Origin of the sequence: Streptomyces coelicoflavus, assembly GCF_003112555.1 — a bacterium.
In the GTDB taxonomy this organism is placed as follows: Bacteria; Actinomycetota; Actinomycetes; order Streptomycetales; family Streptomycetaceae; genus Streptomyces; species Streptomyces coelicoflavus.
The window spans coordinates 112,581-225,788 of sequence record NZ_BEWB01000014.1; the positions used below are offsets into that span (position 1 = coordinate 112,581).

General features: G+C 72.3%; 103 protein-coding genes and 1 tRNA gene (2 of these 104 running past the window's edge). 54 read left to right on the forward strand and 50 right to left on the reverse strand.

What is annotated here, in order from left to right; translation table 11 throughout:
- Positions 1-261, reverse strand: partial view of a cytochrome P450 gene (locus Sco07f_RS31120; protein ID WP_108989770.1) — the beginning only. Its footprint begins 936 nt before the window's first position; the window shows 261 of its 1,197 coding nt (coding positions 1-261); it begins with the start codon at positions 259-261; its stop codon lies beyond the left edge, outside the window.
- Between the two features lie 223 nt (positions 262-484).
- On the opposite strand from Sco07f_RS31120, the gene Sco07f_RS31125 reads away from it, so the two are divergent.
- Positions 485-964 carry an ATP-binding protein gene (locus Sco07f_RS31125; protein WP_007446330.1) on the forward strand — a complete coding sequence of 160 codons (480 nt, stop codon included), beginning with the start codon at positions 485-487 and terminating at the stop codon, positions 962-964.
- Between the two features lie 356 nt (positions 965-1,320).
- Here the strand turns inward: Sco07f_RS31125 and Sco07f_RS31130 are convergent, their stop codons facing one another.
- Positions 1,321-1,872, reverse strand: a complete 552-nt coding sequence (locus Sco07f_RS31130; RefSeq protein ID WP_108989771.1) for a GNAT family N-acetyltransferase — start codon at positions 1,870-1,872, stop codon at positions 1,321-1,323.
- Positions 1,873-2,015: 143 nt separating this feature from the next.
- On the opposite strand from Sco07f_RS31130, the gene Sco07f_RS31135 reads away from it, so the two are divergent.
- The 4 genes from Sco07f_RS31135 to Sco07f_RS31150 all read left to right on the forward strand — a co-directional run bounded on the left by Sco07f_RS31135 (position 2,016) and on the right by Sco07f_RS31150 (position 6,836).
- Complete coding sequence (locus Sco07f_RS31135; protein ID WP_108989772.1) at positions 2,016-3,920, forward strand: SpoIIE family protein phosphatase; 1,905 nt, start codon at positions 2,016-2,018, stop codon at positions 3,918-3,920.
- A gap of 221 nt (positions 3,921-4,141) precedes the next feature.
- Positions 4,142-4,696: a hypothetical protein gene (locus Sco07f_RS31140; RefSeq protein WP_007388041.1), complete on the forward strand. Its 555-nt coding sequence runs from the start codon at positions 4,142-4,144 to the stop codon at positions 4,694-4,696.
- A gap of 112 nt (positions 4,697-4,808) precedes the next feature.
- Positions 4,809-5,489, forward strand: a complete 681-nt coding sequence (locus Sco07f_RS31145; protein WP_439959702.1) for a class F sortase — start codon at positions 4,809-4,811, stop codon at positions 5,487-5,489.
- 180 nt (positions 5,490-5,669) lie between these two features.
- On the forward strand, positions 5,670-6,836 hold the full coding sequence (locus tag Sco07f_RS31150; protein WP_007388039.1) for a SchA/CurD-like domain-containing protein: 1,167 nt from the start codon (positions 5,670-5,672) through the stop codon (positions 6,834-6,836).
- Between the two features lie 79 nt (positions 6,837-6,915).
- On the opposite strand, the gene Sco07f_RS31155 is transcribed toward Sco07f_RS31150, so the two are convergent.
- Together Sco07f_RS31155 and Sco07f_RS31160 are read right to left on the reverse strand one after the other, a co-directional pair.
- Positions 6,916-7,944 (reverse strand): methyltransferase, encoded by a 1,029-nt coding sequence (locus tag Sco07f_RS31155; protein ID WP_007388052.1) that lies wholly within the window; start codon positions 7,942-7,944, stop codon positions 6,916-6,918.
- Positions 7,945-8,008: 64 nt separating this feature from the next.
- Entirely contained in the window at positions 8,009-9,079 is a 1,071-nt protein-coding gene (locus tag Sco07f_RS31160) for a right-handed parallel beta-helix repeat-containing protein (RefSeq protein WP_108989773.1), read from the reverse strand.
- A gap of 141 nt (positions 9,080-9,220) precedes the next feature.
- Between Sco07f_RS31160 and Sco07f_RS31165 the strand changes: the two genes are divergently transcribed.
- The gene (locus Sco07f_RS31165; RefSeq protein WP_108989774.1) at positions 9,221-10,012 is read left to right on the forward strand and encodes a restriction endonuclease; all 792 of its coding nucleotides are present in this window, start codon (positions 9,221-9,223) and stop codon (positions 10,010-10,012) included.
- Between the two features lie 74 nt (positions 10,013-10,086).
- Positions 10,087-10,623, forward strand: coding sequence for a cysteine hydrolase family protein (locus Sco07f_RS31170; protein WP_042821982.1), 537 nt, complete (start codon positions 10,087-10,089; stop codon positions 10,621-10,623).
- Between the two features lie 42 nt (positions 10,624-10,665).
- Here the strand turns inward: Sco07f_RS31170 and Sco07f_RS31175 are convergent, their stop codons facing one another.
- Positions 10,666-11,157: a DUF5949 family protein gene (locus Sco07f_RS31175; protein ID WP_108989775.1), complete on the reverse strand. Its 492-nt coding sequence runs from the start codon at positions 11,155-11,157 to the stop codon at positions 10,666-10,668.
- Positions 11,158-11,357: 200 nt separating this feature from the next.
- Between Sco07f_RS31175 and rpfE the strand changes: the two genes are divergently transcribed.
- Positions 11,358-11,723 carry a resuscitation-promoting factor protein RpfE gene (rpfE, locus tag Sco07f_RS31180; RefSeq protein ID WP_042821978.1) on the forward strand — a complete coding sequence of 122 codons (366 nt, stop codon included), beginning with the start codon at positions 11,358-11,360 and terminating at the stop codon, positions 11,721-11,723.
- Between the two features lie 337 nt (positions 11,724-12,060).
- On the opposite strand, the gene Sco07f_RS31185 is transcribed toward rpfE, so the two are convergent.
- Positions 12,061-12,900, reverse strand: a complete 840-nt coding sequence (locus Sco07f_RS31185; RefSeq protein ID WP_108989776.1) for an ABC transporter ATP-binding protein — start codon at positions 12,898-12,900, stop codon at positions 12,061-12,063.
- 208 nt (positions 12,901-13,108) lie between these two features.
- Between Sco07f_RS31185 and Sco07f_RS31190 the strand changes: the two genes are divergently transcribed.
- Complete coding sequence (locus tag Sco07f_RS31190; protein ID WP_108989777.1) at positions 13,109-14,179, forward strand: SCO7460 family lipoprotein; 1,071 nt, start codon at positions 13,109-13,111, stop codon at positions 14,177-14,179.
- A gap of 39 nt (positions 14,180-14,218) precedes the next feature.
- Here the strand turns inward: Sco07f_RS31190 and Sco07f_RS31195 are convergent, their stop codons facing one another.
- Positions 14,219-14,947 carry a S1 family peptidase gene (locus Sco07f_RS31195; RefSeq protein ID WP_007388048.1) on the reverse strand — a complete coding sequence of 243 codons (729 nt, stop codon included), beginning with the start codon at positions 14,945-14,947 and terminating at the stop codon, positions 14,219-14,221.
- Positions 14,948-15,230: 283 nt separating this feature from the next.
- Positions 15,231-15,983: a sulfite exporter TauE/SafE family protein gene (locus tag Sco07f_RS31200; RefSeq protein WP_174855442.1), complete on the reverse strand. Its 753-nt coding sequence runs from the start codon at positions 15,981-15,983 to the stop codon at positions 15,231-15,233.
- Positions 15,984-16,315: 332 nt separating this feature from the next.
- On the opposite strand from Sco07f_RS31200, the gene Sco07f_RS31205 reads away from it, so the two are divergent.
- The 6 genes from Sco07f_RS31205 (at position 16,316) to Sco07f_RS31230 (ending at position 21,558) form a co-directional block, all read left to right on the forward strand.
- Positions 16,316-17,521: an ATP-binding protein gene (locus Sco07f_RS31205; RefSeq protein WP_007388034.1), complete on the forward strand. Its 1,206-nt coding sequence runs from the start codon at positions 16,316-16,318 to the stop codon at positions 17,519-17,521.
- Entirely contained in the window at positions 17,518-17,919 is a 402-nt protein-coding gene (locus Sco07f_RS31210) for a roadblock/LC7 domain-containing protein (protein WP_007388033.1), read from the forward strand. Before Sco07f_RS31205 ends, Sco07f_RS31210 begins: the two co-directional genes overlap by 4 nt.
- The gene (locus Sco07f_RS31215) at positions 17,916-18,293 is read left to right on the forward strand and encodes a DUF742 domain-containing protein (protein WP_007388032.1); all 378 of its coding nucleotides are present in this window, start codon (positions 17,916-17,918) and stop codon (positions 18,291-18,293) included. Before Sco07f_RS31210 ends, Sco07f_RS31215 begins: the two co-directional genes overlap by 4 nt.
- Positions 18,268-18,861 carry a GTP-binding protein gene (locus tag Sco07f_RS31220; protein ID WP_108989779.1) on the forward strand — a complete coding sequence of 198 codons (594 nt, stop codon included), beginning with the start codon at positions 18,268-18,270 and terminating at the stop codon, positions 18,859-18,861. Before Sco07f_RS31215 ends, Sco07f_RS31220 begins: the two co-directional genes overlap by 26 nt.
- Before the next feature lie 15 nt (positions 18,862-18,876).
- Complete coding sequence (locus Sco07f_RS31225) at positions 18,877-20,223, forward strand: cytochrome P450 (RefSeq protein WP_007388030.1); 1,347 nt, start codon at positions 18,877-18,879, stop codon at positions 20,221-20,223.
- A gap of 207 nt (positions 20,224-20,430) precedes the next feature.
- Positions 20,431-21,558 (forward strand): tryptophan dimethylallyltransferase family protein, encoded by a 1,128-nt coding sequence (locus Sco07f_RS31230; RefSeq protein ID WP_108989780.1) that lies wholly within the window; start codon positions 20,431-20,433, stop codon positions 21,556-21,558.
- Positions 21,559-21,667: 109 nt separating this feature from the next.
- Here the strand turns inward: Sco07f_RS31230 and Sco07f_RS31235 are convergent, their stop codons facing one another.
- The 3 genes from Sco07f_RS31235 to paaI all read right to left on the reverse strand — a co-directional run bounded on the left by Sco07f_RS31235 (position 21,668) and on the right by paaI (position 24,834).
- Positions 21,668-22,966: a flavin-containing monooxygenase gene (locus Sco07f_RS31235; RefSeq protein WP_007388046.1), complete on the reverse strand. Its 1,299-nt coding sequence runs from the start codon at positions 22,964-22,966 to the stop codon at positions 21,668-21,670.
- 111 nt (positions 22,967-23,077) lie between these two features.
- Complete coding sequence (gene paaK / locus Sco07f_RS31240; RefSeq protein WP_108989781.1) at positions 23,078-24,424, reverse strand: phenylacetate--CoA ligase PaaK; 1,347 nt, start codon at positions 24,422-24,424, stop codon at positions 23,078-23,080.
- Positions 24,421-24,834 (reverse strand): hydroxyphenylacetyl-CoA thioesterase PaaI, encoded by a 414-nt coding sequence (paaI, locus tag Sco07f_RS31245; protein ID WP_164143147.1) that lies wholly within the window; start codon positions 24,832-24,834, stop codon positions 24,421-24,423. Before paaI ends, paaK begins: the two co-directional genes overlap by 4 nt.
- A 213-nt stretch (positions 24,835-25,047) precedes the next feature.
- Between paaI and paaA the strand changes: the two genes are divergently transcribed.
- From paaA to paaE, 5 genes are read left to right on the forward strand one after another with little or no spacing between them, the layout of a single operon-like run.
- Positions 25,048-26,034 carry a 1,2-phenylacetyl-CoA epoxidase subunit PaaA gene (paaA, locus tag Sco07f_RS31250; protein ID WP_108989877.1) on the forward strand — a complete coding sequence of 329 codons (987 nt, stop codon included), beginning with the start codon at positions 25,048-25,050 and terminating at the stop codon, positions 26,032-26,034.
- Positions 26,031-26,342, forward strand: a complete 312-nt coding sequence (gene paaB, locus Sco07f_RS31255; RefSeq protein WP_007388027.1) for a 1,2-phenylacetyl-CoA epoxidase subunit PaaB — start codon at positions 26,031-26,033, stop codon at positions 26,340-26,342. The genes paaA and paaB overlap by 4 nt, the downstream gene beginning before the upstream one ends.
- A gap of 9 nt (positions 26,343-26,351) precedes the next feature.
- Entirely contained in the window at positions 26,352-27,179 is an 828-nt protein-coding gene (paaC, locus tag Sco07f_RS31260) for a 1,2-phenylacetyl-CoA epoxidase subunit PaaC (protein ID WP_108989783.1), read from the forward strand.
- Positions 27,173-27,688, forward strand: coding sequence for a 1,2-phenylacetyl-CoA epoxidase subunit PaaD (paaD, locus tag Sco07f_RS31265; protein ID WP_167468276.1), 516 nt, complete (start codon positions 27,173-27,175; stop codon positions 27,686-27,688). The genes paaC and paaD overlap by 7 nt, the downstream gene beginning before the upstream one ends.
- Positions 27,688-28,794, forward strand: coding sequence for a 1,2-phenylacetyl-CoA epoxidase subunit PaaE (paaE, locus tag Sco07f_RS31270; RefSeq protein ID WP_108989784.1), 1,107 nt, complete (start codon positions 27,688-27,690; stop codon positions 28,792-28,794). Before paaD ends, paaE begins: the two co-directional genes overlap by 1 nt.
- Before the next feature lie 22 nt (positions 28,795-28,816).
- Here paaE and Sco07f_RS31275 read toward each other — a convergent pair whose 3' ends face one another.
- A complete protein-coding gene (locus tag Sco07f_RS31275) occupies positions 28,817-30,034 on the reverse strand; it encodes an alginate lyase family protein (protein ID WP_108989785.1) in 1,218 nt (405 codons plus the stop codon).
- Between the two features lie 262 nt (positions 30,035-30,296).
- On the opposite strand from Sco07f_RS31275, the gene Sco07f_RS31280 reads away from it, so the two are divergent.
- The gene (locus Sco07f_RS31280; RefSeq protein ID WP_087792463.1) at positions 30,297-31,775 is read left to right on the forward strand and encodes a DUF6351 family protein; all 1,479 of its coding nucleotides are present in this window, start codon (positions 30,297-30,299) and stop codon (positions 31,773-31,775) included.
- Here Sco07f_RS31280 and Sco07f_RS31285 read toward each other — a convergent pair.
- Positions 31,772-32,686 carry an aminoglycoside phosphotransferase family protein gene (locus Sco07f_RS31285; RefSeq protein ID WP_054101543.1) on the reverse strand — a complete coding sequence of 305 codons (915 nt, stop codon included), beginning with the start codon at positions 32,684-32,686 and terminating at the stop codon, positions 31,772-31,774. The two genes, Sco07f_RS31280 and Sco07f_RS31285, sit on opposite strands and share 4 nt — an antisense overlap.
- A gap of 33 nt (positions 32,687-32,719) precedes the next feature.
- Entirely contained in the window at positions 32,720-33,904 is a 1,185-nt protein-coding gene (locus tag Sco07f_RS31290) for an MFS transporter (protein ID WP_108989786.1), read from the reverse strand.
- Positions 33,905-33,942: 38 nt separating this feature from the next.
- Between Sco07f_RS31290 and Sco07f_RS31295 the strand changes: the two genes are divergently transcribed.
- Entirely contained in the window at positions 33,943-34,554 is a 612-nt protein-coding gene (locus Sco07f_RS31295) for a CGNR zinc finger domain-containing protein (protein ID WP_108989787.1), read from the forward strand.
- A 17-nt stretch (positions 34,555-34,571) separates the two neighbouring features.
- Here the strand turns inward: Sco07f_RS31295 and Sco07f_RS31300 are convergent, their stop codons facing one another.
- Together Sco07f_RS31300 and Sco07f_RS31305 are read right to left on the reverse strand one after the other, a co-directional pair.
- The gene (locus Sco07f_RS31300; RefSeq protein ID WP_042825622.1) at positions 34,572-35,156 is read right to left on the reverse strand and encodes a tellurite resistance TerB family protein; all 585 of its coding nucleotides are present in this window, start codon (positions 35,154-35,156) and stop codon (positions 34,572-34,574) included.
- Positions 35,157-35,336: 180 nt separating this feature from the next.
- On the reverse strand, positions 35,337-35,774 hold the full coding sequence (locus Sco07f_RS31305; RefSeq protein WP_108989788.1) for a hypothetical protein: 438 nt from the start codon (positions 35,772-35,774) through the stop codon (positions 35,337-35,339).
- A gap of 128 nt (positions 35,775-35,902) precedes the next feature.
- Here Sco07f_RS31305 and Sco07f_RS31310 point away from each other — a divergent pair, with 128 nt between their 5' ends.
- Positions 35,903-36,832 carry a GNAT family N-acetyltransferase gene (locus Sco07f_RS31310; protein ID WP_087792468.1) on the forward strand — a complete coding sequence of 310 codons (930 nt, stop codon included), beginning with the start codon at positions 35,903-35,905 and terminating at the stop codon, positions 36,830-36,832.
- A 71-nt stretch (positions 36,833-36,903) separates the two neighbouring features.
- Here the strand turns inward: Sco07f_RS31310 and Sco07f_RS31315 are convergent, their stop codons facing one another.
- The 4 genes from Sco07f_RS31315 to Sco07f_RS31330 all read right to left on the reverse strand — a co-directional run bounded on the left by Sco07f_RS31315 (position 36,904) and on the right by Sco07f_RS31330 (position 41,277).
- Positions 36,904-37,554, reverse strand: a complete 651-nt coding sequence (locus Sco07f_RS31315) for a GntR family transcriptional regulator (RefSeq protein ID WP_007446382.1) — start codon at positions 37,552-37,554, stop codon at positions 36,904-36,906.
- 125 nt (positions 37,555-37,679) lie between these two features.
- On the reverse strand, positions 37,680-38,405 hold the full coding sequence (locus Sco07f_RS31320) for an aspartate/glutamate racemase family protein (RefSeq protein WP_108989789.1): 726 nt from the start codon (positions 38,403-38,405) through the stop codon (positions 37,680-37,682).
- A 102-nt stretch (positions 38,406-38,507) separates the two neighbouring features.
- Complete coding sequence (locus tag Sco07f_RS31325) at positions 38,508-39,995, reverse strand: NCS1 family nucleobase:cation symporter-1 (RefSeq protein ID WP_007446380.1); 1,488 nt, start codon at positions 39,993-39,995, stop codon at positions 38,508-38,510.
- Positions 39,996-40,233: 238 nt separating this feature from the next.
- The gene (locus Sco07f_RS31330; protein ID WP_108989790.1) at positions 40,234-41,277 is read right to left on the reverse strand and encodes a LacI family DNA-binding transcriptional regulator; all 1,044 of its coding nucleotides are present in this window, start codon (positions 41,275-41,277) and stop codon (positions 40,234-40,236) included.
- A 154-nt stretch (positions 41,278-41,431) separates the two neighbouring features.
- Here Sco07f_RS31330 and Sco07f_RS31335 point away from each other — a divergent pair, with 154 nt between their 5' ends.
- From Sco07f_RS31335 to Sco07f_RS31350, 4 genes are all read left to right on the forward strand, one after another.
- A complete protein-coding gene (locus Sco07f_RS31335) occupies positions 41,432-42,805 on the forward strand; it encodes an extracellular solute-binding protein (protein ID WP_167468277.1) in 1,374 nt (457 codons plus the stop codon).
- A 21-nt stretch (positions 42,806-42,826) separates the two neighbouring features.
- A complete protein-coding gene (locus Sco07f_RS31340; RefSeq protein ID WP_167468278.1) occupies positions 42,827-43,768 on the forward strand; it encodes a carbohydrate ABC transporter permease in 942 nt (313 codons plus the stop codon).
- Positions 43,769-43,770: 2 nt separating this feature from the next.
- Entirely contained in the window at positions 43,771-44,670 is a 900-nt protein-coding gene (locus Sco07f_RS31345; RefSeq protein WP_087792471.1) for a carbohydrate ABC transporter permease, read from the forward strand.
- 66 nt (positions 44,671-44,736) lie between these two features.
- Complete coding sequence (locus Sco07f_RS31350; protein ID WP_108989792.1) at positions 44,737-46,557, forward strand: glycoside hydrolase family 2 protein; 1,821 nt, start codon at positions 44,737-44,739, stop codon at positions 46,555-46,557.
- 57 nt (positions 46,558-46,614) lie between these two features.
- Here the strand turns inward: Sco07f_RS31350 and Sco07f_RS31355 are convergent, their stop codons facing one another.
- The 7 genes from Sco07f_RS31355 to Sco07f_RS31385 form a co-directional block, all read right to left on the reverse strand.
- Complete coding sequence (locus Sco07f_RS31355; protein ID WP_108989793.1) at positions 46,615-47,553, reverse strand: TauD/TfdA dioxygenase family protein; 939 nt, start codon at positions 47,551-47,553, stop codon at positions 46,615-46,617.
- Positions 47,554-47,876: 323 nt separating this feature from the next.
- Positions 47,877-48,710 (reverse strand): class II glutamine amidotransferase, encoded by an 834-nt coding sequence (locus Sco07f_RS31360; RefSeq protein ID WP_007446377.1) that lies wholly within the window; start codon positions 48,708-48,710, stop codon positions 47,877-47,879.
- 40 nt (positions 48,711-48,750) lie between these two features.
- Positions 48,751-50,229, reverse strand: coding sequence for a glutamate-cysteine ligase family protein (locus Sco07f_RS31365; RefSeq protein ID WP_007446376.1), 1,479 nt, complete (start codon positions 50,227-50,229; stop codon positions 48,751-48,753).
- Positions 50,230-50,380: 151 nt separating this feature from the next.
- Positions 50,381-50,878, reverse strand: coding sequence for a peptidylprolyl isomerase (locus Sco07f_RS31370; RefSeq protein ID WP_108989794.1), 498 nt, complete (start codon positions 50,876-50,878; stop codon positions 50,381-50,383).
- A 49-nt stretch (positions 50,879-50,927) separates the two neighbouring features.
- Complete coding sequence (gap, locus tag Sco07f_RS31375; protein ID WP_007446373.1) at positions 50,928-51,926, reverse strand: type I glyceraldehyde-3-phosphate dehydrogenase; 999 nt, start codon at positions 51,924-51,926, stop codon at positions 50,928-50,930.
- Between the two features lie 135 nt (positions 51,927-52,061).
- Positions 52,062-53,018 (reverse strand): GlxA family transcriptional regulator, encoded by a 957-nt coding sequence (locus Sco07f_RS31380; protein ID WP_054101519.1) that lies wholly within the window; start codon positions 53,016-53,018, stop codon positions 52,062-52,064.
- A 30-nt stretch (positions 53,019-53,048) separates the two neighbouring features.
- Positions 53,049-53,924 (reverse strand): SGNH/GDSL hydrolase family protein, encoded by an 876-nt coding sequence (locus tag Sco07f_RS31385; RefSeq protein ID WP_108989795.1) that lies wholly within the window; start codon positions 53,922-53,924, stop codon positions 53,049-53,051.
- Between the two features lie 221 nt (positions 53,925-54,145).
- On the opposite strand from Sco07f_RS31385, the gene Sco07f_RS31390 reads away from it, so the two are divergent.
- From Sco07f_RS31390 to Sco07f_RS31400, 3 genes are all read left to right on the forward strand, one after another.
- Positions 54,146-54,685, forward strand: a complete 540-nt coding sequence (locus tag Sco07f_RS31390; protein ID WP_108989796.1) for a DUF4303 domain-containing protein — start codon at positions 54,146-54,148, stop codon at positions 54,683-54,685.
- 85 nt (positions 54,686-54,770) lie between these two features.
- Positions 54,771-56,687: a molecular chaperone HtpG gene (gene htpG / locus Sco07f_RS31395; RefSeq protein WP_108989797.1), complete on the forward strand. Its 1,917-nt coding sequence runs from the start codon at positions 54,771-54,773 to the stop codon at positions 56,685-56,687.
- 261 nt (positions 56,688-56,948) lie between these two features.
- Complete coding sequence (locus Sco07f_RS31400; RefSeq protein WP_054101522.1) at positions 56,949-58,247, forward strand: YeeE/YedE family protein; 1,299 nt, start codon at positions 56,949-56,951, stop codon at positions 58,245-58,247.
- Between the two features lie 73 nt (positions 58,248-58,320).
- Here the strand turns inward: Sco07f_RS31400 and Sco07f_RS31405 are convergent, their stop codons facing one another.
- The 4 genes from Sco07f_RS31405 to ligA all read right to left on the reverse strand — a co-directional run bounded on the left by Sco07f_RS31405 (position 58,321) and on the right by ligA (position 62,967).
- On the reverse strand, positions 58,321-58,896 hold the full coding sequence (locus Sco07f_RS31405; protein WP_087792479.1) for a TetR/AcrR family transcriptional regulator: 576 nt from the start codon (positions 58,894-58,896) through the stop codon (positions 58,321-58,323).
- A gap of 10 nt (positions 58,897-58,906) precedes the next feature.
- Positions 58,907-59,488: a sugar O-acetyltransferase gene (locus Sco07f_RS31410; RefSeq protein ID WP_108989798.1), complete on the reverse strand. Its 582-nt coding sequence runs from the start codon at positions 59,486-59,488 to the stop codon at positions 58,907-58,909.
- A gap of 105 nt (positions 59,489-59,593) precedes the next feature.
- Positions 59,594-60,817 carry an MFS transporter gene (locus Sco07f_RS31415; RefSeq protein ID WP_108989799.1) on the reverse strand — a complete coding sequence of 408 codons (1,224 nt, stop codon included), beginning with the start codon at positions 60,815-60,817 and terminating at the stop codon, positions 59,594-59,596.
- A 59-nt stretch (positions 60,818-60,876) separates the two neighbouring features.
- Entirely contained in the window at positions 60,877-62,967 is a 2,091-nt protein-coding gene (ligA, locus tag Sco07f_RS31420) for an NAD-dependent DNA ligase LigA (protein ID WP_167468279.1), read from the reverse strand.
- Between the two features lie 155 nt (positions 62,968-63,122).
- Here ligA and Sco07f_RS31425 point away from each other — a divergent pair, with 155 nt between their 5' ends.
- The 4 genes from Sco07f_RS31425 (at position 63,123) to Sco07f_RS31440 (ending at position 67,424) form a co-directional block, all read left to right on the forward strand.
- Positions 63,123-63,641 (forward strand): SRPBCC family protein, encoded by a 519-nt coding sequence (locus Sco07f_RS31425; RefSeq protein WP_007388005.1) that lies wholly within the window; start codon positions 63,123-63,125, stop codon positions 63,639-63,641.
- A 40-nt stretch (positions 63,642-63,681) separates the two neighbouring features.
- Positions 63,682-65,976, forward strand: coding sequence for an FdhF/YdeP family oxidoreductase (locus tag Sco07f_RS31430; RefSeq protein ID WP_108989800.1), 2,295 nt, complete (start codon positions 63,682-63,684; stop codon positions 65,974-65,976).
- Positions 65,977-66,075: 99 nt separating this feature from the next.
- Positions 66,076-67,284 (forward strand): Cmx/CmrA family chloramphenicol efflux MFS transporter, encoded by a 1,209-nt coding sequence (locus Sco07f_RS31435; RefSeq protein ID WP_108989881.1) that lies wholly within the window; start codon positions 66,076-66,078, stop codon positions 67,282-67,284.
- Between the two features lie 65 nt (positions 67,285-67,349).
- Positions 67,350-67,424: transfer RNA gene (locus Sco07f_RS31440), tRNA-Leu, on the forward strand.
- A 46-nt stretch (positions 67,425-67,470) separates the two neighbouring features.
- Here Sco07f_RS31440 and Sco07f_RS31445 read toward each other — a convergent pair.
- Entirely contained in the window at positions 67,471-68,481 is a 1,011-nt protein-coding gene (locus tag Sco07f_RS31445) for a helix-turn-helix transcriptional regulator (protein ID WP_167468280.1), read from the reverse strand.
- 149 nt (positions 68,482-68,630) lie between these two features.
- Between Sco07f_RS31445 and Sco07f_RS31450 the strand changes: the two genes are divergently transcribed.
- Positions 68,631-69,053 carry a VOC family protein gene (locus Sco07f_RS31450; RefSeq protein ID WP_007388002.1) on the forward strand — a complete coding sequence of 141 codons (423 nt, stop codon included), beginning with the start codon at positions 68,631-68,633 and terminating at the stop codon, positions 69,051-69,053.
- Positions 69,050-70,150, forward strand: a complete 1,101-nt coding sequence (locus Sco07f_RS31455) for a winged helix DNA-binding domain-containing protein (protein ID WP_108989802.1) — start codon at positions 69,050-69,052, stop codon at positions 70,148-70,150. The genes Sco07f_RS31450 and Sco07f_RS31455 overlap by 4 nt, the downstream gene beginning before the upstream one ends.
- Positions 70,151-70,186: 36 nt before the next feature.
- Here the strand turns inward: Sco07f_RS31455 and Sco07f_RS31460 are convergent, their stop codons facing one another.
- Positions 70,187-71,260: a MerR family transcriptional regulator gene (locus Sco07f_RS31460; RefSeq protein WP_174855443.1), complete on the reverse strand. Its 1,074-nt coding sequence runs from the start codon at positions 71,258-71,260 to the stop codon at positions 70,187-70,189.
- A 329-nt stretch (positions 71,261-71,589) separates the two neighbouring features.
- Here Sco07f_RS31460 and Sco07f_RS31465 point away from each other — a divergent pair, with 329 nt between their 5' ends.
- Positions 71,590-73,809: an MMPL family transporter gene (locus Sco07f_RS31465; RefSeq protein WP_087793119.1), complete on the forward strand. Its 2,220-nt coding sequence runs from the start codon at positions 71,590-71,592 to the stop codon at positions 73,807-73,809.
- 59 nt (positions 73,810-73,868) lie between these two features.
- On the opposite strand, the gene Sco07f_RS31470 is transcribed toward Sco07f_RS31465, so the two are convergent.
- Complete coding sequence (locus Sco07f_RS31470) at positions 73,869-75,182, reverse strand: aspartate aminotransferase family protein (protein ID WP_108989804.1); 1,314 nt, start codon at positions 75,180-75,182, stop codon at positions 73,869-73,871.
- Between the two features lie 106 nt (positions 75,183-75,288).
- On the opposite strand from Sco07f_RS31470, the gene Sco07f_RS31475 reads away from it, so the two are divergent.
- Positions 75,289-76,236, forward strand: a complete 948-nt coding sequence (locus Sco07f_RS31475; protein ID WP_087792487.1) for a LysR family transcriptional regulator — start codon at positions 75,289-75,291, stop codon at positions 76,234-76,236.
- Positions 76,237-76,333: 97 nt separating this feature from the next.
- Here Sco07f_RS31475 and Sco07f_RS31480 read toward each other — a convergent pair whose 3' ends face one another.
- The 3 genes from Sco07f_RS31480 to Sco07f_RS31490 form a co-directional block, all read right to left on the reverse strand.
- Positions 76,334-77,008, reverse strand: coding sequence for a CBS domain-containing protein (locus Sco07f_RS31480; protein WP_087792488.1), 675 nt, complete (start codon positions 77,006-77,008; stop codon positions 76,334-76,336).
- The gene (locus Sco07f_RS31485; RefSeq protein WP_108989805.1) at positions 77,005-79,161 is read right to left on the reverse strand and encodes a SpoIIE family protein phosphatase; all 2,157 of its coding nucleotides are present in this window, start codon (positions 79,159-79,161) and stop codon (positions 77,005-77,007) included. Before Sco07f_RS31485 ends, Sco07f_RS31480 begins: the two co-directional genes overlap by 4 nt.
- Positions 79,162-79,281: 120 nt before the next feature.
- The gene (locus Sco07f_RS31490; RefSeq protein ID WP_054101532.1) at positions 79,282-80,640 is read right to left on the reverse strand and encodes a family 43 glycosylhydrolase; all 1,359 of its coding nucleotides are present in this window, start codon (positions 80,638-80,640) and stop codon (positions 79,282-79,284) included.
- Between the two features lie 235 nt (positions 80,641-80,875).
- Here Sco07f_RS31490 and Sco07f_RS31495 point away from each other — a divergent pair, with 235 nt between their 5' ends.
- From Sco07f_RS31495 to Sco07f_RS31520, 6 genes are read left to right on the forward strand one after another with little or no spacing between them, the layout of a single operon-like run.
- Positions 80,876-82,141: an ROK family transcriptional regulator gene (locus tag Sco07f_RS31495; RefSeq protein ID WP_054101533.1), complete on the forward strand. Its 1,266-nt coding sequence runs from the start codon at positions 80,876-80,878 to the stop codon at positions 82,139-82,141.
- A complete protein-coding gene (locus Sco07f_RS31500; protein ID WP_174855444.1) occupies positions 82,128-83,009 on the forward strand; it encodes an ABC transporter permease in 882 nt (293 codons plus the stop codon). Before Sco07f_RS31495 ends, Sco07f_RS31500 begins: the two co-directional genes overlap by 14 nt.
- A complete protein-coding gene (locus tag Sco07f_RS31505) occupies positions 83,006-83,818 on the forward strand; it encodes an ABC transporter ATP-binding protein (protein ID WP_007387996.1) in 813 nt (270 codons plus the stop codon). The genes Sco07f_RS31500 and Sco07f_RS31505 overlap by 4 nt, the downstream gene beginning before the upstream one ends.
- Positions 83,819-83,838: 20 nt before the next feature.
- Complete coding sequence (locus Sco07f_RS31510; protein WP_042821956.1) at positions 83,839-84,840, forward strand: aliphatic sulfonate ABC transporter substrate-binding protein; 1,002 nt, start codon at positions 83,839-83,841, stop codon at positions 84,838-84,840.
- The gene (locus Sco07f_RS31515; protein ID WP_087792492.1) at positions 84,837-86,381 is read left to right on the forward strand and encodes a sulfatase family protein; all 1,545 of its coding nucleotides are present in this window, start codon (positions 84,837-84,839) and stop codon (positions 86,379-86,381) included. The genes Sco07f_RS31510 and Sco07f_RS31515 overlap by 4 nt, the downstream gene beginning before the upstream one ends.
- Before the next feature lie 32 nt (positions 86,382-86,413).
- Positions 86,414-87,391, forward strand: coding sequence for a formylglycine-generating enzyme family protein (locus Sco07f_RS31520; RefSeq protein WP_087792493.1), 978 nt, complete (start codon positions 86,414-86,416; stop codon positions 87,389-87,391).
- On the opposite strand, the gene Sco07f_RS31525 is transcribed toward Sco07f_RS31520, so the two are convergent.
- The 3 genes from Sco07f_RS31525 to Sco07f_RS31535 all read right to left on the reverse strand — a co-directional run bounded on the left by Sco07f_RS31525 (position 87,378) and on the right by Sco07f_RS31535 (position 89,593).
- On the reverse strand, positions 87,378-88,235 hold the full coding sequence (locus Sco07f_RS31525) for a glycerophosphodiester phosphodiesterase (RefSeq protein WP_087792494.1): 858 nt from the start codon (positions 88,233-88,235) through the stop codon (positions 87,378-87,380). The genes Sco07f_RS31520 and Sco07f_RS31525 overlap by 14 nt on opposite strands.
- A 167-nt stretch (positions 88,236-88,402) precedes the next feature.
- Complete coding sequence (locus tag Sco07f_RS31530) at positions 88,403-88,606, reverse strand: hypothetical protein (RefSeq protein ID WP_087792495.1); 204 nt, start codon at positions 88,604-88,606, stop codon at positions 88,403-88,405.
- A gap of 141 nt (positions 88,607-88,747) precedes the next feature.
- Positions 88,748-89,593, reverse strand: a complete 846-nt coding sequence (locus Sco07f_RS31535; protein ID WP_108989882.1) for a class I SAM-dependent methyltransferase — start codon at positions 89,591-89,593, stop codon at positions 88,748-88,750.
- Between the two features lie 122 nt (positions 89,594-89,715).
- Here Sco07f_RS31535 and Sco07f_RS31540 point away from each other — a divergent pair, with 122 nt between their 5' ends.
- On the forward strand, positions 89,716-90,204 hold the full coding sequence (locus Sco07f_RS31540; RefSeq protein WP_007387992.1) for a DUF6083 domain-containing protein: 489 nt from the start codon (positions 89,716-89,718) through the stop codon (positions 90,202-90,204).
- 36 nt (positions 90,205-90,240) lie between these two features.
- On the opposite strand, the gene Sco07f_RS31545 is transcribed toward Sco07f_RS31540, so the two are convergent.
- Positions 90,241-91,254 carry a LacI family DNA-binding transcriptional regulator gene (locus tag Sco07f_RS31545; protein WP_007388008.1) on the reverse strand — a complete coding sequence of 338 codons (1,014 nt, stop codon included), beginning with the start codon at positions 91,252-91,254 and terminating at the stop codon, positions 90,241-90,243.
- 327 nt (positions 91,255-91,581) lie between these two features.
- Here Sco07f_RS31545 and Sco07f_RS31550 point away from each other — a divergent pair, with 327 nt between their 5' ends.
- The 4 genes from Sco07f_RS31550 to Sco07f_RS31565 all read left to right on the forward strand — a co-directional run bounded on the left by Sco07f_RS31550 (position 91,582) and on the right by Sco07f_RS31565 (position 96,464).
- Entirely contained in the window at positions 91,582-92,892 is a 1,311-nt protein-coding gene (locus Sco07f_RS31550; RefSeq protein WP_007387991.1) for an ABC transporter substrate-binding protein, read from the forward strand.
- A 104-nt stretch (positions 92,893-92,996) separates the two neighbouring features.
- Positions 92,997-93,992, forward strand: coding sequence for a carbohydrate ABC transporter permease (locus tag Sco07f_RS31555; protein WP_007387990.1), 996 nt, complete (start codon positions 92,997-92,999; stop codon positions 93,990-93,992).
- Between the two features lie 12 nt (positions 93,993-94,004).
- Positions 94,005-94,928 (forward strand): carbohydrate ABC transporter permease, encoded by a 924-nt coding sequence (locus tag Sco07f_RS31560; RefSeq protein ID WP_007387989.1) that lies wholly within the window; start codon positions 94,005-94,007, stop codon positions 94,926-94,928.
- Between the two features lie 96 nt (positions 94,929-95,024).
- Positions 95,025-96,464: a GH1 family beta-glucosidase gene (locus tag Sco07f_RS31565; protein WP_108989806.1), complete on the forward strand. Its 1,440-nt coding sequence runs from the start codon at positions 95,025-95,027 to the stop codon at positions 96,462-96,464.
- 110 nt (positions 96,465-96,574) lie between these two features.
- Here the strand turns inward: Sco07f_RS31565 and Sco07f_RS31570 are convergent, their stop codons facing one another.
- The 4 genes from Sco07f_RS31570 to Sco07f_RS31590 all read right to left on the reverse strand — a co-directional run bounded on the left by Sco07f_RS31570 (position 96,575) and on the right by Sco07f_RS31590 (position 102,062).
- Positions 96,575-97,771, reverse strand: coding sequence for a glycoside hydrolase family 64 protein (locus Sco07f_RS31570; RefSeq protein WP_007388007.1), 1,197 nt, complete (start codon positions 97,769-97,771; stop codon positions 96,575-96,577).
- 387 nt (positions 97,772-98,158) lie between these two features.
- Positions 98,159-98,692, reverse strand: coding sequence for a nucleotide triphosphate diphosphatase NUDT15 (locus Sco07f_RS31580; RefSeq protein WP_108989808.1), 534 nt, complete (start codon positions 98,690-98,692; stop codon positions 98,159-98,161).
- 263 nt (positions 98,693-98,955) lie between these two features.
- Positions 98,956-99,807: a glycerophosphodiester phosphodiesterase gene (locus Sco07f_RS31585; protein ID WP_244942172.1), complete on the reverse strand. Its 852-nt coding sequence runs from the start codon at positions 99,805-99,807 to the stop codon at positions 98,956-98,958.
- Positions 99,808-99,812: 5 nt separating this feature from the next.
- The gene (locus Sco07f_RS31590; RefSeq protein ID WP_244942173.1) at positions 99,813-102,062 is read right to left on the reverse strand and encodes an alpha-N-acetylglucosaminidase; all 2,250 of its coding nucleotides are present in this window, start codon (positions 102,060-102,062) and stop codon (positions 99,813-99,815) included.
- Positions 102,063-102,421: 359 nt separating this feature from the next.
- Here Sco07f_RS31590 and Sco07f_RS31595 point away from each other — a divergent pair, with 359 nt between their 5' ends.
- Entirely contained in the window at positions 102,422-102,577 is a 156-nt protein-coding gene (locus Sco07f_RS31595) for a hypothetical protein (protein ID WP_007446321.1), read from the forward strand.
- 34 nt (positions 102,578-102,611) lie between these two features.
- Here the strand turns inward: Sco07f_RS31595 and Sco07f_RS31600 are convergent, their stop codons facing one another.
- Together Sco07f_RS31600 and Sco07f_RS31605 are read right to left on the reverse strand one after the other, a co-directional pair.
- Positions 102,612-103,469, reverse strand: coding sequence for a glycoside hydrolase family 16 protein (locus Sco07f_RS31600; protein ID WP_007446325.1), 858 nt, complete (start codon positions 103,467-103,469; stop codon positions 102,612-102,614).
- A 100-nt stretch (positions 103,470-103,569) separates the two neighbouring features.
- Positions 103,570-104,763 (reverse strand): glycoside hydrolase family 64 protein, encoded by a 1,194-nt coding sequence (locus Sco07f_RS31605; protein WP_007446324.1) that lies wholly within the window; start codon positions 104,761-104,763, stop codon positions 103,570-103,572.
- A gap of 262 nt (positions 104,764-105,025) precedes the next feature.
- Between Sco07f_RS31605 and Sco07f_RS31610 the strand changes: the two genes are divergently transcribed.
- Complete coding sequence (locus Sco07f_RS31610; protein ID WP_108989811.1) at positions 105,026-106,135, forward strand: glycoside hydrolase family 43 protein; 1,110 nt, start codon at positions 105,026-105,028, stop codon at positions 106,133-106,135.
- 24 nt (positions 106,136-106,159) lie between these two features.
- Here the strand turns inward: Sco07f_RS31610 and Sco07f_RS31615 are convergent, their stop codons facing one another.
- Entirely contained in the window at positions 106,160-106,621 is a 462-nt protein-coding gene (locus tag Sco07f_RS31615) for a hypothetical protein (protein WP_007446322.1), read from the reverse strand.
- A gap of 273 nt (positions 106,622-106,894) precedes the next feature.
- On the opposite strand from Sco07f_RS31615, the gene Sco07f_RS31620 reads away from it, so the two are divergent.
- Complete coding sequence (locus Sco07f_RS31620; protein WP_007446319.1) at positions 106,895-107,770, forward strand: Sco1979 family transcriptional regulator; 876 nt, start codon at positions 106,895-106,897, stop codon at positions 107,768-107,770.
- A 71-nt stretch (positions 107,771-107,841) separates the two neighbouring features.
- Positions 107,842-108,657, forward strand: coding sequence for an SAM-dependent methyltransferase (locus tag Sco07f_RS31625; protein WP_007446318.1), 816 nt, complete (start codon positions 107,842-107,844; stop codon positions 108,655-108,657).
- Positions 108,658-108,724: 67 nt separating this feature from the next.
- Here Sco07f_RS31625 and Sco07f_RS31630 read toward each other — a convergent pair whose 3' ends face one another.
- Positions 108,725-110,389 carry a VWA domain-containing protein gene (locus tag Sco07f_RS31630; protein ID WP_108989812.1) on the reverse strand — a complete coding sequence of 555 codons (1,665 nt, stop codon included), beginning with the start codon at positions 110,387-110,389 and terminating at the stop codon, positions 108,725-108,727.
- A 20-nt stretch (positions 110,390-110,409) separates the two neighbouring features.
- Complete coding sequence (locus Sco07f_RS31635) at positions 110,410-111,627, reverse strand: AAA family ATPase (RefSeq protein WP_054100044.1); 1,218 nt, start codon at positions 111,625-111,627, stop codon at positions 110,410-110,412.
- Positions 111,628-111,767: 140 nt separating this feature from the next.
- Between Sco07f_RS31635 and Sco07f_RS31640 the strand changes: the two genes are divergently transcribed.
- Positions 111,768-113,208, forward strand: the 5' portion of a protein-coding gene (locus tag Sco07f_RS31640) for a glycoside hydrolase family 9 protein (protein ID WP_054100043.1). Its footprint extends 449 nt past the window's final position; 1,441 of the gene's 1,890 nt are visible here — the first part of the coding sequence; its start codon is at positions 111,768-111,770; its stop codon lies beyond the right edge, outside the window.

Here is a 113,208-nt window from a genome sequence, read left to right on the forward strand (position 1 = left end):
GTACCGGGCGGTCTGCCTGCGGTGTTCCCGGTGCTCGGGGCCGTCCCGGTAGAGCACGGGCCGGCGGACGCGCGGCGGGAGCTTCTCCACCGTCTCGACGCCGAGACCGGCCTGCACCGTGCCCGGGCCGCGCAGCAGCGCCCGCGCGACGGCGAAATCGTGCACCTGCCAGGTCCCGTCCGCCGCCCGGCCGACCGGGCACACCGGCCCGGCCCGGCCCCGGTCGGCCTTCCGTGCGGAGACCCGTCCGTCCTGCACCACGTGCCCACCCCCACTCCGGCCGCGCGGCCCCGGTGGCCGCCCGGCTCGACGACGTGGTCAACAGCATCGGCCACCCCGCCCGACGCCGACCAGCCCGGATACGGCCGAGTCGGCGGCCCGACGCCACTGACACGGAGGGCCCGTGCCGGGGCGGGTGATGTTGCCGGATTCGGGGGTAGACGGCTGGCGTAAACGGTCAAGGCTCAGGAAGAGGGCGGATCGGATGGACGGGGCTGCCCGCATCGGGGACCGGCTGAGAAGCGAGCCGGTCAGAATTTCGGCAGAGTACGAGGGCATTCCCGGCGACATCGCCCGGGGCCGGGAGCTGGCCCGGCTGTTCCTGGCACGCGTGCGGACGGCGCGCGGGGCCAGGGTGTCCGACCGGGCGGTGGAAGTGGTGCAACTGGTGGTCAGCGAGCTGCTGACGAACGCCTGCAAGTACGCGCCCGGCCCCTCGACGGTCGACCTCGAGCTGGCCGACGACCGGGTGGAGGTCACGGTGTGGGACAGCGAGCCGGTGCTGCCCGTGCCGCACCCCGCGGACCCGGACCGCGTCGGGCGGCACGGGCTGGAGATCGTCATGGCCGTCTGCCAGAGCTTCGAGGTGTACAGGGAACCGTCCGGCAAGCGCATGCGCGCCGCGGTGCGGCTCGCCGACGCCCCTGCCCCACGGAGCGCGACCACCCTCGGCCGCTCGGCCTGACCCGTCCGCGGCGAGGCGCCACGCGGCCCCGGCGCCGCACCTCCCGGGTTTCGCGACGGTACGCCGCGGTTCGCGCCGGCACGCCTCCGAAGTCCGTACCGGTACGCCGTCGGGTTCACGGCGACCTGCGCCCGGGGCCGCGTCGGTCGGCACGCCCCTCGGACACGCGACCGCGCGCCACCCCCGTGTCCGTGGAGACACGCCGCCGCCCCGCGCCGCCCACCGGCGCGTCGCCGCCGCCCCGCCGAACGGTCGTCCTCGTCGAAGTCGCGCCCGGCGGCACATCACCCCGCACCGCACCCGCCGCGGACCGGCCGCCTCCGACCGCCGCCCGGCCGGGTGCCGCACCCACCGCCCTACCCGTCGGTCGCCCGCCGGTCCCCGGCCCGGATCCGGTACACGACGGAGCGGCGCAGCGGGCCCTCGGGGACCTCCGGGTCGTCGAAGTCGTCGGCCGGGTCGTGGCTCATGCCGAGGCGGTCCATCACCGCCCGGGAGCGCAGATTGCCGGCCGCGGTCACCGCGAGCACCTCCGCCAGGCCCAGCCTCTCGAAGCCGTACGACACCACCGCTCGCGCGGCCTCGGTGGCGTAGCCGTGGCCCCAGGCCGGACGGGCCAGCCGCCAGCCCGCCTCCACACCGGTGAACGGCATGCCGTCCTCCACGGGATCCAGCCCGGCGAACCCGACGAACTCGCCGGTGGCGGCGAGCTCCACCGCCCACCACCCCCAGCCCCGCCGGTCCAGGTCGGCCTGGAAGCGGGCCACGGACGCCTCGCTCTGCGCCCGTGTCAGCACCTCCGGGAAGTACGCGCGGACCACCGGGTCGGCGTTCATCGCCGCCCACGGGGCCAGGTCGGACGCCCGCCAGCCGCGGAGCACGAGACGGTCTGTTCGAAGTTCGGACACCACCTGAACGTACGGGGGAGCGGCCGGACGGGGCGACCCGTTTTCGCGATGCGGTTCTCCTCCCTTCGGGCGTGTGGAGCGGTTCATCCGCGCTCGCCGGGGGAACCTGGCGGGATGGACCGAAACGGAAGGCCGGGAGGGTCGTGACGGCACGCAGGGCGGGCCAACGGGACGGCGAGGAACCGGAGCGGGGCGAGGCGGACGGCACACCGGAGCCCGCGGAGCCCGACTTCCCCGCCGCCGTCCTGCGCGCCCTCGGCGCCGGCGTGCTCACCCTCGGTCCCACCGCCCGGATCACCTCGGTGAACCCCTGGGCCGAGCAGCTGCTGGGACGGTCGGAACAGGAGATGCTCGGGCACGACGCGCACGACCTCCTGCACCGGCACGCCGACGGCAGCCCCGTACCCCGCGAGCGGTGCGCCCTGCGCAGCCCCCTGCACGGAGTGCCCGCCGAGGAGGGCAGCGACGAGTACTTCCAGCGGGCCGACGGCACCACGGTCCCCATCATCTGGGCGACCACCCCCCTGGTCCGCGCGGGACGGCGGGAAGGGCTGGTCCTCGTCTTCCACGACTTCAGCCTCCACCGCAGTGCCGCCGAGGAGACCGCGGCGCGGACCACCGCCCTGGAGGCCCTCACCGCCCAGCTGCACCTGGTCGCCGAGATCTCCACCGTGCTGGTCCCCACCGAGCGCACCTCCACCACCCTGCGCCGTCTCGTACGGCTGCTGGTGCCGGAACTGGGCCAGTGGGCGGCGGTCGACGTGTACCAGGGCCAGTCGGACGTACTGGAACGGGTGGCCGTGCGCAGCAGCACCCAACCGGAGCGGGCCAGAACCCTGCGCGGACCGATGACCTCGCTGCCGGACCAGGCACGCGCCGCGCTGACCCTGTTGATCAAGGGCGACCGGCCCGTCCCGCTGGGAGCCGCGGAACTGTGCCGGGACCCGGAACACCCGCTCGCCGCCACCCACCGGGTGCTGTTCGAACGGCTCGGCGGCCACTCGGCCGTCGCCATCCCGCTGCGCACCCGGCAGCGGTCCTACGGAATCCTGACCGTGGCCCGCGCCGGGGAGCGCCCCGCGCACACCGAGGCCGAGGTCGCCCTCCTCGCCGACATCGGCCGCCGCGTCGGACTCGTCCTGGACAACGCCCGCTTCTACCACGAGCAGCAGAACGTCGCCGAGACCATGCAGCGCCAGCTCCTGACTCCCCTTCCGCAGGTCGACCACCTCCGGATGGCCGCCCGGTACTGGCCCGCCGAGAGCGCCATGGAGGTCGGCGGCGACTGGTACGACGCCTTCCTCCTGGGCGACGGCGTCATGGCCCTGGTCATCGGGGACGTCGTCGGGCACGACCTGCAGGCCGCCGCCCACATGGCCGAGGTCCGCAACATGCTGCGCGCCCTCGCCTGGGATCACCAGGAACCGCCCAGCGTGATCATGCGGCGCCTGGACGAAGCCGTGACCAACACCAGCGACGCGCCGATGGCCACCCTCGTCTTCGCCCGTGTCGAAGGCGCCGAGGGCGGCCCCTGGCGGCTGCACTGGGTCAACGCCGGTCACCCTCCGCCCCTGCTGATCACCAAGGACGGCGGGACCCGCTTCCTGGAGGGCGGCCACGGACCGCTCATCGGCATGAGCGCCACCCTGCGCCTCGGCCTGGACTGGCCCGACACCCGAGAGGACCTCCCGCCCGAGAGCATCCTCCTGCTCTACACCGACGGACTCGTGGAGAGCCGCGACCGTCCCATCGACGCGGGCATGGACAAGCTCCGCCACCACGCCGGCGTCCTGGCCCGGCGGCTGGACCGGTGGAGCCCCGACGACTTCTGCGACGAGCTGCTCGCGCGCATCGCGCCCCGCGGCGACGACGTCGCCCTGCTCGCCCTGCGCCTGCCCGCCGCCGGCATGGGCGCCCCCGGCGACACCGAACCGCCCCCGCCGCCCCAGTCCGGGCACAGTGAGGCCACCCCCGACCGTGCCGCTCCCGGCTCCCGCCGCCAGGAGCCCGAGGTGGAGGACCCGACCCACACGGACCCGGAGGACTAGCGGCTCGTCGAAAAGCGGCGCCGGCCCAACCGCCCCGCGGCCGGGACCCGTTCACGCCGCCCGGGGAAGCGGTCCCGGCACCCGGACGGGCGGGGTGTTCACCCGGCTGAGCGGCTTGAGTGGTGCGAGACGGACGACAGGCTGACGGTGATTCACGTCGGGGCCGGGTCACCTCAGCTGACGAAGCACCAGCTGCCCGGTCGTGACGGAAGGAATCTCAGATGCGTTCTGCTCGCATGCTCCTGACCACGGCGGCGGCCTCGGCCGTCTTCGTCCTCGGCGCTCCCGGCGCCTACGCCGCGGCCGGTGGCGACTGGAACCACGACGACTCTTCGTACAGCAAGGAGCACGACAACGGAAGCAAGCACGACGAGCCGCGCGGCGGGATGCACACCGGTGGCGGTGCGCTGGCCGCGGTGAGCGAGGGCGACTGGAACCACGACGACTCCGGCGAGGAGCGCGACAAGGGAAGCAAGCACGAGGAGCCGCGCGGCGGGATGCACACCGGTGGCGGTGCGCTGGCCGCGGTGAGCGAGGGCGACTGGGACGGCGGCGGCCGCGAGTCCAAGGAAGGCGGCTCGCAGACCTACCAGCAGGACGAGGGCGAGAGCTCCCGGGGCGGCGGCGAGCACGAGAAGCCGCGCGGCGGGATGCACACCGGCGGCGGCGGGCTGGCCACGCCGACCACGACCGCGGGCGGGCTGGCCGTCCTGGCCGTCGCCGCGACCGGCCTGTACGCCGTCCGACGCAAGAAGTCGGCTCACGGAGTGGCGTAAGCCGTGCCGGGCGCGATAGCAGCCGGGCCGCCACCCACGAACCACGGGGCGGCCCGGCTCGCCCGCGCCCACCTGTCCGCCCTGCCGCCGTGCCCCAGTGAGGTCGTCCCAGATGCCAGTCCCCCCTTCCGCCCCCGCCCCCGCCGACGACGAGACGACGACCGGTCAGGGTGCCCGCTCCGGCTGGATGGTGCTGTGCGCCGTGGCCCTGCTGGTCCTGGCCGTGAGCCTGGTCGGCGGCAACGACACGTCCGCCGACTCCTCCCGCCCCCCGCTGCCCGCCCAGCCCGGCACGACCGCCTCCTCCGCCGCACCCGCGACCGGCGCCGCCGATTCCGCCCTGCCCCGGTCGAAACCCGTGCGCCTGCTGATCCCGGAGATCTCCGTCGACGCCCCCTTCACCGACCTCGCCATCGGCGACAAGGGACAGCTCCAGCCGCCGCCGGCCGGCAACACCAACCTCGTCGGCTGGTACGCCAAGGGGGCCACTCCCGGCGAGAAGGGAACCTCCATCATCGCCGGGCACGTGGACACGAAGACGTCGGCCGCCGTCTTCGCCCGCCTCGACCAGCTCGACAAGGGCGACAAGTTCCAGGTCGAGCGCGCGGACGGCGGCAAGGCCACCTTCGTGGTCGACAGCCTGGAGACCTTCGCCAAGGACGAGTTCCCCAGTGAACGCGTCTACGGCGACGCCGACCGGCCCGAGGTGCGGCTCATCACCTGCGCGGGCGACTACGACCCCAAGGTCAAGGACTACACCGACAACCTGGTGGTCTTCGCACACCTCGCCTGAGGCGGCTCGTCCGGGGCACCTCGTGCCGGGCCCCGTCCCACCGGCCGCCCGCGGTGCCGGTCACCCGCGCACCGCACACGAGTCGCGCGCCGTCGGAGCCGCCCACAGGATCGAGGCAGCCGGCGTCGCATCACCGCGGCCGACGTTCGAAACCGCCCCCGCGAAGGAGATGTGCGCAGGATGACCACCACGCCCACGCCCGCTGCCGAACCGCTTGCCTCCGAAGAGCTGACGCGACAGCTGTCGCACCAGGTCTCCCAGTCCGTGTTCGACGGCTCCCGCCTGCGGGTCGTCCTGCTGGTGGAGGTCTACGACGGGGCCCAGCAGCAGTTCCTCGAGACGTACGAGAACCTGCGCAGCCACGTCGAGTCCGTCCCCGGGCACATCGGCGAGCAGCTGTGCCAGTCCATCGAGAACCCCTCCCAGTGGCTCATCACCAGCGAGTGGGAGAGCGCACCGCCGTTCCTGAACTGGGTGAGCAGCGAGGAACACGTGCGGATGGTCAAGCCGCTGCACAGCTGCGTGCGGGACACCAGGTCGCTCCGCTTCCACGTGGTCCGCGAGACCGGCCGTGCCGCGGCCGGGGCCGAGTCGGCCCGGGGTGGACTGCAGGCCGCGCCCCGCATCGGAGACGGCGTCATCCGGCACGCGCTCACCTTCACGGTGAAGCCCGGCAGCGAGGAGGCGGTCGGCAGGATCCTCGCCGACTACGCCTCGCCCGAGCCGCGGGTCGACGACACCACCCGGCTGTGCCGTACGTCCCTGTTCCTGCACGGCAACCGCGTGGTGCGGGCCATCGAGGTGCGCGGCGACCTGCTCGCGGCCCTGCGGCACGTGGCGGAGCAGCCCGAGGTGCGGGCCGTCGAGGAGGCCATCAACCCGTACCTGGAGCAGGACCGGGACCTCGCCGACCCGGAGTCCGCCCGGGTGTTCTACACGCGGGCGGCACTGCCCGCCGTCCACCACGTGACCGCGGGGGAGGAGAACGGTGCGGCGCAGCGGCACGCGCTGTCGTACCCGGCCCGGCCCGGCTGCGGCATGCGGCTGGCCCAGCTGCTCGCCGAGCGGGACGAGGCGGCGGCCAAGGACCCGGCCAGCACCGTCCTGTGCAGCACCATCTTCCAGCGCGACGACGTCGTGGTGCGGCTGGTCGACGTACGCGGGGACCTCCACGAGGGCGATCCCGCGGCGACCCTCGGCCTGCCGGACGCGGCCCGGGTGTCCGAACTGACGACCCTCCTGGACGGCTTCACGGACGCCGGTTCCCCGACCGGCGGCGGACTCGTCCGCGCTCTCGAGGGTGCCCGGATGGAACTGGTCACCGACCGGCGCGCCCCGGACGCCTGAACGGCCCGCACCCACGCGTCGGCCGCCGGACCGCGGCACAGCGGTCCGGCGGCCGACGCGTGTGCGCCCGCGGGTCAGCTCACTTCGGCACGGTGCAGTCGAAGGCGTGCAGGTACGGGTTGACCGGACGGATGTCGTCGATGACGAGGCCCGCGTCGGTCAGCCTGCCGACCATGCTGTCGGTGGTGTGCTTGGCACCGCCGACGTTGAGGAGCAGCAGCAGGTCCATGGCGGTGCTGAACCGCATCGACGGGGTGTCGTCGACGAGGTTCTCGATGACGACGACCCGGGCGCCCGGACCGCCGGCCGCCATGACGTTGCGCAGGGCGCGGGCGGTGCTGTCGTCGTCCCACTCCAGGATGTTCTTGATGACGTACACGTCGGCCCGCACCGGGATGGCCTCGCGGCAGTCGCCCGGCACGATGCGGACGCGGTCCGCGAGCGCACCGCCCTCGCGCAGCCGGGGGTCGGCGTTCTCCACGACGCGCGGCAGGTCGAGCAGGGTGCCCTGCATGGCCGGGTATTTCTCCAGCAGGCTCGCCACGACGTGTCCCTGGCCGCCGCCGATGTCGGCGACCGAGGTGCTCGCCGACAGGTCGAGGAGGGCGGCGACGTCCTGGGCCGACTGCCGGCTGGACGTCGTCATGGCGCGGTTGAAGACCTCGGCGGACTGGGGCGCGTCCTCGTTGAGGTAGGTGAAGAACTCCTTGCCGTACAGGCCCTCGACGACGTTCGAGCCGGTGCGCACCGCCTCGTCGAGCAGGGGCCAGGCGTCCCAGGTCCACGGCTCGGTGCACCACAGGGTGATGTTGCGCAGGCTGTGCGGGTCGTCCTCGCGCAGCAGGCGGGACATGTCGGTGTGGGCGAACGTCCCGTTCTTGTGTTCGGTGAAGACGCCGTAGCAGGTCAGGGCGCGCAGCAGCCGGCGCAGCGGCTTGGGTTCGGTCTTCACCGCGGCCGCGAGGTCCTCCACGGCCATGGGGCTGTCGCCGAGTGCGTCGGCGACACCGAGCCGTGCGGCCGCGCGGAGGGCGGCGGCACATGCCGCCCCGAACACGAGCTCCCTCAGCCGCATGGGCGGGGGCGGGGCAGTCTGTGCGGTCGTCATGTGCCGCTTTCCTTCCTTCTTCGGTCCATGGGCCTTCTTCGGTCCACGGGTGGTTACGGCCGGCTCAGCACAGACCCGCGGGCTTGGAGGCGCCGCAGGTGTTGCCGCTGAAGGTGTTGCTCTTGGCGGTGTCACCGGTCCCGGCGTTGACCAGGTCGGCGGGGGAGTTCTCGCTCAGCCGGTTGCCGTTGATCTCGTTCTTCGCGTTGGCGGTGCCCACCATGCTCGCGGCCAGGACGATGCCGCCCGACATCGAGGACTTGCCCGCGTTGCCCTCGACCGTGTTGTCGGCGACCAGGACCTTCTCGACACCGGTCAGCACGATGCCGGAGCCCTGGAGGGCCTCCAGCCGGTCGGTCTTCGGGCAGGACTTGTTGTTGCGCACGACGTGGTTGTCGCGCACGACCAGGTCGCCGGCCTTGGGGGTGTTCTCGTCGCCGACGACGAACACGCCCGCGCAGTTCCCGGCGATGTGGTTGTCCGCGACGGCGAGGTTGCGCAGGCGCCGGACGGTGACTCCGATGCGGTTGCCCTCGAGCCGGTTGTGCGCGACGAGCGTGCCCTCGGTGTCGGCGGCGCCTTCCTCGGCCTTGATGTTGTTGGCGAGGAAGATGCCCGCGTCGCCGTTGTCGCGGGCGGTGTTGCCGCGGAAGATGCCGTGCACCGACCGCTCCTGGGCGATGCCCCAGACGCCGTTCTTCACCGCGTTCACGTTCCGGACCGTCAGCCCGTCGGTGGCCATGGAGAACACGCCGGTACGGGTGAACCCGGTCACCGTGAGGTCGGAGACCGTGATGCCCTTGACGTTCTCGTCCTTCGTGCCGATCACGCAGATGCCGTTGCCGCCCTCGGCGCAGGTGTTGTCGGCGGCCTTCTTCGTGCTGGGCATGATGACCGTACTGCGGCCCGTGCCGCGCAGGGTGAGCCCGGGAGTGCTCACCTTGACGCTCTCGTGGTAGACGCCGGGAGTGACGAGCACGGTGTCGCCCGAGTCGGCGGCGTCCACCGCCTTCTGGATCGATTCCCCGGGGTGGACCACGTGGGTCAGGGGGACGGAGGACGCCGGGGCCGCACCGAGCCCCGTTCCGATCATCGCTGCGGTGCACACGAGGTACACGACATGGCATTTCTTCATATTCCGAAAGGTATGCCTGAAATATTCCCCGACGGCTCGGATGAGCCATCCGACGGCGTGTCACGAACGGGCGCTGAACCGCCGGTTGCCGGGCAGAAGGCGTACGTGATCTTCATGTCGGCCACCCGGGGAGGAACCACCGTGACCGTGCCCGAACGCCGTGTCCGCGCCAGGCGCGCCGGGCGCCGCTTCGACCTGCGGGCGACCAGCGTGACGTTCGGCCTCGCCGCCATCGCCCTGGTGCTGACGGGGTGGATCGTGCGCATGGCGTACGACGTGGCGCAGCGCCGTCCGGTCTGGGTGTGCGTCCTGGTGCTCGGGGCGCTCACGGCCGTCCTCCTGCGCCGGCGCGCGCGGAGCCGGACCACCGGGGCGGGGGCGGCGCCGCGCACCACGGACGTCCTGGCGGCGGCCACGGCGACGGCACTGGACGAACTGGAGGAGGGACGCGAGGCGGAACGGGTGGAGAACGCCCGCGGCGAGGAGACCACCGCGGTCCTCCCCGCCGAGCACGAGGAGCTGGATCCCGACGAGTTCGAGGAGGCGATAGCGGACCTGTGCCGACGGGACGGCTGCGCCCGGGTCGAGGTCGTGGGAGGGGCCGGCGACCTGGGCGCCGACGTGCTGGCCGTGGCGCCCGACGGCCGGCGGGTCGTCGTCCAGTGCAAGCGCTACAGCGAGGACAACAAGGTCGGCTCCCAGGACCTCCAGCGCTTCGGCGGCACCTGCTTCACCGTGCACGCGGCCGACCTGGCGGTCCTCGTCGCCAGCACCGACTTCACCGCACCGGCCGCCGACTACGCCGAGCGGTGCGGAATAGTCTGCGTGAACGGAGAGCGGTTGCGCGACTGGTGCGCGGGCGGACCGGCGCCCTGGGAACTGCCCGGACCCGGGCAGGACGGGACGGATCCGTCCGGCCGGGCGTCGTGGTGAGCCGGGCGGCCCACCCGCCCCCGGTCGGCGGGGGGAGCGGGGTTTCCGCGCCGCACGGTGGCAACCTGAACGGCATGGGCAAGACCGCACTGATCGTCATCGACATGATCAATACGTACGATCACCAGGACGCCGAGTCCCTGATCCCCGCCGTGGAGTCCGTACTGCCCAGGGTGACCGGCCTGCTGGAGCGGGCCCGGCGGCAGGGCGTACCGGTGATCTACGTCAACGACAACTTCGGGGAGTGGCGCTCGCACCACGGCGAGATCCTCGACAAGGCCCTCTCCGGGCCGCACTCCCGGCTCGTCGAGCCGCTGAAGCCCGACGACTCCTCCCTCTTCGTCGTCAAGGCGCGCCATTCGGTCTTCTTCGAGACCCCGCTGACCTATCTGCTCCACCAGCAGGGCGTCGACCGGCTCGTGCTGTGCGGGCAGGTCACCGAGCAGTGCGTGCTCTACTCGGCGCTGGACGCGCACATCCGCCATCTGAAGGTCATCGTTCCGCGTGACGCGGTCGCCCACATCCACGCCGATCTGGCGGACGCGGCGCTCCGCATGATGGAGCGGAACATGGGCGCCCGGGTGTGCGACAGCGGCGAGTTGTGGACGTGAGCCGGGCCGTCGCCCCGCCGCGGACGGGACGGGCGCCCGTCGTCAGGTCCGCAGGCTGCGCACGGGCAGGACGACCTGCGCCGCCGTGGAGAGCGTGTCCTCGTGGTTGGCGAACGCGGCGACCGCCGCACTGTCGCCGGGCTCGCCCCCGGACCAGGGACGGGTGGCGAAGACGAGACAGGCGTACCCCCGCTTGTCCGCCGCCGCCCGCCACCGCGGGGTGGGGACGAACTGGGCGTTGACGCCCGGCATGGTGAGGGCCGCCGCGCCGGGTACGACGAGCAGGCCGACCGGCAGGTCGGGCAGCACGGTGCCGTCGAGGACGCTGTCGCCGCCCACCGCGATGCCGGAACGGCTCAGCAGCCCCTCGACGGCGGCCGGGACCGCCTCCGGGCCGCCCTCCCCGTCGCCGAGGGAGCAGGCGAGGAGGAAGGGCACGTCGCCTTCGGGCGTCTCACGGTGCCAGGACATGATGACGAGCGTGCCGAGGTCGGCGGTGCGCAAGGGGCGCGGGTCAGTGGAGATCGAAGTCACCGCGAAACCGTAAGCGCGCGCGGGGACGCACCCGCCCGGCCGTCACCCGACTGGACGACACTCTCGCGTTTCTTCACACGAACGAGGGGTGCCCGACGGCCGGCCCGTGCCGCGGGCGGGAGTGAGCCGGTGCTCCGACTGGCCCAGGACGGGGCGGTCTTGGGCGGCGACGGCCGATCACGTGGTGTAACAGTCATCTTATGATCTGTAGACGAAATGATCGTCAGAGCGACGTGCGCGGCTCGCGTGGCCGCAGGATCCGCACCGCCGCGGTGACCCTGGTCGCCGCCACCGCACTCGGCGCGACCGGCCAGGCGGTGGCCGCGCCGTCGGCGCCCGCGCGCACCGACTGGGACGCCATCGCCGCCTGCGAGTCCAGCGGCAACTGGCAGGCGAACACCGGCAACGGCTACTACGGCGGCCTTCAGTTCGCGCGGTCCAGCTGGATCGCGGCCGGCGGCCTCGAGTACGCCCCGCGCGCGGACCTCGCCACCCGCGCCGAGCAGATCGCCGTGGCGGAACGCCTGGCGCGGATCCAGGGAATGGGCGCCTGGGGCTGCGCCTGAGGTCCACCGCCGTCCGCTCAGCGTTGACCGGGGTAACCCGTGGGCGTGCACGTGCGGCCGATCACCGCCCCTCCCGTTTCCCCCGGGCGACGGACGGGCAGTGCCACCGGCGGGGGAGCCGAGTGGCGGCCCCGGACGTCGCCCACGCCGATACGCCCGGGGCCGCCGCCTCGCCCCCGCCTGCACACCGCGGTCGCGGCGCGCATCGGATCGATGGCGCGCCGCTTCGTGAACCGCCGGAATCACCGCATGCCGTGGACGCCAACCAGAGGGTGAAAGGCGGTCGAGGCCCACCGGTCCGCTCCGCCCGGACCGCAGCGACACCTTCGTTGCCGTGTCATGTCCCCGAAACGCGCCGCCCCGAAAAGGCCGACCAGCGGCCGTCCCGCCGGGCCACCGTGATGTCCCGGCCGAAGCATCCGGTCAGCAGGGAGTCGGTCAGGACCTCGTCCACCGGGCCCCGGGACAGGATCCGCCCCTCGCGCAGCAATAGGGCGTGGCTGACGGCCTGGAACAGCTCCTCCAGATGGTGGGTGACCGTCACGGTGGCCAGCTGCGGCCTGCCCTCGGCCAGCTGGTGCATCGCCTCGACGAGGTCCTCGCGGGAGGGCAGGTCCAGGGCGTTGAACGGCTCGTCCAGGAGCAGCAGCACCGGATCGGCCATCAGCGCCCTGGCGATCAGGATCCGCGCCCGCTGCCCGCCCGAGCAGACCCCGTACGGCCGGTCGGCCAGCTCCTTGACGCCCAGCTCGATGAGCAGGTCGCGCGCCCGGACGCGGACCTCGTCGTCGTACGTCCGCCACAGGGGCTGGACGGTGCCGCTGTGGCCGGTGAGCACGACCGCGTGGGCGGTGAGGTCCTGCGGCACCCGCTGGGACGGGCTGACGTGACCGATGCGTGCCCGCAGTTCACGGACGTCCACCCGGCCGAGCCGGCTGCCGAGGACCTCGACGGTGCCCGTGGTGGGGTGCATGAGCGCGCCGAGGAGCCGCAGCAGGGTGGTCTTCCCCGCGCCGTTGGCCCCCAGCAGCGCCCAGTGCTCGCCCGGCCGGACCGTCCAGTCGACGCCGTCGAGGATCAGCTGGTCGGTGGTGAAGCGGCGCACGCTCACGTCCTGGAGCCGGAGCACGTCCGCCTCCGGCTCGTTCGTCCGGGAGTTGGCTGTCTGGCCGGTCATGCCGTGGCTCCTTCGCGCGCGGTGAACCCCTCGTTCGGTCACCGTGCACAGTAGATGTACTCACCACACGCCTGTCGGTCCGTCCGCTTCCTGGACGGCGGGCGGGCGGCAGCGGGGGCACTCAGGCACGGATGAGCCCCCGTACTCATCCGCGGCACCGGGCCCGGCTCCTAGGGTGACGCCGTCGGTGGGACACGGAGGGGGAGCCATGGGGAGTCGGGGCGCGGTACGGGGGAGCGGGCGATGGCGGGCGGGGCGCGTCGGTGGCGGCCTCGCGGTCCTGCTGGTGGGACTGCTCGGCACCGGCTGCGCGGCGTTCGACACCGACGACGACGTGCGGCGGGCCCGGGAGCTGGCCGAGGAGTCGTACCCCGGGGAGCTCGAGGTCGTCGACGCCCGGATCCTGTTCCCGGAGTCCAGCGGCTCGGAGGTCACCCTGGCGATCGCCGACGACCCGGACGCGGCCGTCAGGTTCCGGATCGACGCGGCCAAGGACCGCTGCGACGGCGGCCCGAACTGCACGGAGGCGCTCCGCGAGGCGGTGGACCGGGCGCGGCGGGAAGCCGGACACCTGCGCGCGATGCGCGACGCCTTCGACGGCTGCGGGCATCCGCTCCTCGGCACGGACGAGAAGCTGACGGCCCCCTGGATCGGGGCACGGGTGACCGATCGGACGGTGGACGACGTCCTCGCCCGGGTCGGCGCCTGTGTGCAGCGCTGGGTCACCGCTCGCGCGGAGCGGGATCCCGGTGCGGCGCCGGAGTGGGTCACCGTCAACCTCGCGGCCCCGGGCGCGGCGGGCGACCTCCCGGAGGCGAAGAGCACGTTGCCCACGGTCGTGCGGTTCACCCATGGCCCCCGGCTCGCCGCCCTGGCACACGATTCGTACTACGTGGCCGCCTACCCGGTCGGCCGGGACGCGGACCGCACGGTCGACGCCGCGGCGGCCGACCTGCGGATCGTGTCGCCCTTCAAGGAGCGGCAGGCCTTCTCCCGGCGGGTCGACGCGTCGGTCCTGCCCGCGCTGCGCGAGACGTACCCGGACGCCGTGACGGCCGGTGGGGCGGGAATGGGGGTCTGGCGACTGGAGCAGGGGACCGTGCGTCGCGTGCGCGGGTACGTGCTGTTCTGCGAGCGGCCGCCCGCCGACGGCAAGCAGTGCTCCGGGGACCTGGCGGCCCTGGTGAGCTCAGACCCGGAGGGCCGCGACGCCGAGGTCGTCCGGATCCTCACGGACATCCGGGACGAACACGGAGTCCTGCGCCTGCCTCCGCGGTGACGGAGACGGGCGCAGGGCCGGTGCCGCGCTGCGGAGGCGTCAGACGCCCGCCACCGACTGGATCCAGGAGCGGTAGGCGGTCACGTTGGTGTACGCCGTGGTGGTCTGCCGGTCGCTGGTCGAGGCGACACCCACCTGGACGCCGCCGGCCATCATCGGACCGCCGGAGTCGCCGCCCGCGGTGATGCCGTCGCCGGGCCGGGCGCATATCGCCTGGCCGTAGTAGGCGTCGTAGCACCCGCGCGTCACGCTCAGGTTGGCGACCTTGAGGTACTGGGACTGGCAGTTGATCTCCGAGCCGCAGCGGGAGGTCGCGCCCCAGCCGTAGACCTGCACGGTCTGGCCGACCCGCACCGTGCCCGGCTGACCGAGGCGGGCGTAGGTGGCGGAGACGGAGCGGTCGAGGCGGACCAGCGCGAGGTCCGCCGAGGGGCTGGTGACGGTCTGGACGCCGTTGGCCACCGTGCCGCCGGAGCCCTGGTCGAGGCTGCCGATGCGGAAGGCGAGGTTGCCGCCGCTGACGCAGTGCTTGGCGGTGAGGATCCAGGTGGGGGAGATGATGGTCGAGGTGCAGGTCTGCTGGCCGTTGGAGAACAGCCGTGCCGCCCAGGGCGCGTTCTGCGCGTAGCCGCCGCCGATGATCGGCTGGGGGCCGCCGTCACCGGGCCGGGGCTCCACCGCCGAGGCGCTCGGGGCGAGGGTGAGGGCGGACAGCAGCGCGGCCACGAGCGCGGCCAGCAGGGTGGGGACGAGTCTCGTTGTTCGCAAGGCTCCTCGATTCCGACGACACGCGCCTGGGCGCGTGCTGATGTGTGGGGGCGCCCACAGCATGTCGGGCCCGCCACCGGCCGAACAATCCCGGCTTCGCATAACGCCGTGTTATGCCTGACGGCCCGGGACGCCCCGGGAGGGCCGGGGAGGGCTGCGGAGGGCCGGGGAGGGCCGGGGAGGGGAACGGCGTTCGAGGGCCGGACAGGGCCTGGGGGGTGTCGTTTGGATCAGGCCGGCTCCGGGCGACGGTGCCTTCCCCGGCAGGATCCGAACGGCACCCCTAGCGGAGCAGCAGTTGCACGAGGGCGACCGTGCCGACCGTCACGACCAGTATCCGCAGGACCGTGGGGCTGAAGCGGCGGCCCACCTTGGCGCCGGCCCAGCCGCCGAAGCCCGAGCCGACCGCGAGGAGCCCGACGGCGGTCCACTCGAAGTCGGCGGCGAAGAGGAAGAAGAGCGCGGCCACGGTGTTGACGACGGCGGAGAGGACGTTCTTGACGCCGTTGAGACGCTGCAGGGGTTCGTCCAGGAGCATGCCCATCAGGGACAGGTAGATGATCCCCTGGGCGGCGGTGAAGTAGCCGCCGTAGACGCTGGCCAGGGTCAGGCCGGTCTGGAGCAGCGGACCGCCGTCCCGGCGGGGCGAGGCGCCGGTGCGGGCGCGGCGGCGCTGGACCAGCCTGCCGATCTGCGGCTGGAAGGCCACCAGCAGCAGGGCGAGTCCCACCAGGACCGGCACGATCGTCTCGAAGGCGTCGGCGGGCAGCATCAGCAGGAGGGTGGCGCCCCCGAGGCCGCCCAGCAGCGCTCCGGCGCCGAACTTCAGGACGCGCCGGCGCTGGCCGCGCAGCTCCTTGCGGTAGCCGATGGCCCCGCTGATCGAGCCGGGGATCAGGCCGAGCGCGTTGGAGACGGTGGCGGTGACCGGCGGCAGCCCCGTGGCCAGCAGCACGGGAAAGGTGATCAGCGTGCCGGAGCCGACGACGCTGTTGATGGCGCCTGCCCCGACGCCGGCCGTGAACACCGCGGCCATGGCCTCCGGTGTCACCCCGTGCCGCCTCGCCCCGCGCCCCTGCCCGGCCGGAAGGTGTCTTGTGCATCTTTCACGGGGCCGACTGTACCCACCGCTCCGATCCCTGTGTTTGCCGGTCTCAACCGCTCGTGTTCGGGCACTTCTTGACGTCAATTCACCTGATCATGCGGTGATACGATCACCGCGTTTGCGGAGCGGGCGGATGGGTGAAAGACGGCATCCCCGACGTAAAGGGCAGCCCGGGCAGCTACCCCCGGTGCGGGCAGTCCACCGGACCGCCCGCGCGGACGGGAATTCAGCAAGCCGGCTGTCAGTCGCCTGAAGAGAGTCTTATGACGGAATACACAGGGAACCCCTTGCTCTGGGTCGCCCTCGTCGCCCTCGTCGCCGCCGCCGTGCTCATCAGCCGCCAGCGCAAGGCGGCACGGGCGTTGCGGCAGCAGGTCCAGGGGCTCAGGGATCACTACACCGAGCTGGAGAGCGATTACGGGAAGTCCGTGCAGGCCGCCCAGGAGCGGGCCGAGGACGAGACGAAGACGGTGCTGAAATCCGCCATGCGGACCCTTCAGGGCCTCGCCGCCGAACAGCAGCTGGTGCTCTCCCGGCTGCAGACCAAGTACGGCGACTCCGCCCTCCTCCAGGACCTGCTGGAGATCGACCACACCAACTCGCAGTTCGGCCGGCGGGCCCAGTCCATCGCCGTGCTGTGCGACGGCTGGCTCGGCGGCCGGCGCGACACCGCCTCGGTCTACGACGTGGTGCGCAGCGCCCAGGGACGCATCCGGCACTTCCGCCGGGTGGACATCCTCTCCCAGGTCGACTTCGGCATCACCAGCCGGGCCGTCGAGCCCGTCGCCCTTGCCCTCGCCGAGCTGCTCGACAACGCCACCAGCTACTCCAGCCCCGACACCGTCGTCGAGATCAACATCCGGACCGTGCCCAAGGGCATCTGCGTCGTGGTCGACGACGCCGGTGTCGGCATGAGCGACGAGGAGCGGGCCCGCGCCGACAAGCTGCTCGCCACCGAGCGCGCCTCGGGCGTGGCGGGGCTCGGCAACCCGCCGCAGTTCGGCTTCGCCGTCATCGGCCTGCTGTGCGAACGATTCGGCTTCGAGGTGTCGGTGGACTCCTCCTCCCCCTACGGAGGTGTACGGGCGGTGGTCCTGCTGCCGCACGAACTGCTCACCGCGATGCCGGAGAAGAAGGCCCCCGCCGCCGCCCCGGCCGCACGCGGCACCGCCCGGCCGGTCCCGGACGGCGGCCCCGAGGCCGCGCTCACCTCCTCCCAGACCGGCGACGGTCTGCCCCGGCGCCGGCGCAAGCGGCCGATGGCCATCGTGCCCGGCAGCGCGTCCACCCCCCGCGCGGCCGGCCGCTCGGACTCCGAACAGGCACAGGTCATGGGCGCCTTCCAGCGCGGAACGCAGTCCGGCCGGGTCACCGAGCCGGACCGCGCGGAGCGCACGGACCGTCCGGACAACGCCGGCCGGACGAGCGACACACCTGGTGCAAGCAGCGAAGGACATGAGGTCTCGTGAACGACGATCTGTCATGGATGCTCGACAGCGCCCTGGAGATTCCAGGCGCCCTGCACGCGGTCCTGATATCCGCCGACGGCCTGCTGATGGCCCGGACGCAGGACTTCGACAAGGACGACGCCGACCGGGTGGCCGCGGCGATGAGCGGCGTGCAGTCGCTCAGCCGCACCCTCGCCTTCTTCTGTGAGGACGCCGGCCAGTCCTGGCGGCAGACCCTGGTCGAGTTCGACGGCGGCTGGGTCTTCCTGATCTCCGCCGGCGAGGGCGCCTACCTCGGGGTGTCCGCCTCCCCGGAGGTCGACATGGCGGACATCACCTTCCGGATGCAGCAACTCGTCGCCCAGCTCGGCAAGCGGCTGACGACACCGCCGCGCGAGAACCTCGGCGCCCGCTCATGACCGGCCACGACGGCTGGCAGCCCGAGGCGCCGGAATTAGTACGGCCGTACGTCATCACCAAGGGGCGCGGCCTGCCCGACGAGGACGACCTCTCCCTCATCACGCTGGTCACCGCCTCCGACGGGCAGCAGCAGCGGCCGGCCCGGCTGTCTCCCGAGGAGCAGAGCCTGCTCGACCTCTGCGCCGCCGGCTACCTCTCGGTCGCCGAGATCGCCGGACACACCCACTTCCCGCTGGGCGTCGTGCGGATCCTGCTGGCCTCCCTGATGGAGGGCGGCCACCTCACGACCCGCCCGCCGGTGGCCCGCGCCCGCCTCGCGGACCGGGAGATCCTGGAGGAGGTGCTCAATGGGCTCCGCGCCAAGTTTGGATGAGCGGGACTACGTACGCGAGGGAGCGACCCAGACCGCGGTCAAGATCCTCGTCGTCGGGCACTTCGCGGTGGGCAAGACCACCCTCATCGGCTCCATCTCCGAGATCGAGCCGCTGTCCACCGAGGAGACGATGACGCAGGCCGCCGAGCCGGTCGACGACCTCAAGGGTGTCCAGGGCAAGACCACCACCACGGTCGCCATGGACTTCGGCCGCCTGACCATCAGCGACCGCGTCGTGCTCTACCTCTTCGGCACCCCCGGCCAGCAGCGCTTCGTGCAGATGTGGGAGGACATGGCCCGCGGCGCGCTCGGCGCGCTGGTCCTGGTCGATCCGGAGCGGCTGGCGGACTCCTTCCCGGTGATCGACCTCATCGAGCACTACGGCCTCGACTACGCCATCGCCGTCAACCACTTCGACGGCACGCCGTTGCGCGACGAGCGGGCGCTGCGCGAGGCGCTCGACCTGCTCGACGACACCCCCGTCGTCACCTGCGACGCCCGCGACGAGAAGTCCTCGGCCGCCGCACTGACCACCCTCGTCCGCTACTTGCTGGACCGCACCCGCTAGGAGCTGGGAGCAGACATGAACGCCCACGACACCGCCCCGGTGCCGCCACCCGGCTGCCCGGCCCACGGCTCCGGCGCCCGGGTGCCGCTGCACGGGCCGGAGTTCGCCGCCGACCCGCAGGCGTACTACGAGCACCTGCGTCACTACGGGGCCGCGGCCCCCGTCGAACTCGCCCCGGGGGTCGAGGCGACGCTGGTCACGGACTACGCGGCGGCGCTCCAACTGCTGCAGGACTCCGGAACCTTCCGCAAGGACGCGCGCCGCTGGCGGGCCTTCAACGAGGGCAGGATCAGCCCGGACAGCCCCGTCGCGCCCCTGCTGGCCTACCGGCCCAACTGCATGTTCGCCGACGGGGCCGACCACCTCAGGCTGCGCCAGGCGGTCACCGACAGCATGGCGCGGGTGGACACCCGGCGCCTGAGCCGCAGCACCGAGCAGATCTCGGGCTACCTCATCTCCCAGTTCGCCACCCGCGGTTCGGCCGACCTGCTCGGGGACTACGCCAAGCAGCTGCCGCTGTTCGTGTTCAACGAGCTCTTCGGCTGCCCCGCCGACATCGGCGACCGCGTGCTGTTCGGCATCTCCGGCATGTTCGACGGCGTCAACGCCGAGAAGGCCACCGCGGTCCTCTTCCAGGCGGTGGGGGAGCTGGTCGCCCTCAAGCGGCGCAAGCCCGGCGACGACGTCACCTCCTGGCTGATGCGGCACGAGGCCGGTCTCGACGACGAGGAGATGGTCCACCAGCTCGCCCTGCTCCTCGGTGCGGGCGCCGAGCCCCTGCGCAACCTCCTCGGCAACACCCTGCACCGGCTGCTCACCCACGAGCGGTACGCCCGTGAGGGCGGTCTGATCGACGAGGCGCTCGACGACACGCTGTGGGAGAACCCGCCCATGGCCAACTACGCCCCGCACTACCCGGCCGCCGACACCGAACTGGCCGGACAGCAGCTGCGGGCGGGCGACCTCGTCCTGGTCAGCTTCGCCGCGGCCAACACCGGCCCGGCCCTGTCGGCGTCCCGCCAGGCGGGCAGCAACCGCGCGCACCTCGCCTGGAGCGCGGGCCCGCACGCCTGCCCGTCCAAGGAACCGGCCCGGCACATCACGGTCACGGCCGTCGAGCACCTGCTCAACGAGCTGCCCGACGTCGAACTCGCGGTGCCCGAGGACAGCCTGACGTGGCGTCCGGGGCCCTTCAACCGGGCACTGGCCACGCTGCCGGCCCGGTTCACCCCCGTGCGCTCCGCACGGCGTGCCGAACCGGGGCAGGCCGCGGCGGCCGAGCGGGAGCAGCCGGCGAACACGGCCCGCCCGGCCGAACACAAGGGCATGTGGAGCCAGTTCCTCAACTGGCTCACACGGTGATCTGCGCAACACCTCCACAACCCGCCCCATTCGCATGAAGATCGAACGGCACGGGTAGTGAGCAACGCGGTACTCAAGTTGCTTACGAGTCAAAGGAGGTGTCGTGGACCACATATCCACGAACGCCGCTTTCCCGGCGCCGGACCCCCTGATACCCGCCCCCCGAGGCGGGTATCACTTTGTGCGGCTCCGACCGGAGACGGGCCGGTGACCGGCGCCCCGACGGGCACGGACCCGCGGCGCACACCGACGCTCGGTTCCCACACGGGCGGTCAGCTGCGAAGACTCGGGGCGGTCGCGGGCCTGTGCCGAGCCGACGTCGAGACCTACGCACAGGTCCTGACCGAGTCACTGGGCCCGGCGGCCGAGCGGCCGCTGAGCCTGCCGCCGCCCACCCGCACCTTCCTGTCCGACGACCACACCCCCGTGGAGTTCTCCCTCTCCTTCCGACCGGACGCGGCACCCTCCGTGCGGGTCCTCGTCGAACCCGGCTGCGGCGCAGACAGCCTGGCTCACAACGGCCGTGTCGGAATCGAGGCGATCCGGGCCATGGCGCGGCGCTGGCACTTCGCCACCGACGTCCTCGACGAACTCCGGGACCTGTTCCTGCCGGCCGCTCCGCAGGGCCCCCTCGCCCTGTGGTGCGCGCTGGAGCTGAGGCCCGGTGGGGTACCCAAGGTCAAGGTCTATCTGAACCCGGCGGCAGGTGGGGAGGAACGTTCCGCCGCGACGGTGCGCGAGGCTCTGCGCCGGCTCGGGTTCCGGCAGGCGTACGACGGTCTGCCCCGGGGCGCCGGGCATCCGTTCCTCGCCCTGGACCTCGGGGACTGGGCGGAACCCCGGGTGAAGGTGTACGTGCGGCACGAGAACCTCTCGGCCGGCCAGGCCGGGCGCCTGTCCCGGATGGACTCGGGTCCCGGGCCCGCGGCGGTCGAGGGGTTCTTCCGCACGGCCGCGGGTCTCGGCCCCGACGCGACGGGGCTCGGCGGGAGGCCCGGCCTGTCCTGCCACTCCTTCACCGACACCAGTACCGCACGGCCGAGCGGATTCACCCTGCACATCCCGGTCAGGGACTACGTCCGGCACGACGGGGAGGCCCTGGCCCGGGCGTCGAAAGTCCTGCGCCACCACGGCATGGACGCCTCCGTGCTCGACCGCGCCCTGGCGGCCCTCACCGAGCGGCGGCCCGAGGACGGGGTGGGCCTGATCGCCTACCTGGCCCTGGCACACCAGCGGGACCAGGCCCCGCGGGTCACGGCGTACCTCTCCTCGGAGGCGTACGCGGTCCGGCCGCCGGTCGTGGAGACCGTCCGCCGAGCGGTGCCGGTGTCCTGACCGGACCGTCCGCACCCGACGGGGCTCCCGGTGCGATCCGCCGGGAGCCCACGTCGTGGACCCGGCCGGGCGCCGTCGCGGACGTGCGCGGCGACGCCGGGCGGGGCACTCACACGGGCAGCGACTCCCGGAACCCGGCCAGGTACGGGCCCACGTCGACCTGGATCGAGGCCCCTTCGGTCCGGCCGTAGCGCTGGACGATGCCGGTGAGGTACGTGCCGACCTCCTCGCGCATCTCCTCGGCCGCCGGCAGTGCCGCGGCGCCGTCGATCAGGCGGGCCACCCACTCCGCTTGGGCCTCCACGAGACGGGTGATCGCGCCCACGGGGCGCACCAGCCCGACGAAGTACAGACCGGGCCGGTCCGCCGGGACGACCCGCCGGTACAGCTCGACCGAGCCGTCCGCCGCCACCGGGCAGCCGGCCGGCAGGAACGGGAAGGTCATGTGGAAGCCGGTGCAGTAGACGACCGCGTCGGCGGGCTCGGAACTGCCGTCCGTGAACACGACCCGGTCGCCGTCGAACGAGGCGATCGCGGGCTTCGGCGTCACCGCGCCGTGCCGGATCCGGCTGAGGATCTCGTCCGAGAGGGTCGTCGCGGAGGAGAAGACCGGGTGGTCGGGCTCGGGAAGGCCGTAGTCCGACAGCCTGCCGCGCGCCACCAGCAGGGCCTGCTCGACCCACTTGCGCCGTTCCGCGAAGGACATCTCGTTCCACCAGGGAGCCTCGGCGATCTCGTCGACCGACATCCCGAACAGCTGCTTGGGCACGATGTGCAGCCCCCGGCGCACCGACAGCAGGGTCCGCTCCGCGTGCCGGGAGAGGTCCGCCGCGATGTCCACCGCGGAGGCGCCGAGGCCCACCACGACGACGCGCCGGCCGGCGAAGTCGCCGCCGTCGCGGTAGTCCAGGGAGTGAAGAATCGTTCCGGCGAAGGAGTCGGCACCGGCCGGCAGGGGGTCGGGCAGGGCCGGATCGGTGTGGTGCCCCGAGGCGACGACCACCTGCTCGAACCGGCGCGAGGTCTGCGCGCCGTCCGCGCCCCGGCTGACGACGGTCCACAGGCCGTCGGCGTCCTGACGGACGGAGAGCACCTCGGTCCGCAGCTCGACGTGGCCGAGCAGGCCCGCCCACTCGGCGAAGGACCGCAGGTAGGCGGCGACCTGGCTGTGCCGGGGGTAGAGCGGGTACGACTCCGGCATCGGGAAGTCCGCGTATCCGGTCAGCTGCTTGGCGGTGTTCAGGTGCAGGGTCCGGTAGCCCGGACCGCGCTCGCCGGCCCCCGGCTGACGCCAGATCCCGCCGACGTCGGGTGCCTTCTCCAGGCAGACGAAGGAGATGCCGCGCTCCTTCAGGGCATGGCCCATCGCCAGGCCCGACAGGCCTGCACCGATCACACACACACGCACGGGACGTCCCCCCAGGATGTACTCAACCTCCCCCGATCATGCACTTACTGCCCATCCGTATCTCCACGCACACCAGAACGACCGGGGAACGGGCGTGTCGGTGGTCACGTTTCACGCGCCCCGCAGGTCCCGCACCCGGCGGATCTTGCCGAGCGAGCGCTCCAGCGTCTCCGGCTCGACGACCTCCACCTCGACGGTGACCCCCACACCGTCCTTGACGCCCTGGGCGATCGCCCGTGCGGCGGCCTCGCGCCGCTCGGGACCGGCGTCGGGGCGGGCCTCGACCCGTACGGTCATGTGGTCCATGCGGCCGCGTTCGGTGAGCCGGATCTGGAAGTGCGGGGCGACGCCGGGTGTGCGCAGCACGATCTCCTCGACCTGGGTCGGGAAGACGTTCACCCCGCGCAGGATGATCATGTCGTCGCAGCGGCCGGTGACCTTCCGCATCCGCCGGAAGGCGGGACGCGCGGTGCCGGGCAGCAACCGGGTCAGGTCGCGCGTGCGGTACCGGATCACCGGGAGCGCCTCCTTGGTGAGGGAGGTGAAGACGACCTCGCCCTCCTCGCCCTCGGGCAGCACCGCGTCCGTGAGCGGGTCCACCACCTCGGGGTAGAAGTGGTCCTCCCAGATGTGCAGTCCGTCCTTGGTCTCGACGCACTCCTGCGCCACGCCGGGGCCGATCACCTCGGACAGGCCGTAGATGTCGACGGCGTGGATGTCCATGCGCTCCTCGATCTCGCGCCGCATCTCCTCGGTCCACGGCTCCGCGCCGAAGATGCCGACCCTGAGGGAACTGCCGCGCGGATCGATGCCCTGGCGCTCGAACTCGTCGAGCAGCGTGAGCATGTAGGAGGGGGTGACCATGATGATCTCGGGGCGGAAGTCCTGGATGATCTGGACCTGACGTGCCGTCATGCCGCCGGACGCCGGGATCACCGTGCAGCCGGCGCGCTCCGCGCCGTAGTGGGCGCCGAGTCCGCCGGTGAACAGGCCGTAGCCGTAGGAGATGTGCACCTTGTGGCCCGGGCGGCCGCCGGCGGCGCGGATCGAACGGGCTGTGACGTCCGCCCACATGGACAGGTCGTTCTCGGTGTAACCGACCACGGTGGCACGGCCGGTGGTGCCGCTGGAGGCGTGCACGCGCCGCACGTCGGACATCGGGACCGCGAACATGCCGAAGGGGTAGGTGTCCCGCAGGTCCGCCTTGGTGGTGAAGGGGAACCTGGACAGGTCCGCCAGGCTGCGGCAGTCCTCGGGCGTCACCCCGGCGGCGTCGAACTTCTTGCGGTACAGCTCCACGTTGTCGTAGGCGTGCCGCAGGGTCGCGCGCAGGCGGTCGAGCTGGAGTTCGCGGAGCTGCTCGCGGGAGAGCCGCTCGGCGTCGTCGAGCAGGTCGTGGGGGAGGGGCTCGCCCGGTCGGGGTGCCGGGGCCGCCCCGGTCGTCGGCTCGCTGCTCATCGCGACTCCTTCGTCGTCGTGCCCGGCGTCTCGCGCGCCGTGTCCTCCCGGGCGCTGCGGCTGCGGCCGCGGAACTCCGCGATCAGCTCGTCGCCGCGCCGCACGCTCACGTCGTAGATGCCGCTGCGTCCGAACCGGGCACGCTCCTCGGCGCGGGCGACCAGCACGTCGCCCTCGCGGGCCGGGGCGACGAAGACGATGTCGGCGCCGGCCGCGACCGTGACCGGTCCGTGGCTGTTGCAGGCGCAGGCGAACGCGGTGTCGGCGAGCAGGAAGAGGAAGCCGCCGTGGGCGATCCGGTGTCCGTTGACCATCGCCGGGGTCACGGTCATCCTGACGACAGCGGTTCCCGCGCCGTGCTCGACCAGTTCGATGCCCAGTCCCCGTGACGCCTCGTCCGCGGCGAACATCACCTCCGTGGGCGTCCGCTCAGTGGTCTGCGACACCGTACCCACCACCCATTCTCCCGACCGACCATTCGGTTAGCTCGCGGCAAGGTCAAGTAATCCAGCCGTGCGGCGGCGCTGTCAAGAGTGTGACCGGCGTGCGTCCGGCTCTTGCCCGGCGGACGGAAACACGTCACACTGGTACCGAACGAATGGTCGGTTGGGAAGCTGGTGACGATGACCACGACACACGCCGCCGAGGCGCCGCCCCCGGACGCGCCGGACGGGCTCCAGGAGCACTTCGACGCGACGATCGCGCGCGACCAGCGGGTCGAGCCGCGGGACTGGATGCCCGACGGCTACCGCAGGACACTGGTCCGGCAGATCGCCCAGCACGCGCACTCGGAGATCATCGGCATGCAGCCCGAGGGCGAGTGGATCACCCGGGCACCGTCGCTGCGGCGCAAGGCGATCCTCTTCGCCAAGGTCCAGGACGAGGCCGGCCACGGCCTGTACCTGTACTCGGCGGCCGAGACCCTCGGCGCGGACCGCGAGGACCTCACCCGGCGGCTGATCGAGGGCCGCCAGAAGTACTCGTCGATCTTCAACTACCCGACCCTGAGCTTCGCGGACGTCGGTGTGATCGGCTGGTTCGTGGACGGCGCCGCGATCTGCAACCAGGTGCCGCTGTGCCGCAGCTCGTACGGGCCCTACGCGCGCGCGATGGTGCGCATCTGCAAGGAGGAGTCCTTCCACCAGCGGCAGGGCTACGAGCTGCTGATGACGATGATGCGCGGCACCGACGCCCAGCGCGAGATGGTCCAGGACGCGGTGAACCGCTGGTGGTGGCCGTCCCTGATGATGTTCGGCCCGCCCGACGACGCCTCGCCCAACTCGGCGCGCTCCATGGCCTGGAAGATCAAGCGGCACAGCAACGACGAACTGCGCCGCCGCTTCGTCGACATGACCGTCCCGCAGGCCGAGAAGCTCGGCGTCACCCTGCCCGACCCGGAGCTGCGCTGGAACGAGGAGAGCGGGCACCACGACTTCGGCACCCCCGACTGGGACGAGCTGATGCGCGTCATCAAGGGCGACGGCCCCTGCAACGACCGGCGGATGGAGCGGCGGCGCACCGCCCACGAGGAGGGCGCCTGGGTGCGCGAGGCGGCCACCGCCCACGCCGCCAAGCAGGCCGCCCGCACGGAGAAGGGAGCGGCGGCATGAGCGCCGACAAGCCCCAGCACCACGAGAAGCAGGGCTGGCCGCTGTACGAGGTCTTCGTGCGCGGCAAGCGCGGACTCAACCACGTCCACGTCGGCTCGCTGCACGCCGCCGACGACGCCATGGCCCTCACCCACGCCCGCGACCTCTACACCCGGCGCAACGAGGGCGTGAGCATCTGGGTGGTGCGCTCCGAGCACATCGCCGCCTCCACCCGCGACGAGAAGGACCCCTTCTTCGCCCCCAGCGCCGACAAGGTCTACCGCCACCCGACCTTCTACGACATCCCCGACGACGTCCCCCACATCTAGGAGCAGGGCATGAGTGACGACCACGTCTACCTCACCCTGGCCGAGGGACACGAGGACGACACCCGCTGGGCCTACGGCACCGGCTTCGAGGACCCGCTGCACGGCGTCGACACCACCGTCCCCGAGGGCGTCGACGCCGAAGCGCTGGCCGCCGAGTGCGTGGCGCTCGCCGACGACGCCCTGGTGAGCGCACAGCGGCTCGCCGAGTGGGTCACGCGCGCCCCGGAGCTGGAGGAGGAGGTGGCGCTGGCCAACATCGGCCTCGACCTGCTCGGCCAGGCCCGCCTGCTCTACTCCCGCGCGGGCCAGGCCGACGGCACCGGCCGCGACGAGGACGCCTACGCCTACTTCCGGGACGCCGAGGACTTCCGCAACGTGCGGCTGGCCGAACTCCCCGGCGGCGACTTCGCGTTCGCGGTCGTACGGCTGCTGGTGCTCTCCAGCTGGCGGCTGGCCCACTTCCGGCGCCTCGAGGCGCACCCCGACCCGGTGCTCGCGGCGGTCGCCGCCAAGGGCGTCAAGGAGCTGACCTACCACCGGCAGTACGCCGCCGAGTGGTGCGTGCGCCTGGGCGACGGCACCGACGAGTCGCACCGCCGGATGCGCGCCGCACTGGACGAGGCCGCCCCGTACCTGGGCGAGCTGCACACGGCGTACGACGTGCGGGACGAGGTTGCCGAGGACCTGCGCCAGGTCACCGAGGCCGCCGGGCTGACCCTGCCGGTCCACCGCCCGCTGCCCGGATCGGGCCGCGCCGGCGAGCACACCGAGCACCTGGCGCCGCTCCTCACCGAGCTCCAGGGCGTCGCCCGCGCCCACCCGGGGGCGACATGGTGACCGGCGGCCCCGCACTCCTGGACGCCCACCGCGCCCGGCACGTCGCCGAGCAGGTGCCCGACCCCGAGCTGCCCATGCTGACCCTCGCCGACCTCGGCGTCCTGCGCGACGTCGAGGTGACCGTGGACGGCACGGTCGTGGCGAGCCTGACCCCCACCTACTCGGGCTGCCCGGCCATGGCCGAGATGCGGGCGGACGTCGCCGCGCGGCTGCGGGACGCGGGGTACCCGCGCGTGGAGATCCGCACCGTCCTGGATCCGCCCTGGACCAGCGACTGGATCACCGAGTCGGGCCGCCTGAAGCTCGCCGAGCACGGCATCGCCCCGCCGGGGGCCGCGCCCCGCGGTCCCGTCTCCCTGGTCCTGTCGCCCACCCGGCCCGCGGTGCCCTGCCCCCGCTGCGGCTCCGCGGACACCGAGGAGACCTCCCGCTTCGCCGCCACGTCCTGCAAGGCGCTGTGGCGCTGCCGGGCCTGCCGCGAGCCGTTCGAGTACGTCAAGGAGATCTGATGGCCCCGACCGCCCCCGTCCCGGCGGCCCCCGTGCGCACCCGCCGCCGGCCCGCCTTCCACACCCTGCGCGTCGCCGCCGTGGAGCGGCTGTGCGCGGACGCCGCGGCCGTGAGCTTCGAGATCCCCGACAAGCTGGCCGGGGAGTTCGCCTTCGCGCCCGGACAGTCGCTCACCCTGCGGCGCGAGGTGGACGGCCGGGACGAGCGCCGCTCCTACTCGATCTGCGCGCCGGCCGGTTCGGCGCCGCGCATCGGGGTGCGGGTGGTGCCGGGCGGGCTGTTCTCGGCGTGGCTGGTCGAGGACGTGCGGCCGGGCGACACCGTGCAGGTGATGGCCCCCACCGGCCTCTTCACCCCCGACCTGGCCACCCCCGGCCACCACGTGCTGATCGCGGCCGGCTCGGGCATCACACCGATGGTGTCCATCGCCGAGTCGGTGCTCGCCGCCGACGACCGGTCCACCGTCACCCTCTTCTACGGCAACCGCCGTACCGGCACGGTGATGTTCGCCGACGAGCTGGCCGACCTGAAGGACCTCCACCCCACCCGCTTCCACCTCGCCCACGTGCTCTCCCGCGAGCCCCGCGAGGCCGAGGTGCTCTCCGGCCGGCTGGACGCGGAGCGGCTCTCGGCACTCATCGGCTCCCTGCTGGACGTGGAGAGCGCGGACCACTGGTGGCTGTGCGGGCCCCAGGGCATGGTCGCCGACGCCCAGCAGGTCCTGGCCGGCCTCGGCGTCCCGGCGGAGCGTGTCCACCGGGAACTGTTCTACGCCGACGACGAGCCCGTGCGGGAGGTCCGTCACGAGGAGAGCGGTCCGCAGGGCCCCGTCAGCGAGGTCACCGTCGTCCTGGACGGCCGCTCCACGACCGCCCCGCTCTCCCGCGAGCGGCCGGTCCTCGACGGGGCCCAGCAGACCCGCCCCGACCTGCCCTTCGCCTGCAAGGGCGGGGTCTGCGGAACCTGCCGGGCCCTGGTCACCGACGGCAGTGTCGACATGCGCCGCAACTACGCCCTCGAGGTGGCCGAGGTCGACGCGGGTTACGTCCTCACCTGCCAGTCGTACCCGGTGTCCGAGGAGCTGACCGTGGACTACGACAGCTGACCCCGGGACGGTCCGGCCCCGCTCAGGCCGGGTTGTCGCCGTGGGTGAGGGTCTCCCAGGCGACGAAGAGGTTGTTCGTGCCGGAGGGGCGGGTGCGCTCGGTCAGGGCCTGGGTGTTGGTCATGGCGAAGCCGAGGCGGTTGTGCATCGCGTTGTAGCCGACCTCGGTGACCGGGCCCAGCCCGAGGTCGATTTCCCCGCCGCACAGCCAGTCCGGCGCGGCCGCGCCCTGCTCGTACTTCGCCTGGAAGCCGAGCGCGTGCCGCAGGCGCTCGCCGACGTCGGTCCCGTACAGGTCCCGGCCCTGGATCCGGCTGGTCTCGGCGACGTGCGAGATGGACGCGATGCCGTATCCGGTGTGGGTGAGGTCCCGGCAGGTCTCCTGGGTGAGGCCGGTGACGAAGGTGGACTGGCCCTGCCAGTACCTGACGATCTCGTCCCGGGTGTCGAGGTGCTGGCTCGGCACGGTCTTCGGCAGGGCCCCGTCGGACTCCAGGTACACGTACGCGGCCGTGCGGGTGCGGAACCTGGCCATGGCCCTGTCGTAGGAGTCCCGGTCCTCCAGGAAGACGGAGATGCCGACGGCGGCCTCCGTCATCGTCAGCTCCCAGTTGCCGTTGGAGTTCGACCCGTTGATGATCTCGGGCAGGTAGACGTCCCGGAGCATGGTGGCGAAGCGGCCGGAGTTGGCCCAGTTTCCGCCGTACGTGTACTTGATGATCTCGGCGGCCTTGGCCCAGGAGGATCCGGCCCACCCGGTCTGCAGCGGCGCGTTGCTGTTGGTGTGGTCCCGGAGCACGGCGGACCAGGCGTCCATCAGCTCGATGGACTTGCGGGCGTACCGCTCGTCACGGGTGAGGTACCAGGCCAGCGCGTTGGTGTAGGCCGCGATGGCGTCCTCGCGCTCGTCGGTGCAGCCGTGGTTCGGGTTGGAGTAGGAGCCGCACTCCACCACCGCGCGGGGCTTCGGGGTGCGGTTCGGGTCGGCGTACCTGCTGGCCGTCATCTGGTCGAAGGCGCCCTTCCAGGGCTGGGCCCCCGCGGCGACCTTGGCGCGGACGAAGTCGAGTTGCCCCTGGGAGACGGTGACTCCGGGGTGCGTGAACGCGGCCGGTGCGGCGTCCGCACGGGGAGCGGCCGGGCCGGGGCCGGCCAGCAGGGCGCCGACGAGGGCGGCGGTGAGGGTCGTGAGAAGTGCGGCACGGGATCTGCGGTGACGGCGCGTGGGAGCAGAGGACATGTGGGGGGTCCATCCGTTCGTGTATGTGAACGCTGAATGCCTTCCTGAACGTTCGACTGCGCCGTGACGATAGGTAGAGACCAATGGGGCGTCAAGGGGCCACGCGAGGAATGCGGAGAGGTCCGGGCCCGCGAAGGCGCGCGAACACTATGAACGCAACGGCGGAAGGGGTGGCTCCGGCTCCGCCGCGTTCCTAACATCCCTGCTCGCAGCGCAACTTCGCGCCGGACCGCAGCAGCAGAGCACGTACAGGAGCCGCACCTTGCCCACACTCCACGCTCCCGCGCACGACACCGGGCCCGCCCGCCGCAGAGGCCGCCCCGCGGTGGTGGCCGCCGCGCTCGCCGCCGTCCTCCTCGGCACCCTCGGCAACGTGACCGCCGCCCCCGCGCGGGCCGCCGATCAGCCCGCGGGCGCGCAGCCGGTGGCCGCCGACTGCCCGCCCAACCTTGCGGACAAGGCCACCTGCTACACCGGCCAGGACGCCAACGGGGCCCACTACGCTATGGCCGTGCCGCACCGCTGGAACGGCTCCCTCGTCGTGCACGCGCACGGCGGCCCCGGCCTCGGCGACGCCTCCGACCCGGCCCGCAGCACCGAGGACCTCGAACGCTGGGCGGTGATGGTCGACCAGGGATACGCCTGGGCCGGCTCCTCCTACCGGCGCGGCGGCTACGGGGCCCGCATGGCGGCCGCCGACACCGAGAACGTACGCCGCCTGTTCACCGACCGGTTCGGCCGGCCCGGACACACCTACCTCCACGGCCAGTCCTGGGGCGGCAACGTCGCCGCCAAGGCCGCCGAGACCTACGGCCGGCGCCCCGGGGCCTACGACGGGGTGCTGCTGACCAACGGCGTCCTCGGCGGCGGTTCGCGCGGCTACGACTACCGCGTGGACCTGCGGGTGGTCTACCAGTACTACTGCCACAACCACCCGCGCCCCACCGAGCCGCAGTACCCGCTGTGGCAGGGTCTGCGCCCCGGCTCCACCATGACGACCGCCGGCCTGCGCGCCCGCCTCCAGGAGTGCACGGGCTACGCCTCCGACCGGGCGGACCGGACCGCGTCGCAGCAGCGCAACCTCGACGACATCCTCGCCGTCACCGGCATTCCCGAGCGCACCCTGGAGTCCCATCTCCGGTTCGCCACCTTCACGTTCCGGGACATCGTGACCAACCGGCTCGACGGGCGGAACCCGTGGAGCAACCGGGGGGTGCGCTACACCGGCTCGCACGACGACAAGGCGCTCAACGCCGGTGTCGAGCGCTTCTCCGCCGACCCCACCGCACGCCGGGACCTGTCCTGGGACAGCGATCTCACCGGCAGGGTGTCCGTACCCGTCCTCACGCTGCACGCCATCGACGACCCCACGGCGTTCGTCGAGCACGAGGCGGCCTACCGCGCCACGCTCCGGGGGGCGGGCCGGGACGAGAACCTCGTCCAGACGTTCACGAGCGAGCACGAGCACAGCTCGCTGAGCGACTCCGAGTACGCCAACTCCCTCTCGGCGCTGGACGCCTGGGTCCGCACCGGGCACAGGCCGAGCCCGCGTTCGATCGCCGCCGGCTGCGCCGCCTTCGACGCGGCCTACGGCGACGGCTGCTTCTACGACCCCGGCTTCCACCCCGCGCCGTACGCCTCTCGGGTGCGGCCCCGGCCGGGTGGCCTCGCCTGGCCCGCCATGACGGCCGCGCAGGAAAGGGCGTGGAGCAGGATCGAGGGCATCGGGATCGCGCCCTAACTCCGCTCTTCCAGTACCGCCCGGATCACGTGGCGTGCGTTGCCGGCCATCGCGGGGTTGGTCCCGCGGTGGTACGGCAGGGCGATCAGTGCCTGGGAGAGGGTGCGGCCCCGGCCGCGCCGCCAGGTCGCCGCGTCCACGCCGAGTGCCTGGCGGAAGACCTCCCTCGCGCCGGACGGCAGCAGGTTCCACGCCGGGAAGAGGTCGCAGGCCGGATCGCCCACGCCCATGCACCCGAAGTCGATCACCCCGGACAGCCTGCCGCCGGTCACCAGCAGGTTGCCCGGCATGAGGTCCGCGTGCAGCCAGCGGGGCGGTCCGTCCCAGGCCGGGGCGTGCAGCGCGTCCTGCCAGACCTCGGTCAGCGCGTCGCAGTCGACGTCCTCCTCGGGCAGGCCGCGCAGTTCGTCGAGCGCGGCCCGCGTCGACGCGTCGAGCGTGGCGAGCGGCCCGCCGCGGTACGCCGCCGGCGCGTCCGGCAGCGCGTCCGGCAGGGTGACGCTCCGCATCGCCGTCACGAACCCGGCCAGATCCCGCGCCAGCGACACCGGATCCGTCAGCCCTCCGGCCTCGGGGATCTCCCCGGGCAGCCACCGGTAGACCGACCAGGGCCACGGGTAGCCCTCGGCCGGCGCGCCTTCCCCGAGCACCTCGGGCACGGCGGTGGGCAGCAGCGGCGACAGCCGGGGCAGCCACTCCCGCTCCGTCACCACGTCCGCCACGCCGCCCCTGACCAGCGGCAGCCGTACGACCATGTCCTCGCCCAGCCGGTACATCGCGTTGACCGTGCCGCCGGAGGGGTGGCGCCGGACGGGCAGCCCCGCCCACTGCGGGAACCGGCCTTCGACCAGCCGCCGTACCAGACGGTCGTCGAGGGCGTACGGGTCCCGGTGTGTCTGCCCTGAACTCATGGACGTCATCCGACCCTTCGACGCGAACGGCCGTCAAATGCTTTCCCGGCCGGCCCGACGGCCCACCGACTGACCGACGAACGCCGCGCCCGCCGCCGTGCCCGCGGCCGTCAACAGGGCGCCGGGCAGCGACCACGTGGCCAGTGGGCCCGCGACGGCCACCCCCAGGGCGAAGGCGGTGACCTTGAGGCTCGCCCCGGTGGTGAAGATCTGGCCGCGCAGATGCTCGGGGGCCTCCCGGTGGCGCACCGCGAAGAGCGAGGTGAGCTGCGGCCCTTCGCCGACGCCGAGGACGAGTGCGGCCACGAGCAGGGCGACCGGCCGCCCCGTCGCCGCCAGCGCCAGCGCCGCGGCCTGCACCAGGGCCGAGAGCCGGACGACCGTGTCCGGGGCGACGGCGCGCGGGTGGCGCGCGAGTACGGCGTTGGCCGCCAGGGCGGAGACCGCCGCGCAGGAGAACAGCAGGGCTCCGCGCCCGGCCCCGCCGAGAACCCGTGCGCCCAGCAGCGGGACACAGGCCGTCAGCATGCCCTGGGCGGCACAGCAGACGACCGAGACGAGGGTCGCCCGGGCCAGCGGCGGAGACCGGACGACGACACGGAACCCGGCGGCGAGGGCCGCGGTCACCGGGGCGGGTCGCGCCCGAAGGGCCGTGGCGGTGCGCGCCGGCAACCGCCACGCCACGGGCGCGGCGACGGCGACCAGTGCTGCGGCGACCACGACCGCCGCGGAGGCTCCGAGCACCTCGGCCGCCGCACCGGCGAGGGCCGGACCGGCCAGGGCTGCCGCGCCGAAGGTCATCGCGTCCAGCGCGTTGGCCCTGGGCAGCCGTGGGGCCGCCGCCACCCGCGGGAGCTGCGCGGTCCAGCCGCCCGACAGCGCCGGACCCAGCAGCCCCGTGAGCACCGCGAGCAGGACGGTCCAGGCCGTCGGGAGGCGGCCGAGCCCCGCGAGGATCGCCGCCAGTCCCGCCGCGTACAGCGCGAGCGCGCAGGCCAGGAGCCGGCCCGGCCGCACCGCCCGGTCCAGGAGCGCCCCGAGCACCGGTCCACCGACCGCGGCGGCGACCGTGATGCCCGCGAGCAGCGACGACGCGCCCGTCGCCGATCCGGTGACGGCGAGTCCGGCCAGCAGCAGCGCCGGTCCGGACATCTCGTCACCGACGCGCGCGGCCGTCGCCCCGGCCAGGTAGGAGCGTACGGAGTATCCCTTCGGCATCCGGCCGACGGTACGGACGTAACTCAAAACTCCGCAACATGCGTTACATTCGGCCGGTGTCCACGCCTTCCGATCCCTCCGAAGCCGACTGGTCCACCAGGCACTCCGTGCTGTCCACGGCGCGGCGCACCGCCGCCCTGGTCAACGTGCTCTCGGGCGGCCCTCCCGGCCCCGGCAGCGGCACCGGTCCCCACCCCGCGCCCGACGCGGTCGCCGAAGTCCTGCGCGCCCACGGCGAGATCGATCCCTCCGACCTCACCTCCCGTGACGTCGAAGGGATGCGCGCGGGGGCCGTCCTGCTGCGGGAGGTCTTCGCCGCGGACTCCGCCGACGCCGCCGCGCACGCCCTCAACCGCCTCCTCGGGGCGCACACGGGAGCACTCCGGCTGACGTCCCACCAGGGCGTCACGCCCTGGCACCCCCACCTCGACCGCGGCGACGACGCGCCCTGGCCGGAATGGTTCCTGGCCTCGTCCTGCATGGCGCTGGCCGTCCTGGTCTGGGACCGCCAGCGCCCACCCGGCAGGGTCTGCGCGTCCGGTGCCTGCCGCAACGTCTTCATCCGGCAGGGCAGCGGTCCGGAGCGCCGCTACTGCTCACGCCGCTGTGCGACGAGGGAGCGGGTCGCGGCGCACCGGCGCCGGGGCTGACGGGGGCTGACGGGGTCTCAGACGCCGAACTCCGTGGGCGGGATGCCGAGCGCGGTGCACGCCTCGCGGATCGCGTACTGCTCGGACTGCTCGAAGGTGCCGTCGGCCCCGGCGACGACCATGCCGGTCTGGACCACCGCACGAGCCTCCGCGGGCTTCTTGGCGGCCTTGGCGATCACCTGGAGCGCCTCGGCCCTGCCCTGCTCGAAGTTGGCGAGGAGCCGGTCCACGTGCTGGTTGAACCGCTGGCGGAGCTGGTCCGCCGGGAAGTTCTGAAGCACCTCGTTGGAGACGATCAGCTCCTCCACGCGCTGCCGCTCCGACGGCTCCACCCGTCCGTCCGCGGCGGCGACCAGCGCGCACATGGCCATGCTGGCGTCCCGGTAGGCCCCGCTCTTGAGCTCGTTCTTGGCCGAGGCGAGCTGGGCCTTGAACATCCCGATCACCTGGGCCTTGGAACCGCCGGAGGAGCCGGAGGACGAGCCGGACCTGCCGCCTCCCAGGGGCCCGTGCGACCCCTGCCCGGACCCGCCCGCTCCCCGAGCGCCCTGGGACTGCTGGAAGGTCTTGGCCTGGTCCTTGATCTTGTCCCACATCGCCACTCGTGCCACCTCGGCTTCTGTCGCTGTGTATCGGTCTTCCTCGGCCGCGATTTCCCGCGGTCACCACGATGAACGCGCCCGGGAACCACAGGGTTCCCCAAAAGCAAAGGGAAGGCAAAGCGACTTTCGGCTGTCCCCGCTGAACTGTCCCCGCTTGAACTGTCCCTGCTCGAGCCGTCCCTACTGGGGCGCAGGGTGGGCGCGGTCCTGGTCCGGGGCGCCGGTGTGCCGACGGCAGGACGCGTCGTGCCGCGTGCCCAGAGAGGTCCACCACCGCTCGCAGCAGTCGTCGTGGACCGGGGAGCGGGCGCCGGGGCCCGTGCACTCCGGGCCGTGCACGACGCCGTCGGCGTGCCGCCAGAACGCGCAGCACGGTTCGAGACCCGACCCGAGCGGCTGCCGCACGCCGGGGCGGGCCAGGTACTCGGCCCGCACGGCCAGGGCGACACCGCGCCGGTGCAGCGCGCCCTCACGTGCCGCGCACCAGGCGAACACGGCGGCGGCGTACAGACCGGGCAGGGCGAGCAAGGGGTGACGGGTGGCGGCGTATCCGGCGGCGGCGAGAAGGAGCACGGCGGCGGCACGGCACGCACGGGCGGTGCGCAGGCTCGGCGTCACAGGGAACTCCCGTGGGTCGGCGGGGGAGAAGGCCTCGGGCCATCCGTATGCCCCCGGTTCGCCGTCCTACGGGTGCCCGGCCGAAATTCCGTTGCGGCCCGTGACCGCGGTCCCCGACTCTGCTTCTCATGTCCCCTGCCGACCTGCGACCGGCCACGCTCGCCGACGCCCCCGCCATCACCGAACTCCTCAACGAGATAGACCGGATCGAGATCGGCCGCCCCGAGACCGACCAGCACACCGTCGAAGCGGACCTGAAGCACCCGCGCACGGACCTGGCCCAGGACTCGTGGCTCGCCCTCGAAGACGGCCGCCCGGTGGCGTACGGGCTGCTGTGGGACGACTCCGGCGGGGAACGCGTCGACATCGACCACTACGTGCTGCCCGACCACCAGCGGTGCGGGCTGCGCATGCTGGTGGCCATGGAGGCCCGCGCCCTGGCCAGGGCACGGGCGAACGGCGCGGAGCGCGCCGTCGTCCACCTGCACCTCAACGCCCGGCCCACCACCGACACCACGCTCCTCACCGAGCGCGGCTGGAGCGTCGTGCGCACCCACCACGTACTGCGCCGCACGCTGGACCCGGCGGCCGACCTCCCGCCCGAGGCCCCGGCGGGCGTGCGGGTGCGGGCGTGCGCCACGGAGTCGGACCGCGTCAAGGTGCACGAGCTGTACCAGCGGTCGTTCGCACACCACTTCGACTTCCAGCCGCGCCCCTACCGGCTGTGGCTCGACGACATCGACGCCGCCGGGCTGGACTGGTCCCTGGTCTGGATCGCCGGCACCGACGACCTGGGCGACGCCGGATTCCTGATCGCCCGGGACGACCGCGAGGCCATGGGCTGGATCCGCGGCATCGGCGTGCTGGACGAGGCCCGTGGCCGCGGCCTGGGCGGCTTCCTCCTGCGCCACGCCTTCGCGCACTTCGCCGCGCGGGGCCGGGACACGGTGGGCCTCGGCGTCGACACCGCCAACGCGACGGGCGCCCCGCGGCTGTACCACCGCAACGGCATGACGGTCCACTTCGCGGTCGACACCTGGGAGGCCGTGCTCGTCTGAGGCACCGCGCCGGGCACCGCAGGGTGCGGCCCGTCGTGCGCGGGACCGTCAGGGGCGGCCCCGCCACGCAGTCAGGACCGCTCCTGCGCGTGGTGGCCCAGGGCCGCGCTGCGGCTCGTCGCCAGGTGATGGAGCACCAGTTCCTGGACGCGGTCCACGTCGCGCGCCGCGATGGCCCGGTAGAGGGCGTCGTGCTCCAGGGCGACGGCGAGCAGGTCGTCGTGCTGGCCCAGCAGCCAGCGCAGCCGGCTGCGCAGGACCCGCTCCAGTTCGTTGAGCAGCTCGTTGGCGGCCAGGGAGACGACGGTCTCGTGGAAGTCGGCGGCGGCACGGCGGGCCCGCACCGCGTCGTTCGCGCGGGCCGCGTCGAGTTCGGCGTCCACCGTCGCGCGCAGCCGTTCCAGTCCCTCCCGTGTGTGCCGCTGGGCGGCGAGCCGGAACCCCAGGGTCTCCAGGCCCGAGCGGACCTCGTCCAGGTCGGCGATGTCGCTCGTGGTGAACTCCCGCACCACCGCCCAGCTCCGTGGCCTCGGTGTCACCAGACCCTCCGACACCAGGGTCTTGAGGGCCTCGCGGACCGGGAGCCGGCTCACGCCGAGGGACTCGGCCAAGTCCCTTTCGACCAGGCGGCTGCCCGGACTCCGCACCCCGTCGACGATCTCGTCGCGCAACCGCCGCGTGACCCGCTCGGACTCGGGCGTGAAGCCCTCTGACGCAGCCATCGCCGTCCCTCGTCTGTTTCCCGTTCCCCGGCACGCCGACCGCGCCGTGCGGGGCGGCGGTCGGGCGGCCCGTCAGGATACCCCGGGGGCCGCGGGCGGCCGGGGCGGGACGGCGCGACGACGGGTCAGCCCGCCTGCGGGGGCCAGTTGACGATCCGCTTGGGACGCGGGCGGGCGTAGGTGCGCACCTTGGACGTGGACAGACCGAGCCGGACCAGCGACTCCGCGACCGTCACGGCGGCGGTCACCCCGTCGACCACGGGGACACCGGTGCGCTCCACCACACGCTCGGCGAGACCCGCCATGCCCCCGCAGCCCAGGCAGATCACCTCGGCCCGGTCGTCCTCGACCGCTCGGGCGGCCTGCTCGGTGATGGCGTCCACGGCGCCCTGTTCGTCCTCTTCCAGTTCGAGTACGGCGAGCCCGCTGGCCCGCACCGAGGCGCACCTGGCGCTCAGTCCGGCCACCTCCAGCCGCTCCTCGATGAGGGGGACCGTACGGTCGAGGGTGGTGACGACGGAGTAGCGGCGGCCCAGGTACTGCGCGGTGCTCGCCGCCGCCTCCGTGATGTCGACGACGGGGACGTCGAGCAGTTCCTGGAGCCCTTCCCGCCCGTGTTCGCCGTAGCCGGCCTGGATCACCGCGTCGAACGGCTCCGGATGGGCACGGACGGCCTCCATCACCGCGACCGCGGCGAGGTAGCTCTCGTAGTTGCCCTCGACGGACTCCGCGCCGAAGGCCGGCGTCAGCGGCACGATCTCGGTGCCGGGGGAAGCGGCGCCGGCGGCCTGCTTGCCGATCGCGTCGGTGATGGACTGCGTGGTGTTGACGTTGACCACGAGGATGCGCATGGGGGCCTGGGCCTTCTGCTCGGACGGGGTGGTTCCACGACGGGGCGGGTCGGGGAGGCACGCGCAGGGGGAGGAGCGTGCCGGAGGAGAGAGCGTGCCGGGCTATTCCGCCGCGACGGCGATCGCCTCGCCGTCCACGTCACGGAACGGGGAGGCACGGTCGGCGATCAGCGCGTACAGCCCCGCGCCGAGGACCGCGCCGACGAACCAGGAGAACCCGGCCGCGGCGTGGAAGAAGGGGACGAGGGCGACGACGACGGCGATCGTGGCGCTGGGGACGAAGGCGGCGACGGCGCGCGGGTTGTAGCCGCGCCGGTAGTGGTATTCCGCGCCCGCGTCCTCGGTGTAGAGGGCCGGCACGTTCACACGGGACTTCCGCAGCAGCCAGTAGTCCGCCATGATCACGCCGAACAGGGGGCCGAGCAGCGCGCCGAGCCCGCCGAGGAAGTAGTTCACGACGACGGGGCTGTCGTAGAGGTTCCAGGGTGTGATCACCAGGCCCAGGACCGCGCTCACCAGACCCGCGCGGCGGAAGTCGAGCCGGTGCGGGAAGAGGTTGACCAGGGCGTAGATCGGCGCGACGAAGTTGGCCAGCAGGTTCACCGCCACCGTGAGGGCGATGAGACAGAGCGAGGCGACGGCCAGCAGGAACATGTTGGGGATGGTCCGCACGATGTCCGTCGGGCTGGTGATCACGTGCCCGTCGAGGGTGAACTGGGCTCCGCTGAGGACCGCCACGATGACGGCGAAGAAGAGCATGTTCACCGGGATGCCGATCACGTTGCCCCGGACGATGGAGCCGCGACTGCGCGCGGACCGGGTGAAGTCGCAGAAGTTCAGCACGAACGTCCCGTAGATCACCACCCACAGGGCCGCGGCCTGGAGCACCTGGAGCCACATCGCGCCGCCGGTGAGCGGATCGCCGATCGACACGGAGACCGAGCCGTCGGCCCGGACGAACATCCACACCGCGAGGGCGCACATGGTGAGCAGCGTGGTGGGCGCCGCGAAGGCCATGTACCGGCGGATCATCTGCATCCCGTAGCTGACGATGAGCACCTGGAGGGCCCACAGCGCCAGGAAGGTGATCCAGCCGAGCGTCGACTGGCCGAGCAGGGAGTTGGTGTCCAGGGAGGCCAGGGACGGGAACATGGCCACCAGGAGGGCGCTCAGCACGGCCGAGGCCAGATAAGTCTGTATACCAAACCAGGCGATCGCCACCGCACCGCGGACGGTGGCCGGAATCTTCGCCCCCTTGATGCCGAACGCGATGCGGCTCATGACGGGGAACGGCACGCCCGTCTTGTGGCCCATGAATCCGGACAGGGTGAGCAGGAGGAAGAGCAGGACCGAGGCGAGCGCGAAGGCGGCGAGGATGCCCCACACGTTCAGCCCGAGGGCGAACAGCCCGATGGCGAAGGCGTAATTGCCCAGGCTGTGCACGTCGTTGGCCCACAGCGTGAAGACGTTGTAGGCGCCCCAGCGGCGCCCTTCCCGCTTCGTCGGGGCCAGGTCGTACGTGTAGAGGCCGGAGCTGGTCGCGGTGTCGCCGGTCCGGGTGGACGGGCGGCGGTCTTCCAGGGCAGTCATACGGGACTCCTGGGATCAGGTGCGGGGAGTTGGAGGCTTTCACAAGGCGGAAGCGGCTTTCCGGTGCCCAGAACGTAGTTTTCGCCAAACCGCACCGTCAAGGGGTCTGCGGCAAATGGAATACCATTTTTTGAGCCGTCGACGGATGCGGTTCAGCGGCATGCCGCCGCGTGCCTCTCTCCGGCGGTCCGGCGGTGCGGCGGTCCGGCGGTGCGGCGGCCCGGCCGGCGGTCCGGACTCAGCGCCGCGCGCTGCCCTCCGTGCTCTCCCGCAGGACGAGCCGGTGGTCCACGACGAGGTCCCGGGGCGCCTGGGCCTGCGACCCGGCGCCGTCCGGAGCCGTCGCCTCCTCGATGCGGTGCCGGAGCAGCTGGACGGCGACCTTGGCCACCGCCGCCTTGTCCGGGGCCACCGTGCTCAGCGTCGGGACGCTGAACCGGCCGCCCTCCACGTCGTCGAAGCCGATGACGGCGACGTCCTCGGGCACCCGGACCCCGTGCTCGTGCAGGGCGCGCAGCGCACCCAGCGCGAGCTGGTCGTTGAGGCAGAGCAGCGCGTCGGGCCGCGCGCCCTCCGAGAGGGCCCGGGTCACGGCCCGCGCGCCGTCGGGCATCCGGAAGGAGTCGACCGGCAGCACGGCGGCCGGATCGTAGGCGATGCCCGCCTCCGCCAGGGCGGCCCGATAACCCCGGGTGCGGGCCTGGGCCGTCCCCAGGCCGGCGTCGTCGCGCCCGCCGAGGGCGAGGACGGTGCGGCGCCCGAGTGCGATCAGATGGCGGGTCGCCTCAAGGGCGGCGCGCTCGTTGTCGATGGCCACATGGTCGGCGCCCTCCTCCAGCAGCTCGCCGAGCAGCACCGTGGGCGGGAGACCCGTGCGGTCCCGCAGGTCGTCGGCGGTCAGGGCGAGCGGGCTGAGGATGATGCCGTCCACGAAGGTGGAGCCGAATCCGGCCAGTGCCGCCAGTTCGTGGGCGCGATCCGCCCCGGACTGATGGATGAGGACGGTCAGGGAGCATTCCTCCGCCTCGCGGACGACATGCCGGGCCAGCTCCGCGAAGTACGGTATGTCCAGCTCAGGGACGACGAGTGCGATGATGCCGGTTCTGCCCTTGCGCAGGTGACGGCCGGCCAGGTTCACGCGGTAGCCGAGGTGTTCGATGGCCTCGCGCACCACCTGCCTGGTGCGGTCGGAGACATGGGCGTAGTCATTGATGACATTCGACACCGTCTTCTCCGACACGCCCGCGTGACGTGCGACGTCCTTGATCCTGGGCCGTGCCACCGAGACCTCCCTGCCTCTTCCGCGCTGCCCGAGTGTATGTCCCGGTGCGCGGAGGGCTTCGGCGCAGGTCCACTTCCGCCCAGCTCTTTACAGCCAATGTACATCGATGTAAAAACTAGCCACCGCATGAGCTCCGGCCGTCGAAAGGTCCGCGATGAGTTCCCGTTTGCCTGCCCAGGGGGTGCCGGCCGTGTCCGACCCGGTCCGCCGCCCCAGCCGCCGCCGGCTGCTGCGTCACGCCATGGCCGGGGCGGGAGCCCTGATCGCCGCGGGCCCGCTGTCCGGCTGCGCCTCACCGGCCTCGGCCTCCGGGGCGTCCGCCCTGAGCGTCTGGGACCTCTTCCAGGGCGGCGACGGCATGCTCATGGACGACATGATCGAGGCCGTGTCCAAGGGGGCCGGGGGTGCCGAGGGCTTCGAGGTCGACCGGACGATCCTGGACTGGGGCCCGTCGTACTACACCAAGCTCGCCATGTCCGCGGCCGGCGGACGGGCCTCCGACGTGGCCGCCATGCACCTCTCCCGGCTCGCGGGCTACGCGCCCGGCGGCCTGGTGGACGCCTTCGACCTGGACCTGCTCGCCGAGTACGGTGTCACGGAGAAGGACTTCACCCCGGCCGTGTGGTCCCGCACCCGGCACGAGGGGACCGTCTACGCGATCCCGCTGGACGTCCACCCCTTCATCGTGTTCTACGACAAGAAGGCGGCCGAGAAGGCCGGGCTCCTGGACACTTCGGGCGAGCTGGCACCCATGGGATCCCCCGAGGCCCTGCTGGACGCCGGCCGGGCCCTCGCCGAGGCGACCGGGGAGGCGGGCATCCTGTTCGGCCACGTCACCGACACGGCCCAGAACTGGCGCCTGTTCGCCGGCCTCTACGCGCAGACCGGCGCCGAGTTCGACCTGCCCGACGGCGGCCCCCCGAAGATCGACGTCGACGCCGCCGTACGCGCCGTCACCCTCATGACGCGGCTCTTCGACGGGAAGACCAACCCCAACAACCTGGACTACAACGGAGCGCTGGCCGCCTTCTCCAGCGGCCGCGGCGGCATGGCGATGCTCGGCGAGTGGGAGCTGCCGACGCTCAAGAAGTCCGGCATGGAGCTGGGCGCCGCGCCCTTCCCGCAGGTCTTCGAGAAGCCCGCCGTCTACACCGACAGCCACAGCTTCGTCCTCCCGCACCAGAACAGCCCCGACCCGGCCCGGCGCCGCGAGGCCCACCGCTACGTCGCCCAGATACTCAAGCAGAGCCTCACCTGGGCGAGCGCCGGCCACATCCCCGCGTACCAGCCCGTCCTCGCGGAGCCCGAGTACGCCGCCCTCGACCCGCAGTCCTCCTACGCCGACGCCGCCAAGGTCGCGGTGCTCGACCCGCCCAACTGGTTCGCCGGCGCCGGTTCCAACTTCCAGAACCGGATGTGCCAGCCGCTCCAGTCGGCGCTGCTGGGCAACACCACCCCCGAAAAGGCGGTGCGGCAGATGGTCCGCGAGGCGGACACGCTGCTGCGGCAGCCCAACCCGGTGGCCTGACCAGCGAAAGGAGTGACCGACGTGACCACCACCGCACCCCTCGGCACCGAGGAGCAGACCGGCCCGCCCGCTGCTCCGGCGGACGGCCGCCGCACCGCCCTGAGCCGTGTACGCACCGGCAACGGGCTCGTCTTCGTCCTGCCGTTCCTGCTCGTGTTCGGCCTCTTCATGGTGTGGCCGATCGTCCAGGGCCTCTGGATGAGCTTCACCGACAGCTCGCTCGCCCTGCGCGACACGACCTTCGTCGGCTTCGACAACTACACCGAGGCGTTCGGCGACGCCGACGTGTGGAGCAGCCTCGGCAACACCGTCTTCTTCACCGCCGTCTCGAGCGTGCCGCTGGTGCTGATCGCGCTCGCGATGGCGCTGCTGGTGCACAGCGGACTCGCCGGTCAGTGGGCGTGGCGCCTGTCGTTCTTCGCCCCCTACCTGCTGCCCGTGACCGTCGTGACCATGATCTGGACCTGGCTGTACCAGCCGGAACTGGGCATGGCCAACCAGCTCCTCGACGCCCTCGGCATGGAACCGGTCGGCTGGCTGTCCGACGAGTCCGTCGCCATGTGGTCGGTCGCCGCCCTCACCGTCTGGTGGACGGTCGGCTTCAACTTCCTGCTGTACCTCGCGGCGCTCCAGTCCCTGCCCACCACCTTCGACGAGGCGGCGGCACTCGACGGGGCCGGCGCCTGGCGCCGCCTGTGGTCCATCACCCTGCCGCAACTGCGCAGGACCACGGGACTGGTGGCCATGCTCCAAGTGCTGGCCTCCCTGAAGGTCTTCGACCAGATCTACATCCTCACCAAGGGCGGCCCCAACGGCTCCACCCGGCCCGTCCTCGAGTACGTCTACGACGTGGGCTTCACCGGCTACCGCCTCGGCTACGCCTCCGCCGTCTCGTACCTGTTCTTCGCCCTGATCGTCGTCGTCTCGCTCGTGCAGCTCCGCCTCTTCCGCCGGGAGGACTGACCGTGTCCGCAACCGCCACCACCCTCCGAACCCGGCGCCGTCCACCCCGCGAAGCGGCCGGCTCGCCCCTGCTCCTCGGCCACGGAAGGCTGCCCCGCGCCCTGGCCGGAACCGCGCTCGTCGTCCTCGCCGTCCTGTGGCTGCTGCCGTTCGTGTGGGCCGTCATCACCTCGGTGCAGAGCGAGGAGGACATCAACACCACCGGGCTGTCCCCGTTCAAGGGCGCCTTCACCCTGGACGCCTACCAGCAGATACTCGAACGCGGGAACGTCACCGTCTGGGCCTTCAACAGCTTCCTGATCTCGGCCCTGGTCACGCTGATCACCGTCGCGGTCTCCACCCTCGCCGCGTACGGCTTCTCCCGCGGCACCTTCCGCGGCCGCCGGGCGCTGCTCGGGGTCACCGTGGCCGCCATCATGGTCCCGCCGCAGCTGCTCGTCGTGCCGCTGTTCGACCAGATGACCCTGTTCAACATGGTCGACACCTACGCGGCGGTCATCCTGCCCCAGGTCGTCGCACCGATGATGGTGTTCATCCTGAAGCGGTTCTTCGACGGCATCCCCAAGGAGCTGGAGGAGGCGGCCCGGATCGACGGCGCCTCCGAGTTCCGGGTCTTCCGGTCGGTCGTCCTGCCGCTCTCGCGGCCGATCGTGGCCGCGGTGGCGATCTTCGTCTTCATCGGTGCCTGGAACAACTTCATGTGGCCGTTCATCGTCACCAACGACCCCGACCTGATGACCCTCCCGGTGGGCCTGGCCACCGTCAAGGACGCCTACGGCATCCAGTACGCGCAGTCCATGGCCTCCGCCCTGCTGGCCGCGCTGCCGCTGATCGTGGTCTTCCTCCTCTTCCAGCGCCGCATCGTCAACTCCGTGGCCACCACCGGCCTCGGCGGTTCCTGAACCCCCACAGCTGTACCCACGGGCTCGGCGCTCGCGCGCCCGGCCCACCGATCGACTGGAGCATGTGTGCCCACTCACTCCGTACCGCGCCCGGAGTACCCGCGACCGCAGTTCACGCGCCGCGACTGGCTCAACCTGAACGGCGCCTGGCAGTTCGAGACCGACCGGGGGGACAGCGGCCTCGAACGCGGTCTGCTCGACCGCGAGCTGCGCGAGGAGATCCTCGTCCCCTTCCCGCCCGAGTCCGAGCTGTCCGGCATCGGCGACACCGACTTCCTCGAGGCCGTCTGGTACCGGCGGGCCGTCACCCTGCCGGCCGCCTGGGCCGGACGCCGCGTACTGCTGCACTTCGGCGCCGTCGACCACGACACCACCGTGTGGGCCGACGGCAGGGAGGTCGCCCGGCACCGCGGCGGCTTCACCCCCTTCACCGCCGACCTCGGCGACATCGCCGGGGCGGGGGAGGAGGTCGTGATCACCGTACGGGCCCGCGACCCCAAGTCCGGGCCGCAGGCCCGCGGCAAGCAGGCGATCAAGTACGCCAACCACGACTGCAACTACACCCGGGTCACCGGCATCTGGCAGACCGTCTGGCTGGAGCCCGTCCCCGAGACACACCTGCGCCGCCCCCGCATCACCCCCGACCTGGCCGGCTCCGCCTTCCACCTCGAACTGCCGCTGTCCGGCAACCGCCCGGGACACCGGGTGCGTGCCGTCCTCGGCGACGCCGACGGCGAGGTGAGCCGCGCCGAGGCCCGCGCCGACCTCGACCTCGCACCGCGCCTGCACCTGCCGGTGCCGCAGGACCGGCGGCGCGAGTGGGGACCCGAGGACCCCCACCTGTACGACCTGCGCCTCGAACTCCTCGACGCCGCGGGACAGGTGGTCGACAGCGCCGAGAGCTACGCCGGACTGCGCGCCGTGGGACTGCGCGGCAAGGCCGTCCTGCTCAACGGGCGCCCCGTCTTCCAGCGCCTCGTCCTCGACCAGGGCTGGTACCCGGACGGGCTGATGACCGCCCCGACCGACGAGGCCCTGGTCAAGGACATCGAGCTGGCCATGGCGGCAGGCTTCAACGGGGCCCGGCTGCACCAGAAGGTCTTCGAGGAGCGCTTCCTCCACCACGCCGACCGCCTGGGCTACCTGGTCTGGGGCGAGTTCGGCGACTGGGGCTGCGAGACGGGCGGTTCCTCGGGCGACAACCAGAAGCCCGACGCCTCCTACGTCGCCCAGTGGCTCGAGGCGCTCGAGCGCGACTACTCGCACCCCTCGATCATCGGCTGGTGCCCGCTCAACGAGACCTACCAGAAGCTCCACGACCGCGTCACCCAGCTCGACGACGTGACCCGCGCGATGTTCCTGGCCACCAAGGCCATGGACACCACCCGCCCGGTCGTCGACGCGTCCGGCTACGCCCACCGGGTCGCCGAGACCGACATCTACGACTCCCACAACTACGAGCAGGACCCCGCCGCCTTCCGGGAGTTGATGTCCGGCCTCGCCAAGGACGCGCCGTTCGTCAACGCCCACGAGAGCGGCGCCCCCTACTCCCAGCCCTACCGGGGCCAGCCGTACTTCGTCAGCGAGTTCGGCGGCATCTGGTGGGACCCGGAGGCGGCCGCCGCGCAGTCCGGCGAGGACCGCACCGTCTCCTGGGGCTACGGGGAACGCGTCCGCAACGAGGACGAGTTCCACGAGCGGTTCAGCGGCCTCACCGAAGTGCTGCTGGAGGACCGCAACATGTTCGGCTACTGCTACACCCAGCTGACCGACGTCTTCCAGGAGCAGAACGGCATCTACCGTTTCGACCGGGGCGAGAAGCTCGACGTCGCCCGCGTCCGGGCCGCCCAACTGCGCCCGGCGGCCATCGAGGAACCGGAGGGCTAGCGGGCGCGGGGCCGGAGGCGGCGCATCCGCCGGTCCTCCGGCCCCCGCCGGCGCGGATCAGAAGGGGCGGTCGCCCTCGACGGCGACGCGTTCGGCGACCCGCCGTTCGGTGCCGTAGTCGCCTACGGCGTAGTGCTGCGTGGCGCGGTTGTCCCAGAAGGCGACGTCGCCGGGCTGCCAGCGCCAGCGCACCTGGTACTCGGGCACATGCGCCTGCTGGAAGAGGAAGCGCAGCAGGCGGTCGCTCTCGTCGCGCTCCATGCCGGTGATGTGGGTGGTGAAGGACGTGTTGACGAACAGCATGCGCCGGCCCGTCTCCGGGTGCGTGCGCACGACCGGGTGCTCCACGGGCGGGAACAGGTCCTGGTGCGGCAGCAGTCGCTCGGGCCCGTAGAACCGTGCGAAGCCCGGGATGAAGTCGTGCACGGCGCGGGCGCCGTCGACGCGCTCCTTCACCTCCCGGGGCAGGTTGTCGTAGGCCGCGGCCATGTCCGCCCACATCGTGTCCCCGCCGAACGGCGGCACCTCGCGCAACTGGAGCACCGCACCGAGCGCGGGCCGCTCCCGGAAGGTGACGTCGGTGTGCCACACGTTCTCGTACGTCGGGGTGGACCCGGCGCCCTTGTCGAACCGGACGATGTCGTCGCCGGCACCGGCGGCGAGCAGGGGGTTGGTCTCCAACTCACCCCAGTTGCGGGCGAAGTCGCGCTGCTGCCCGGAGGTGAGGTGCTGAGCCCGGAAGAACAGGACCTTCCACTCCAGCAGGGCCCGGTTCAGCTCCTCGCGCAGGGCGGGAGTGAGCGGACGGGAGAGGTCGGCGCCCCGGATCTCCGCGCCGATGGTGCGCGCCTGCGGGACGATCTCGAAGGCTTCGTAGGGCCGTTCCTCCCAACCCTCGGGCAGCCGGCGCAGCGTGCGCCGGCCCTCGTACATTCCGTCCGCCGGGATGCGTGCTTCACGCAGGACGGTGTTCGGGCCGACGGCCGTGACGGACATGGGAGTCCTCCCCTTGTGTGACGGGACGTGTGTGACAGGACGTGTGTGACGGGACGCGTGGAATCCGGCCAGGGGGTGGCGAGGCCACCGGCGAACGGCCGGGGTGAACGAGGTGCTGCGGGTGCTCCGGGCTGTGGGCCGGAGAGGAGGCCGACGGGCTACGACGCGACGGGCGTCGGACGGTCGGTGCGGGGAAGGCCGTTAAAGGCCGGAACGCTCACAGCCGGTTCGCTCGGGCACACGGCAACACTCCGCCGCGGTGCCGAACCGGTATGTGGTCATGGCACCGATTGTGTGATCTTTCCTCGCCCGTGTCAATGGGGTCACGGAGCGAGAGGAACGAAGGGGCGCAGGTCGTCGCCCTCCGGCTGGACGACCCCGTAGCTGCTCTCGGGCACCTTGTTCCACACGCCGGGCAGGTCGCCCAGCGGTTCCGACACGATGAGGCGGCTGTTGTCGGACGCCTCCTTGAGGAAGGGCAGCCCGGGGTGCAGCGCACGCAGGCTCTCCACCCGGCTGCTGTAGTAGAGCGACCGTGACTGACCCTGGCTGGAGTAGCGGAAGGCCCACAGCCGTCGTCCGTCGGTGACGGCGACCGTCATCTGCATCGGGAACTCCACGCCGTGCTCGTGGCCGATCTCCTCCACCAGGCCGGCCATCCGGGCCACGGCCGCCGGAGGGTCGTCCTCCAGACCGAGCGTGAGCGCCAGGTAGAACATCATCTCCGAGTCCGTCGACCCCTCGATGTCGAGGAAGAGCCGCGGATCGACGGCCAGGGCGAGGTCGCGGCGCAGCCGGTGGAACTCGGCGATCGCGCCGTTGTGCATCCACATCCAGCGGCCGTGGCGGAAGGGGTGGCAATTGGTCTGCTGCACGGCGCTGCCCGTCGAGGCCCGGATGTGCGCGAAGAACAAGGGGGAGCGGACATGGCTCGCGATCTCCCGCAGGTTGCGGTTGCTCCAGGCCGGCCCGATCTCCCTGACGATCGCGGGCGTCGCCATCTCCGGCCCGAACCAGCCGACCCCGAACCCGTCCCCGTTCGTCGTCTCCACCCCCATACGGGCGTGCAGGCTCTGGTCGATGAGCGAGTGCTCGGGCTGGTACAGCAGGGACTCCAGGAGTACGGGTGTCCCCGAGTAGGCGAGCCATCGGCACATCGCTCCGTCGCCTCCCTAGCGGCCTGCGGCGCCCCGGACGTCAGTCGACCGGCCAGGTGTGGACCGGGGCGTTGAGGTGCATGTAGTCCATGTACTGCTGGGTCATCCGGCGCAGCGCCTCGTGGCGGTCGGCCCGGGCGGTGGCGTCGATGTGGTGGAACATCTCCTTCTGCCAGACCGCGCCGTTGCGGCCGGTGACGCACCGCTGCTCGATGATGCCGAGCAGCGGCTCCCGCCAGGCGGAGTCCATGCCCGACAGCTCCAGGCCCCGGTGGGCCAGCGGCAGCAGCCGGCGCAGGACCAGTTCGGGCACGGTCACCTCGCCCACTCCCGGCCAGTACAGATGTGCCTCGATGCCGTGCCGGGCGGCGGTGTGCAGGTTGTCCTCGGCGACCGAGAAGGACATCCGCGACCACACCGGCCGCTCCTCCTCCACCAGGGCGCGGGTGAGCCCGTAGTAGAAGGCGCCGTTGGCCAGGGTGTCGGCGACGGTCGGGCCGGCCGGCAGGACGCGGTTCTCCACGCGGACGTGCGGCCTGTCGTGGGCGACGGCGTAGACGGGCCGGTTCCACCGGTAGATGGTGCCGTTGTGCAGGGTGAGTTCGCCCAGCTCGGGGATGTCGCCGCGATCGAGGGTCTCCGCGGGATCCTGCTCGTCGCACAGCGGCAGCAGCGCGGGGAAGTAGCGGAGGTTCTCCTCGAACAGGTCGAAGACGCTGTTGATCCAGCGCTCCCCGAACCACACCCGGGGCCTGACCCCCTGCGCCTTGATCTCCTGCGGGCGGGTGTCGGTGGCCTGCTCGAACAGGGGGATGCGGCTCTCGTGCCACAGTTCCTTGCCGAGCAGGAAGGGCGAGTTGGCCGCGAGGGCGACCTGGACACCGGCTACGGCCTGGGCCGCGTTCCAGTAGTCGGGAAACTCCTCCGGCGCGACCTGGAGGTGGAACTGCGTGCTGGTGCAGGCGGCCTCGGGCGTGATGGTGTCCGCGTAGGTCCGCAGGCGGTCGACGCCGTCCACCTCGATGTGCAGGTCCTCGCCCCGGGCGGCGAACACCTGGTCGTTGAGGAGCCGGTAGCGCGGGTTCTCCGACAGAGCCGCCTCGCCCACGTCCGACTGGCGCAGCGTGGGCAGCGTGCCGACCATGATCAGATGGGCGCCGACCGACGCGGCGCGGTCCTCGGCGTGGTTCAGCGCGGCGCGGATCTCGGTCTCCCAGGCATCGGGGCCGCCCGCCGTCAGCTGCCGGGGCGGAATGTTGATCTCCAGGTTGAACCGGCCCAGCTCGGTGGACCAGGCGGGGTCCGCGATCGCCTCGAGGGCGTCGCTGTTGCGCATCGCCGGTTCGCCCCGGTCGTCGACCAGGTTCAGCTCGATCTCCAGGCCGACCTGGGGCCGCTCGGTCTCGAACCGGGACTCGCGCAGCATCTGCGCGAAGGCCTCGAGGCACTCCTGCATCTTGATCCGGTACCGGCGGCGGTCCTCGCGGGTGAAGACCAGCGCCGGGACGTCCCGTCCCATCGGTCCTCCCGGGGTTGCCTTCCGCGGACGCTCCTCCACCCCAGCGTCGCACCACCCGGCGCACCCCACCAGACGGGACGGGAACGGGGGTCCACCGCAGCGTGTGCGGTGGACCCCCGTCGGTTCCGGGTCCCGTAGGACTGATCAGGCCTTACAGCTTGCCGGACGCGCGCACCGTGATCTTCTTGGACGTCTTGCCCGCCGGCGAGGAGCCGTAGCCCTCGATCTTGTCGACCACGTCCGTGCCCTCGACGACCTTGCCGAAGACGACGTGCTTGCCGTCCAGCCACGGGGTGGGGACGGTGGTGACGAAGAACTGCGAGCCGTTGGTGTTCGCACCCGCGTTCGCCATGGACAGGAGGTACGGCTCGGTGTGCTTCAGCTGGAAGTTCTCGTCCGCGAACTTCTCGCCGTAGATGCTCTTGCCCCCGGTGCCGTTGCCGTTGGTGAAGTCACCGCCCTGGAGCATGAACTGCGGGATCACGCGGTGGAACGGGGAACCGGCGTAGCCGAAGCCGTGCTCGCCGGTGGACAGCTCCAGGAAGTTCCGGGCCGTCTTGGGGGTGATGTCCTCGAAGAGCTCGAAGACGATGCGGCCCGCATCCTGGCCGTCGATGTCGATGTCGAAGTAAACCTTGGAATTGCTCATCGCACCATTGTGACGTGTGACCCCCGGTGATGCCGAACCGGCTGCCCGTTCAGCGTGTGGCGAGCAGTCCGAGGGTGTCGATCACACGGTTCGAAAAGCCCCATTCGTTGTCGTACCAGGCGACCACCTTGACGTGGCGTCCGTCCACGCGGGTCAGCGCCGAGTCGAAGATCGACGAGGCCGGGTTGCCCGTGATGTCGGAGGAGACCAGCGGGTCCTCGGAGTACTCCAGCACACCGGCGAGCGGACCGTCGGCGGCCGTGCGGTAGGCGGCCAGCACGTCCTCGCGGGTCACGTCGCGGGCGACGACCGTGTTCAGCTCGACGATCGAACCCACCGGGACCGGCACGCGGATCGAGTCGCCCGACAGCTTGCCGTCCAGGCCCGGCAGCACCAGACCGATCGCCTTCGCGGCGCCGGTCGTGGTCGGCACGATGTTCACCCCGGCGGCGCGGGCGCGGCGCGCGTCGCGGTGCGGGCCGTCCTGGAGGTTCTGCTCCTGCGTGTAGGCGTGCACCGTCGTCATGAAGCCGTGCTCGATGCCGGCCAGCTCGTCGAGCACCGCGGCGAGCGGCGCGAGGGCGTTGGTGGTGCAGGACGCGTTGGAGACGATCGTGTGCGCGGCCGGGTCGTAGGCGTCCGTGTTCACCCCGTAGGCGAGCGTCACGTCGGCACCGCTCGACGGGGCGCTGACCAGGACCTTCCGCGCACCCGCGGTGAGGTGGCCGCGGGCGGCGTCGGCCGAGGTGAAGCGGCCGGTCGACTCCAGCACGATGTCGACGCCCAGCTCGGCCCAGGGCAGCCGGGCCGGCTCGCGCTCGGCGAGTACCTTGATGCGGTGCCCGTCGACGACCAGGGTGTCCCCGTCGACCGTCACCGGGCGGCCGAGCCGGCCGGCCGTCGAGTCGAAGGCGAGCAGACGGGCCAGGGTGGCGGGCTCCGTGAGGTCGTTGACGGCGACGACCTCGAGCTTCGTGTCGCGCTCCAGCAGCGCACGCAGCACGTTGCGCCCGATGCGGCCGAATCCGTTGATGCCGATGCGAGTCATGAGTGGTGTGAGTCCCTTCGTTCGCCACCGTGTCCTTCCCCCTCAGGCTCGCGCAGGCCGTCCGGATGCGGCAGCGGCGCGAGAGCCATGGTTCGCAAGGATCACGCCAGGCCGAGGCGGGGCGGCGGAAGGCGGTCACTCGCCCTGGGCGAAGGTGCGCCGGTACTCGCTGGGGGTGGTGCCGAGGATGCGCTGGAAGTGCAGTCGCAGATTCGCGCCGGTGCCGAGCCCGACGTCGGCGGCGATCTGCTCGACACCGCGTTCCGAGCGTTCGAGCAGCTCACGGGCCATGTCGATCCGGGCGCGCATGATCCACTGCATCGGGGTGTACCCGGTGTCCTCGACGAACCGCCGGGAGAGGGTGCGCGCCGACACCGCCGCGTGCCGGGCCAGTGCCTCCAGGGTGAGCGGCTCACCGAGCCGGCGCAGTGCCCACTCGCGGGTGGCGGCGAACCGCTCGCCCAGCGGCTCGGGCACGCTGCGCGGCACGTACTGGGCCTGACCGCCGCTGCGGTAGGGGGCCGCCACCAGACGCCGGGCCGCGTGGTTCGACGCGGCCACCCCGAGGTCGCCGCGCAGGATGTGCAGGCACAGGTCGATGCCGGAGGCGGCACCCGCCGACGTCAGGACGCTGCCCTCGTCCACGAACAGCACGTTCTCGTCGACCCGCACGCGCGGATGCCTGGCCGCCAGGGCCCGCGTGTAGTGCCAGTGCGTGGTGGCCCGCCTGCCGTCGAGCAGGCCCGTGGCGGCGAGCGCGAACGCGCCGGTGGAGATGGCGGCGAGCCGGGCGCCCCGGTCGTGGGCCGCCGTCAGCGCGTCGACGACGGTCCGCGGCGGGTCGTCCACGTCGGGGGACCGGTAACCGGGCAGGAAGACCACGTCGGCCCAGGCCAGGGCCTCGAGGCCGTGGGCGACGTGGTACGACAGGCCGTCACCGCCGGTCACCAGGCCGGGCGCCGCGCCGCACACCCGCACCTCGTACGGCATGCTCGCGCGCGTCGTGAAGACCTGCGCCGGGATGCCGACGTCGAGCGGTTTCGCGCCTTCGAGCACCAGGACGGCGACGCGGCGCAGGCGGGAGGACGGCACGGCAGAAGCGTACGCGGGGGAGCGGGCGGATCAGCTCAGGCCGAGGACGCTCATCGTGTGCTCGGCCATGCGCCGCTCGCCGAGGGCGTTGGGGTGGACGGGTACGAGGCTGGTCCCGAACAGCAGCGGTTCGATCCAGCGGGTGCCGCGGTCCGCGCAGGCGTCGTGGCCGTCGGAGACCGCGGAGAAGTCCACGTAGGTCGCGCCGGTCTCCTCGGCCGCACGCCGGACCGCGTCGTTGAGGTGTGCCTGGATGGCCCGCAGGTAGGGCACGTCACCGGCGGCCACCGGCAGTTTGGCGAAGCAGGACGGGTCGGCGGTGGCCGGGGTGATCCAGGGGTAGCCGAGGGCAGCCACCCGCGCGCCCGGCGCCTCGGCGCGCACGGCGCTCAGGGCCGCCTTGAGCGCGGGGTAGGTGTTGGTCTCGATCTCGTCGTCGAAGGACGTGCCGTGCTTGTCCTCGCAGGGGCTGCCCTTGCCGCCGCTGAGGACGCCGGCCGTCCCGCAGGCCGTGATGGCGTTGATGAACGTGTTGTTGTCGTTGCCGCCGATGGTGAGCGTGACCAGGTCCGTGCCGGCGTCGAGCGCGTCCAACTGGGGGGCGACGCCCGGGTACTGGGACTCGGTGAAGTCGGAGGTCTGGGCGGCGCCGCAGGTGACGTCCTTCAGGTGCGCGCCCGTCGCGGCGGCGATGACGCGGGGGTAGTTGGCCGTCGAACGCAGGCAGAGCAGGTTGGTGAGGTCGACGGGCAGGACACCGGACCCGGCGCTGTAACTGTCGCCGAGGGCCACGTAGTCGAGGGTGGCGGGCGCGGCGTGGGCGGTGGCGTCCGTGAGGCCGAGGGCCAGGGTGCCGACGGCGGCTGCTGTCGCGGTCATGACACGGCGAAGGGCGTGCTTCGGCATGCGTTCTCTCTTCTTCGGGAGGGCGGCAGCGGGGTTACTGGACGGTTCTACTTTTAAGTAATGTGCAGTGCTGTTGACTGGAAGTCAACGTTGTTGACGGAACTTCTCGCAGACGTCGCGCCGCAGGTGGGCGGGATGCGGTCCGGTGCCGCGCCGCGCTGTCGGCGCCCGTCGCTATGCTCGCCGGACCCGTCCGACCCTTCGCCCCCGGAGCCGCAGCCATGCCGCCGACCGAGTCCGAACTGGCCGACGCCGTCCACCGCGCGACCCGCGACGCCCTCCTCGGCCTGTTCCGGGACCACCCCGGCCACCGGTTCTACTACGTCACCCTCGTGACCTCCGGCGAGGCCTACGGGCCCGCGCTGTCCGCCTGGTCCCACGAGGCCCTGGCCGCGGAGTCGGAGCAGCAGGGCTGCGCGCCCCTCGACCTCAAGTGGTCGTACGCGGATTCCCCGTTCTGCTGCTACGGCGAAGAGCACCTGGCACCGGTCCGGCCCCTCTTCGAGGCCCGGGGAGACCTCTTCGACCTGCCGGACGACGAGGCGGACGCGGAGTTCGAGCTGCGCCTGCGGGCGATGGAGACGGCCGTGGCCCGGCTGGACGCCGAGGGCCTGTTCGGCAGGGGAGACGACCGTGACGCGGTCGTGGTCACGGTCGAGGTGCCGTCCGAGCCGGGCAACGAGGAGCGGGCGCAGCGACTGAACCCGCCCGCGGCCCTGGCGGACTGGCAGGCCGAGGCGGCCGAGCCCCAGGAGGTCTGACCGAACGACGCCCCTGGGTGGCCCGGGGCTGATTTAGAGTGACTTCCGCCAGTCGCACGACGGATCTGTGAGGTACTCACCAGCCATGACGACCGAAACGTTTGAGTTCCAGGTAGAGGCGCGTCAGCTGCTTCAGCTGATGATTCACTCCGTCTACTCGAACAAGGATGTCTTCCTGCGCGAGCTCGTCTCCAACGCCTCCGACGCGCTGGACAAGCTGCGCCTCGCCGCCCTGCGCGGCGACGCCCCCGACGCCGACGTGAGCGATCCGCGCATCGAGTTGGAGGTCGACAAGGACGCCCGCACCCTGACCGTGCGGGACAACGGCATCGGCATGTCGTACGACGAGGTCACCCGGCTGATCGGCACCATCGCCAACTCGGGCACCGCCAAGTTCCTCGAAGAGCTGCGCGAGGCCAAGGACGGAGCCGGGGCCGACGGGCTCATCGGACAGTTCGGCGTCGGCTTCTACTCGGGCTTCATGGTCGCGGACGAGGTCACCCTGGTCACCCGGCACGCCGGTGAGACCGAGGGCACCCGCTGGACCTCGAAGGGCGAGGGCACCTACACCCTGGAGCGGGTCGGCGAGGCCCCGCAGGGCACCGCGGTCACCCTGCATCTCAAGCCCGCCGACGCCGAGAACCAGCTCCACGACTACACCTTCGCGTGGAAGATCAAGGAGATCGTCAAGCGGTACTCGGACTTCATCACCTGGCCGGTGCGCCTGCTGCCCGAGCCGGGCGGCGACGGCGACGGCGGCGACGGTGCCGAGACCCGCGAGGCCGAGACGCTCAACTCGATGAAGGCCCTGTGGGCACGCCCGCGCGACGAGGTCTCCGACGACGAGTACCACGAGCTGTACAAGCACATCGGCCACGACTGGCGCGACCCGCTGGAGACGATCCGGCTCCAGGCGGAGGGCACCTTCGAGTACCAGGCCCTGCTCTTCGTGCCCTCGCACGCCCCGCACGACCTGTTCACCCAGGGCTACCAGCGCGGCGTCCAGCTCTACGTCAAGCGCGTCTTCATCATGGACGACTGCGAGGAACTGCTGCCGCCCTACCTCCGTTTCGTCAAGGGCGTCGTCGACGCGCAGGACCTCTCGCTCAACGTCTCCCGCGAGATCCTCCAGCAGGACCGCCACATCCGCATGATCCAGCGGCGCCTGACCAAGAAGGTCCTCTCGACGGTCAAGGGCCTCAGGACCTCCGCGCCGGACCGCTACGCCACGTTCTGGCGGGAGTTCGGCGCGGTGCTCAAGGAAGGCCTGGTGACCGACTCGGAGAACCGGGACGCGATCCTCGCCGCCTGTTCGTTCCCGTCCACGCACGACGCCGGCGAGCCCACCTCGCTGCAGGGCTACGTGGAGCGGATGAAGGACGGACAGGACGACATCTACTACATGACGGGCGAGTCCCGTCAGGCCATCGAGAACTCCCCGCACATGGAGGCGTTCCGGGCCAAGGGCGTCGAGGTCCTCCTGCTCACCGACGCCGTCGACGAGGTCTGGGTCGACGCGGTGGGGGAGTACGAGGGCAAGACGCTGCGCTCGGTGGCCAAGGGCGAGATCGACCTCCTGGGCGCCGAGGAGGAGAAGAGCGACGCCGAGAAGGAGAAGCAGGGCGAGGAGTACGCGGGGCTGCTCGGCTGGATGACCGAGCACCTGGGTGACGACGTCAAGGAGGTCCGCCTCTCCTCCCGCCTCACCGTCTCGCCGGCCTGCGTCGTCTCCGACGCGGGCGAGCTGACGCCCGCCCTGGAGAACATGTACCGGGCGATGGGCCAGGAGGTGCCCGGCGCCAAGCGGATCCTCGAACTCAATCCGGAGCACCAGCTGGTGAAGACCCTGAACCGGGCCTGGACCGACCGGCGGGACCGCGCGGAACTCACCGAGACCGCCGAACTGCTGCACACCCTCGCGGTGCTCGCCGAGGGCGGCCGGCCCAAGGAGCCCGCCCGGTTCGTGCAGCTGATGGCGGACCGCCTGGAGCGCACGCTGTAACCGGCCGGAAGGACCCGCACTCCACGCCGTCCGCCATCCGCATGGCGAGACGGCGTGGCGTGCGGAGCACACTCCTCCGTATCTTCGTACGCATGTATGCATCCGCTCCGCCGCTGTGCCTCGCGCTCTTCGCGTGCTCGGCGTGGTGCGTCGACGACGGCCTCTGTCGACGCTGAGTCCCCGGACCGGCCGCGCGGTCCCCGCGCCGCCGGTCCGCCCGCGTCCGCCGTCCCCGTGCACACCACCCCGGAGATTCCTTCCGTGACCACCGCACCCCCGGCCGGGTCGTCCCCGGCCGCGCCGCCGCGCGCGTCCGCCCCGCTGTTCGCTCCCTCGCCCACCTCCTCGGAACGTCCCGAGGCACCGCCCCTGCCCCCGGTGCGGCGGACGCCGCTCCTCGTGTCCGGGCTGCTCGCCGCCGCGCTGACCGCGTACGTGTGGTCCGCGCACGGTGCCGAACCCGGCGTGCTGCTCCTGCTCGGCCTCGGCCTGGGCGTCGCCCTCTTCCACTCCCGGTTCGGCTTCACCTCCGCCTGGCGGCAGCTGGTCGCCGTCGGCAACGGGACCGGGCTGCGGGCGCACGCCCTTCTCCTCGGCACCACGGCCACCCTGTTCGCGCTGGTCATCGGCACGGAGACCGGGCTCTTCGGCGCCCAGCCCGCGCCGTCCGCCGGACCGATCGGCGTCGGCCTGTTCGCCGGTTCGGCGCTCTTCGCCGTCGGCATGCAGCTCGGCGGGGCCTGCGCCTCGGGCACCCTCTTCGCGGTCGGCTCGGGGCAGACGTCGATCGTGCTGACGCTGGGCGGGTTCGTCGCCGGCGCCACGCTGGCCGCCTGGCAGTTCGACCTGTGGAAGGACCTCCCGGCCTGGGAGCCCGTCGTGCTGTCCGAGCACATCGGCTGGTTCGGCTCCTGGGGCGTGACCATCGCCGCGCTGCTCCTCGTGGTGCTGGTCAGCCGACGGATCCAGGCCCGCCGCAACCCGCCGCCGCTGGGCGCCGTCCCCTCGGCGCGCCGGGCCGCCGTCCGGGCCCTCCGCGGCTCCTGGCCGCTGGCCGTCGGCGCCCTGGCGCTGGCCGTGCTCGGCGCGGGCGTCCTGCTGGTCTCCGGCGGCGCCTGGGGCGTCACCAGCGCCTTCAGCCTGTGGGGCTCGGAACTGGTCGGCGCGCTCGGCGGCCACCCGGAGCACTGGACCTGGTGGCAGCGGCCCGGCAACGCCGAGATGCTGGCCGGTCCGGTGCTCGCCGACAAGACCAGTCTCACAGACATCGGCATCATGATCGGTGCGGCCGTCGCCGCCTCGCTCGGCGGCACCTGGGCGCTGCACCGGGGCATCCCCTGGCGCACCGCGCTCGCCGCGGTGCTCGGCGGTGTGCTGATGGGCGTCGGCGCCCGGCTGGCCGGCGGCTGCAACATCGGCGCCTACCTGGCGGGCATCGCCTCGGGCAGCCTCAGCGGCTGGCTGTGGGGCGCCTTCGCACTGGCCGGCACCTGGGTGGGCCTGAAACTGCGGCCCCTGTTCGGTCTGGGCAACCCGAAGCCGGGCGACGGCGTCTGCTGACGGGGGATGCCCGTGCGGCACAGGGGTCAGGCCTGCGCCGCACGGGCGGCTGAGGGCGCCGCTGAGGGCGCCGCTAGGGAGTGCCGCTTCCCCGCGGTGCGCGCCGCTCCGTGGCGGTGACCCGGGCGATGGCCTCCAGGGTGAGGGCTCGGCCGTGCGGCTCACGGGCCAGGGCGCGGTGCAGCGTCAGGCCCTCGATGAGGGCGTCGAGCTGGCGGGCCGTGTCCGGGTCGAAGTGCTTCTCCAGGTGGACGCGGCTGCGGCGCATCCACTCGTGGGTGAGCTCCCGGTAGGCGGGCTGGCGCGCGGCGAGCGTGTACAGCTCCTGGGTGAGCACCAGGTCCCGCTGGCTGTCCTCGGACAGCTCGTGCACGAGGTCGGCCACCGCCTCGCGGGCCTGGTCGCGGTCGGCGGCGGCACCGAGGTGCTCGTCGAACACGGCGACGATGTGGTCGGTGAACCGGCCGAACGCCTCCCGCAGCAGCTGGTCCATGCCGCTGAAGTGGTACGTCATCGAGCCGAGGGGTACCCCCGCGCGCGTCGCGATCCTCCGGTGGGAGACGCGTGCGATGCCCTCCTCGGCGATCAGGTCGAGGGTGGCCGCGAGGATGCGCTCACGCCGCTGCGGATCCGTGTGTCCGGTTGCCATGGGAGCAGACTTACACGTTCCGCACCGGCCGGGCAGGGTTGCCGACGGCCACGACGTTCGCCGGTACGTCCTTCGTGACGACCGCGCCCGCGCCGATCACGGAGTTGTCCCCGATGGTCACGCCCGGCAGCACGATCGCGCCCCCGCCCAGCCAGACGTTGTCGCCGATGACGATGGGGCGGGCGGCCTCCAGCTTGTCCCGCCGGGGCCCGGGCTCCAGGGGGTGCGTGGGGGTGAGCAGCTGGACGTTCGGCCCGATCTGGCAGTCCGCGCCGATGGTGATCGCCGCGACGTCCAGCGCCGTCAGGTTGTAGTTGACGAAGGTGCGCGCCCCGATGGCGATGTTGCTGCCGTAGTCGACGTACAGGGGCGGCCGTACGTGGGCCTCGGTGCCCAGGGAGCCGAGCAGTTCGGCGAGGAGCGGCCGCGCGGCCTCCGGGTCCTCCGTGTACGCCGCCTGGTAGCGGGCGGCCAGCCGCACGGCCTGCTGCTGCCTGCGGGCGATCTCCGGGTCGTCGGCGATGTAGAGATCGCCCGCCAGCATGCGTTCGAGGTTGGTGCGGGAGTCGCCCGCGAAGTGGTCCGTCGGCATGCACCCGATCGTACCCCGGAAGCGTACGAACGTACACTCCTGTCACTGCCGTGTCGCCAGGCGCCAGTCGCCAGTCGGCAGGCGTCCAGGCTGCCGGCGTCCGGCTCAGCCTCGCCGGGACCGGAGCACTCCGCCGCACACGAGGACGATCAGCCCCGCGAACGGCACCACCAGCAGCCCCATCCGCAGGCTCGTCGCGTCGGCGACCAGCCCCACCGCCGGCGGGGAGAGCAGGAAGCCCAGCCGCATCAGCCAGGAGACGAGGGTCAGTCCCGACCCGGGCTTGAGGCCCGGCAGTTCGTCGGCCTCGTGCATGGCCGCCGGAACCAGGGTCGCCACCCCGAACCCGGCCGCGGCGAAGCCGAGGACCGTGCCGGGCACCGTCGGCACGGCAAGCGCCAGGCCCATGCCGACCGCGGCGATCAGGGCGCCGGAGCGGGCCACCGTGCGCTGGCCGAAGCGGTCCACGAGCCGGTCGCCGACGATCCGGCCGACGAACTGCGCGCCGACCAGGGCGACATACCCGGACGCTGCCAGTGCAGCGGTCGCGTGCAGGGAGTCCGAGAGGTAGAGGGTGGCCCAGGACATGCCCGCGTCCTCGACCAGGGTCCCGGCCGTGGCGATGAGGACGAGCGCGGCCAGCACCCAGCCGGTCCGCAGGCCCGTCGCCGGGGCACGCTTGGGCGACGCCGCGCCGTCCCCGGCGTCTGCCTCCCCGGCCTCCCCGGCCGCTCCGGTGTCGGTCTCGGGCCCCGGCAGGCAGTACCGCAGGGCGACGCAGGCCGCGACCGCGAACACCACGGCGGAGAACAGCAGGTGCGGGCCCCGCGGGACGCCGAGCGCGATCGCGGCGGCGGCCATGGAACCGCCGGTGACCGCGCCGATGGACCAGATGGCGTGGAAGGAGTTGATGATGGACCGTCCGTAACGGCGCTGCACCCGCAGCCCGTGGGCGTTCTGCGCGACGTCGGTGAACGCGTCCATCGCACCGGCCAGGAACAGCGCGCCCGCGAACACCGCCACCGAGTCCGCGAGCCCGGCGGCGAGGATGCCCGCCCCGGTCAGCAGCGTGCCGCCGACCGCCACCCGCGCCGAGCCGAACCGGCGCACCAGTATCCCGGCCGCGAGCCCGGCCGTGATGGCGCCCGCCGGGAACGCCGCCACGGCCAGTCCGTAGGCGGCGTTCCCGATGCCGAGGTCCGCCTTGATCTGCGGATACCTCGGCAACAGGTTGGCGAACAGGGCCCCGTTGGTGAAGAACAGCACGGCGACGGCCACGCGAGCCCGCCGATCGGCCGGGGCGGGCCGGCGCAGTACGTCCACAGTCATGCGCCGGAGCCTACCGCCGGGGCGTACGAACGTACACTCCCGGCTGCGTGTGCGGCGCCTCAGCCGATCAGGTCGGCCACCAGGGCGGCGAACTCCTCGGGAGTGGCCAGACGGACGCCGAGCTGCTCCGCCTTGGCCCGCTTCGAGCCCGCGCCCTCGCCCGCGACGACGAGCGTCGTGTTCTTGGAGACGCTGGACGAGGAGCGTCCGCCGGCCCGCTCGACGAGTTCGTTCATCTCGTTGCGGCTGAGCCGCTCGAGGCTTCCGGTCATCGCGCCGGTGACGACCACCTTCATCCCCGCCAGCGGCCCGCCCCCGGCCGGCGCGGCGGACGCGCTCCCGTCCCCGCCGTCCGCGTCGGCGGCCGGGGGCGGGGTCGCGCCGGGCTCCGTCATGTTGACGCCGGCGGCGGCGAGCTTGTCGATGAGCGGGGCTAGCTCGGCGATCTCCGCGACGATGGAGGGCGCCTTCTCCACCCCGATGCCGTCGACCCGCTGCATGGCCTCCGCGTCGGCGGCGCGTATGAGGTCCATGGTGGCGAAGTACCGGGCGATACGACGGGACATGGACCGGCCGGTGCCCCGGACCCCCAGCGCGCACAGCACCCGGGACAGTGGCTGCTCCCTGGCCGCGGCGAGCGCGGCCAGCAGGTTGTCGGTGCTGGTCTCGCCCATCCGCTCCAGGGCGAGCAGCTGCTCGCGCCGCAGCGTGAACAGGTCGGCCAGGTCGGCCACGAGCCCGGCCTCGACGAGCTGGACGACGCGGGTGGTTCCCAGACCCTCGATGTCGAGCTGGTCGCGGCCGGCCGCGTAGGCGAGCGAGGCCACCAGGTGGCAGTTGCGGCCCTGTGCGCACCGCCAGCGTTCCTCACTCGTGTCGATCTCCGACCCGCAGCGCGGACACGCCTCGGGGAACACGATCGGCTGCTCCTCGCCCGTCCGCAGATGCGCGACGGGGGCCTCGATGCGGGGGATGACGTCGCCGGCGCGGTGGACCATGACGTGGTCGCCGAGGCGCAGGCCCCGGCGGGTGATGTCGGCCGGGTTGTGCAGCGTGGCGTAGGTGATCGTGGAGCCCTCGATGACCACCGGTTCCAGGACACCGCGCGGGGCGACGATGCCGGTGCGGCCGACGTTCCACTCCACGTCCAGGAGCCGGGTGATCTTCTCGACGGCCGGCAGCTTGTACGCGATCGCCCACCGCGGCGCCCGCGAGCCGGACCCGGCGGCCCGCTGATCCGCGGCGAGGTCGGCCTTGACGACGATCCCGTCGATGCCGAAGGGCAGCTCGGCACGGAGCGCGGCGATCTCCTGGACCCGGGCCACGACCTGCTCGGGCGTCTCGACGACCACGTCCGGTACGGCGGTGCCGGCGCTGGTGTGCACGCCGAGCCCGGCCGCCGTCGCCATCAGGTCGCCGTACGCCGACTCCTCCAGGCGCGCGGCCAGCGCGGCATCGGTGCCGGGCAGGGCCAGCAGGCCGTACCCGAAGAACGTCATCGGCACCGTGTAGGCGCGCTCCTTGGCCCGCAGGGTGCCCGCCGCGGCGTTGCGCGGGTTGGCGAAGGGCTGCCCGCCGTGCCGTATGCGCACCTCGTTGGCGTGCTCGAACTGGGCCGTCGTCATGAGGATCTCGCCGCGGACCTCGACGGTCACCGGCTCGGCCAGCCGCTCGGGCAGCCCCTCCACGGTGCCCATGGCGTGCGAGACGTCCTCCCCGGCGGTGCCGTCGCCCCGGGTGATCAGCCGGGTCAGGCGGCCCTCCCGGTAGCGGGCGGCGACCGCGAGGCCGTCCAGCTTGGGGCCCACGCTGAACCGGGTGACCTCGCGGTCGACGCGCCGGGCCAGGGACGCCGTCCAGGCGGTGAACTCCTCCGGCGAGAACACGTTGTCCAGGCTGAGCATCGGCACCGTGTGCGGCACGTCGCCCTCGGCCGCACCGCCGGCGACCTTCCCGGTGGGGGAGTCGGGCAGCACCTCGCCCGGGTGCTCGGCCTCCCACGCGGCGATCCCTCTCGCCAGCCGGTCGTAGGCGTCGTCGTCGAGCGGCGAGGAGCCGCCCGCGTAGTAGGCGGCGGCCGCGCGTGCGGCGTCCTCGACCGCCTGGGCGTAGGTGGTGGCATCGACGATCACCGCAGCAGGAGTAGTCATGGACGGAATCATGCCGCCCACCACTGACAACGGCCCTCGCGCCCGCACGGCGGCCGCTCCGCTTGCGCGGCCGCCGCCACGGGGTTTCGGTGGAAGCGACTCCCCACCGCCCTTGGAACCGCCATGCCGATGCCGACCACGGAGGCGAGCCGGACATGAACACCGTCGAGGAGACGATCGAGATCGCCGTACCGGTGCGCACCGCGTACGACCAGTGGACCCAGGTCGCGTGCTTCCCGCGTTTCATGACCACCGTGAAGCGGGTCGAACAGATCAGGCCCACCGTGACGCTGTGGGTCCTCGGCCTCGGCCCCGTCCGCCGCGAGTTCGCCACCGAGGTCGTCGACCAGGTGCCCGACTCGCACCTCACCTGGCGCAGCCTCGGACAGCGCCACGGCCACCGGGGCGAGGTGACGTTCCGGCCCACCGGGGCGGGCGGCACGGCGCTGACCGTGCGGATGTCGGCCGAGCCGCGCGGACTCACCGGCGTGCTCACCGCACTCCCGGCCGCGACCGGCCGCGTCCTGCGGCGCGAGCTCGCGAACTTCAAGACGTACGTCGAAGGCCACGGGGAAGCGAGCGGGGCCTGGCGCGGGACCGTGCGGGACGGGCAGGTACGGCCCACGGAGCCGGAACCGCCGCGCAGCCGGGTGCCGGCCTGGCCCGTCGGATGAGCCACGTGCGGGCACACAGCGAACGAGAGGCGATCCACCGATGAAGAAGCCGCCCAGGGACGAACCCCGGGACGACCTGTCCGTCACGCCGCCCAAGACCTGGGCCGCGGGAGTGCCCGCGGTGGTGCACGCGCTCGAGTACTCCCTGGAGCAGACGGCCCCCAAGGAAACCGCGGTGGACCTGCTGACCATGAACCAGGTCGGCGGGATCGACTGCCCGGGCTGCGCCTGGGCGGACCCCGCGCCCGGCCACCGGCACCGCAACGAGTACTGCGAGAACGGCGCCAAGCACATCAACGACGAGGCGACGACCCGGCGGATCACCGCCGACTTCTTCCGCGCGCACCCGGTCTCCGACCTGGCGGGCCGCTCCGACCTGTGGCTGAACCAGCAGGGGCGCCTCACCGAGCCGATGGTCAAGCGGCCCGGCTCCGACCACTACGAGCCCGTCAGCTGGCGCGAGGCCCTGGACCTGCTCGCCGGGGAACTCAGGGCGCTGGACAGCCCCGACGAGGCGGTCTTCTACACCTCGGGCCGGGTCAGCAACGAAGCCGCCTTCGTCCTCCAGCTGTTCGCCCGCGCCTTCGGCACCAACAACCTGCCCGACTGCAGCAACATGTGCCACGAGTCGAGCGGCTTCGCCCTGCACGAGACGCTCGGCACCGGCAAGGGCACGGTCGGTCTCCAGGACCTCCACCACGCCGACCTGATCTTCCTGGTGGGCCAGAACCCCGGCACCAACCACCCCCGGCAGCTGTCCGCGCTCGAGCAGGCCAAACGGAACGGCGCCCGCGTCGTCGCCGTCAACCCGCTGCCGGAGGCGGGACTGCTGCGGTTCAAGAACCCGCAGAAGGTACGCGGGGTGATCGGACAGGGTGTCCGCATCGCCGACCGGTTCCTGCACATCCGGCCCGGCGGCGACCTCGCCCTGTTCCAGGCCCTCAACCGGCTGCTGCTGGAAGCCGAGGACGCCCGGCCCGGCCACGTGCTGGACCACGCGTTCATCCGCGACAGCACCAGCGGCTTCGAGGAGTTCGCCGCGCTCGTCCGGCAGACCTCCTGGGACGACGTACTCGAAGCCACCGGCCTCACCCGCGAGGAGATCGAGCAGGTCCGCGACGAGGTCCTGAACAGCAGCCGGGTCGTCGTCTGCTGGGCGATGGGCATCACCCAGCACAAGCACGGCGTCCCCACCATCCGGGAGATCGTCAACTTCCTGCTGCTGCGCGGCAACCTCGGCAGGGCGGGAACCGGCGCCTGCCCGGTGCGCGGCCACAGCAACGTCCAGGGCGACCGCACCATGGGCATCTGGGAGCAGATGCCCGACTCCTTCCTGGACGCCCTGCGCGAGGAGTTCGGCTTCGACCCGCCACGCGCCCACGGACTCGACTCGGTCGACTCGATCCGGGCGATGCGGCAGGGCCGGATCAAGGTCTTCCTCGGCGTCGCGGGCAACTTCGTCCGGGCCGCCCCCGACAGCGCGGTCACCGAGGAGGCCATGCGCGGCTGCCGGCTGACCGCCCACGTCTCCACCAAGCTGAACCGGTCCCACACCGTCTGCGGACGGACCGCGCTCATCCTGCCCACCCTCGGCCGCACCGAACGCGACCACCAGACGGGCGGCGAACAGTTCGTCACGGTGGAGAACTCGATGAGCGAGGTGCACACCTCCCGGGGACGGCTCAAGCCCGCCTCCTCCCTGCTGCTCAGCGAGGTCGCCATCCTGTGCCGGCTGGCCCGCCGCACCCTCGGCCAGGGCCCGGGGAACATCCACTGGGACGAGTTCGAAGCCGACTACCACACCATCCGCGACCGGATCTCCCGCATCGTGCCGGGCCTGCACGACTTCAACCGGCGCGTGGCACGCCCCGGCGGCATCCGTCTGCCCAACCCCGTCAACGAGGGCGTCTACCGCACCGCCACCGGCAAGGCCGTGTTCAGCCGCAACACCTGGCAGGCGCCCGACGTCCCCGAAGGCCACCTGCTGCTCCAGACCCTGCGCTCCCACGACCAGTGGAACACCATTCCCTACACCCTGAACGACCGCTACCGGGGCATCCACGGCAGCCGCCGGGTGGTCATGGTCAACCCGGTCGACCTGAGCGCCCTGTCCCTGGCCGAGGGCGACCGCGTCGACGTCGTCGGCGTCTGGCACGACGACACCGAGCGCCGCGCCGAGGGCTTCGAGGTGGTCCCGTACCCCACCGCCCGCGGGTCGGCGGCCGCGTACTACCCGGAGACCCAGGTCCTGGTCCCGCTGGACAGCGTCGCCGACATCAGCAACCAGCCCACCTCCAAGGGCATCGTCGTCCGGCTGGAGCGCGTGACACCGTAGTCGCATCGTGAGACGGGCCCCGCCGCGGGAATGGCGGGAAGCGGGGCTCCGTTGACACCTGTCATGCCCGACTCTTCCCCACGGCCCGCGGCCGGCCGCATGCCGCTCGCCGTCTACATCCTCGGCCTGTCCGTCTTCGCGCTCGGCACCAGCGAGTTCATGCTCTCCGGACTTCTGCCGCCCATCGCCGACGACATGGACGTGTCGATCCCGCAAGCCGGGCTGCTGATATCCGCCTTCGCGATCGGCATGGTGGTCGGCGCGCCGCTGCTCGCCGTCGCCACCCTGCGGCTGCCGCGCAAGACCACACTGGTCGCCCTGATCTCCGTGTTCGGCCTCGGCCAGGTCGCGGGCGCGCTCGCGACGAGCTACGAGGTGCTGTTCGTCTCGCGGGTGGTGAGCGCGCTCGCCTGCGCCGGCTTCTGGGCCGTGGGCGCCGCCGTGGCCATCGCCATGGTGCCGGTGACCGCGCGGGCCCGCGCGATGGCCGTGATGATCGGCGGACTGTCCATCGCCAACGTCCTCGGCGTCCCGGCGGGCGCCTTCCTCGGCGAGCACCTGGGCTGGAGGTCCGCGTTCTGGGCCGTGGGCGGCGCGTCCGCCGTCGCGCTCGTCGGCGTGGTGACCCTGATCCCCCGCATCCCGCTGCCCGAGCGGCGGCCCAGGCTGCGGGGCGAGCTGGCGATCTACCGGGACCGCCAGGTCTGGCTCTCCATCGTCGTGACCGCCCTCGCCGCCGGCGGCGTGTTCTGCGCCTTCTCCTACCTCGCCCCGCTCCTCACCGACGTGGCCGGACTCGCGGACGGCTGGGTCCCGACCGTGCTGGCGCTGTTCGGGGTCGGTGCGCTGATCGGTACGACGATCGGCGGCCGGGTCGCCGACGCGCACCTGTTCGGCGTACTGCTCTCCGGCATCACCGCCTCGACGGTCCTGCTGGCCGCGCTCGCGCTGTTCGCCTCCAGCCCCGCCGCGGTGATCGTCCTCTCGCTGCTGCTCGGCGTCTCCGCGTTCTACACGGCGCCCGCGCTGAACGCGCGCATGTTCAACGTCGCCGGTGCCGCGCCCACCCTCGCCGGTGCGACGACGACCGCGGCGTTCAACCTGGGCAACACCGGCGGGCCCTGGCTCGGCGGCACGGTGATCGACGCGGGCCTCGGGTACGCGGCCACCGCCTGGGCGGGCGGGGCGATGACCCTGGTCGCGATCGCCTTCGTCGCCGTCTCCCTGCGGCTGCACGGCCGGTCGCGCGTCGTGATGGGCGGCATGGCCGCCGAACCCGCGGGCGCGGACCGGGCCCAGCGGGTGTGACGCCGGTCGAGCCCGGGATACTCACTGGGTGTTCGAACAGGCATCGCATATGATCATCGGCAAGGGCGGGGTCGTAGCACAGAGGTAGTGCGCCGCGACAGCATCTCGGAGGACGCCGGTTCGAATCCGGTCGCCCCGCCCCCTTCTTCTTTCGCGCCCCGGCACACATCCGGCCACGGCGCCGCGTCAAGGGGCCGTGGGTCCGGCGGCGGCCCTGGCGCAGCGGTCGGCCAGCCCGGCGAACGCCTCCCTGAGTGCCGGCGGGCCGACGACCTCGACGTCCGAGCCGAAGAGACAGAACGCGGCGGCCAGCGAGGGCCACGACCAGGAGCCCAGCGTGAGCCGGCAGCGGTCCGGGCCAAGTGCCTCGACGGTTCCGTCCCCGGCGTGCGGGGACACCGCCGAGGCGGGCAGGTGGAGCACGGCCTCACCACGGCAGGGCCAGTCGGTGGCACCGTCGTCCGAGCCGCGGAACCGGCCGGTCAGGAAGGCGGCCACGTCCTCGCCGGGCAGGTCACGGGGGCCGAAGCGGGGACCGGTGGGCGTGCGCGGGGTGATCCGGTCGGCGCGGAAGACGCGCCAGTCCTCGCGGTCCAGGTCCCAGGCGACCAGGTACCAGCGCCCGCCCCGGGCGACGAGATGGTGCGGCTCCACACGGCGCGGGGACGGCACGGCGCCGGGCGCGCCGTCCTCCGGGCGGGCCGGGAAGTGGTCGAAGCGCATCACCTCGCGGGCGTGGACGGCGGCACTGAGCGCCGTCAGGACGCCGGTGTCCACCTGGGGCCGCGGCCGCGGCGCGGACCCCGCGACGGAGACGACGGAGACGACGGGGAGCGCGTCGATCCGGTGCCGCAGCCGCGCGGGCATCACCTGGCGCACGGTGGCCAGGGCCCGTGCCGCGCCGTCCTCGATCCCGGCACCGGTGGCCGCCGCGGTCCGCAGCGCGACGGCGAGGGCGACCGCCTGCTCGTCGTCGAAGAGCAGCGGCGGCAGCCGCATACCGGCGTCCAGCCGGTAGCCGCCGTCGGGGCCCTTCACCGCCAGCACGGGATAGCCCAGCTCGCGCAGCCGGTCGACGTCGCGGCGCAGCGTGCGCGGACTGACGTCCAGCCGCTCGGCCAGCACCGCACCCGGCCAGTCCCGGCGGGCCTGGAGCAGCGAGAGCAGGGACAGCAGCCGTGCCGAGGTCTTCTGCATGACCCCCATGCTCGCGCACATAGCGGCCACAACCTGACCGCTACCTCGACCAGAGTGGGCGCAGCGGGGCCGAACCGGCCCCACGGACGGCCCGAACCCACGGGCCGTCCCACCGCTTCCCGTACGTTCTCCGAGGCAAGGAGCCCGACATGACCGCCAAAGCCGTGACCCACCTGAACTTCCGTGGTGACGCCCGCGAGGCACTCACCTTCTACCAGGCCGCCTTCGGCGGGGACGTGACCCTGGTGACGTACAAGGACGCCGGCGGCGTCCAGGAGCCCGCCGAGGCCGACCAGGTGATGTTCGGTCAGGTGGCCACCGCCGACGGCCTGTGCGTGATGGCCTACGACGTGCCGTCCGCCCTGCCGTGGAACCAGGGCGAGAACGCCTTCTTCGTGTCGGTCCGCGGCGAGAGCACCGAGGAGATCACCGCGTACTGGGAGAAGCTGACCGACGGCGCGACCGTACTGCGCCCCCTGGGCGCCGCGCAGTGGGCGCCCCTGTACGGCATGCTGCGGGACCGGTTCGGCGTCACCTGGGTCCTCGACGTCGTGAGCGAGTACAACGCGTGAGCGTGCTCGGCGCCCGGTCGCTGAACCGGGCGGCACTCGCCCGGCAGCTGCTGCTCGACCGCGCGGACCTCCCGGTCCTCGACACCGTCGCGCACCTCGGCGGCATGCAGGCGCAGGAGCCGCAGGAGCCGTTCGTCGGACTGTGGTCGCGGTTGCGCGACTTCGCGCCCGGGGCGCTCGACGACCTGCTGACCGGGCGCCGGGTGGTGCGCACCCATCTGATGCGCCGCACCGTCCACCTCGTCACCGCCGAGGACCTCCTGGCCTGGCGCTCCCGCCACGACGCCATGCTGTGCGGACGCGTCCTCGGCACCTACCGCCGCGAGCTGGAAGGGGTCGACCTCGGCGCACTCGCGGCGGCCGGGCGGGCGGTCCTGGCCGACGGCGAGCCCCGCTCGATGACCGGACTCGCCCGGGCCGTGGCGGAGCAGTGGCCGGACGTCGCACCGCGACCGCTCGGAGAGATGCTGGTCGCCGCGCTGATCCCGATGGTGCAGCTGCCGCCGCGCGGGCTGTGGCGCACCAGGGCCGGGGTGCGCAACGCCCCGGTCGGGGCCTGGCTGGGCCGCGAGGTCGACCCGCCGGCCCCGCCGGGCACCGATCCGGTCGGTGCGGCGCTGGTACGGCGCTACCTCGCCGCGTTCGGACCGGCCGCCTCGGCGGACCTGCGCGCCTGGTGCGGCCTCGCGGGGCTGCCCGCGGCGGTCGCCGCGGTACGCGGGGAACTGGTCGTCTTCCGCGACGAGCGAGGCCGGGAACTGCTCGACCTCCCGGACGCACCGCGACCCGACCCGGACACCCCGGCCCCGGCGAGGTTCCTGCCGGCGTTCGACAACGCGGTCCTCGGCTACCGGGACCGCGGCCGCGTCATCGACGACGCGCACCGCGGCCTGTCGGTCACCGGCGCCCGTTTCGTCCTCGTCGACGGCCGGGTCTCCGCGACCTGGACCGTCGAGGACGGCACGGTGACCGTCACCCCGCTGCGCCGGCTCACCCGGCCCGAGCGCACCGAGGTCGCCGAGGAGGGGCGGGCACTGGCCTCCTTCCTCTCAGACGGCGCCGTCGACCGGGTCAGGTTCCGCGCGGCACCGTCCTGAGCGAGGGGTGACCCGGAACGCCCCGCCCCGGCAGCGTCAGGCGCTCGCCACGACGTCGGCGACCACACAGCTGACGTTGTCGGGGCCGCCGGCGCCGTTGGCGAGGGCGACCAGCTCCCGGACGGCACGCTCGGGCTCCCCGGCGCCGGCCAGCACCCGGTGGATCTCTCCGTCCGACGCCACCGTCGGCAGCCCGTCGGAGCAGAGCAGGTAGCGGTCCCCGGGCCGGGCGTCGTGCAGACGCATGTCGGGGGTGCCGTCGGCGCCGCTGCCCAGGGCCCGCACCAGCATGGACCGCTGGGGGTGGGAGGCGGCCTCCTCCGGGCCGATGCGCCCTTCGTCGAGCATCGCCTGCACCACGGTGTGGTCGTGCGTGATCCGGAACAGTTCGCCGTCGCGCAGCAGGTAGACGCGGCAGTCGCCGATGTGGGCGAGGGCCAGTTGCGAGCCGGTCCAGAACATGGCGGTGAGCGTCGTTCCGGCTTCCTCGGCGGAGCCGGTCCGGACGGCGCCGTGCACCGCCCGTTCGGCCTGCTCGACGGCGTCCGCCAGGACGTCGAGGAGACCGCCCGCCGGGACGCCGTCCGTCTCCAGGTGCTTGAGCGCGTCGACGGCGGCCGCGCTCGCGGGGGCGCCGCCGGCACCGAACCCGTCGGCGACGGCGAGCAGTCGGGACCCGGCATAGGCGGTGTCCTGGTTGGTCTCGCGGACCAGTCCGGCGTCGGAACCGGCGGCGTAACGGATGCTCAGTGGACTCATTGCGGCTGTCATGTCGGGGTCCTCCCGTTCCAGATGACCGACGAGGAAGGCGACCAGATCGCGCCGTGCGGCGAAGTCGGCCTCGGTCCGCGCCCAGAAGGCGCGGATCTCCCGGGCGGCGGCCCCCGCGTCCAGCGAGCACACGTGCCGGATGCGGACCAGCGGCATCCCCAGCCGCCGCAGCCAGGCGACGAGCCGGGCCCGCTCCAACTGGTCCGGCGCGTAGAGGCGGTAGCCGGTGACCGGGTCGACGCGGGCGGGCGGCAGCAGACCCAGTTCGTCGTAGAGCCGCAGCGCCTTCGGCGACAGCCGGGACGCCTTCGCGAACGCCCCGATGGTCAGCAACCCCATGCCCACCCCTCCTCGTACCGGGCGCGTCGCCCGGTGACACCGATGCTGCGGCCTGCCCCAAGGTGAAGGTCAACCACACCACGACGTGGCCGCGGTCGGCTGCCCGTGGCAACGAAATGCGGCGTACACCCATGTTCGTGATCTACACCCGGGGGAGAGGAGCACGGGAACGCACTACACCCGACGCAGTACGCCGGTCCAGACCCAGGGTCGGATCAAACGCCGGGAACCCCGGGCGAGCATGGATGTGTACCCCGGTCCGCGCCTCCGCCTTCCCCCCATGTGCCGGGTCTTCGTCCTGCCCGCAACCCGACGGATTGGTCCACAAGGTGGCTACGTTTCTCTATCGACTCGGCCGGAGGGCGTTCCGGCGCCGCGGCCTCGTCGCCCTGCTGTGGGTGGCCCTGCTCGTGGGCGCCGGCGTGGCCTCGTCCGCCGCGCCGGCCCCGCCCGAAGACTCCTTCTCCATGCCGGGCACCGAGTCCCAGAAGGCGTTCGACCTGCTCGACGAGCAGTTCCCGGCCGCCAGCGCCGAGGGCGCCACGGCCCGCGTCGTGATCCGTGCTCCCGAGGGCGCGAAGATATCCGACGGAGCCGGCAAGGACCGGGTCCAGGACCTGGTCGCCGACCTGAAGGCCGGACCGCAGGTCGCCTCGGTGGACGACCCCTTCAAGGCGAACGCCGTCAGCAAGGACGGCACCACCGCCTACGCCTCCGTGACCTACAAGGTCAACGCGATGGAGCTGACCGACGAGGCCCGGGACTCGCTCACCGCCGCCACCGACACCGCCCGCGCGGGCGGGTACACCGTCGAGACCGGCGGCGACGCGGTCGTGGCCGAGCAGGAGATGGGCGGCACCGCCGAGCTGATCGGCATCGGCGTCGCCGCGATCGTGCTCCTGCTGACCTTCGGCTCACTGGTCGCGGCCGGTATGCCGCTGCTCTCGGCGATCATCGGTGTCGGCATCGGCATCTCCGCCATCGGGGCGCTGGGCAGCACCCTGGAGCTGTCCGCCACCACCTCCACGCTGGCCATGATGATCGGCCTCGCGGTCGCCATCGACTACGCCCTGTTCATCGTCTCCCGCTACCGGGCCGAGATAGCCGAGGGCCGCGCCCCCGAGGAGGCGGCCGGACGCGCGGTCGGCACCGCGGGCTCCGCGGTCGTCTTCGCCGGACTCACCGTCGTCGTGGCCCTCGCCGGGCTCGCCATCGTCAACATCCCGATCCTCACCAAGATGGGCCTGGCCGCGGCGGGCACCGTCGGCATCGCCGTGCTGATCGCCCTGACCCTCACCCCGGCCCTGCTCGGCTTCGCGGGCAAGAAGGCCCTCAGCCGCAAGGACCGCAAGGCACCCGCCGGGGCGCGGGCCGCCTCCGGCAAGCCGAAGCTCGGCACCCGCTGGGCCCGTTTCGTGCAGCGGCGCCCGGTCACCGTGCTGCTGACCGCGGTCCTCGGCCTCGGCGTGATCGCCGTACCGGCCGCCGGCATGGAGCTGGGCCTGCCCGACGAGGGCAGCTCGGCCCCCGACACCACCCAGCGCAAGGCCTACGACATGCTGTCCGAGTCCTTCGGGGCCGGGTTCAACGGCCCGTTCATGATCGCCGTCGACGCGCGCGACGCCGACGACCCGAAGGCCGCCGCCGACACGGTGAGCGAGAAGATCACCGGACTGGGGAAGGCCGCGGCGGTCACCCCGGCCAGCTTCAACGAGAAGGGCGACACGGCCGTCCTCACCGTGGTGCCCCAGACCGGGCCGAGCGACGTCGCCACCGAGTCGCTGGTGCACGACATCCGCTCGCTGTCCGGCGACATCGAGGCCGACACCGGCGCGACCATGCTGGTCACCGGCGCGACCGCGATGACGATCGACTTCTCGCAGACCCTGGACGACGCGCTCATCCCCTACCTGGCGCTGGTCGTCGGGCTCGCCTTCCTGCTCCTGATGCTGGTGTTCCGCTCGGTCCTCGTGCCGCTGAAGGCGGCCCTGGGCTTCCTGCTCTCGGTGGCCGCGGCGCTCGGCGCGGTGGTCGCGGTCTTCCAGTGGGGCTGGCTCGCCGACGTGTTCGGCGTGGACCAGCCGGGTCCGATCATGTCGATGATGCCCATCTTCATGATCGGCGTGGTCTTCGGCCTGGCCATGGACTACGAGGTCTTCCTCGTCACCCGCATGCGGGAGGCGTACGTCCACGGGGAGTCCCCCGCCGAGTCCGTCACCACGGGCTTCACCCACGGCGGCCGGGTCGTCGCGGCGGCCGCGATCATCATGATCAGTGTCTTCTCCGGCTTCATCCTGGAGAACGACGCCATGATCAAGATGATGGGCTTCGGCCTCGCGATCGCGGTCCTCTTCGACGCCTTCGTGGTCCGCATGGCCATCGTTCCGGCCGTGCTCGCCCTGCTCGGCACCAAGGCGTGGTGGCTGCCCAAGTGGCTGGACCGCGTCCTGCCCAACGTCGACGTCGAGGGTGAGAAGCTGCACCGCGAACTCGGCGACACCGCCACGCCCCCGGAGCCCGCCCGGGAGCCGGAGACGGCCGGAGTCTGACACCCGCGTGCACGGCGGCCCCCGGTGACCTGGAAGCCCAGGTCACCGGGGGCCCTGTGTCACAGGTCCCCGGCGGCGTCCGTGAGCGCCTCGTCGAGGACGGCGACGCCCCGGGCGATCTCGTCGTCGCTCGCGGTCAGGGGCGGCGCGATGCGGAAGATGCCGCCCATTCCCGGGAGCTGGACGATGTTCATGTGCAGCCCCAGCTCGAAGCAGCGCCGGGTGACGGCGGCGCCGAGCCGGTCCGCCCCGCCGTCACCCAGCACCTCGTCGCCGACCAGTTCCATGCCCAGCAGCAGCCCCCGGCCCCGGACGTCGCCCACGACCCGGTGGCGGGCGGCCAGCTTGTCGAGGCCCTCCCGCAGCGCCGTGCCGAGGGTGCGTGCCCGCTCGTCCAGCCGGTCGCGGACCAGGACGTCGAGGACGGTGTTGCCCACGGCGGCCGGCAACGGGTCGTTGACGTGCGTGGTGAAGAACAGGAACCCGCGCTCGTGGGCCCGCTGCTCGATCTCCGGGCTGGTCAGTACGGCGGCCAGCGGCAGTCCCGCGCCCAGCGTCTTGGACAGGGTGAGGATGTCCGGGACGACGCCCTCGTGCTCGAAGGCGTACCAGTCGCCGGTCCGGCACAGTCCCGTCTGGGCCTCGTCCAGGATCAGCAGCATGCCCCGCTCGCGGCACTTGTCCTTCAGCGCGGCGAGATAGCCCGGCGGAAGCTCGACGACGCCGCCGGAGGAGAGGATCGGTTCCACCAGGCACGCGGCCAGACTGCCGACCGACTGCGCGTCGATCATCTCGAAGCCCAGGTCCAGCTGGCGGCGCCAGTCCAGCTCGCCGTCCGCGCCGACGACCGAGGGGCGGTAGCGGTCGGGCACCGGCAACGCGAAGTTGCCCGGGGCCGCGGGGCCGTAGCCCTTGCGCCCCGCGCTGTAGGTGGCGTTCGCCGCGGCCTGGGTCATGCCGTGCCAGGACCGGGCGAAGGAGACGATCTCGTGGCGGCCGGTGACGAGCTTCGCCATCCGTACCGCGGCCTCGTTCGCCTCCGCCCCGGTGGTCAGCAGCAGCGCCTTGTCCAGCGGCTCGGGCAGGGTGCCGGCCAGCCGGCGGGCCAGCTCGACGACCGGGCGGCTGAGCATGCCGCTGTGCAGGTGGTCGAGGTGCGCGACCTGCTCGCGCACCGTGGACACGATCGCCGGATGGGAGTGACCGAGGATGGCACTCATCTGACCGGAGGTGAAGTCCAGCAGTTCACGGCCGTTCTCCGTGAACACGGAGGTGCCCGCGGCGCGCACGACCACCTCGGGCGAGAAGGGCGCGTGGCCGGAGTAGCGGATCAGGTGACGCCCCGCGTCGGCGCCGGAAGTCTCGGAAGGCATGCGACCGACGTTAGGGACGGGCCACTGCGCGTGTCCATCGCACAGTTTCGATGCATCTGTACGTCAGAACCGTACAGACCGGCCCGGTACGCCGTACCATCTCCGCGTGCTCAACTCCGGACGCCTGCACCTGCTCAGTCAGCTCGACACGCTCGGCACCGTCCGTGCGGTCGCCGAAACGCTGCACCTGAGCGCTTCGACGGTCTCCCAGCAGCTGGCGGTGCTGGAGACCGAGACCCGGTGCCGGCTCGTCGAACGGACCGGGCGGCGGGTGCGGCTGACCCCGGCCGGGCTTCTGCTGGCCCGCAGGGGCCGGGAGATCCTCGACCGGATGGCCGACGTCGAGGCCGAACTGCGTGCCCTGAACGACGAACCCATCGGCACCGTCCGGCTCGGTGTGTTCCAGAGCGCGATCTACAGTCTCGCCGTCCCCGCGGCGAACCGGCTGGCCACGACCCACCCCCACCTGCACCTGGAACTCGTCGAGATGGAGCCGCACGAGAGCGGTCCCGCCCTGCGCTCGGGCGACGCGGACGTCATCGTCACCACCACCGACTACACCGGCCTGACCTGGGGCGCGGACATCGAGGTCATGACGCTGGGCAGTGACCCGGTCGTGCTGGTGCTGCCGCTCGGCCATCCGCTGGCCTCCCGCACCGCGGTGAACCTGGCGGCGTGCAAGGAGGAGACCTGGGCCTGCGACCGTCCGCAGTCGTACATGGCGGACCTGACCGTGCGGCTTTGCCGCGAGGCCGGGTTCGAGCCCCGGGTGGCCTGCCGGTTCAGCAACTACCTCATGCTGCTGCGGCACGTCGAGACGACGGGGTCGATCGGTCTGCTGCCCGCCCTCGCCGTCACGGCCGACCACGCCGTCGTCACCCGGCGGCTGAGCCCACCGGTGCACCGCAACGTCGCCGTCGTGGTGCGGCGCGGCACGCCCCGGCGCGCGGCGGTGAACGCGGTCATCGCCGCCCTGCGCGACCACCCGGAGATCGAGGCCCTGGCCGCCCCGGACCCGGCCCGCGAGCGCGGTGACGAGGGATCCCACCCCTGACGGCTCCCACTCCCGACGGGGGGACTCCGGCGGTGGAGTTCGTCGGGCATGACGTGGCCCGACGGCCCGACGGCCGGACCGCCACCCGGGCGGGAGGTCAGGAGCCGACGGCCGCGGGACCCTCGGCACCGGCCTCGCCGGCCGGTCTGAACTCGACGGCGACGACGCCGTCCACGCTCCGGCAGTGCTCCTCCAGGAGCGGGGCGGACACGTCGGCCGGGAGCCGGCCACTGAGCACGACATGGCCGTGCGCCACGTCCACCTGCACCGACGACGGCGCCAGGCCGAGCGCCTTCACCAGGGCCTCTTCGATGATCTCGGTGCGGATCGCGCGGTCCGTGCGCAGGAAGACCCGCAGCAGGTCGCTCCTGCTGACGACCCCGGCCAGCCGCCCCTCCTCGTCGACGACCAGCAGCCGTTTGATGCGGTGCCGGGCCATCACCCGGGCGGCTTCCACCACGCTCCAGCTCTCGCGGGCGCACAGCGGGGGAGAGGTCATCAGCCCGTCCGCGTCCGTGGCGTCCGCCTTGCCGGCCGCCGCCGCCCGGGACCACTCGGCGTGCTCGGGCGAACCGTCGGGCTCCCCGCCCCACATCTTCTGCAGAAGGTCCGCCTCCGACACCACGCCCACGGGACGGTTCTCCCCGTCGACCACCGGCACCGCCGTGATGTCGTACTCCAGCAGCAGGTGGGCGATCTCCTTGAACGGTGTGCCGCGCTGCACGCGCACCACGGCGTCACTCATCAGGTCGCGCACCGTCTGGTGTTTCATCGAGCGTCTTCCCCTCCGCTGCCGGCCCCCGCGGACCGGCGTTCGTCCTTCTCGTCCGTGAAAACGATCGATCGGCCTTCGGAGTGCCCCACCACCGCGCGGGGACTGACGAGGAGCAGTGCGATGTCGTCACCCGGGGTGGGGGCGTGCCGGATGAGGCTCTCGGCCATGGCGTCGAGGTCGCCGGGGTCACCGTGTTCCAGAAGCCCCGCGAGAGCCGCGATCGCGTCGTCGAGGTCGACTCCGGGCGCCTCGACCAGGCCGTCGGTGTAGAGGGCGAGCACACAGCCGGGCGGCAGCGGGAACTCCAGCGAGGGGTACACGGTGTCCGGCTCGATGCCGAGGAGCAGACCGGGTGGGACCCGCAGCGGCTCGACGCGCCCGTCGGCGTGGCGCAGCAGGGGAGGAGGGTGCCCGGCGAGTGCCACGCAGGCACGGTGGGTGGCGAGGTCGAGGTGGACGTAGGCACAGCTGGTGAACAGGCCGGGGTCCAGGTCGGTGAGCAGGCGGTTGGTGCGGGCCAGGACGTCGCCGGGCGGCGCACCCACGGTCGCGTGCGCGTGCACGGCGGTGCGGACCTGCCCCATGAGGGCCGCCGCGTCCACGTTGTGTCCCTGTACGTCGCCGATGGTGACGGCGGCCGTGTGCTCGTCGAGGCGGATGACGTCGTAGAAGTCGCCGCCGATGCCCAGCCCCCGGGCCGCCGGGAGGTAGCAGGCGGCGACGTTCAGACCGGGCACGTGGGGGAGGGAGTGGGGCAGCAGGGCGGACTGGAGGCGGTGGGCGAGGTGGTGCTTGGCGTCGTAGAGCCGGGCCCGGTCCAGGGCCTGCCCGACCAGGCCGGCCAGCGACGTGAGGGCGGCCCGTTCCCCGGGCGGGAAGACGTGGGGCCGCTGGTAGGAGAGCAGAAGGGAGCCGATGGGGCGGCCGGAGGCGATCAGCGGCAGCACGGCCCAGGCGGCCATCCCGTCTTCGTGCGTCATCGCGGGATAGGCCTCGTGGAGTTCCTCGAACGTCGGCCAGAAACCGGGGACGCCCGTGGCCATGACGTCGGCGCCGGGGACGGCCGAGGACAGGGGGAGCCCGTTGAAATGCTTCAGGAGCTCCGGTTGGTAGCCGCGCTGTCCGACGATCCTCAGACGGCCGTCCTCCGGGATCATCACCACCATGCCCTGCGCACCCAGTGCGGGCATCAGCTGGTCGGCGGTCTGCTCGACCACGTCCGGCACGCTGACGGCCTCGGTCAGGGTGGAGGCCAGGTGCATCAGGTGGTAGAGCACCGTGGCACGGCTGGGTCCCGTGCTCCGTCCCGACGGGGGTGAAGGTGCGTCCGCGTCCGGGCTGCCGGGGACGATGCGGACACTCAGGCCGGTGGCGTCCGGGTACAGCTCGAAGGTCAGCCACGTCTTCGGCGGGCGCAGCACCGTGAAGGCCTGTGGTCTGCGGCTGACCAGCGCGGCCCGGTAGCGGTCCTCCACGTGCGGCACGTCCATCCAGGGCAGCGCCTCCCACGGCAGCGCGCCCATCAGCAGGGACCGGTCGACACCGAGCAGTCCCGCGGCCCCCGGAGTGACGTAGGTGAGGCGTCCCTGCAGGTCCAGCGCGCACGAACCGCCGGGCAGGCGGTCCACGAACGCGGACAGCGCGGCCGCCTCGCCGGGGGAGGACGGGCGCGGGGCCGCCGGCGGCACGGTCCGGGGGCGGTCCGGCACCAGTGGCTCGCCACGGGCCAGCGTCCGCTCCATGCTGTCACCCAGCCGGCGGCAGCCCGCCCGGACGGCGTCCTGTTCGCCGCCGTTCAGCCGGGTCGGGTGGTCCCCGGCCCACAGCAGCACCAGCCCGCCCCGGACGGCGGCGCCCGAGGTCACCGGCGCGGCCGCGAGGCCGAACTCGTACGGCAGGACGAGCGCCAGCCGCGGGTACTGGCGTGCCATGTTCTCCCGGCCGGCGGCCCACACCAGACGGCGTTCCCGGATGGCGTCCGCGACGGGCATGGGGTCCTTGAGTCCGACCCGCCGCCACGGGGCGGCCATCTCCTGCGGGACCCCCGTGATCAGAACCTGCCACGCGGCGTCCTCGCCCGGCGGCAGTGCGTACAGGATCCCTCCGTACGCACCGCTCGCCCGCACCACCGCGGCCATCGCGGAGTCCATCAGCCGTCCACCCGTGTCCGCGCCGACAGGGCTGCCCGACGCCGGCCACACCGAACATCACCCATATCTGGACACTACGCCCGTCCCGCCGCGACGGCACGCGAGGACGGGGGACGCCGCTCAGTCCCGGTCGCCGTGCCCCGGCGACCTGCGCTTCACGTACAGGCGGCCGTCCGCCGGTCCGGTCCACTCCAGCCGTACGACACCGGGTACGGCCGACTCGGCGACGCGGGACGCGTCGGACCAGTAGCCGGCGGCGGGGTTGAGGAAGTACGTCGCCCACAGGCCGCCCCTGTGGTCGGCGAAGAAGTTGTTGTGACCGGCCCCGACCCCCGCGGTGTACCGCTTCGAGTACGGTCCCTCGAACCGGTCGGCCACGGCGACGACCGCGTCGTACTGGTACTGCACCCGGCCGGTCGCGGGCTCGTCGTAGGCCTGGCGGACGGTGCCGTCGGTGTTGACCGACGTCCGGTCCCAGGCGGCGTGGACGAGGTGGTACTTGCCCTTGTGCTTGAACACGTACGCGCCCTCGAGGTACGGCTCCGGGGAGTAGGGGGTCTGCCGGAACCGGGGCAGGTCCGTCGTCGTGACGATGTCCTCCATGTCGTCCCGGAACCTCGCGTACAGGTCGTTGTGGAGCACGAGCCACGCGTCGTCGCCCTCGGTGAAGAGGCCGCCGTCGATGTGGTGGTAGGCGCCGGGCTCGATGAACTTCGGACCGCCGATGAACGAGTCGCCGAAGGGCTTGTCCAGGTTCCCCTCGATCAGCCGGTACGGGCCCTCGACCCCGCCCTCGCTCACCAGCATGAACGAGCCGACCTTGCGGGAGTGGTCGCCCATGCACGCCACGAGGTACCAGGTGCCCCGGAAGTAGTGCAGCTCCGGCGCCCAGGCCTGACCGCGCTTGCCGAACCGCTCGTCGTGCCAGTACTCCTGCCAGGGCGCGACGACCGTGCGGCCGGGCCGGTTCTCCCCGGCGAACTCGGGCGACCACACTTTGCCCCGCTCGGCCCCGGGCCGGATGCCGGTGGTGTCGGCCAGCCGCCACGGCCCCTCGAGGGAGGGGGCCAGCCACACGAAGATCCCGTCGTTCCAGGGACCGGCGGCCTCGAGTCCGGGCACCCGGGAGGTGCCCGTGGCGACGTACAGCGGGCGGCCGTCGACGACGAAGCAGTTCACGTAGGTGTCGCGCATCCACACCGTGCCGCGCTCCTCGTCACGGGGGCGCAGCTCCAGCGGGAGGACGAACGAGTTGTCCTCGCGCGGCCACAGGTCCGTCCGCGTGTCCGCCACGCCGTACTGCTCGGGGTCGGGCCAGTTCCGCGCGCGGTGCCGGGACGTCCCGGCCGCCGGGGAAGCGGCGGGCGCGCCGGCGGGAGCCGCCTGCGCGGTGCTCGCCGGCAGGGCGAACGCCGCCCCCACACCGGCGGCGCCGGCCAGCAGGGAGCGTCGGTGGAGTCCGTACTCGGCATCGGTCATCAGTCGGGTTCTCCTTGGTCGTCCCCGTCCGGGAACCGGGGGGCGGCACACGAGCCGCACGACGGGGGTACGGCGCACAGCATGCGAACCCCGCGCATTTACGTCAACAGGCCGGACGAATAAAGCCGTAGGAACCTTGCTGCCGTGGCCCCGGCCACCAGGCATTGTGAACGCTTCGTTGCATCTTTCCGCCGGAGTGTTGACGGAATAATCGAGCCTCCCTACCTTGACCGGCATGCAGATGCCCAGCGGAGTGCACGCACTGGTCAGGCGGACCCACGAAGAGCGCGTGATGCGTGCGCTTCAGGAGAACGGCGCCATGAGCCGCGGCGAGATCGCCCGGGTCGTGGGCCTGTCGCGCACCACCCTGTCCGAGATCACCGGCAACCTCCTGCAACGAGGCGCCATCGTCGTCGTGGACACCGACGCCTCCCGGCGTGAGGGCAGCGGCCGGCCGGCCGAACGGCTGGCCCTCGACCCGGCCTCCGCGCAGTTCATGGGCGTCGACTTCGGACACCGGCGGGTGCACGTCGTCGTCGCGGACGCCTCGCACGAGATCATGGTCTCGGGCTCCGTCCGCTACGAGGACACCGCGACCTGGAAGACCCGCACCGAACTGGCCCTGGAACTGGTCGACCGGCTGAGCAGCGAGGCCGGAGTCCACTACGGGGCGCTCCAGGGCATCGGCATCGGTGTGCCCGGCCCCTACCCGGCACCGGAGGGAGCCGCCTGGCCCCGCGCCACGGCGGGCACCACCGTGCTCCGCCCGGCACCCGAAGGCGTCGACGTGGCCTTCGCCGAGCGCTTCGACGCACCGGTGATCGTTGACAACAACACCCGCCTGGCCGCCCTGGCCGAGGCGATCAGCGGCGCCGACAGCGTCGCCGACCTGGTGTACGTACGGCTGTCGGACGGCGTCGGCGGCGGCCTCGTCGTCGGCGGCCAGCTGGTGACCGGCTCGTCCGGACTGGCCGGCGAGCTGGGCCACGTGACCGTCGAACCGGCGGGCCGGCCCTGCCGGTGCGGCAAGCGGGGCTGTCTGGAGACCGTGGCCTCCGTGCCCGGCATCCTCGCCGCCTGCTGGGAGTTCGGACTGCGCCTGGAGAACCTCGACGACCTCGCCGCCGCCGTGCGCCGCGCCCACCCCGTCGCGGACCGGGTCCTGCGGGAGGCCGCGGGGGCACTGGGGCGGGTGGTCGGCGCCGCGACCATGATGCTGAACCCGGCGAAGGTGGTCATCGGCGGCGAGATCACCCGGCTGGCGCCCGTCCTCGTGGAGCAGGTCGCGGCCACCCTCGCCGCCGAGATCTTCCCGACCGCCTCGGCCGGGCCCGTCGTCGCCGCGGCCCGGCTCTCCGACGACGACGGCGCCATCGGCGCGCTCGCCGCCGTCTTCCACAGCTCACCCCTCCTGGCGAGGTACCCCGAAACCGCCGAGGTGAAGGGCCGTTCCGACGCGCCCGACTCCGCCACCGAAGGAGCCGCCCATGTCCGTCCTTGACAAGCGGAGCGCCGACCAGCGGCACTCGCGGCCCGAGAAGGAGCCCGGGGCCCTGCCCGGGTCCGAAGCGGGCGACACCACCGCGGGCGACACCAAGTCCGCGCGGGAGCCCTCCCGTTCCGGCCGGCGCGGGCTTCCGCTCGCCCTCAACGCCGTGTCCGTCGCGCTCGGCATCGCCCTCTGGTGGGCCCTCGCGTCCGCAGGGTTCAAGCTGCCGACCCCGCCCGAGGTCGTCTCCCGGGCCGGCACGCTGATCAGCGACGGGACGCTCGCCGACGACGCGCTGGCCAGCCTGACCCGGGTCCTCATCGGCTTCGCGCTGGGCACGGCCGTGGCCGTCCCGGTGGGCTTCCTGATGGGCTGGTACGGCATCCTGCGCGGACTGATCGAACCCTGGATCCAGTTCTTCCGCACCATCCCGCCGCTGGCGATCATCCCGCTCGCCGTGGTCGCCATGGGCATCGACGAGACACCGAAGATCTTCGTCATCTTCCTCGCCGCGTTCCTGGCCTGCGTGATCTCCACCTTCCAGGGCGTGGTGAACGTCGACCGCACCCTGATCAACGCCGCCCGGGTCCTCGGCGCGGGCGACGCCACGATCTTCGCCCGCGTGGTGGTGCCGGCCTCCACCCCCTTCATCCTCGTCGGCATGCGGGTCGGCCTCGGCTCGGCCTGGGCGACCCTGGTCGCCGCCGAGCTGATCGCCGCCCAGGAGGGCCTCGGCTACCGCATGCAGAACGCGCAGCTCTACTACGACCTCCCGACCATCTTCGTCGGGCTGATCTCGATCGGAATCCTCGGTCTCCTCATGGACCGCGTCCTCCTCCTCGCCGAACGCCGGCTCACCCGATGGCAGGAACGCCGATGACCAGCACAGAAGCCAAGATCTCCGTCCAGCACGTCACCAAGACCTTCTCGCTGGGCCGGGAGACCTTCACCGCCCTCGACGACGTGTCCCTCGACATCGCGAACCACGAGTTCGTCACCGTCGTCGGCCCCTCCGGGTGCGGCAAGAGCACCCTGATGAACATCCTCGCCGGGCTCGAGACGCCCACGGCCGGCCGCGCCCTGGTGGACGGCGCCCCCGTCTCCGGCCCCGGCCCCGAGCGCGGCGTGATCTTCCAGCAGTACGCCCTCTTCCCCTGGCTGACCGTGCGGCAGAACGTCGAGTTCGGCCTGCGCACCACCGGCGTGCCCAAGGCGGAACGCCGCGCCAGGGCCGAGCACTTCATCGAACTCGTCGGCCTGGAACGCTTCGCCGACGCGCTCCCCAAGACCCTCTCCGGCGGCATGCGCCAGCGCTGCGCCATCGCCCGCGCCTACGCCGTCGACCCCTCGATCCTGCTGATGGACGAACCCTTCGGCGCCCTCGACGCGCTCACCCGGGTCAAACTCCAGGAGCAGCTGCTCAAGACCTGGAGCCAGGACAAGCGCACGGTCCTGTTCATCACCCACGACGTCGACGAGGCCGTGTTCCTGGCCAACCGGGTCGTCGTGATGGCCGCCCGCCCCGGACGCGTCTACGACGTCATCGACGTCGACCCGGCCATCGTGCGCGACGAGGCCTTCCGGCTCAGCCCCGAGTTCGCCGCACTGCGCAACCGCGTGTGGCACTCCGTCTACCACCAGGAAGGCCGCACCGCCGCCCTTTCCGGTTCCCACTCCTCCCCGTCATGACCCGGAAGGGACCCACCGCCATGACACCCTCCCTCACCCGCAGAACCCTCACCACCGCCCTCGCCGGCACGGCCGCCATGGCGCTCCTCGCCGCGTGCGGCGGCGGCTCGTCCTCCGGTGGATCCTCGGACAAGGTCCGCTTCGGCTACATCAACGACTTCAACGGCGCCAGCCTCATCGCCATCGCCGAGGCCAAGGGCCTGTGGAAGAAGCACGGGCTGTCGGCGGACGCCAAGGTCTTCACCAACGGGCCGCTCCAGATCCAGGCCCTCGGCACCAACAACCTCGACTTCGGCTACATAGGCCCCGGCGCCATGTGGCTCCCCGCCTCCGGCCAGGCGAAGGTCGTCGCCGTCAACACCCTCGGCAACTCCGACCGGGTCCTCGCCCAGCCGGGCATCACCTCGATGCAGCAGCTCAAGGGCAAGACCGTCGCCGTGCCCGAGGGCACCTCCGGCGACATGATCCTCACCCTCGCCCTGGAGAAGGCCGGGATGACCAAGGACGACCTGAAGGTCGTCCCCATGGACCCCTCCACCATCGTCTCCGCCTTCTCGTCCGGGCAGGTCGACGGCGCCGGCTTCTGGTACCCGGCCGCGGCGACGATCAAGAAGCAGGTTCCCGACCTGGTCGAGCTCGCCAAGAACACCGACTTCGAGCAGGACGTCTCCTTCCCCACCGCGTTCGTGGCGGGCAACAAGGTGGTGGCCGACCAGCCGGAGAAGACCAAGAAGGTCCTCGCCGTGCTGCGCGAGGCCATGACGTTCCGCTCCGAGCACACCGACGAGGCGATCGAACTCACCGCCGCCAAGCTGAAGATCCCCGTCGACCAGGTGAAGGCGGACGCCGCCAACAACAAGGTGCTCGGCGTCGAGGAACTGGACAAGCTGACCGAGGACGGCACCGTCGTCAAGTGGCTGAAGGGCATGAACGACTACTTCGTCGACGCCGGCAAGCTGGAGAAGCCCGTCGACCCGAAGACCTACTACACCGGTGACCTCTTCACGGGAGCGGGCAAGTGACCCAAGCGAACCAGCCCGGCGCCGGTCCCGGCACCACCCGGCCCGGCACGCCCGGGAAGAACATCCTCTTCCTCATGACCGACCAGCACCGCACGGACACGCTCGGCGCCTACGGCAACCCGCTGGCCCACACCCCCGCACTCGACGAACTGGCCGCCACGGGAACCCGTTTCGACCGCTGGTACACCCCCACCGCGATCTGCACCCCGGCCCGCGCCAGTCTCCTGACCGGGCAGGCACCCTTCCGGCACAAGCTCCTCGCCAACCACGAACGCAACGTCGGCTACCTCGAGGACCTGGCCGAGGACCAGTTCGCCTTCTCCCGCGCACTGCGCGAACACGGCTACAACTGCGGCCTGTTCGGCAAATGGCACACCGGCAACCGGCGCAACGCGGCCGACTACGGCTTCGACGGCCCCGACCTGCCCGGCTGGCACAACCCCGTCGACCACCCCGACTACCTCGCCTACCTCGACGAGCGCGGACTGCCCCCGTACGAGATCAGCGACCGCGTCCGCGGCACCCTGCCCAACGGCGGCCCCGGGAATCTGCTCGCCGCACGGCTCCACCAGCCCGTCGAGGCCACCTTCGAGCACTACCTGGCCACCCGCGCCATCGAGCAGCTGGAGCGGTACGCCGCCGACGTCCACGAGCGCGACCAGCCCTTCTTCCTGGCCCTGCACTTCTTCGGACCGCACCTGCCGTACATCCTCCCGGACGAGTACTTCGACCTGGTCGACCCGGCCGACGTCCAGCTGCCGAGATCGGTGTCCGAGACCTTCGAGGGCAAACCCCCCGTGCAGCGCAACTACAGCGCGCACTGGACCTTCGACACCATGCCCATCGAGACGACCCGCAAGCTCATCGCCGTCTACTGGGGCTACGTGGCCCTCATCGACAAGCAGATCGGCCGGGTCATGGACGCCATGGAACGCCTCGGCCTCGTGGACGACACCGCGGTGTTCTTCACCTGCGACCACGGAGAGTTCACCGGCTCCCACCGGCTGCACGACAAAGGCCCCGCGATGTACGAGGACATCTACCGCACACCCGGGCTGCTACGCGTCCCCGGCGCGCCCGGAGGCCAGGTGCGCGACGAGTTCGTCAGCCTCCTCGACTGCACCGCGACCATCCTCGAACTGGCGGGCCTCGACCCGAAACCCGCCGTCGACTCACGCAGCCTGCTGCCGCTGGTGCGGGGCGAGCAGGTCGAGTGGGACGAGGACATCGTCTGCGAGTTCCACGGCCACCACTTCCCCTACCCGCAACGCATGCTGCGCGAGGACCGGTACAAACTCGTCGTCAACCCCGACTCCGTCAACGAGCTGTACGACCTGCACACCGACCCGGACGAACTCCAGAACGTGTACGCCCACCCCGAGCAGGCGGAGGTCCGCGGCCGCATGATGCGCCGGCTGTACGACGTACTGCGCGAGCGCGGCGACAACTTCTACCACTGGATGACATCGATGTACGACGTCGGCGAGGTGGGCCACGACCCGACCCTGAGCGGGCTCGACGAGTCCACGTACAAGGCCTGACACCGGCAAGTCCGCAGCCCGATCGAGGAACCATGACCCGCGCCCACCGTCCGTGCTGCACCCCCGCGGCAGCACCCGCCACCGTAGACACCACGCACCTTCCGGCACCGGGGTCCGCCACCGGGCCGCGCTCCACCCGTGGTCAAGTGCGCCTGCCGGGCGGTGGGTTCGCGATGGGGGACGCCTTCGGCGAGGGATATCCGGCCGACGGCGAGACCCCCGTGCACGCGGTGCGTCTGAAACCCTTCCACATCGACGAGACGGCCGTCACCAACGCCCGGTTCGCCGCCTTCGTCAAAGCGACGGGCCACGTGACCGACGCCGAACGCTTCGGCTCCTCGGCGGTATTCCACCTCGTGGTCGCCGCCCCCGGCGCCGACGTCCTCGGCAACGCCGCCGGTGCCCCCTGGTGGATCAACGTCCGGGGCGCCCACTGGCGTCGTCCCGAGGGCGCCCGTTCCGACATCACCGGCCGGCAGAACCACCCCGTCGTCCACGTCTCCTGGAACGACGCCACCGCCTACGCCCGGTGGGCCGGCAAGCGCCTGCCCACCGAGGCCGAGTGGGAGTACGCGGCCCGCGGGGGACTGGCCGGCCGCCGCTACGCCTGGGGCGACGAACTGACCCCCGGCGGCCGGTGGCGCTGCAACATCTGGCAGGGCCGCTTCCCCCACGTCAACACGGCCGAGGACGGCCACCTCACCACCGCACCGGTCAAGTCCTACCGCCCCAACGGCCACGGGCTGTGGAACACCGCGGGCAACGTGTGGGAATGGTGCGCCGACTGGTTCTCACCCACCTACTACGCCGACTCGCCGACCACGGACCCGCGCGGCCCCGCGACCGGGACCACCCGGGTCCTGCGCGGCGGCTCCTACCTGTGCCACGACTCCTACTGCAACCGCTACCGGGTCGCCGCCCGCTCCTCCAACACCCCGGACTCCTCGTCCGGCAACCTCGGCTTCCGCTGCGCCAACGACGAGGAGGACGCCGACCTCAGCGCTGGGTGAGTGTCTGGGGGTAGTCGGTGATGATGCCGTCGACGCCGAGGTTGGTCATTTTGCGGATGGCGCCGGGTTCGTCGACGGTCCAGACGTTGGTGGTCATGCCGAGTTGGTGGATGCGGTCGACGAGGGTCTGGTCGGTGACGGTGTGCTGGGGGTTGATCTGGTCGGCCCATTGGCTGAGTTCGACGAGTTCGGTGTCGGTGGGGCGGTCGGCGTCGAGGATGCCGATGGGGATGTCGGGCTGGGCGGTGTGGAAGGTGTGGGCGTCGTCGGTCTGGAAGGACTGGACGGCCAGTCGGTTCCGGGTGAGGGCTTTGTGGAGGTAGTGGGGTTTGGCGCGCAGGGCGTCGGCGAGGTCGGTGGCGATGGTGGTGCCGTACTGGCTGCAGGGGCTGATTTCGGCGAGGAGTCCGGTGCGGGTGTGCTGGATGTGGCGGATGACGTCGTCGACGGTGATGATGCGTTCGTCTGCGTAGTCGTCGTGGAACCAGGTTCCGGCGTCGAGGCGGCGCAGTTCGTTCCAGGTGAAGTCGGAGACGCGGTAGCGGGGGCGGTCGGGGTAGAGGTCTTCGATGTTGGTGGTGCGTTCCATGGTGCAGTCGTGGAAGTTGACGAGTTTGCCGTCCTTGGTGCGTTGGACGTCGATTTCGACGTAGTCGGCGCGTTGGTGGACGGCGAGGTCGATGGCGGCGGCGGTGTTTTCGGGTGCCATGCCGGAGGAGCCGCGGTGGGCGATGGCGTCGGGTCCGTCGGTCGCGGCCCGCGCGGACGTCGACGTCATCGCCAACGCCAGCCCACTCAGCAACGCCACCACGACACCGGTGCGCCTCTTGCTCGCAAGCTTCACTTGAGCCTCCCGTGCTCGAACGACTCCCTGGAGGCTCCCGGACCGCGGTTACGGGAACCCTGCCACGGACTGGCGGGGCCGGGATGGGCCGGTAGAGCGGAGCGTCGAACCGGTCATCGGAGGAGGAGGGGCCGATTGCGCGCAATCAGCCCCTCCCGCCCCGCCTTTCACCTGCCGACGATGCCCTGGGGCAGGAGCGACTGCGGGGAGGTGGCCGGATGCCCCACCTCCAGCGATCCGAGGAGACCGTCGAGGAGCCGGCCACCGGGAACGCCGGCGGACGGGTTGGGCACGGGAGCCGCCTCGGCGACGGGGGCGGAGACCAGCAGAGCGGTGGCCATGACGGAGACACAGGCGAGCTTCTTGATCATGTCCGTCCCAACGAAGGGAGGGCGTCGGGGAAACGCCAACTGTGGGCCGACTGGACCAGTCGGGTTCACCCCGCACCCCGCACCCCGCATCCCGAACATGGCACCCCGCACCCCCAACACGGCACCCCGGGAGAAGCCCGCTCACTCCGCCCCGCGCGGCCAGACGAACACCTCGGTACCGGGCCGGCGTTCGGAGAAGCGGACCGACGGCGAAACCTCCCTCAGCAGCCGGCGCAGGTCCGCCTCGAAGGCGGGGAGCCGGTCGCCGAACAGGTGCGGAGCCGAGAACGACATCGAGAACACGCCCGCGACGACGTCGTCGCAGGTGCGCACCATCGCCTGCCCACCGGGCACGACATGGCGGTACGGGCCGGCGAACCCCGCCCCGGCCAGGATCGCGTGCTCACCGGCGGGCGTGCCGCACGGCAGCAGCCCCCGGCCGGCCCGGCGGACCGGTCCCAGATACCGTCTGACGAGCGCGTCGATCGCCGCACGCGGGACCGGGGGATGAGGCAGCTCGTCGACGGTCCGGCTCTCACCCTTGAGGTCGGAGATGTGCACCAGCGCCCCACCGGGCCTGAGCATGCGCCGTACGGTCGCCGCCACCCGCTCGCGGTCCATCCAGTGGAACGACTGGGCGAGGGTCGCGACGGTGAAGTCGCCGAGCCCCGCGGGCAGTTCCTCGGCCCGCGCCCGCACCCACCGCACCTTCTCCGTCACCTCCAGCTCGGCGGCCCCGCGCGCCGCCTCCGCGAGCATCGCCGCGTCCGGATCGACCCCGACCACCTCGTCGAAGAGCCCCGCCAGACGCAGCGCCACCGTCCCCGGCCCGCACCCCAGGTCGATGAGCCGGCCCCGGCCGTCCAGCGCCAGCACCTGGGCGAGTACGTGGGCCAGACCGGGCGCGTACGGGAGCCGCCCGCGCCGGTAGAAGGGCGCGGTACCGGAGAACAGCGTCTCGTCCCACTCCCGGCCGCCGTCTCCCATGACCACCCGCCGCATCCCCGGTCCCGTACGTGTCCCCACCGAGCCCCATGATCCCACCGTGCAGCCGGTGCGCCCGCCCTGCGCCCTGCCCGGCCCGCGCGCGGTCCTACACACTCACAGGCATGGGGGACACCCACGAAGCGAACCTCTTCCCGGTGCCGGGCCCGGACGGACACCGGCAGCCGGCCCCTGACGCACCCCGGCCCTGGGAGAGCATGGACCGGCGGCAGGCCGTCCGCGACGGCGCCACTGGACCGGAGCCGCCGGCCCGCCCCGTCTGCCCGCACTGCGGCCTGCCCGGAGAACGCCGCCCCACCTACACCGGCCAGCACGTCCTGCTCGAACCCCTGCTCACCGTGCCCGCCCACCTCGTCCCCGGCGGACACCGCTGGCATGTCGACCCGGGCGGGCAGGCCTGGAACGGCGGCCTGGACGAGCCCCTGCCCGGCGCCACCTGCCGCGTCCCCCACCAGCTCACCTGCCCCGGCCTGTCCCTGGACGAGATCAGACCGTGGCGGTGGCTGGACGCGGTGCGCGAGGAGAACGCCCGGCGGGCGCTGCGGCGGACGGACGGCACGGACCGCCCGGAGGCGTTGCCCGACGCCGGATGAGCGCCCGGCCACGGTCGGTCGTTTGTGTGTGGGGGCCTACGACGACTCGCGCACCACCAGCTCCGTCGGCAGCGTCATCTGCTGCCGGGGCGCACCGTGCTGCGTGATGTCGGTGAGGATGCGGGCCATGGTCCGGCCCAGTTCCTCCACCGGCTGACGCACCGTCGTCAGCGGCGGGTTGGTGTGGCGGGCCAGGATGGAGTCCTCGAAGCCGACCACGGCGACGTCCCCCGGTACCTGCCGCTTCCACCGGCGCAGTTCGGCCAGGGCACCCACCGCCATGAGGTCGGACGCGGCGAAAACGGCGTCCAGGTCCGGCACACGTTCAAGAAGCGAACGCATGGCGCTCGCGCCGCCCTCCTCGGTGAAGTCACCCGCCTCGGCGAGGAGTTCCCGAGCCGGGACGCCCGCCTCCTCGTGCGCGGCGCGCCAGCCGGCGAGCCTGCTGCGGCCGACGTCCATGTCCAGCGGGCCGGTGATCGTGGCGACCCGCCGCCGTCCGCTGCCCAGCAGATGCCGTACCGCGGCGGCGGCCCCGCCCGCGTTGTCGGAGTTGACGTAGCTCAGCCGTTCGCCCGCGTCGCGGCGGCCGGCGAGCACGGTGGGCAGGCCCATCTCCTCCAGCATGCCGGGCAGCCGGTCCTCGGCGTGCACCGAGACCAGCAGCACGCCGTCCACGCGACGGGTCGCGACCGACTCGGTCAGCTGGTCCCGCTCGGCCTGGTCGCGGACCAGCATGAGCTGCAACTGGGTGCGGCTCTCGGCGAGGGCGCCGCTGACACCGCGGATGAGCGCGGCGAAGAACGGCTCCGAGCCGAGCCGGCTCTCCGACTCGGGAATCACCAGGGCCACGGCGTTGGTGCGGTTGGTCACCAGGCCGCGGGCGACCGAGTTGGGAACGTAGTTCAGTTCCTTGATCGCCGCAAGCACCCTCTCCCGGGCATCGGCACTGACCAGCTCCGAGCCGTTGACGACCCGGGAGACCGTGGTGCGGCCCACGCCGGCGCGGGCGGCGACCGTTTTGATCGTTGGACGGCGGTTGCCGGTCATGAACTCCCCCCTCGGCGGCCGCGGCTGCGATGCCTGCCGCGGAGGTGACCTGCGGCAATTCTTGCAGACACGGAGCCCGGCGGAGCACCCCCAGGGCCCTGTGAGGCGAACGCGGCGGGCGGGTCGCCGCGCGAACTTGCGTTCAAGTCATTGACAGATCGGCCCGTTGCCACGAGTCTTCGTTGCGCTGGTGGGAACGTGCCCACCAAAATTGGGCACGTTCCCACACCGTGTTCGAACCGCTGTCTTTCATCGCTGTAGCCATCGCAGTAGTCATCGCAGAACTCGTCACTCCGATGTGTCAGCGCCGTCGCTAGGAGGAGATCCATGGGCACTCTCGGTTCGTTGCGCAGAAGGGCGGTGGCGACGGCCGCGGCCGTCGGCGCGCTGGCGCTCGTCGTCGGCTGCGGCGGCAGCGACGACTCGGCCACCGGCGGTGGCAAGAAGGACGGCAAGGTGACCATCACCATGGGCATGTACGGGGTGATGGGGATCAAGGAGACCGGCCTTCTCGAGCAGTACGAGAAGGAGAACCCCAACGTCGACATCAAGGCCGAGATAGCCGGCGACGAGCAGACGTACTACACGGCGCTGCAGACCAGGCTCGCCGCGGGCAAGGGCCTGAAGGACATCCAGGGCATCGAGATCGGCCGGGCCAAGGAGATCACCGAGACCCAGGCGGACAAGTTCGCGGACTTTTCCAAGGTCGAGGGCACCGACCACTTCCTGCCGTGGAAGGAGTCCCAGATCAGCACCAAGGACGGCAAGGTGCTGGGCCTGGGCACCGACATCGGCCCGATGGCCGTCTGCTACCGCAAGGACTACTTCGAGAAGGCGGGCCTGCCCACCGACCGCGAAGAGGTCGCCAAGCTGTGGGCGGGCGACTGGAACAAGTACGTCGAGGTCGGCCGCACCTTCAAGAAGGGCTTCAAGGACGGCGACGTGGCCTACATGGACGCGGCCAGCGGCCTGTTCAACGCCATGGTCTACGGCTACCCCGAGCAGTACTACGACGAGAACGGCGAGTTGATCTACGAAACCAACCCGGCCGTCAAGGAGGCCTGGAACCTCTCCGCCGACGCGGCCGAGGAAGGCCTGACGGCCAAGCTCCGCCAGTTCCAGCCGGGCTGGGACCCGGGCCTGGCCAACGGCACCTTCGCCACCGCGGTGTGCCCGGCGTGGATGCTCAGCCACATCAGTGAGAAGGCCGGCGACGCCAACAAGGGCAAGTGGGACGTCGCCAAGGCCCCCAAGGGCGCCAACTGGGGCGGTTCCTTCCTCGGCGTGGTCGAGCAGAGCCCGGTGAAGGAGGAGGCCAAGAAGCTCGTCGCCTGGCTGACCGCGCCCGAGCAGCAGGCCCACATCTTCAAGGAGATCGGCAACATCCCCTCCTCCCGCACGGCGCTGGACAGCCCCGAGGTGAAGAACGCCAAGTCCGAGTACTTCAGCGGCGCACCGATCGGGCAGATCTTCGGAGCGGCCGCCCAGGAGATCCCGGACAAGCAGGTCCTCGGCCGCAAGGACGGCACGATCAAGGACACCTTCTCCCAGGGTCTGGCTCTGATCGAGCAGGGCGACGCCACGCGTGAAGAGGCGTGGAAGACCACCGGGGAGCGCATCGAGAAGGCCGTCGGCTGACTCTCCGCTCCCGAGGCCGGCCGGGCCCGCCCGCGTCCAGGAACAGGTCCTGGCCGGCGGGCCCGGCGCCCGGCTCACACATCCGCTCTGAGGAAGGAAGTCCGGTGGCCACCTCCACCACCAAGGCCCTGGCCGGGGGCGAGCCTCCGCGTCCGTCCCCCCGCAGCGGCGGCGGGGACACCCCCCGGCGGCGCGGCGCGCTCTGGCACCGGCTCGACATCAAGGGCGCCCCGTACGCGTTCGTCGCGCCGTTCTTCATCATCTTCGCCGCGTTCAGCTTCTACCCCCTGATCTACACCTCGTGGATCTCCCTGCACGACGTGGAGCTGGCCACCCTCGATGTCATGGAGTGGGTGGCGTTCGACAACTACGTGGAGCTGTGGGGCGATTCGAGGTTCTGGAACGCGCTGCAGAACACGATCACCATCGGCGTCATCTCCACGGTGCCGCAGCTGATGATGGCGCTCGGCATGGCGCACCTGCTCAACTACCGGATGCGCGCCTCGCTGTTCTTCCGGGTCGCCTCCCTGGTCCCCTACGCCACCTCGGTCGCCGCGGCCGCCCTCGTCTTCACCATGATCTTCGAGCGCGACTTCGGCATGATCAACTGGGCGCTCGGCTCGGTCGGCATCGACCCGGTGAACTGGGAGTCCGACAAGTGGCCCGCCCAGATCGCGATCTCCACCATCGTCATCTGGCGCTGGACCGGCTACAACGCGCTGCTCTACCTGGCCGCGATGCAGGCCATCCCCGCCGACCGGTACGAGGCGGCCTCCCTGGACGGTGCCTCCCGGTGGCAGCAGTTCATCCACGTCACCGTGCCCGGGATCCGCTCCACCATCGTCTTCACCATCGTGCTCTCCACGATCGGCGCCACCCAGCTCTTCGGCGAGCCGCTGATCTTCGGCCAGGGGCCCAACGGCGTCACCGGCGGCGCGGACAACCAGTACCAGACGCTGGGCCTGCTGCTGTACGAGGAGGGCTGGAAGAACTACCAGATGGGCCGCTCCGCGACCGTCGCCTGGGCGATGTTCATGCTGCTGGTCCTCGTCTTCGTCGTGCAGCGCGTCGTCAAGCGCCTGCGCTCCCGTACGTCCTGACCTGGAGCCGTCATGACCACCCAAAGTCTCCCGGCCCGGACCGAAGCCCCGGACCGGACCCCCGCCGTGAGGGCGAGCGGCCGCGGCGGCCGCCGGCTGCTGCGCCAGCGCGCGGGCCGCCAGCACCACGCCGGACCCCTCGCCTACGTACTGCTCGCCGTCATGGCGATCCTGTCGATCTTCCCGCTGTACTGGACGATGGTGGCCGCGTCCACCGACAACACCCGGGTCAGCCAGACGCCGCCCCCGTTCCTGCCCGGCCCGAACCTGTTCAGCAACCTCGCCCGGGCCTGGGACGAGGCGGCGATGGGCAAGGCCATGATCAACAGTCTCATCGTCGCCGGGGTGATCGCCCTGTCCACGGTGCTGTTCGCGACCCTCGCCGGGTTCGCCTTCGCCAAGCTGCGGTTCAAGGGGCGCAACGCCCTGCTCATGCTGGTGATCGGTACCATGATGGTGCCGCCGCAGCTCGCCGTCGTACCGCTGTTCATGATGATGGCCGACCTCGGCTGGTCGCAGCAGCTGCCCGCCGTGATCTTCCCGACGCTGGTGAGCGCGGTCGGCGTGTTCTTCATGCGGCAGTACCTGACGGAGGCGCTGCCCGACGAACTGGTCGAGGCCGGCCGCGTGGACGGGGCCCACTCGCTCAGGATCTTCTTCAGCATCGTGCTGCCCATCGCGCGGCCCGCGATGGCCGTCCTGTTCATGATCACGTTCGTGCACGCGTGGAACGACTTCTTCTGGCCGTTCGTGGTGCTCGACATGACCAATCCGACGGTCCCCGTCGCGCTCACCCAGCTCAGCGCGGGCTACGTCCGCGACCAGTCGCTGATCATGGCCGGCGCGCTGCTCGGCACCCTGCCGCTGCTGGCGATGTTCATCGTCTTCGGCCGCCAGATCGTCAGCGGCATCATGGCCGGCGCCGTCAAGGGCTGATCCGCCGCCGTGCGGCCCGGCCCCGCGCCGTCCGGGCCGCACGCCACCCCCTCGGGTGCGCGCCCCGCGCACACACCCACCACTGAAAGGACTTACGTGGTCACCGCAGCACAGCAGACCGCGTCCGCCCCGGACGCCGCCCGCACCTTCCCCAAGAACTTCCTCTGGGGCTCCGCGACCGCCTCCTACCAGATCGAGGGAGCCGCCGCGGAGGACGGCCGCACTCCGTCGATCTGGGACACCTACGCCCGCACCCCCGGCCGGGTCCGCAACGGCGACACCGGTGACGTCGCCACCGACCACTACCACCGCCGGCGCGAGGACGTCGCCCTCATGGCCGAACTCGGCCTGGGCGCCTACCGCTTCTCCCTCGCCTGGCCCCGGATCCAGCCCACCGGCCGCGGTCCCGCCGTGCAGAAGGGCCTGGACTTCTACCGGCGGCTGGTGGACGAGCTGCTGGAGAAGGGCATCCAGCCCGTCGCCACCCTCTACCACTGGGACCTGCCCCAGGAGCTGGAGGACGCCGGCGGCTGGCCCGAGCGTGCCACGGCCGAGCGGTTCGCCGAGTACGCGGCCCTCGCCGCCGACGCCCTCGGCGACCGGGTGAAGACCTGGACCACCCTCAACGAGCCCTGGTGCAGTTCCTTCCTCGGGTACGGCTCCGGTGTGCACGCCCCCGGCCGTACCGACCCGGTCGCCGCGCTGCGCGCCGCCCACCACCTCAACCTGGCGCACGGCCTCGCCGTCCAGGCGCTGCGGGACCGCGTCCGCGCCGACGCCCAGGTCTCCGTCACCCTCAACATCCACCACGTCCGCCCGCTCACCGACAGTGAGGGCGACGTCGACTCGGCCCGCCGGATCGACGCGCTCGCCAACCGGGTCTTCACCGGCCCCATGCTGAACGGCGCCTACCCGGAGGACCTCCTCAAGGACACCGCCGAGCTGACCGACTGGTCCTTCGTCCAGGACGGCGACCTGCGCCAGGCCCACCAGCCGCTGGACTTCCTCGGCGTCAACTACTACACGCCCACCGTCGTCTCCGAGACCGACGGCAGTGGCGCCCACACGTCCGACGGGCACGGCAACAGCTCCCACAGCCCGTGGCCGGGCGCCGACCGGGTCGCCTTCCACCAGCCGCCCGGCGACACCACCGCCATGGGCTGGGCCGTCGACCCGAGCGGCCTGTACGACCTGCTGCGCCGGCTGTCCGCGGACTTCCCGAGGATGCCGCTGGTCATCACCGAGAACGGTGCCGCCTTCGACGACTACGCCGACCCCGAGGGCCAGGTCAACGACCCGGGCCGGATCGCCTACGTCCGCGGTCACCTGGCCGCCGTCCACCAGGCCATCGTCGACGGCTCGGACGTGCGCGGCTACTTCCTGTGGTCGCTGCTGGACAACTTCGAGTGGGCCCACGGCTACAGCAAGCGCTTCGGCGCGGTCTACGTCGACTACCCGACCGGCACGCGCATCCCCAAGGCGAGCGCCCGCTGGTACTCCGAGGTCGCCCGCACCGGCGTACTGCCCGGCGCCTGACCGGGTCGGTGCGGCGCGCGAAAGCCGCCCCGCGAGGCGTGCCGCACCTTGGGTCCGCCCCCGCCCTCCGCGCAAGCGGCGAGCGGGGGCGGACCCGTGTCCGCCGCAGGTCAGTCGAACGGGGCGAGGGTGAGCCGGGCCTCGGCCGGGTTGCCGTCGTGCACCAGCGACTCGTGGTTGCCGACGTCGTCGAAGGCGAACGCGTACGCCTTCCCGTCCGCCATGCGCTCGTGGATGATCCGGGCGTAGTGGTTGGTCACCGGGTCCCGGTAGAAGTCCGCCGCCGAGGGGTCCGGCTGGTTGGGGTTGCTCAGCAGCGTCGAGCGGTTGAAGCCGGCGCACAGCGTGCGCGAGATCGGGCCGCGCACCTGGTCGTTGGGCGCGTCCAGGAGCCGGTGGCAGCCGAAGACACTGGAGGCGTCGGGCTTCTGGAAGCTGGTGACGACCGCGCCGGAGGTGTTGGTGAAGTTCATGACGTTGCCCGAGACCCGCCCGAAGTACTTCGTGTCCGGGCGGTCCCCGAAGGGCGTGACCGTGAGCGTGGTGGTCGTGTACTTCTGCCACACACGGTTGATGTAGTCGTCCATGACCGACGCGGGCAGCGCCCCGGTCTCCACTCCGTACAGCGGCGCGAGCGCCCGCAGCACGGTGCCGTCCGGCCGGGTCTGGATCAGCCCGCCCCAGCCCGGCTGCGCCCGCAGCGCGTCGAACACCCCGCGGTAGCCACCGGCCTCGAGCTGTCCGGCGCTGGTCACGCCGCCGTCGGCGCGCTGCACGCCGACCGTGTAGGGCGCGGAGAACATGTCGACCTGGGTGCTGTTCAGCCACAGGCCGCCGTCGTTGAGCGTGTACTCGGACCAGTTGAAGAGGATGTCGCGGTTGGGGTCGCTCGGGTTCTGCACAGCGGGCTGCACCAGGCCGCCGGTGGTCAGCCGGAAGTCGAGCTTCTGGCCGTAGGAGAAGTAGATGCGTCCGGACAGCTTCGGTATCCGGATGGTCTTGGTCTGTCCCGCGGCCGGTCCGGGGATGGACGCGTCCGGTGCGGGAGTGGGGGGATTGCCGCCGGCGGGCCAGGCGTGGAAGGTGCCGTTCTCGTCCGCCCAGCCCTGCTGACCGGTCGTCAGCGAGGTGCCCAGGTTGTAGATGTGTACGGCGTCGCCGCGGGCGGAGTTGTTGGTGATCTTCAGGGGGATGGTGGCGGGCACCGCGGCGTCCGCGGGCGGTGCGGCACCGAGCGTGAGCAGGGCGCCGGTCAGGCCTGCGGCCGCGGCCACGGCGAGCAGACGGTGTCTGAGTCTGGAGAGCACTCTCCACCTCCGTGCGGGTGTGGGGGAATTGGTCCGTACCGATTCTGAGAGCGCTCTCAGCGTTGCGCCGGGGCGCGTCCATGTCAATGAGGAGTGCAGCCACAAGGTTCCGCCGCCCACCCGGGTGTACCGCGAGCGGGGCGCCGGTCGTCGCGACCGGCGCCCCCACTGTGCGGTACCGGGCCGTGTGCTTCGGGGACCGGGCCGCCTACGGAACGGGGGCCGACTCGGGCTTGCGGTCGCCTCCCGGCGCCGGCACGGCCGCCACCCCGCGGACCAGGAACGCGGTGCCGAGGCCGCTGACGGGCCGCTCGCCGACGAGCACAACGCGCTGCTCCCGCCGGACGCCTTCCGCCTGCCGGTGGGCCGCCCCGTAACCCGCACGGTCTACCGCGACGCGGCGCACCCGTCCCGGCTCGTGCTGCCGTTCACCGCCGGCCCGGCCACCGCGTAGTGTCGGACCTCCGCGGCGCCCCGCCGCTCCGACCCGGGCCACAGGCAGTCCAGGACCGAGGCGGACGGCGGGAACAGCGCCGACGGGACGGTCTCGCGGGCGAACCACGCCCAGCGCTCGATCTTGTCGGGCTCGGTCACCCGGGGCGTACCGGCCGCCCGCTCGGTGACGGCCGCGGCGGTCACCCGGGTCAGCCCGCCCACGCCGTCGACGAGCACCGCCAGCACCCGCACGTCACCGGGGGCCGCCACGAGCCCGGTCTCCTCCGCCAGCTCCCGGACGGCGGCCGTCTCGAAGTCCTCGCCCGCGTCGACCTTGCCGCCGGGCAGCTCCCAGCGTCCGTCGTGACCGAGCCCCAGCAGCACCCGTCCGTCGGGGTCGAGGACGGCGAGGCCGACACCGGTGAGGCTCTGCGCGGCGGGACGGACACGTTCGGGGCGCTCGGCGCGCGGTGCGGAATCGCTCATCGGGTCATTCCACACCGCGACGGCGCCCGGAAGCCAGCGCGGGCACGAGTCCGGCGGTCACCGGGCGTGGACGGCGACACGCTGCGCGCCTCGGTGAGCGTGCGGGGAGCGCCGGCCGGCCGGCGCCGCGGGTCGTCCTCGACCGCGACCCCCGGGCCCCTCCGCGCGGGCTGAAGACGAACCCCGGGATCGAGCCCGTCGTCCCGGACGACGCCGGATGCTGCGCCTTCGCCGGCGACCGGGCCACCCGCCCCTGATCCGGGTCACTCCCGCTGGGTGAGTGTCTGGGGGTAGTCGGTGATGATGCCGTCGACGCCGAGGTTGGTCATTTTGCGGATGGCGCCGGGTTCGTCGACGGTCCAGACGTTGATGTCCATGCCGAGTTGGTGGATGCGGTCGACGAGGGTCTGGTCGGTGACGGTGTGCTGGGGGTTGATCTGGTCGGCCCATTGGCTGAGTTCGGTCAGTTCGGTGTCGGTGGGGCGGTCGGCGTCGAGGATGCCGATGGGGATGTGGGGCTGGGCGGTGTGGAAGGTGTGGGCGTCGTCGGTCTGGAAGGACTGGACGGCCAGTCGGTTCCGGGTGAGGGCTTTGTGGAGGTAGCGGGGTTTGGCGCGCAGGGCGTCGGCGAGGTCGGTGGCGATGGTGGTGCCGTACTGGCTGCAGGGGCTGATTTCGGCGAGGAGTCCGGTGCGGGTGTGCTGGATGTGGCGGATGACGTCGTCGATGGTGATGATGCGTTCGTCTGCGTAGTCGTCGTGGAACCAGGTTCCGGCGTCGAGGCGGCGCAGTTCGTTCCAGGTGAAGTCGGAGACGCGGTAGCGGGGGCGGTCGGGGTAGAGGTCTTCGATGTTGGTGGTGCGTTCCATGGTGCAGTCGTGGAAGTTGACGAGTTTGCCGTCCTTGGTGCGTTGGACGTCGATTTCGACGTAGTCGGCGCGTTGGTGGACGGCGAGGTCGATGGCGGCGGCGGTGTTCTCGGGTGCCATGCCGGAGGAGCCGCGGTGGGCGATGGCGTCGGGTCCGTCGGTCGCGGCCCGCGCGGACGTCGACGTCATCGCCAACGCCAGCCCACTCAGCAACGCCACCACGACACCGGCGGCTCTGCCGCTCACGCGCCTCACCCCCGCGTCCCGGACGCGGCCGGTGCCGGCGGCGCCGGCGCGGGCAGGGCGTCGAGCACCGCGGCGGCCCGTGCCACGGGGTCGCCCGAGGGCTCGACGGGATAGTCGTCATGTCGCTGGTTCCAGGCGTTCTCGAGCGAGAACCAGTCGATGGCGGCCGGCGGCCGTCCGGTGACCAGTGCGGTGTCGAGGGAGTCGAGGTACGTCGTCCAGCGCATCGCGTAGAAGTCGGAGACCAGCCCGGACCACTCCCGGTTGGCGTAGTCCCGCAGGCCGCCCGCGTCGCTGCCGGAACGGTGGCCCCAGGTGGTCAGGAGGGAACGGGCGTCGAACTCGGCGGCGTCCTTCTCCGCCGCGGTGCGGCCCCAGGACCTGGCGTCCGCCAGCCACGGGCCGAGCAGGAAACGGGAGTCGGTGGCGAGCAGCCGGTCGAGCAGGTCCAGGTCGTCCTTCCACTCGGCGGCCCCCGCACGGAACCGGGACAGATCCCCGGCGTCGTAGGCGGCCTTGATCTCCGGCAGCAGGGAGCGGCTGCGGTTCGCCAGTGCCTGCCGGGCGACGTCGACCAGGTCGAAGCGGTAGGCGTCGGTGGTCCGCAGCGCCGGTGCGACCTTCAGCAGCTCGGCCAGCGCCGCGCGCACCGTGTCCGGGTCGTAGCGCATGGCTCCGGGACTCCAGCTGGCCGCCGAGGTGGCCGTCAGCCGGGGGCGGGCGGTGAAGAGGCTGTCCTGCGCCTCGCTCCAGGTGCCGGACGGCATGCTGTACGGGCCGGTGCGCAGCAGTTCCCAGGCCCGGGCCGCGTGCGGGTCCGGCCGGCCGTAGCGGCGTTCCGCGTACGCGGCGAACCAGCCGGAGTGGTCCACCGGTTCCGTGCGCCAGGCGAGTTCGGTGAACAACTCGTAGGCGACCGGATTGCCGCCCGTGCCCTCCGGCAGGTACGCGATGCCCGCGAGCGCGCTGCCGGGCTCGGTGCGCCACCGGTCGAAACGCTCCGCCCACACCGCGGTGTTGGCGCCGACGGTGGTGTGACCGCCGAAGTTGGGGATCGTGCCGAACGCGTAGGGCGCGCCGTGCCAGGCGGTCTCGCGGTCGAGGCCGTCGTAGCGGTCGGACAGACCGTCGACGATGAGCAGCCTGCTCTTGTCGACGGCGTCGATGATCTGCGTCGAGGGGTTGTTCTGCCAGCCGATCAGGGTCCACACGGCGCCGGGGCGGGCGGTCTGGAGGGCGTTCATCACAGCCCGGGCGGCGTCCCCGACGGGGACGTTCCCCGGTCGGCCGCCCTCGTGCAGCAGGTCCATCTTGTACATCGTGGAGTCGCCGAACAGCTCACGCTGATGGCGGTAGAACGAGGCGGCGACCCTGGAGAACACCCCGGTGCGCGGGTCCAGCCAGTCGGGCCGCTCGAAGCCGACCCACTGACCCTGCGGGACCACCGTTCCCTCGGGGTTGCGTGCCGTGAAGTCCGGGGGCACGGTGCCGTAGTAGCCGGGCAGTACGGGCGTCATGCCGAGCTCGCGCAGCCGGTTCGCGATCCTGCGGCCGAGTGCCGCCCGCTGCTCGATCAGCCGCTCGGAGACGGGGCCGGCGAAGCCGGACATGTTCTGCATCAGCCACCACGGCTGGTGCGCCGGACCGGGGATCCAGGACCGGAGTTCCTTCTTCGAGTAGCCGAACTCCTGGAGCGTTTCGTAGTAGACGGCGTCGGCGCCCATCTGGACGAAGACCTCGTTCACCCCGTGCAGGGCGAGGAGATCGATCTGTTTCTCGTAGGAGGCCCAGTCGCGGTAGGCGCCGGAGTAGCCGTCGTCGGTGTCGTTGAGCGCGAAGCGGTGGGGCACGGAGGCGTGCCGGCGAACGGTGCCCTCGGGTGCGGGCAGGACGCGCGGCAGCTTCGCCGTGCTGCGTCCCGGCCAGCCGAGGTCCACCTTGGCCGTGTACTTGAGGTACCAGTTGACCCCGCTGAGGATCGCGGCGGGACTGGTCCCCCGCACCCGCACGTGGCCGGCGCGGCCGGAGACGCCGAACCAGTCGCCGGAGGCGGGGCGGCGCACCGGAACCAGCGTGAACTGAGTGACGTGCCGGGGCAGCAGCCGGGTGAGCGCCGCTCTGGCGGAGTGCGTCGAGAAGCCCGGTCCGCGCGGCGCGGAATCCGCCGCGGGGGAGGGGGCGGGGGTGAGCGTGGTGGTGAGAAGAGCGAAGGCGACGGCCGCGCAGATGGCAGCCCAGGGTCTGAGGCTTCTCACGGTCACCTCTGCGAAGTTGTTGACGGGGTGCTCGTGAATATGGGGGCGGGCGGGCAGCCGGTCAAGGGCGCCTCGCCGTGCACAGGTGGGTCTTCGGCCATCGCCGGCGGGCCGGAGGACGTGGGCCGTGGCCGATCCCGAGGGGAGGTTCCGCACGTACCGGCATGTCCTGGGCGGAGATGGCGCCGCACATGCGTTCTGCATATGCGCGCATGGCTGGCCAAAGGGTCACCGGAGGTAGGGGGCGTGCCGAGTGGTCTTCGGTGGGTGCCGGGTCCTCCGCCGTGCGAGTTCCGCCATTCGGGTCCATCCTTGAAGCCGGGCCACGAAGCCCACAGACCGACCCATCGGGAGGTCCTGTGATTCTGCTCGCGCTGCTCCTGCCCGTCGTGATGATGGCCTTCCTCTTCGGCGCCGACGCGCTCGAAGACCTGATCTTTCCGCCCCCGGCGGGCCCGGCGTCCCCGGACGAGGATGCTCCGGGCGCCGACACCGCCCGTACGACCCCCCTCTGAGACGGGAGGGGGGCCGTGCCCGGCGCGGGGTCCGTCAGCCGTCGCTCGTGGTGACCTTCACCTCGTCGACCACCAGCTGCTGCGGGAAGGTGGTCGAACCGTCGGGGTCGCCCGGCCAGTAGCCGCCCACCGCGAGGTTCAGGATGAGGAAGAACGGCTTGTCGAAGACCCACTCCTTGCCGCCCAGGTCGGCCGGCGTGCGGGTCTGGTAGACGTTGCCGTCGACCGACCAGGTGATGCTGTCCGGCGCCCAGTCCACCGCGAAGGTGTGGAAGGCGTCGGCGAACGCCTCGCCGTTCGGCAGCGTGTAACCCGCGCCGATGCCGCCCGAGCCGGAGTAGCCGGGGCCGTGGATGGTGCCGTGGACCGTCGACGGTTCGAAGCCGACGTTCTCCATCACGTCGATCTCGCCCGAATTGGGCCAGCCGACCTCGCCGATGTCCTGGCCGAGCATCCAGAACGCGGGCCAGATGCCCTGCCCGCGCGGGATCTTCATCCGGGCCTCGACGTGCCCGTAGGTCGCGGTGAACTTTCCGGAGGTGTTCAGCCGCGCGGAGGTGTACTCGCACGTGCCGTACCAGCACTGGTAGTTGCCCGGGTTCTCGCGGCGGGCCTCGATCACCAGGTTGCCCCGGCCGTCGAGCTTCGCGTTGTCCGTGCCGGGCGTGTAGTACTGCCGCTCGTGGTTGTTGACGTTGTCGCCGGTCTCGAGCTGCCACTTCGCGGCGTCGACGCCGGATCCGGCGGGTCCGTCGAAGGTGTCCGAGAACGTCACCGCCTGCGCGGCCGCCGGCCGGAGTTCCGCCTGCGCGGGGGTGACCGCGGCGGCCGCGACGAGGGTGGCGGACAGGGCGGCGAGCAGGCAACCGCGGAGCAGTCGTGGGGAGGCCATGTCTCTCCGTTTCGTGGGCCCGCTCCCACGAGAGGGGGAGCGGACGCCGGGGTGGGGGGAGGGTGTGCGGTCCGGGCCGGGTGGGGCCGGCCGGGGCCGGTCAGTCGAAGGACTCCAGCGTGATCGCCGCGTCCTTGGGGTCGCCGTCGTGCACCAGCGACTCGTGGTTGCCGACGTCGTCGAAGGCGAAGGCGTACGCCTGGCCGTCCCGCATCTGCGCGTGGACGAGGCGGGCGTAGTGGTTGGTGACGTCGTCCTGGTAGAAGCCGGAGGCGTCGGCGTCGGGCTGCTCGGAATTGGTGAGCAGCGTGGACCGGTTGTACGCGGCGCACAGGGTCCGCGAGATGGGGCCGCGCACCTGGTCGTTGGGGGCGTCCAGCTTGTTGTAGCAGCCGAAGACCGAGTCGGAGTCCGGCTTCTCGAAGGAGGTCACCACCGCACCGCTGCCGTCGGTGAAGTCCATCCTGTCGCCGTTGACCCTGCCGTGGAACTTGGTGTCGGGCTGGTCCTTGAACGGCGTCACCGTCAGCGTGTCCGTGGCGTACTTGCTCCAGACACGGTCGATGTAGTCGTCCATCACGCCGGCGGGCAGGTCGCCCGAGCCGATGCCGTGCCCGGGCGCCAGGACGCGCAGCGGCGAGCCGTCGCCGCGCGTCTGGACCAGCCCCTCCCAGCCGCCGCCCTGCTGTGTGAGACCGTCGGCGACCGCCTTGTACCCGCCGGGCTTCAGGGAACCCGTCTGCTTCGTGGACCCGTCACCCGCCGTCAGGCCGACGGAGTAGGGCGCCGAGAACATGTCCACCTGGGTGGAGTTGATCCACAGACCGGAGTCGTTGAGCGTGTACTCGGTCCAGTTGAACAGCGTGTCGTGGTTGGGGTCGGCGGCGTTCTGGACGGCGGGCTGCACGAGGCCGCCCTCGGCGAGCCGGAAGTCGAGCTTCTTGCCGTACGAGAAGTAGACCCGGCCCGAGAACTTCGGAAGCTGAACGGTCTTTGACCCGCCGTTTGCGGGCCCCGCGAACGAGGCGTCGGGGGCGGGGACCGGCGGAGCGCCACCGGCCGGCCAGGCGTGGAAGGTTCCGCTCTCGTCGGCGTACCCCTGCTTCCCGGAAGCGAGTTCGGTGCCGATCACGTAGACGTAGACCTGCTCGGCGTTGCCCGAGTCGTTCTTCAGGGTGAGCGGGATGGTGTCCGGTACCGCCGAAGCCGGTTCGGCCGGGCCGCCGACGACGGCGATGGCGCCGATCGACGCCGCGACGGCCAGGGACGCCGTCAGCTTGCGTGGGGAAAGCACACGGTCCTCCTTGGTGTGGGGGACTTGCAGCGTTGTAGTCCTTCCCTGGACATGTCAACTAGTTGAACGAGATCAATCGGAAGAAGGCCCTCCAGGTTCGGAAGGTGAAGTGGAGGGGTATCCCGCGTTTCCGTGTGCCGTGTGTAAGTGGGGCGTCGCGGTGCGCTCATTGACATGTCCGCTGTCAATTACGATCCTGGGGACCTGTCTCCTTCCATCGATGTACACCACGCCCCGTCACGCCCCGTGGAAGCGGAGGGACATGCCGACCCTGCCTGCAAGCGCGCCGAACGGCACCGGGAAGTTCTCCCGCCGCCTGCGTGGCGCCGTCGCCGCCCTGCTGTCCGGCGCGCTGACCGCCCTCCTGCTCCTGGTGTCCTCCGCCGGTCCCGCGCAGGCGGACCGGACCGGCATGCGGGCCGCCGACCCGAGCGTGATCCGGGTCGGCGGCACCTACGTCTCGGTGCAGTCCACCGGGGGCGGCATCGCCGTGCGCCGGGCCTCCTCCCCGGCCGCGCTGGCGTCGGCGCCCGCCCGGCAGGTCTGGACGGACACCCGCGGCTACGGCGAGGTGTGGGCCCCCGAGATCGTGCGGGACGGCGGCCGCTACTACATCTACTTCTCGGCCGGTCGCGGGGCGGCCCACCGGATGTACGTCATCGGCTCCGCCACCGCGGACAGCGGGTACACGGCCGAGACGAAGCTGGCGCTGCCCGGCGACAAGTGGGCCATCGACGGCACCCTGTTCACCTTCGAGGGGCAGCGGTGGTTCGTCTGGTCGGGCTGGGCCGGCGACACCAACGTCGAACAGAACCTCTACATCGCGCGGATGAGCAGCCCGACCACGCCGACCGGCGCGCGGTACGTCATTTCGCAGCCCCGCGAGAGCTGGGAAAGGGTGGTCGGCAACCCGTTCATCAACGAGGGCCCCGAGCCGATCAGGGACCCGAACGGGCAACTGCACATCGCGTACTCCGCCAACGGCAGTTGGAGCGACCAGTACTGCCTGGCCGACCTGAGACTGCGGGCCGGCGGCGACCCGACGTACGTGTGGGACTGGTACAAGTCCAACGGCTGCCTGTTCGGCTCGCACCGCGCCACGATGATGGCCGGCTGGGACCCCACCCTGCACGTCGACGGTCCCGGCCACCACAGCTTCGTCCTGCTGGACGGCGACATCGCCACCAGCCCGCCCGCCGGCCCCAGGTTCCCCCTGATGTTCCACGCGGTCGCGAAGGGGACGCCGTACGCGTGGGAGAACCGCTACTGGTACACCGGCACCTTCTGCTGGTGGGGCGGGACCACCTACAGTCGCGCCAACGTGCCCGGCCCCACCAGTGACACCGGCTGGAGCCTCAAGTTCTTCGAGTAGCGCACCGGCCGGGCACGCGCCCCGTCAGGGAGCCAGGGACCAGCGCGGCGGCACCCCGGCGAGCCCGCAGACCAGGAAGTACAGGGGGATGGGCGCGGTGTAGGGCGAGTCGCCGTCGGGGCCGTGGACCAGGCGGGCACCGGCCGGCCGGTCCGAGGGCCGCGCCCGTGTCCAGGAAGGGTCGCCGACGACGTAGGGGGTGCCGGACGGCCACGCCACCCCGATGTCGGAGCCGGACGGGACGATCCACCACCAACGGGCCCCGTCGGCGAACACGCAGCCGGCGCGGGGCAGGCGGGCCAGGATGCGCTCCCCGTGGGACACGGAGGTGCCTACGGCGTCGTGCCCCAGCCCGGCGCGCAGTCCGGGGGGAAGACGGAGCGGGCCGGGGCCGGGACCGGGCCGGCGGGCGGCGCCGGAGAGGCGGGAGCGGTCGCGGACGGCGGCCGCGGACGGACGTGGATCGCGGGTGTACTGCGGGTCCATGGGGGGTGTGTCCTTTGGCCGCGACGGACGGCAGGAGAACGTTGTCATGCGCGAGGGGCCCGGGAGGCGGGGAGGTGTCCGCAACGGGGCGGTCCTGGTCATCGGTCGAGAAGTGCAGGGGGCGGTGAAGCCACTGTGTCACCCGTCAACAACCATGCGCAACCGCCAAGTTGAAAATTGCAGGCCTCTGGAGGCATGCTCCTGCGGCGGGAGGACGCCCGTGACAGACTGGTGTGTCCGCTCCCGCGCGCGGGACGGTGAAAGGGAGACGGTGTGACCGCGGAGACCGACTGGGGCGGCGCACCCTCCGTGCTGCGGATGATCCTCGGCAGACAGCTGGAGGAGTTGCGTACCCGCGCCGGTCTCACGTTCGAGCAGGCCGGTGAGGCGATCGGGGTGAGCCACTCCACGATCCGCCGGCTCGAGGCGGCGAAGGTGGCCCGGCTGCGCCTTCCGGACGTGGAGAAACTGCTCCAGATCTACGGCGTGCGCGACCAGCAGGAGATCGACACCTTCCTGAAGTCGGCGCGGGAGGCGAACAAGCGGGGCTGGTGGCACACCTACCGCGACGTCATGCCGGACTGGTTCGCGGCCTACCTGAGCCTCGAGCAGGCGGCCCTGCACATCCGCGCCTACGAGTCCGGGTTCGTGCACGGCCTGCTGCAGACCCCGGCCTACGCGCGGGCCCTGCTGAACGCGGGCAACCCGCACGCCTCCTCCGCGGCCACCGAGCGGCGGGTGGCCCTGCGCATGCGGCGCCAGGAGATCCTCACCCGTCCCACCCCGCCCCGTCTGTGGGTCGTCATGGACGAAACGGTCCTGCGCTGGCCGGTCGGCGGCACCGAGGTGATGCGGCAGCAGGTGGACCATCTGATCGAGGTGGGCAGGATGCCCAACGTGACACTCCAGATCATGCCCTTCGCGGGCGGCCCCCACCCGGCCATGCGCGCCGGCGCGTTCGACCTGTTCAGATTCCGGGCCCCCGAACTCCCCGACATCGTCTACCTCGGTGGGCTCGTGGGCGCCGTCTACCTGGACAAGGGCGACGACGTGGTGGTCTACCGCGAGGCCCTGGACCGCCTCGGCGCCCAGGCGGTGCCGGCCCGAGGCACCGAGGAACTCCTCGGCGCGCTCCGCAAGGAGCTGTGACCGCGGGAGCACGACGGGGGCACGACCGAGAGTCCACTCGTACCGAACGACCCGACGGAGAGGGGCGGACGTTGTCCGACAACGGATGGCCGGCCGACCGAATCGACACCGAGCACGCGCACTCGGCTCGCATCTACGACTACATCCTGGGCGGGAAGGACTACTACCCCGCCGACCGCGAGGCGGGCGACGCGATGGCCCGGGAATGGCCCGCACTGCCCGTCCACATGCGCGCGAACCGGGACTGGATGAACCGCGCGGTGCGATGGCTGGCCGAGGAGGCGGGGATCCGCCAGTTCCTCGACATCGGCACCGGCATCCCCACCTCGCCCAACCTGCACGAGATAGCGCAGTCGGTGGCCCCCGACTCGCGGGTGGTCTACGTGGACAACGACCCGATCGTCCTCACCCTGTCCCAGGGACTGCTGTCCAGTACCCCCGAGGGCCGCACGACGTACATCGAGGCGGACTTCCAGCACCCGGAAGCGGTCCTCGGGTCCGAAGAGTTCAGCAGGACACTGGACCTGACCAAGCCCGTCGCACTCACCGTGATCGCGATCGTCCACTTCGTCCTGGACGAGGACGACGCGGTCGGCATCGTCCGCCGCCTCCTGGAGCCCCTGCCCGCGGGGAGCCACCTGGCCATGACCATCGGCACCGCCGAGTTCGCCCCCGAGGAAGTGGGCCGGGTCGCACGCGAGTACGCGGCCCGCGACATGCCGATGCGGCTGCGGACCATCGAGGAGGCCCACGAGTTCTTCGAGGGCCTGGAGCTGGCCGAACCCGGCATCGTCCAGGTGCACAAGTGGCATCCCGACGGCACGGGGGAGCAGGGCATCCGGGACGAGGACATCGCGATGTACGGAGCGGTGGCCCGCAAGCCCTGACGGTCCCGGACCGGGGCGGTCGGGGTGCGTAGCGGTCGCGGTGCGCAGCGGTCGCAGCCGCAGGGGATCAGATCACGCGGAACAGGTCGGCCGCGGCGTGGACGTCGGTGAAGTCCTCGACGGAACGGAGGTTGTCGCACAGGGCCTCGAGGACCGAGCCGGCCGCCGCGACGCGCGGCGCGCCGATGCCCACGCCGAACACCCGGAAGCCCAGGCGGCGCTTGGCCTCGTTCCAGCCGCGCATCCACTCCTCGGTGACACCGCAGTCGTCGTCGGTGAGCATCACGATGTCCCCGCGCCTGCGGGCGCTGTCGTTGAACTCCTCCTCGAGGAGCTCGCACGCCGCGGTCAGGGGCCGCTGGTAACTGGTGCCGCCGCCGAGGAACGTCTCCGCGAAGTCGAGGACGCGGTCGGGGCCCGCGGGCCGGCCGGCCGGGAAGCGGAAGACGCGGAGCTTGTCGGCGGCGGAGAACACGATGCCGACGAAGTCGCGTCCCCCGTGCCGGGCCTGGTCGAGCAGTGACAGCGCGCACGCCTTCGCCCACGCCTCCCGGGTGATGCCGCCGGGCCCCGCCTCGTACATGGAGTGCGAGGTGTCCACGCACGCGATGACGGCGCCCCGGCCGGTGGCCTGCTCGCCCCGGCTGTCGTAGAGCATCAGCTCCCCGGCGGCATAGCGCGCGGCGAACACCGCCCGCAGTTCGGGCAGTCCGAGACTGGCCAGCTCGGACGGGACGACCCGGGAGAGGTCGTCGCCGAGCGTGACCCCGATCAGCTCTCCGGTGGCGTTCTCCACCTTGCGGGCGCGCTCACCGTCGGCCATCTGCCGGAACCGGCCGATCAGTTCGGCCCACTCGGCGAGCCGGCTGGTGCGCAGCCGCTCGGCCAGCCGGGCGCGTTCGTCGAAGGACATCCGCTCCTGCTCGCCGGCACCGACGCCCCAGGCCCGCATCAGCGCGGCCTCCTTGCGGGCGCCGGCCGCCGATCTCGCGACCGCGCCCCGCGCGGCGCCGGGGACGCCGGGGACCGCCGCCGCGAGGGCCTGGCCGGCGTCCGCGGCAGCCCGTCGCGCGGCGTCCCCGGCGTCGCCGGCCGTCTGTCGTACGGCGTCGGCGGCCGGCCCCGGCGCGGTGCCGTCCTCGTCGCCCCCGCCGCCCCCGTCGGCCTCGTCGCCCGTCTGCCGCGGCGCCTCGGCCCCGACGGTGACCGCGTCCCCGGCGCCCTGCCGCGCCCGGTCCACTCGCTCGTCGCGGTCCCGGACGGGCCGCGCGTCGTCCAGCATCCGGCGCAGCGCGCCGGCCTGGGCGAGCACGGCCATGGCGGCGGCGTACGGGTCGCCGACCGTCTCCCGGTGCAACTCGGCGAAGCCCGGCGAATCCAGCAACGCGGCGACGACACGGTGGTTGACCAGCCGGGAGTGCTCCATCTCGGCGGCCCCGCGCAGCCGCGGGGCGGCCTTGTAGGCGGCCAGGAAGGCGTCGGTGAGGAGGTCGGCGGTGTACGCGTGGCGCTCGCCCAGTTCGCCGGCCAGCTCCCGCAGCGCGGCGGACTGCCCGTAGGTGTCGTGCCAGACGACGCGGTCGTAACGGTCGGCGACCACGGCCCCGGTGTGCCCGGCCGGAGCGGCGGCCGACGGGGCCGGCCACGTCCCGGCCCGGCCCGCCGGCTCGTCGGGCCGGCTGGCCGTCCCCTCCGCGGCCGCGTCCGGGTGCGTCCGGGCGTCGTCGTCCATGGTGCCGTCCGCTCCCGTGCTCAGAGCTGGGCCCGCACCGTGCTCGCGTCCACGCCGAGCGCCTCGGTGAGCACACGGGCGCGCACGGCGCGCTGACGGCCGGTGACCCGGTCGATGGCGGTGGTGGAGCGGCCGGCGCCCACCGCTTCCTCGCGCAGCCGCTCCAGTCGCTTGCCCGCGGTGGCGAGCTGGTTGTGCGCCTTCTTGATGACCCACTCGCTCAGCGCCTCGCGGGACTGCCCGGCCATCGCGTCGAGCTGGGTCTCCAGCTCCTCGATGGTGTCGGCGAGGTCGAGTGCCTCCTTGGCGTCCGGGTTCACCAGTTGGAGCACCTCGCGCTCGACCGTGGGGCGTTGGGCGGGGGAGTCCCACAGGACATGGGTCAGCACGGACAGGTCGCTCTCGGCGACCGCGGGACGGCCGTCGAGGTACGCGGACGCCTGGAGCAGGCCCACCGCCTGTCGCCAGCGGCGGTCGGAGGCGATCAGTTCCCTGCGGCGCAGGGCGGCCCGCAGGGTGCACACCGCGTCCACGATCCCGTCCGGCACCTCCACGGCCGGGACGGCCTCGTCGACGGCGTGCCGCAGCGCGGCCAGTTCGACGGTGGTCCGCTTCGGTGCCGCCGGGCGCCTGACCGCGGAGCGCACCAGGGCGGCGAAGTTCGAGGGGTCCTCCAGGTACGTGACCTCGATCCGTACCAGCAGCCGGTCGTAGATCGCGGCCGAGTCCGCACCCTCCGGCAGCTCGTTGCTCGCCGTGATGGCCGCGATGAGCGGGCAGCGGACGGGCTCGCCCCCGCTCTCGGGGTGGTAGATCCGCTCGTTGAGGTAGCCCAGCGTCTCGTTCAGCGCCGCCGTGGAACACTTGAAGATCTCGTCGATGAACGCCACGTGCGCGGTGGTGGCGCGCCCTTCGTAGACCTGGCGGTACTCGCCGCGCGCCAGCGCGGCGACGTCGACGGGCCCGAACATCCTCGTCGGCGCGGTGAACTTGGACAGCAGGATCTCCCAGTAGGACGCTCCCACGATCCGGCCCGTGAGTTCCCGGGCCAACTCGGACTTCGCCGTTCCGGGCGGGCCGAGCACCAGCGAGTGCTGACCGGCCAGCAGCGCCACCAGCAGCGTCCGCACCACGTCGGCACGCTCGTAGAAGCGGTCCGACAGCTCGCCGCCGATCGCCCGGAGCCGCTCGGCCGTGTCCCGCGCGGCCGGCACCTCCTGCGGGTCCTGTGGGCCCATGGCCGACTCCTCCTGTGACGGTCCGGGTGGGCTGGCGGATCAGAGCCTATCCCGCACGAACGCCGGTTCCCGTCGCCTCCGCACCGCCGACCGGCACCTCGGCCCGCACCGCGGTGGTGTCGTCGACCAGACTGTCCGCCATGAACCACTTCCTCTCGCGGCCGGCCCGCACCGTGTCGGCCGTGGTCGCCTCCGTACTGGCGGCCTGCTGCCTCACCGCGTGCTCCGGGGGCCGCACCGGCGCGTCGGTGGCCGTCCGCGTGAACCAGGTCGGGTACGTGACCGGCGAGAAGAAGTTCGCCTACGTCATGGGCGACCGGGAGCAGTTGGCCGACGTCGAGTACGAGGTCCTGGACGAACGGGGGAACACGGCCGGCCACGGCGGTCTCGGCCCCTCGCTCGGCGGCTGGAACAGCACGTACACCGCCGTGCGCACCGTCGACCTCTCGTCGTTCGACCGCACCGGCACCTACCGGCTGCGGCTGGTCGGCGCGGACGCCGGCCCGGAGACCCGCTTCCGCGTGGCACCGGCCCGGCAACTGCTCGACCCGCTGCGCGCGGACACCGTGCACTTCTTCGGCACCCAGCGGGACGGCGCGGACGTACTGACCGACGCGACCGGGCGGGAGCCCTCGCACCTGACCGACCGGGAGGCCCGCGTCTACGAACCGCCGCGCGCCGATGCGGCGGCCGGTCCGGAGCCGGCCGGGAGCGGCGGACCGGTGGACGTCTCGGGCGGCTGGTTCGACGCCGGGGACTTCCTCAAGTTCACGCACACGGCGTCCTACGTGGTCGGGCAGATGCTGACCACCGTCCGCGACACCCCCTCGGTGCCCGGGCTGCGGGAGGAGGCGCGGCACGGTCTGCGGTGGCTGGACCGGATGTGGGACGGGACGACGGGCACGCTCTACGCGCAGGTGGGCCTCGGATCCGGCGGCAAGGAAGTGCGCGGCGACCACGACGTGTGGCGGCTGCCCGAAGAGGACGACCGGCTCACCGTGGAGCCGGGGGACGCCGACTACCTGATCAAGTACCGGCCCGTCTTCCGGGCCGGCGAACCGGGCGGGCCGCTCAGCCCCAACCTCGCGGGACGGGTGAGCGCGGCCTTCGCCCTCGCCGCGCAGACCGAGGCCGCCGAGGACCCGGCGCAGGCCCGTGAGTGGCTGGACAAGGCGGCCGCCGTCTACGCGCGGGCGGACACCCGGCCGGACCGGGGAGCCCTGGTCACCACGGTGCCCGCGGACTACTACCAGGAGCACTCCTGGCGCGACGACATGGAGTGGGCGGCCGTCGAACTCTTCCGCGGCGCGGACGCGCTGGGCGACGCCCGCCGCTCGCGGTGGCGCGACGAGGCGGCCGACTGGGCCCGTGCGGCCCTGACGGAGGAGCGTGCCGCCACCCTGGGACCCGCCGACGTCAGCGCGCTCGCCCACGCCGGCCTGCTCACCTCGGCGGACCCCGACCCGGGCCTCGCGGGCGCACTGAAGGCGGAGCTGAGGCGGCAGGTGGAGACCGGCAGGAAGCGGGCGGCCGGGGACCCCTTCAGGTCGGGAGTCGTCCCGAGCGACTTCGACGCGGTGC

What these genes read in the sequence shown, in the direction of transcription:
- Sco07f_RS31125 (WP_007446330.1), top strand. Translation starts at nt 485, where the DNA reads ATGGACGGGGCTGCCCGCATCGGGGACCGGCTGAGAAGCGAGCCGGTC.
- Sco07f_RS31140 (WP_007388041.1), top strand. Translation starts at nt 4,142, where the DNA reads ATGCGTTCTGCTCGCATGCTCCTGACCACGGCGGCGGCCTCGGCCGTC.
- Sco07f_RS31145 (WP_439959702.1), top strand. Translation starts at nt 4,809, where the DNA reads ATGCCAGTCCCCCCTTCCGCCCCCGCCCCCGCCGACGACGAGACGACG.
- Sco07f_RS31150 (WP_007388039.1), top strand. Translation starts at nt 5,670, where the DNA reads ATGACCACCACGCCCACGCCCGCTGCCGAACCGCTTGCCTCCGAAGAG.
- Sco07f_RS31155 (WP_007388052.1), bottom strand. Translation starts at nt 7,944, where the DNA reads ATGACGACCGCACAGACTGCCCCGCCCCCGCCCATGCGGCTGAGGGAG.
- Sco07f_RS31160 (WP_108989773.1), bottom strand. Translation starts at nt 9,079, where the DNA reads ATGAAGAAATGCCATGTCGTGTACCTCGTGTGCACCGCAGCGATGATC.
- Sco07f_RS31170 (WP_042821982.1), top strand. Translation starts at nt 10,087, where the DNA reads ATGGGCAAGACCGCACTGATCGTCATCGACATGATCAATACGTACGAT.
- rpfE (WP_042821978.1), top strand. Translation starts at nt 11,358, where the DNA reads ATGATCTGTAGACGAAATGATCGTCAGAGCGACGTGCGCGGCTCGCGT.
- Sco07f_RS31185 (WP_108989776.1), bottom strand. Translation starts at nt 12,900, where the DNA reads ATGACCGGCCAGACAGCCAACTCCCGGACGAACGAGCCGGAGGCGGAC.
- Sco07f_RS31190 (WP_108989777.1), top strand. Translation starts at nt 13,109, where the DNA reads ATGGGGAGTCGGGGCGCGGTACGGGGGAGCGGGCGATGGCGGGCGGGG.
- Sco07f_RS31200 (WP_174855442.1), bottom strand. Translation starts at nt 15,983, where the DNA reads ATGGCCGCGGTGTTCACGGCCGGCGTCGGGGCAGGCGCCATCAACAGC.
- Sco07f_RS31205 (WP_007388034.1), top strand. Translation starts at nt 16,316, where the DNA reads ATGACGGAATACACAGGGAACCCCTTGCTCTGGGTCGCCCTCGTCGCC.
- Sco07f_RS31215 (WP_007388032.1), top strand. Translation starts at nt 17,916, where the DNA reads ATGACCGGCCACGACGGCTGGCAGCCCGAGGCGCCGGAATTAGTACGG.
- Sco07f_RS31220 (WP_108989779.1), top strand. Translation starts at nt 18,268, where the DNA reads ATGGGCTCCGCGCCAAGTTTGGATGAGCGGGACTACGTACGCGAGGGA.
- Sco07f_RS31225 (WP_007388030.1), top strand. Translation starts at nt 18,877, where the DNA reads ATGAACGCCCACGACACCGCCCCGGTGCCGCCACCCGGCTGCCCGGCC.
- paaK (WP_108989781.1), bottom strand. Translation starts at nt 24,424, where the DNA reads ATGAGCAGCGAGCCGACGACCGGGGCGGCCCCGGCACCCCGACCGGGC.
- paaI (WP_164143147.1), bottom strand. Translation starts at nt 24,834, where the DNA reads ATGTTCGCCGCGGACGAGGCGTCACGGGGACTGGGCATCGAACTGGTC.
- paaA (WP_108989877.1), top strand. Translation starts at nt 25,048, where the DNA reads ATGACCACGACACACGCCGCCGAGGCGCCGCCCCCGGACGCGCCGGAC.
- paaB (WP_007388027.1), top strand. Translation starts at nt 26,031, where the DNA reads ATGAGCGCCGACAAGCCCCAGCACCACGAGAAGCAGGGCTGGCCGCTG.
- paaC (WP_108989783.1), top strand. Translation starts at nt 26,352, where the DNA reads ATGAGTGACGACCACGTCTACCTCACCCTGGCCGAGGGACACGAGGAC.
- paaD (WP_167468276.1), top strand. Translation starts at nt 27,173, where the DNA reads ATGGTGACCGGCGGCCCCGCACTCCTGGACGCCCACCGCGCCCGGCAC.
- paaE (WP_108989784.1), top strand. Translation starts at nt 27,688, where the DNA reads ATGGCCCCGACCGCCCCCGTCCCGGCGGCCCCCGTGCGCACCCGCCGC.
- Sco07f_RS31275 (WP_108989785.1), bottom strand. Translation starts at nt 30,034, where the DNA reads ATGTCCTCTGCTCCCACGCGCCGTCACCGCAGATCCCGTGCCGCACTT.
- Sco07f_RS31285 (WP_054101543.1), bottom strand. Translation starts at nt 32,686, where the DNA reads ATGAGTTCAGGGCAGACACACCGGGACCCGTACGCCCTCGACGACCGT.
- Sco07f_RS31290 (WP_108989786.1), bottom strand. Translation starts at nt 33,904, where the DNA reads ATGCCGAAGGGATACTCCGTACGCTCCTACCTGGCCGGGGCGACGGCC.
- Sco07f_RS31295 (WP_108989787.1), top strand. Translation starts at nt 33,943, where the DNA reads ATGCGTTACATTCGGCCGGTGTCCACGCCTTCCGATCCCTCCGAAGCC.
- Sco07f_RS31310 (WP_087792468.1), top strand. Translation starts at nt 35,903, where the DNA reads ATGTCCCCTGCCGACCTGCGACCGGCCACGCTCGCCGACGCCCCCGCC.
- Sco07f_RS31315 (WP_007446382.1), bottom strand. Translation starts at nt 37,554, where the DNA reads ATGGCTGCGTCAGAGGGCTTCACGCCCGAGTCCGAGCGGGTCACGCGG.
- Sco07f_RS31320 (WP_108989789.1), bottom strand. Translation starts at nt 38,405, where the DNA reads ATGCGCATCCTCGTGGTCAACGTCAACACCACGCAGTCCATCACCGAC.
- Sco07f_RS31325 (WP_007446380.1), bottom strand. Translation starts at nt 39,995, where the DNA reads ATGACTGCCCTGGAAGACCGCCGCCCGTCCACCCGGACCGGCGACACC.
- Sco07f_RS31335 (WP_167468277.1), top strand. Translation starts at nt 41,432, where the DNA reads ATGAGTTCCCGTTTGCCTGCCCAGGGGGTGCCGGCCGTGTCCGACCCG.
- Sco07f_RS31355 (WP_108989793.1), bottom strand. Translation starts at nt 47,553, where the DNA reads ATGTCCGTCACGGCCGTCGGCCCGAACACCGTCCTGCGTGAAGCACGC.
- Sco07f_RS31360 (WP_007446377.1), bottom strand. Translation starts at nt 48,710, where the DNA reads ATGTGCCGATGGCTCGCCTACTCGGGGACACCCGTACTCCTGGAGTCC.
- Sco07f_RS31365 (WP_007446376.1), bottom strand. Translation starts at nt 50,229, where the DNA reads ATGGGACGGGACGTCCCGGCGCTGGTCTTCACCCGCGAGGACCGCCGC.
- Sco07f_RS31370 (WP_108989794.1), bottom strand. Translation starts at nt 50,878, where the DNA reads ATGAGCAATTCCAAGGTTTACTTCGACATCGACATCGACGGCCAGGAT.
- gap (WP_007446373.1), bottom strand. Translation starts at nt 51,926, where the DNA reads ATGACTCGCATCGGCATCAACGGATTCGGCCGCATCGGGCGCAACGTG.
- Sco07f_RS31385 (WP_108989795.1), bottom strand. Translation starts at nt 53,924, where the DNA reads ATGCCGAAGCACGCCCTTCGCCGTGTCATGACCGCGACAGCAGCCGCC.
- Sco07f_RS31390 (WP_108989796.1), top strand. Translation starts at nt 54,146, where the DNA reads ATGCCGCCGACCGAGTCCGAACTGGCCGACGCCGTCCACCGCGCGACC.
- htpG (WP_108989797.1), top strand. Translation starts at nt 54,771, where the DNA reads ATGACGACCGAAACGTTTGAGTTCCAGGTAGAGGCGCGTCAGCTGCTT.
- Sco07f_RS31405 (WP_087792479.1), bottom strand. Translation starts at nt 58,896, where the DNA reads ATGGCAACCGGACACACGGATCCGCAGCGGCGTGAGCGCATCCTCGCG.
- Sco07f_RS31410 (WP_108989798.1), bottom strand. Translation starts at nt 59,488, where the DNA reads ATGCCGACGGACCACTTCGCGGGCGACTCCCGCACCAACCTCGAACGC.
- Sco07f_RS31415 (WP_108989799.1), bottom strand. Translation starts at nt 60,817, where the DNA reads ATGACTGTGGACGTACTGCGCCGGCCCGCCCCGGCCGATCGGCGGGCT.
- ligA (WP_167468279.1), bottom strand. Translation starts at nt 62,967, where the DNA reads ATGACTACTCCTGCTGCGGTGATCGTCGATGCCACCACCTACGCCCAG.
- Sco07f_RS31425 (WP_007388005.1), top strand. Translation starts at nt 63,123, where the DNA reads ATGAACACCGTCGAGGAGACGATCGAGATCGCCGTACCGGTGCGCACC.
- Sco07f_RS31430 (WP_108989800.1), top strand. Translation starts at nt 63,682, where the DNA reads ATGAAGAAGCCGCCCAGGGACGAACCCCGGGACGACCTGTCCGTCACG.
- Sco07f_RS31435 (WP_108989881.1), top strand. Translation starts at nt 66,076, where the DNA reads ATGCCGCTCGCCGTCTACATCCTCGGCCTGTCCGTCTTCGCGCTCGGC.
- Sco07f_RS31445 (WP_167468280.1), bottom strand. Translation starts at nt 68,481, where the DNA reads ATGCAGAAGACCTCGGCACGGCTGCTGTCCCTGCTCTCGCTGCTCCAG.
- Sco07f_RS31450 (WP_007388002.1), top strand. Translation starts at nt 68,631, where the DNA reads ATGACCGCCAAAGCCGTGACCCACCTGAACTTCCGTGGTGACGCCCGC.
- Sco07f_RS31460 (WP_174855443.1), bottom strand. Translation starts at nt 71,260, where the DNA reads ATGGGGTTGCTGACCATCGGGGCGTTCGCGAAGGCGTCCCGGCTGTCG.
- Sco07f_RS31470 (WP_108989804.1), bottom strand. Translation starts at nt 75,182, where the DNA reads ATGCCTTCCGAGACTTCCGGCGCCGACGCGGGGCGTCACCTGATCCGC.
- Sco07f_RS31480 (WP_087792488.1), bottom strand. Translation starts at nt 77,008, where the DNA reads ATGAAACACCAGACGGTGCGCGACCTGATGAGTGACGCCGTGGTGCGC.
- Sco07f_RS31485 (WP_108989805.1), bottom strand. Translation starts at nt 79,161, where the DNA reads ATGGACTCCGCGATGGCCGCGGTGGTGCGGGCGAGCGGTGCGTACGGA.
- Sco07f_RS31490 (WP_054101532.1), bottom strand. Translation starts at nt 80,640, where the DNA reads ATGACCGATGCCGAGTACGGACTCCACCGACGCTCCCTGCTGGCCGGC.
- Sco07f_RS31495 (WP_054101533.1), top strand. Translation starts at nt 80,876, where the DNA reads ATGCAGATGCCCAGCGGAGTGCACGCACTGGTCAGGCGGACCCACGAA.
- Sco07f_RS31500 (WP_174855444.1), top strand. Translation starts at nt 82,128, where the DNA reads ATGTCCGTCCTTGACAAGCGGAGCGCCGACCAGCGGCACTCGCGGCCC.
- Sco07f_RS31505 (WP_007387996.1), top strand. Translation starts at nt 83,006, where the DNA reads ATGACCAGCACAGAAGCCAAGATCTCCGTCCAGCACGTCACCAAGACC.
- Sco07f_RS31510 (WP_042821956.1), top strand. Translation starts at nt 83,839, where the DNA reads ATGACACCCTCCCTCACCCGCAGAACCCTCACCACCGCCCTCGCCGGC.
- Sco07f_RS31520 (WP_087792493.1), top strand. Translation starts at nt 86,414, where the DNA reads ATGACCCGCGCCCACCGTCCGTGCTGCACCCCCGCGGCAGCACCCGCC.
- Sco07f_RS31530 (WP_087792495.1), bottom strand. Translation starts at nt 88,606, where the DNA reads ATGATCAAGAAGCTCGCCTGTGTCTCCGTCATGGCCACCGCTCTGCTG.
- Sco07f_RS31535 (WP_108989882.1), bottom strand. Translation starts at nt 89,593, where the DNA reads ATGGGAGACGGCGGCCGGGAGTGGGACGAGACGCTGTTCTCCGGTACC.
- Sco07f_RS31540 (WP_007387992.1), top strand. Translation starts at nt 89,716, where the DNA reads ATGGGGGACACCCACGAAGCGAACCTCTTCCCGGTGCCGGGCCCGGAC.
- Sco07f_RS31545 (WP_007388008.1), bottom strand. Translation starts at nt 91,254, where the DNA reads ATGACCGGCAACCGCCGTCCAACGATCAAAACGGTCGCCGCCCGCGCC.
- Sco07f_RS31550 (WP_007387991.1), top strand. Translation starts at nt 91,582, where the DNA reads ATGGGCACTCTCGGTTCGTTGCGCAGAAGGGCGGTGGCGACGGCCGCG.
- Sco07f_RS31560 (WP_007387989.1), top strand. Translation starts at nt 94,005, where the DNA reads ATGACCACCCAAAGTCTCCCGGCCCGGACCGAAGCCCCGGACCGGACC.
- Sco07f_RS31580 (WP_108989808.1), bottom strand. Translation starts at nt 98,692, where the DNA reads ATGAGCGATTCCGCACCGCGCGCCGAGCGCCCCGAACGTGTCCGTCCC.
- Sco07f_RS31600 (WP_007446325.1), bottom strand. Translation starts at nt 103,469, where the DNA reads ATGGCCTCCCCACGACTGCTCCGCGGTTGCCTGCTCGCCGCCCTGTCC.
- Sco07f_RS31610 (WP_108989811.1), top strand. Translation starts at nt 105,026, where the DNA reads ATGCCGACCCTGCCTGCAAGCGCGCCGAACGGCACCGGGAAGTTCTCC.
- Sco07f_RS31615 (WP_007446322.1), bottom strand. Translation starts at nt 106,621, where the DNA reads ATGGACCCGCAGTACACCCGCGATCCACGTCCGTCCGCGGCCGCCGTC.
- Sco07f_RS31630 (WP_108989812.1), bottom strand. Translation starts at nt 110,389, where the DNA reads ATGGACGACGACGCCCGGACGCACCCGGACGCGGCCGCGGAGGGGACG.
- Sco07f_RS31635 (WP_054100044.1), bottom strand. Translation starts at nt 111,627, where the DNA reads ATGGGCCCACAGGACCCGCAGGAGGTGCCGGCCGCGCGGGACACGGCC.